Origin of the sequence: Pseudomonas baetica, from assembly GCF_051216495.1 — a bacterium.
GTDB classification, from domain to species: domain Bacteria; phylum Pseudomonadota; class Gammaproteobacteria; order Pseudomonadales; family Pseudomonadaceae; genus Aquipseudomonas; species Aquipseudomonas baetica_B.
The window spans coordinates 1-113,846 of record NZ_JBPKAM010000002.1 but is presented as its reverse complement, the minus strand read 5'-3'; the positions used below and the strand labels follow the sequence as shown (position 1 = coordinate 113,846).

At 57.0% G+C, this 113,846-nt stretch carries 101 protein-coding genes and 4 pseudogenes; 56 read left to right on the top strand and 49 right to left on the bottom strand.

Annotation, left to right across the window (positions count from 1 at the left end; translation table 11 throughout):
* Window positions 1-135: 135 nt before the first annotated feature.
* Window positions 136-624: an Lrp/AsnC ligand binding domain-containing protein gene (locus ACSFE6_RS02350; RefSeq protein WP_095194410.1), complete on the bottom strand. Its 489-nt coding sequence runs from the start codon at window positions 622-624 to the stop codon at window positions 136-138.
* Between the two features lie 157 nt (window positions 625-781).
* Between ACSFE6_RS02350 and dadA the strand changes: the two genes are divergently transcribed.
* The 5 genes from dadA to ACSFE6_RS02325 all read left to right on the top strand — a co-directional run bounded on the left by dadA (window position 782) and on the right by ACSFE6_RS02325 (window position 6,758).
* Window positions 782-2,086, top strand: a complete 1,305-nt coding sequence (gene dadA, locus ACSFE6_RS02345) for a D-amino acid dehydrogenase (RefSeq protein ID WP_435426084.1) — start codon at window positions 782-784, stop codon at window positions 2,084-2,086.
* A 123-nt stretch (window positions 2,087-2,209) separates the two neighbouring features.
* Window positions 2,210-3,283 (top strand): alanine racemase, encoded by a 1,074-nt coding sequence (gene alr / locus ACSFE6_RS02340; RefSeq protein ID WP_435426083.1) that lies wholly within the window; start codon window positions 2,210-2,212, stop codon window positions 3,281-3,283.
* 128 nt (window positions 3,284-3,411) lie between these two features.
* Window positions 3,412-3,960, top strand: a complete 549-nt coding sequence (locus tag ACSFE6_RS02335) for a cupin domain-containing protein (protein ID WP_435426082.1) — start codon at window positions 3,412-3,414, stop codon at window positions 3,958-3,960.
* A gap of 181 nt (window positions 3,961-4,141) precedes the next feature.
* Window positions 4,142-4,552: a c-type cytochrome gene (locus ACSFE6_RS02330; protein WP_435426104.1), complete on the top strand. Its 411-nt coding sequence runs from the start codon at window positions 4,142-4,144 to the stop codon at window positions 4,550-4,552.
* A gap of 283 nt (window positions 4,553-4,835) precedes the next feature.
* Window positions 4,836-6,758, top strand: coding sequence for an acetyl-CoA hydrolase/transferase C-terminal domain-containing protein (locus ACSFE6_RS02325; RefSeq protein ID WP_435426081.1), 1,923 nt, complete (start codon window positions 4,836-4,838; stop codon window positions 6,756-6,758).
* 129 nt (window positions 6,759-6,887) lie between these two features.
* Here ACSFE6_RS02325 and ACSFE6_RS02320 read toward each other — a convergent pair whose 3' ends face one another.
* Both ACSFE6_RS02320 and rep read right to left on the bottom strand, forming a co-directional pair.
* The gene (locus ACSFE6_RS02320; protein ID WP_435426080.1) at window positions 6,888-7,460 is read right to left on the bottom strand and encodes a xanthine phosphoribosyltransferase; all 573 of its coding nucleotides are present in this window, start codon (window positions 7,458-7,460) and stop codon (window positions 6,888-6,890) included.
* Between the two features lie 57 nt (window positions 7,461-7,517).
* Entirely contained in the window at window positions 7,518-9,527 is a 2,010-nt protein-coding gene (rep, locus tag ACSFE6_RS02315) for a DNA helicase Rep (RefSeq protein WP_435426079.1), read from the bottom strand.
* A gap of 265 nt (window positions 9,528-9,792) precedes the next feature.
* Between rep and ACSFE6_RS02310 the strand changes: the two genes are divergently transcribed.
* Window positions 9,793-11,466 (top strand): putative bifunctional diguanylate cyclase/phosphodiesterase, encoded by a 1,674-nt coding sequence (locus tag ACSFE6_RS02310; RefSeq protein WP_435426078.1) that lies wholly within the window; start codon window positions 9,793-9,795, stop codon window positions 11,464-11,466.
* Window positions 11,467-11,572: 106 nt separating this feature from the next.
* Here the strand turns inward: ACSFE6_RS02310 and ACSFE6_RS02305 are convergent, their stop codons facing one another.
* Window positions 11,573-12,970 (bottom strand): NorM family multidrug efflux MATE transporter, encoded by a 1,398-nt coding sequence (locus ACSFE6_RS02305; RefSeq protein WP_435426077.1) that lies wholly within the window; start codon window positions 12,968-12,970, stop codon window positions 11,573-11,575.
* A 158-nt stretch (window positions 12,971-13,128) separates the two neighbouring features.
* Between ACSFE6_RS02305 and ACSFE6_RS02300 the strand changes: the two genes are divergently transcribed.
* Entirely contained in the window at window positions 13,129-14,049 is a 921-nt protein-coding gene (locus tag ACSFE6_RS02300) for a LysR substrate-binding domain-containing protein (protein WP_435426076.1), read from the top strand.
* Between the two features lie 166 nt (window positions 14,050-14,215).
* Window positions 14,216-16,192 (top strand): methyl-accepting chemotaxis protein, encoded by a 1,977-nt coding sequence (locus ACSFE6_RS02295; protein ID WP_435426075.1) that lies wholly within the window; start codon window positions 14,216-14,218, stop codon window positions 16,190-16,192.
* A 126-nt stretch (window positions 16,193-16,318) separates the two neighbouring features.
* On the opposite strand, the gene ACSFE6_RS02290 is transcribed toward ACSFE6_RS02295, so the two are convergent.
* The 16 genes and pseudogenes from ACSFE6_RS02290 to ACSFE6_RS02215 all read right to left on the bottom strand — a co-directional run bounded on the left by ACSFE6_RS02290 (window position 16,319) and on the right by ACSFE6_RS02215 (window position 37,657).
* A complete protein-coding gene (locus ACSFE6_RS02290) occupies window positions 16,319-17,812 on the bottom strand; it encodes a vWA domain-containing protein (protein ID WP_435426074.1) in 1,494 nt (497 codons plus the stop codon).
* 54 nt (window positions 17,813-17,866) lie between these two features.
* The gene (locus ACSFE6_RS02285; RefSeq protein WP_435426073.1) at window positions 17,867-18,373 is read right to left on the bottom strand and encodes a hypothetical protein; all 507 of its coding nucleotides are present in this window, start codon (window positions 18,371-18,373) and stop codon (window positions 17,867-17,869) included.
* 4 nt (window positions 18,374-18,377) lie between these two features.
* On the bottom strand, window positions 18,378-19,109 hold the full coding sequence (locus tag ACSFE6_RS02280; protein ID WP_435426072.1) for a hypothetical protein: 732 nt from the start codon (window positions 19,107-19,109) through the stop codon (window positions 18,378-18,380).
* Window positions 19,110-19,143: 34 nt separating this feature from the next.
* Window positions 19,144-20,688 (bottom strand): SUMF1/EgtB/PvdO family nonheme iron enzyme, encoded by a 1,545-nt coding sequence (locus ACSFE6_RS02275; protein ID WP_435426071.1) that lies wholly within the window; start codon window positions 20,686-20,688, stop codon window positions 19,144-19,146.
* A complete protein-coding gene (locus tag ACSFE6_RS02270) occupies window positions 20,678-21,901 on the bottom strand; it encodes an ABC transporter permease (protein WP_435426070.1) in 1,224 nt (407 codons plus the stop codon). The genes ACSFE6_RS02275 and ACSFE6_RS02270 overlap by 11 nt, the downstream gene beginning before the upstream one ends.
* Complete coding sequence (locus ACSFE6_RS02265; RefSeq protein ID WP_435426069.1) at window positions 21,885-22,586, bottom strand: ABC transporter ATP-binding protein; 702 nt, start codon at window positions 22,584-22,586, stop codon at window positions 21,885-21,887. Before ACSFE6_RS02265 ends, ACSFE6_RS02270 begins: the two co-directional genes overlap by 17 nt.
* Before the next feature lie 10 nt (window positions 22,587-22,596).
* Window positions 22,597-24,588 carry a vWA domain-containing protein gene (locus tag ACSFE6_RS02260; protein ID WP_435426068.1) on the bottom strand — a complete coding sequence of 664 codons (1,992 nt, stop codon included), beginning with the start codon at window positions 24,586-24,588 and terminating at the stop codon, window positions 22,597-22,599.
* Window positions 24,588-25,607, bottom strand: coding sequence for a hypothetical protein (locus ACSFE6_RS02255; protein ID WP_435426067.1), 1,020 nt, complete (start codon window positions 25,605-25,607; stop codon window positions 24,588-24,590). The genes ACSFE6_RS02260 and ACSFE6_RS02255 overlap by 1 nt, the downstream gene beginning before the upstream one ends.
* 3 nt (window positions 25,608-25,610) lie before the next feature.
* The gene (locus ACSFE6_RS02250; protein ID WP_435426066.1) at window positions 25,611-28,322 is read right to left on the bottom strand and encodes a putative virulence factor; all 2,712 of its coding nucleotides are present in this window, start codon (window positions 28,320-28,322) and stop codon (window positions 25,611-25,613) included.
* Entirely contained in the window at window positions 28,319-31,384 is a 3,066-nt protein-coding gene (locus ACSFE6_RS02245) for a virulence factor SrfB (RefSeq protein ID WP_435426065.1), read from the bottom strand. Before ACSFE6_RS02245 ends, ACSFE6_RS02250 begins: the two co-directional genes overlap by 4 nt.
* Before the next feature lie 17 nt (window positions 31,385-31,401).
* On the bottom strand, window positions 31,402-32,814 hold the full coding sequence (locus tag ACSFE6_RS02240; protein WP_435426064.1) for an SrfA family protein: 1,413 nt from the start codon (window positions 32,812-32,814) through the stop codon (window positions 31,402-31,404).
* A 344-nt stretch (window positions 32,815-33,158) separates the two neighbouring features.
* Window positions 33,159-33,749: pseudogene (locus tag ACSFE6_RS02235) on the bottom strand (ATP-binding protein); the annotation flags it as partial.
* A 139-nt stretch (window positions 33,750-33,888) separates the two neighbouring features.
* Window positions 33,889-34,827, bottom strand: a complete 939-nt coding sequence (gene copD / locus ACSFE6_RS02230; protein WP_435426063.1) for a copper homeostasis membrane protein CopD — start codon at window positions 34,825-34,827, stop codon at window positions 33,889-33,891.
* 3 nt (window positions 34,828-34,830) lie between these two features.
* A complete protein-coding gene (gene copC / locus ACSFE6_RS02225; protein WP_019821291.1) occupies window positions 34,831-35,214 on the bottom strand; it encodes a copper homeostasis periplasmic binding protein CopC in 384 nt (127 codons plus the stop codon).
* Window positions 35,215-35,582: 368 nt separating this feature from the next.
* Complete coding sequence (locus tag ACSFE6_RS02220; protein ID WP_193863530.1) at window positions 35,583-36,971, bottom strand: heavy metal sensor histidine kinase; 1,389 nt, start codon at window positions 36,969-36,971, stop codon at window positions 35,583-35,585.
* Window positions 36,968-37,657, bottom strand: a complete 690-nt coding sequence (locus ACSFE6_RS02215; protein ID WP_024078225.1) for a heavy metal response regulator transcription factor — start codon at window positions 37,655-37,657, stop codon at window positions 36,968-36,970. Before ACSFE6_RS02215 ends, ACSFE6_RS02220 begins: the two co-directional genes overlap by 4 nt.
* Window positions 37,658-37,864: 207 nt before the next feature.
* On the opposite strand from ACSFE6_RS02215, the gene ACSFE6_RS02210 reads away from it, so the two are divergent.
* The 5 genes and pseudogenes from ACSFE6_RS02210 to ACSFE6_RS02190 form a co-directional block, all read left to right on the top strand.
* Window positions 37,865-38,218 carry a co-regulatory protein PtrA N-terminal domain-containing protein gene (locus ACSFE6_RS02210; protein WP_024078227.1) on the top strand — a complete coding sequence of 118 codons (354 nt, stop codon included), beginning with the start codon at window positions 37,865-37,867 and terminating at the stop codon, window positions 38,216-38,218.
* 164 nt (window positions 38,219-38,382) lie between these two features.
* A complete protein-coding gene (locus ACSFE6_RS02205; protein WP_050683279.1) occupies window positions 38,383-38,919 on the top strand; it encodes a cupredoxin domain-containing protein in 537 nt (178 codons plus the stop codon).
* 93 nt (window positions 38,920-39,012) lie between these two features.
* Window positions 39,013-39,276 (top strand): DUF2933 domain-containing protein, encoded by a 264-nt coding sequence (locus ACSFE6_RS02200; RefSeq protein ID WP_193863531.1) that lies wholly within the window; start codon window positions 39,013-39,015, stop codon window positions 39,274-39,276.
* 2 nt (window positions 39,277-39,278) lie between these two features.
* A complete protein-coding gene (locus ACSFE6_RS02195) occupies window positions 39,279-41,636 on the top strand; it encodes a heavy metal translocating P-type ATPase (protein ID WP_193863532.1) in 2,358 nt (785 codons plus the stop codon).
* A 111-nt stretch (window positions 41,637-41,747) separates the two neighbouring features.
* A pseudogene (locus tag ACSFE6_RS02190) lies at window positions 41,748-41,879 on the top strand (heavy-metal-associated domain-containing protein); the annotation flags it as partial.
* A gap of 48 nt (window positions 41,880-41,927) precedes the next feature.
* Here ACSFE6_RS02190 and ACSFE6_RS02185 read toward each other — a convergent pair.
* From ACSFE6_RS02185 to ACSFE6_RS02170, 4 genes are read right to left on the bottom strand one after another with little or no spacing between them, the layout of a single operon-like run.
* On the bottom strand, window positions 41,928-42,110 hold the full coding sequence (locus tag ACSFE6_RS02185; RefSeq protein ID WP_050683282.1) for a DUF1289 domain-containing protein: 183 nt from the start codon (window positions 42,108-42,110) through the stop codon (window positions 41,928-41,930).
* Window positions 42,111-42,112: 2 nt separating this feature from the next.
* Window positions 42,113-42,484, bottom strand: a complete 372-nt coding sequence (locus tag ACSFE6_RS02180; protein WP_050683283.1) for a hypothetical protein — start codon at window positions 42,482-42,484, stop codon at window positions 42,113-42,115.
* Between the two features lie 39 nt (window positions 42,485-42,523).
* On the bottom strand, window positions 42,524-43,438 hold the full coding sequence (gene dmeF / locus ACSFE6_RS02175) for a CDF family Co(II)/Ni(II) efflux transporter DmeF (RefSeq protein ID WP_193863534.1): 915 nt from the start codon (window positions 43,436-43,438) through the stop codon (window positions 42,524-42,526).
* A 20-nt stretch (window positions 43,439-43,458) separates the two neighbouring features.
* The gene (locus ACSFE6_RS02170; RefSeq protein ID WP_050683285.1) at window positions 43,459-43,734 is read right to left on the bottom strand and encodes a metal/formaldehyde-sensitive transcriptional repressor; all 276 of its coding nucleotides are present in this window, start codon (window positions 43,732-43,734) and stop codon (window positions 43,459-43,461) included.
* A 364-nt stretch (window positions 43,735-44,098) separates the two neighbouring features.
* Here ACSFE6_RS02170 and ACSFE6_RS02165 point away from each other — a divergent pair, with 364 nt between their 5' ends.
* Window positions 44,099-44,299, top strand: a complete 201-nt coding sequence (locus ACSFE6_RS02165) for a heavy-metal-associated domain-containing protein (RefSeq protein ID WP_019821359.1) — start codon at window positions 44,099-44,101, stop codon at window positions 44,297-44,299.
* A 117-nt stretch (window positions 44,300-44,416) separates the two neighbouring features.
* On the opposite strand, the gene flgB is transcribed toward ACSFE6_RS02165, so the two are convergent.
* Entirely contained in the window at window positions 44,417-44,833 is a 417-nt protein-coding gene (gene flgB, locus ACSFE6_RS02160; protein WP_077750531.1) for a flagellar basal body rod protein FlgB, read from the bottom strand.
* A gap of 384 nt (window positions 44,834-45,217) precedes the next feature.
* On the opposite strand from flgB, the gene ACSFE6_RS02155 reads away from it, so the two are divergent.
* The 15 genes from ACSFE6_RS02155 (at window position 45,218) to ACSFE6_RS02085 (ending at window position 60,342) form a co-directional block, all read left to right on the top strand.
* Window positions 45,218-45,424 (top strand): co-regulatory protein PtrA N-terminal domain-containing protein, encoded by a 207-nt coding sequence (locus tag ACSFE6_RS02155; RefSeq protein ID WP_050683287.1) that lies wholly within the window; start codon window positions 45,218-45,220, stop codon window positions 45,422-45,424.
* Between the two features lie 178 nt (window positions 45,425-45,602).
* A complete protein-coding gene (locus tag ACSFE6_RS02150; protein ID WP_193901598.1) occupies window positions 45,603-47,573 on the top strand; it encodes a copper resistance system multicopper oxidase in 1,971 nt (656 codons plus the stop codon).
* A 12-nt stretch (window positions 47,574-47,585) separates the two neighbouring features.
* Window positions 47,586-47,834: a hypothetical protein gene (locus ACSFE6_RS02145; protein ID WP_177346273.1), complete on the top strand. Its 249-nt coding sequence runs from the start codon at window positions 47,586-47,588 to the stop codon at window positions 47,832-47,834.
* A complete protein-coding gene (locus tag ACSFE6_RS02140; protein ID WP_050683289.1) occupies window positions 47,806-48,780 on the top strand; it encodes a copper resistance protein B in 975 nt (324 codons plus the stop codon). The genes ACSFE6_RS02145 and ACSFE6_RS02140 overlap by 29 nt, the downstream gene beginning before the upstream one ends.
* 9 nt (window positions 48,781-48,789) lie before the next feature.
* Window positions 48,790-49,605, top strand: coding sequence for a c-type cytochrome (locus ACSFE6_RS02135; RefSeq protein WP_080370512.1), 816 nt, complete (start codon window positions 48,790-48,792; stop codon window positions 49,603-49,605).
* Window positions 49,595-50,062, top strand: a complete 468-nt coding sequence (locus tag ACSFE6_RS02130; RefSeq protein ID WP_052966109.1) for a DUF411 domain-containing protein — start codon at window positions 49,595-49,597, stop codon at window positions 50,060-50,062. Before ACSFE6_RS02135 ends, ACSFE6_RS02130 begins: the two co-directional genes overlap by 11 nt.
* Window positions 50,063-50,279: 217 nt before the next feature.
* On the top strand, window positions 50,280-51,026 hold the full coding sequence (locus ACSFE6_RS02125) for a helix-turn-helix transcriptional regulator (RefSeq protein WP_246500162.1): 747 nt from the start codon (window positions 50,280-50,282) through the stop codon (window positions 51,024-51,026).
* A gap of 68 nt (window positions 51,027-51,094) precedes the next feature.
* Window positions 51,095-51,964: a sterol desaturase family protein gene (locus tag ACSFE6_RS02120; RefSeq protein WP_193863592.1), complete on the top strand. Its 870-nt coding sequence runs from the start codon at window positions 51,095-51,097 to the stop codon at window positions 51,962-51,964.
* Window positions 51,965-52,211: 247 nt separating this feature from the next.
* Window positions 52,212-52,553, top strand: coding sequence for a hypothetical protein (locus tag ACSFE6_RS02115; RefSeq protein ID WP_090401472.1), 342 nt, complete (start codon window positions 52,212-52,214; stop codon window positions 52,551-52,553).
* A gap of 101 nt (window positions 52,554-52,654) precedes the next feature.
* Window positions 52,655-53,911, top strand: a complete 1,257-nt coding sequence (locus ACSFE6_RS02110; RefSeq protein ID WP_172689356.1) for a TolC family protein — start codon at window positions 52,655-52,657, stop codon at window positions 53,909-53,911.
* On the top strand, window positions 53,908-55,392 hold the full coding sequence (locus tag ACSFE6_RS02105) for an efflux RND transporter periplasmic adaptor subunit (RefSeq protein WP_193863591.1): 1,485 nt from the start codon (window positions 53,908-53,910) through the stop codon (window positions 55,390-55,392). Before ACSFE6_RS02110 ends, ACSFE6_RS02105 begins: the two co-directional genes overlap by 4 nt.
* Window positions 55,389-58,547 (top strand): efflux RND transporter permease subunit, encoded by a 3,159-nt coding sequence (locus ACSFE6_RS02100; RefSeq protein WP_193863590.1) that lies wholly within the window; start codon window positions 55,389-55,391, stop codon window positions 58,545-58,547. The genes ACSFE6_RS02105 and ACSFE6_RS02100 overlap by 4 nt, the downstream gene beginning before the upstream one ends.
* A gap of 318 nt (window positions 58,548-58,865) precedes the next feature.
* On the top strand, window positions 58,866-58,976 hold the full coding sequence (locus ACSFE6_RS02095; RefSeq protein ID WP_390620690.1) for a DUF6957 family protein: 111 nt from the start codon (window positions 58,866-58,868) through the stop codon (window positions 58,974-58,976).
* The gene (locus tag ACSFE6_RS02090) at window positions 58,966-59,187 is read left to right on the top strand and encodes a hypothetical protein (RefSeq protein ID WP_193863589.1); all 222 of its coding nucleotides are present in this window, start codon (window positions 58,966-58,968) and stop codon (window positions 59,185-59,187) included. Before ACSFE6_RS02095 ends, ACSFE6_RS02090 begins: the two co-directional genes overlap by 11 nt.
* 150 nt (window positions 59,188-59,337) lie before the next feature.
* Window positions 59,338-60,342, top strand: coding sequence for a cytochrome D1 domain-containing protein (locus ACSFE6_RS02085; RefSeq protein ID WP_435426062.1), 1,005 nt, complete (start codon window positions 59,338-59,340; stop codon window positions 60,340-60,342).
* Window positions 60,343-60,740: 398 nt separating this feature from the next.
* Here ACSFE6_RS02085 and ACSFE6_RS02080 read toward each other — a convergent pair whose 3' ends face one another.
* The 4 genes from ACSFE6_RS02080 to ACSFE6_RS02065 form a co-directional block, all read right to left on the bottom strand.
* Window positions 60,741-62,066 (bottom strand): OprD family porin, encoded by a 1,326-nt coding sequence (locus ACSFE6_RS02080; protein ID WP_435426061.1) that lies wholly within the window; start codon window positions 62,064-62,066, stop codon window positions 60,741-60,743.
* Between the two features lie 220 nt (window positions 62,067-62,286).
* The gene (locus tag ACSFE6_RS02075) at window positions 62,287-62,619 is read right to left on the bottom strand and encodes a DUF2790 domain-containing protein (protein ID WP_046487075.1); all 333 of its coding nucleotides are present in this window, start codon (window positions 62,617-62,619) and stop codon (window positions 62,287-62,289) included.
* A 639-nt stretch (window positions 62,620-63,258) separates the two neighbouring features.
* Entirely contained in the window at window positions 63,259-64,647 is a 1,389-nt protein-coding gene (locus tag ACSFE6_RS02070; RefSeq protein ID WP_193863587.1) for a DEAD/DEAH box helicase, read from the bottom strand.
* A complete protein-coding gene (locus ACSFE6_RS02065; protein ID WP_193863586.1) occupies window positions 64,644-65,204 on the bottom strand; it encodes a hypothetical protein in 561 nt (186 codons plus the stop codon). The genes ACSFE6_RS02070 and ACSFE6_RS02065 overlap by 4 nt, the downstream gene beginning before the upstream one ends.
* A gap of 105 nt (window positions 65,205-65,309) precedes the next feature.
* Here ACSFE6_RS02065 and ACSFE6_RS02060 point away from each other — a divergent pair, with 105 nt between their 5' ends.
* From ACSFE6_RS02060 to ACSFE6_RS02040, 5 genes are all read left to right on the top strand, one after another.
* Entirely contained in the window at window positions 65,310-65,528 is a 219-nt protein-coding gene (locus ACSFE6_RS02060; RefSeq protein ID WP_017846214.1) for a helix-turn-helix domain-containing protein, read from the top strand.
* Between the two features lie 273 nt (window positions 65,529-65,801).
* Complete coding sequence (locus tag ACSFE6_RS02055) at window positions 65,802-67,784, top strand: AAA family ATPase (protein WP_193863585.1); 1,983 nt, start codon at window positions 65,802-65,804, stop codon at window positions 67,782-67,784.
* Window positions 67,785-67,786: 2 nt separating this feature from the next.
* Window positions 67,787-69,691 carry a UvrD-helicase domain-containing protein gene (locus ACSFE6_RS02050; RefSeq protein WP_193863584.1) on the top strand — a complete coding sequence of 635 codons (1,905 nt, stop codon included), beginning with the start codon at window positions 67,787-67,789 and terminating at the stop codon, window positions 69,689-69,691.
* 306 nt (window positions 69,692-69,997) lie between these two features.
* Complete coding sequence (locus ACSFE6_RS02045) at window positions 69,998-71,854, top strand: DEAD/DEAH box helicase (RefSeq protein ID WP_193863582.1); 1,857 nt, start codon at window positions 69,998-70,000, stop codon at window positions 71,852-71,854.
* Complete coding sequence (locus ACSFE6_RS02040) at window positions 71,851-72,279, top strand: hypothetical protein (RefSeq protein ID WP_193863581.1); 429 nt, start codon at window positions 71,851-71,853, stop codon at window positions 72,277-72,279. The genes ACSFE6_RS02045 and ACSFE6_RS02040 overlap by 4 nt, the downstream gene beginning before the upstream one ends.
* 116 nt (window positions 72,280-72,395) lie before the next feature.
* On the opposite strand, the gene ACSFE6_RS02035 is transcribed toward ACSFE6_RS02040, so the two are convergent.
* From ACSFE6_RS02035 to ACSFE6_RS02000, 8 genes and pseudogenes are all read right to left on the bottom strand, one after another.
* Entirely contained in the window at window positions 72,396-73,241 is an 846-nt protein-coding gene (locus ACSFE6_RS02035; protein WP_193863580.1) for an inositol monophosphatase family protein, read from the bottom strand.
* Window positions 73,242-73,467: 226 nt separating this feature from the next.
* On the bottom strand, window positions 73,468-74,841 hold the full coding sequence (locus ACSFE6_RS02030) for a tyrosine-type recombinase/integrase (RefSeq protein ID WP_246500160.1): 1,374 nt from the start codon (window positions 74,839-74,841) through the stop codon (window positions 73,468-73,470).
* On the bottom strand, window positions 74,834-75,340 hold the full coding sequence (locus ACSFE6_RS02025; RefSeq protein WP_193863579.1) for a hypothetical protein: 507 nt from the start codon (window positions 75,338-75,340) through the stop codon (window positions 74,834-74,836). Before ACSFE6_RS02025 ends, ACSFE6_RS02030 begins: the two co-directional genes overlap by 8 nt.
* The gene (locus ACSFE6_RS02020) at window positions 75,337-77,430 is read right to left on the bottom strand and encodes a hypothetical protein (protein ID WP_193901596.1); all 2,094 of its coding nucleotides are present in this window, start codon (window positions 77,428-77,430) and stop codon (window positions 75,337-75,339) included. Before ACSFE6_RS02020 ends, ACSFE6_RS02025 begins: the two co-directional genes overlap by 4 nt.
* A complete protein-coding gene (locus ACSFE6_RS02015; protein WP_193901594.1) occupies window positions 77,431-79,713 on the bottom strand; it encodes a hypothetical protein in 2,283 nt (760 codons plus the stop codon). It abuts the gene before it with no gap.
* Between the two features lie 65 nt (window positions 79,714-79,778).
* Window positions 79,779-80,687, bottom strand: a pseudogene (locus ACSFE6_RS02010) (YifB family Mg chelatase-like AAA ATPase); the annotation flags it as partial.
* Window positions 80,688-81,553: 866 nt separating this feature from the next.
* A complete protein-coding gene (locus tag ACSFE6_RS02005; protein WP_435426060.1) occupies window positions 81,554-82,039 on the bottom strand; it encodes a BRO-N domain-containing protein in 486 nt (161 codons plus the stop codon).
* 439 nt (window positions 82,040-82,478) lie between these two features.
* Window positions 82,479-82,739 carry an accessory factor UbiK family protein gene (locus ACSFE6_RS02000; RefSeq protein ID WP_435426059.1) on the bottom strand — a complete coding sequence of 87 codons (261 nt, stop codon included), beginning with the start codon at window positions 82,737-82,739 and terminating at the stop codon, window positions 82,479-82,481.
* Between the two features lie 419 nt (window positions 82,740-83,158).
* On the opposite strand from ACSFE6_RS02000, the gene glnK reads away from it, so the two are divergent.
* From glnK to sutA, 4 genes are all read left to right on the top strand, one after another.
* On the top strand, window positions 83,159-83,497 hold the full coding sequence (gene glnK / locus ACSFE6_RS01995) for a P-II family nitrogen regulator (protein WP_002555808.1): 339 nt from the start codon (window positions 83,159-83,161) through the stop codon (window positions 83,495-83,497).
* Window positions 83,498-83,532: 35 nt separating this feature from the next.
* Window positions 83,533-84,870 carry an ammonium transporter gene (locus ACSFE6_RS01990; RefSeq protein ID WP_435426058.1) on the top strand — a complete coding sequence of 446 codons (1,338 nt, stop codon included), beginning with the start codon at window positions 83,533-83,535 and terminating at the stop codon, window positions 84,868-84,870.
* A gap of 216 nt (window positions 84,871-85,086) precedes the next feature.
* Entirely contained in the window at window positions 85,087-85,512 is a 426-nt protein-coding gene (locus tag ACSFE6_RS01985) for a secondary thiamine-phosphate synthase enzyme YjbQ (protein WP_160104741.1), read from the top strand.
* Between the two features lie 100 nt (window positions 85,513-85,612).
* On the top strand, window positions 85,613-85,936 hold the full coding sequence (gene sutA / locus ACSFE6_RS01980) for a transcriptional regulator SutA (protein ID WP_435426057.1): 324 nt from the start codon (window positions 85,613-85,615) through the stop codon (window positions 85,934-85,936).
* 100 nt (window positions 85,937-86,036) lie between these two features.
* On the opposite strand, the gene ACSFE6_RS01975 is transcribed toward sutA, so the two are convergent.
* The 6 genes from ACSFE6_RS01975 to lptM are packed head-to-tail and all read right to left on the bottom strand — an operon-like array spanning window position 86,037 to window position 90,647.
* Window positions 86,037-86,744 carry an HAD family hydrolase gene (locus tag ACSFE6_RS01975; protein WP_435426056.1) on the bottom strand — a complete coding sequence of 236 codons (708 nt, stop codon included), beginning with the start codon at window positions 86,742-86,744 and terminating at the stop codon, window positions 86,037-86,039.
* Window positions 86,741-87,640: a tyrosine recombinase XerC gene (xerC, locus tag ACSFE6_RS01970; protein WP_435426055.1), complete on the bottom strand. Its 900-nt coding sequence runs from the start codon at window positions 87,638-87,640 to the stop codon at window positions 86,741-86,743. The genes ACSFE6_RS01975 and xerC overlap by 4 nt, the downstream gene beginning before the upstream one ends.
* 2 nt (window positions 87,641-87,642) lie before the next feature.
* Complete coding sequence (locus ACSFE6_RS01965; RefSeq protein WP_435426054.1) at window positions 87,643-88,368, bottom strand: DUF484 family protein; 726 nt, start codon at window positions 88,366-88,368, stop codon at window positions 87,643-87,645.
* Between the two features lie 13 nt (window positions 88,369-88,381).
* The gene (gene dapF / locus ACSFE6_RS01960) at window positions 88,382-89,212 is read right to left on the bottom strand and encodes a diaminopimelate epimerase (RefSeq protein ID WP_435426053.1); all 831 of its coding nucleotides are present in this window, start codon (window positions 89,210-89,212) and stop codon (window positions 88,382-88,384) included.
* Window positions 89,213-89,216: 4 nt separating this feature from the next.
* Entirely contained in the window at window positions 89,217-90,464 is a 1,248-nt protein-coding gene (gene lysA, locus ACSFE6_RS01955) for a diaminopimelate decarboxylase (RefSeq protein WP_435426052.1), read from the bottom strand.
* Between the two features lie 9 nt (window positions 90,465-90,473).
* Entirely contained in the window at window positions 90,474-90,647 is a 174-nt protein-coding gene (gene lptM, locus ACSFE6_RS01950; RefSeq protein WP_435426051.1) for an LPS translocon maturation chaperone LptM, read from the bottom strand.
* 305 nt (window positions 90,648-90,952) lie between these two features.
* Between lptM and cyaY the strand changes: the two genes are divergently transcribed.
* From cyaY to rnk, 3 genes are all read left to right on the top strand, one after another.
* Entirely contained in the window at window positions 90,953-91,285 is a 333-nt protein-coding gene (cyaY, locus tag ACSFE6_RS01945; RefSeq protein ID WP_435426050.1) for an iron donor protein CyaY, read from the top strand.
* A 4-nt stretch (window positions 91,286-91,289) separates the two neighbouring features.
* Complete coding sequence (locus tag ACSFE6_RS01940) at window positions 91,290-91,508, top strand: DUF1289 domain-containing protein (protein WP_435426049.1); 219 nt, start codon at window positions 91,290-91,292, stop codon at window positions 91,506-91,508.
* Between the two features lie 265 nt (window positions 91,509-91,773).
* On the top strand, window positions 91,774-92,184 hold the full coding sequence (rnk, locus tag ACSFE6_RS01935; RefSeq protein ID WP_095196229.1) for a nucleoside diphosphate kinase regulator: 411 nt from the start codon (window positions 91,774-91,776) through the stop codon (window positions 92,182-92,184).
* Between the two features lie 7 nt (window positions 92,185-92,191).
* On the opposite strand, the gene ACSFE6_RS01930 is transcribed toward rnk, so the two are convergent.
* The 3 genes from ACSFE6_RS01930 to ACSFE6_RS01920 all read right to left on the bottom strand — a co-directional run bounded on the left by ACSFE6_RS01930 (window position 92,192) and on the right by ACSFE6_RS01920 (window position 95,982).
* Window positions 92,192-95,035 carry a class I adenylate cyclase gene (locus tag ACSFE6_RS01930; protein WP_435426048.1) on the bottom strand — a complete coding sequence of 948 codons (2,844 nt, stop codon included), beginning with the start codon at window positions 95,033-95,035 and terminating at the stop codon, window positions 92,192-92,194.
* A gap of 192 nt (window positions 95,036-95,227) precedes the next feature.
* Window positions 95,228-95,473: a TIGR02647 family protein gene (locus tag ACSFE6_RS01925; protein ID WP_435426047.1), complete on the bottom strand. Its 246-nt coding sequence runs from the start codon at window positions 95,471-95,473 to the stop codon at window positions 95,228-95,230.
* 212 nt (window positions 95,474-95,685) lie between these two features.
* On the bottom strand, window positions 95,686-95,982 hold the full coding sequence (locus ACSFE6_RS01920; RefSeq protein ID WP_435426046.1) for a hypothetical protein: 297 nt from the start codon (window positions 95,980-95,982) through the stop codon (window positions 95,686-95,688).
* A 126-nt stretch (window positions 95,983-96,108) separates the two neighbouring features.
* Between ACSFE6_RS01920 and ACSFE6_RS01915 the strand changes: the two genes are divergently transcribed.
* Window positions 96,109-96,768, top strand: a complete 660-nt coding sequence (locus ACSFE6_RS01915) for a glutathione S-transferase family protein (protein ID WP_435426045.1) — start codon at window positions 96,109-96,111, stop codon at window positions 96,766-96,768.
* Window positions 96,769-96,862: 94 nt separating this feature from the next.
* Here ACSFE6_RS01915 and argH read toward each other — a convergent pair whose 3' ends face one another.
* Window positions 96,863-98,257, bottom strand: coding sequence for an argininosuccinate lyase (gene argH, locus ACSFE6_RS01910; RefSeq protein ID WP_435426044.1), 1,395 nt, complete (start codon window positions 98,255-98,257; stop codon window positions 96,863-96,865).
* A 428-nt stretch (window positions 98,258-98,685) separates the two neighbouring features.
* Between argH and ACSFE6_RS01905 the strand changes: the two are divergent.
* The 8 genes and pseudogenes from ACSFE6_RS01905 to rsd all read left to right on the top strand — a co-directional run.
* Window positions 98,686-98,808, top strand: a pseudogene (locus ACSFE6_RS01905) (sensor histidine kinase); the annotation flags it as partial.
* Window positions 98,805-99,551: a LytR/AlgR family response regulator transcription factor gene (locus ACSFE6_RS01900; protein WP_175387324.1), complete on the top strand. Its 747-nt coding sequence runs from the start codon at window positions 98,805-98,807 to the stop codon at window positions 99,549-99,551. The pseudogene ACSFE6_RS01905 and the gene ACSFE6_RS01900, both read left to right, overlap by 4 nt.
* Before the next feature lie 138 nt (window positions 99,552-99,689).
* Window positions 99,690-100,631, top strand: coding sequence for a hydroxymethylbilane synthase (hemC, locus tag ACSFE6_RS01895; RefSeq protein ID WP_435426043.1), 942 nt, complete (start codon window positions 99,690-99,692; stop codon window positions 100,629-100,631).
* On the top strand, window positions 100,628-101,395 hold the full coding sequence (locus ACSFE6_RS01890; protein ID WP_435426042.1) for a uroporphyrinogen-III synthase: 768 nt from the start codon (window positions 100,628-100,630) through the stop codon (window positions 101,393-101,395). The genes hemC and ACSFE6_RS01890 overlap by 4 nt, the downstream gene beginning before the upstream one ends.
* Before the next feature lie 16 nt (window positions 101,396-101,411).
* Complete coding sequence (locus tag ACSFE6_RS01885) at window positions 101,412-102,554, top strand: uroporphyrinogen-III C-methyltransferase (protein WP_435426041.1); 1,143 nt, start codon at window positions 101,412-101,414, stop codon at window positions 102,552-102,554.
* Entirely contained in the window at window positions 102,551-103,789 is a 1,239-nt protein-coding gene (locus ACSFE6_RS01880) for a heme biosynthesis protein HemY (protein WP_435426040.1), read from the top strand. The genes ACSFE6_RS01885 and ACSFE6_RS01880 overlap by 4 nt, the downstream gene beginning before the upstream one ends.
* Before the next feature lie 228 nt (window positions 103,790-104,017).
* Window positions 104,018-104,569 (top strand): disulfide bond formation protein B, encoded by a 552-nt coding sequence (locus ACSFE6_RS01875; RefSeq protein ID WP_435426039.1) that lies wholly within the window; start codon window positions 104,018-104,020, stop codon window positions 104,567-104,569.
* Between the two features lie 169 nt (window positions 104,570-104,738).
* Window positions 104,739-105,197 (top strand): sigma D regulator, encoded by a 459-nt coding sequence (gene rsd, locus ACSFE6_RS01870; protein WP_435426038.1) that lies wholly within the window; start codon window positions 104,739-104,741, stop codon window positions 105,195-105,197.
* A 60-nt stretch (window positions 105,198-105,257) separates the two neighbouring features.
* Here the strand turns inward: rsd and ACSFE6_RS01865 are convergent, their stop codons facing one another.
* On the bottom strand, window positions 105,258-105,923 hold the full coding sequence (locus ACSFE6_RS01865) for an FKBP-type peptidyl-prolyl cis-trans isomerase (RefSeq protein WP_435426037.1): 666 nt from the start codon (window positions 105,921-105,923) through the stop codon (window positions 105,258-105,260).
* A gap of 192 nt (window positions 105,924-106,115) precedes the next feature.
* Between ACSFE6_RS01865 and ACSFE6_RS01860 the strand changes: the two genes are divergently transcribed.
* Window positions 106,116-107,306, top strand: coding sequence for an AlgP family protein (locus ACSFE6_RS01860; protein ID WP_435426036.1), 1,191 nt, complete (start codon window positions 106,116-106,118; stop codon window positions 107,304-107,306).
* On the opposite strand, the gene ACSFE6_RS01855 is transcribed toward ACSFE6_RS01860, so the two are convergent.
* Window positions 107,303-107,767 carry a TIGR02444 family protein gene (locus ACSFE6_RS01855; RefSeq protein ID WP_435426035.1) on the bottom strand — a complete coding sequence of 155 codons (465 nt, stop codon included), beginning with the start codon at window positions 107,765-107,767 and terminating at the stop codon, window positions 107,303-107,305. The genes ACSFE6_RS01860 and ACSFE6_RS01855 overlap by 4 nt on opposite strands.
* Before the next feature lie 50 nt (window positions 107,768-107,817).
* On the opposite strand from ACSFE6_RS01855, the gene abc-f reads away from it, so the two are divergent.
* From abc-f to ACSFE6_RS01830, 5 genes are all read left to right on the top strand, one after another.
* Window positions 107,818-109,728, top strand: a complete 1,911-nt coding sequence (gene abc-f, locus ACSFE6_RS01850; RefSeq protein WP_435426034.1) for a ribosomal protection-like ABC-F family protein — start codon at window positions 107,818-107,820, stop codon at window positions 109,726-109,728.
* On the top strand, window positions 109,728-110,309 hold the full coding sequence (locus ACSFE6_RS01845) for a mechanosensitive ion channel domain-containing protein (RefSeq protein WP_435426033.1): 582 nt from the start codon (window positions 109,728-109,730) through the stop codon (window positions 110,307-110,309). The genes abc-f and ACSFE6_RS01845 overlap by 1 nt, the downstream gene beginning before the upstream one ends.
* Before the next feature lie 219 nt (window positions 110,310-110,528).
* Window positions 110,529-111,161: a homoserine/homoserine lactone efflux protein gene (gene rhtB, locus ACSFE6_RS01840; protein WP_435426032.1), complete on the top strand. Its 633-nt coding sequence runs from the start codon at window positions 110,529-110,531 to the stop codon at window positions 111,159-111,161.
* Between the two features lie 150 nt (window positions 111,162-111,311).
* Entirely contained in the window at window positions 111,312-113,207 is a 1,896-nt protein-coding gene (locus ACSFE6_RS01835) for an FTR1 family protein (RefSeq protein WP_435426031.1), read from the top strand.
* Window positions 113,208-113,312: 105 nt separating this feature from the next.
* Window positions 113,313-113,768: a YaiI/YqxD family protein gene (locus tag ACSFE6_RS01830; protein WP_435426030.1), complete on the top strand. Its 456-nt coding sequence runs from the start codon at window positions 113,313-113,315 to the stop codon at window positions 113,766-113,768.
* The last annotated feature ends 78 nt before the right edge of the window (window positions 113,769-113,846 follow it).

Below are 113,846 nucleotides of genomic sequence, written 5' to 3'. Positions count from 1 at the left end.
AGACCGAGTCGCCTGCCTTCGCGAGCAGGCTCGCTCCCACAGTTGATCCTCAGTGTCAGCAAATCTCGAACACGACACGAGCCCATTGTGGGAGCGAGCCTGCTCGCGAAGGCGGCCGAACAGGCACCACAAAGCTCAGTCCGGGATCGGCAAGCTCAAGCTCTCTTTCACCTCTTCCATCACGATATAGCTCTTGGATTCGCGTACATGGGGCAGCTTGAGCAGGATGTCGCCCAGCAGTTTGCGGTACGAGGCCATCTCGGAAATCCGCGCCTTCACCAGATAGTCGAAATCCCCTGAGACCAAATGGCACTCCAGCACATGGGGCAATTTCAGCACCGCGCGTCGGAACTCTTCGAAGGTATCGCCGGATTTGTAGTCGAGGCTGATCTCGACGAACACCAGCAGGCTGCCCTTGAGGTGCTGCGGGTTGAGCCGCGCGTTGTAGCCCATGATGATCCCTTCGCGCTCCAGGCGCCGGACCCGCTCGGTGCAGGGCGTGGTCGAGAGCCCGACCTTTTCTCCAAGCTCGGTAAAGGAGATGCGACCGTCCGCTTGCAGGATCCGCAGGATGCTGCGGTCGATCTTGTCCAGCTCACGTTTGGTTTGAGTGTTGGTACGCATAGGGGATGCGCCTCCGTGAAAAGGGTTTTTGCCGAGAATTGTCGCCAAATATAGGCTTTTATATAGTGAAAAACACTGCCTAATCTTTTTTACACTGCGCGCATCTAAAGCTCTGAACTACACACGTCAGCGGTCAGCCGCGATGAGGGATATGAAAATGCGCGTTATGGTCTTGGGTAGCGGCGTCATCGGCACCACCAGTGCTTATTATCTGGCCCGTGCCGGGTTTGAAGTGGTGGTGGTCGACCGGCAGCCGGCTGCTGCCATGGAGACCAGTTTCGCCAACGCAGGGCAAGTGTCGCCGGGTTATGCCTCGCCGTGGGCCGCGCCAGGCGTGCCGCTCAAGGCCATCAAGTGGCTGCTGCAGCGTCACGCGCCGCTGGCGATCAAGGCCACTGGCGACATCGACCAGTACCTGTGGATGGCGCAGATGCTGCGCAACTGCACCGCCAGCCGTTATGCAGTGAACAAGGAGCGCATGGTCCGTCTGTCCGAGTACAGCCGTGACTGCCTCGACGAACTGCGCGCCGAAACCGGCATTGCCTACGAAGGCCGCAGCCTTGGTACCACCCAACTGTTCCGCACCCAGGCTCAACTCGACGGCGCCGCGAAAGACATCGCCGTGTTGAAAGAGTCCGGCGTACCGTTCGAATTGCTCGACCGCGAAGGCATTGCCCGCGTTGAGCCGGCACTGGCCAGCGTCACCGATATCCTCGCCGGTGCCCTGCGCCTGCCGAACGACCAGACTGGCGACTGCCAGATGTTCACGACCAAGCTCGCAGAAATGGCTGCGAAACTGGGTGTGCAATTCCGTTTCGGCCAGGACATTCAGCGCCTCGACTTCGCCGGTGATCGCATCAACGGCGTGTGGATCGACGGCAAGCTGGAAACCGCTGACCGTTATGTATTGGCACTGGGCAGCTACTCGCCTCAACTACTCAAGCCGCTGGGCATCAAGGCGCCGGTGTATCCACTCAAGGGTTACTCCCTGACCGTGCCGATCACCAATCCGGCGATGGCCCCGACTTCGACTATTCTCGACGAGACCTACAAGGTCGCGATCACCCGTTTCGACAACCGCATCCGCGTCGGCGGCATGGCGGAGATTGCCGGTTTTGACCTGTCGCTGAACCCGCGTCGGCGTGAAACCCTGGAGATGATCGTCAATGACCTTTATCCTCAGGGCGGCAACCTCGCTGAAGCCAGTTTCTGGACCGGCCTGCGTCCGACCACGCCGGACGGCACCCCGATTGTTGGCGCTACGCCGTTCAAGAACCTGTTCCTGAACACCGGCCACGGCACCCTCGGCTGGACCATGGCGTGTGGCTCGGGTCGTTTGCTGGCTGACCTGATGGCGAAGAAAAAGCCGCAGATCAGCGCCGAAGGCCTGGATATTTCTCGTTATGGCAGCAAGCGTCCGGAGTCGCCCAAGCATGTCAGTCCGGCACCGGCTCACCAGTGAGTTGTCGGCTGTAGCTGCTCTGCCGTAAGCAATAGCGCAAAATCCCTCTCCCGGTGCTACTGGCGGTTTCGCCGCCGGCAGCACCGGTTTTTCTTCCAAACGACCGACCAGAAGTCTGCCGCCATGCGTCCTGCCCGTGCCCTGATCGACCTTCAAGCCCTTCGCCACAACTACCAGATCGCCCGTGAAGTCACGGGTGCCCGTGCCCTCGCGGTGATCAAGGCCGATGCCTATGGTCATGGCGCGGTGCGTTGCGCCCAGGCGCTGGAGTCCGAGGCGGATGGTTTTGCCGTGGCCTGCATCGAAGAAGCCCTGGAGCTGCGCGCCGCTGGCATTCGCGCGCCGGTGTTGCTGCTGGAAGGTTTTTTCGAAGCCGATGAGCTGTCGCTGATCGTCGAACATGACTTCTGGTGCGTGGTGCATTCGCTGTGGCAGCTTGAGGCGATCGAGAAAGCCGTGCTGAGCAAACCGATCACGGTCTGGCTCAAGCTCGATTCGGGCATGCATCGGGTGGGATTGCATCCGAAGGATTACCAGGCTGCTTATCAACGACTGCTGGCCAGCGGCAAAGTGGCGAAGATCGTGTTGATGAGCCACTTCGCCCGCGCCGACGAGTTGAACTGCCAGGCCAGTGCCGAGCAGGTCGCGGTCTTCGAAGCGGCGCGTCAGGGTTTGTCAGCCGAGGTCAGCCTGCGCAACTCGCCGGCGGTGCTGGGTTGGCCGCAGATTCCGAGCGATTGGGTACGCCCGGGCATCATGCTGTATGGCGCTACGCCGTTCGAAGAGGCCAACGCCGTGGCTTCGCGCCTGCAACCGGTGATGACCCTTGAGTCGAAGGTGATCAGCGTCCGTGAACTGCCCGCTGGCGAACCGATCGGCTATGGCGCCAAATTCATCACCCAGAAGCCGATGCGCGTCGGCGTGGTGGCCATGGGATACGCCGACGGCTACCCGCGTCTGGCGCCGACTGGAACACCCGTATTGGTCGCCGGGCAACGCAGTCAGTTGATCGGCCGGGTGTCGATGGACATGCTGTGTATTGATCTGACCGACATTCCACAGGCTGGCCTGGGTTCGACGGTGGAGTTGTGGGGCAAAAACATCCTCGCCAGCGACGTGGCCATCGCGGCGGGCACAATTCCTTACCAGATATTCTGCAACCTGCGCCGGGTGCCAATGCTCTATTCCGGGAGCTGACGCCAGGCGGTACGGACCGGAAGTCGTCTCACCGAACAGGATTCAGGTCGAGGTGTTGTAAATACTGAACGCTGTCGCCATGATAACGATCAATATTTCAACAACCTTGACTCCTGGAGGCGCAAGCTTTGGACGTCGGTGAACGACTGCAATCGATCCGTAAGCTCAAAGGGCTTTCCCAGCGTGAACTCGCCAAACGTGCGGGCGTGACCAACAGCACCATTTCGATGATCGAAAAGAACAGCGTCAGCCCCTCGATCAGTTCGCTGCGCAAAGTGTTGGGCGGGATTCCCATGTCCATGGTCGAATTCTTTTCCGAAGAAATCCTTCAGGAAACACCGGCCCAGATCGTCTACAAAGCCAACGAGCTGATCGACATTTCCGACGGTGCCGTGACCATGAAGCTGGTCGGCCGGGGTCACCCGAGCCGGGCTATCGCATTCCTCAACGAAATCTACCCGCCAGGCGCCGACACCGGTGAAGAGATGCTCACCCACGAGGGCGAGGAAACCGGAATTTTGCTTGAAGGTCGGCTTGAATTAGTGGTCGGGCTTGAAACTTTTGTGCTCGAAGCTGGCGATAGCTACTACTTTGAAAGTACCAAGCCGCACCGTTTCCGCAATCCGTTCGATGTTCCGGCGCGACTAATCAGCGCAGCTACACCGGCGAATTTTTAAGAAAAGAGGCGCCCTGCCAGCATGGCCGAGGCCCCGAGCTGTTTTACCGTTGCGCAACAAAACCCCTTCGACTTTGGGGTTGTTTCAGTGTCGCGGGCTTACCGCTATACTTGCGCCCGCCTGCGAACCGTGGCCGTAGGCGTGACTAGCCACCATTGAGGGTGAACGCGTGAACCTAATTATGAAAATGCTGGCCGTACCAGCAACCGTATTGGCCCTCTGGGCTGCCAGCGCACAAGCTGCGACCAACGACGAAATCGCCAAGCGCCTTGAGCCAGTCGGCCAGGTCTGTGTTCAGGGCAAAGAGTGCAAGGGCATGGAAGTCGCCGCTGCAGCGGGCGGCGGCGGTGCCAAGGCACCTAAAGACGTCATTGCCAAACATTGCAATGCTTGCCACGGCACCGGCCTGTTGGGCGCGCCGAAAATCGGCGACAAGGCAGCCTGGAAAGAGCGTGCCGATCACCAGGGCGGCCTCGACGGCATCCTGGCCAAAGCCATTACCGGTATCAACTCCATGCCGCCTAAAGGCACCTGCGCCGACTGCTCCGATGACGAGCTCAAGGGCGCCATCAAAGAGATGTCCGGTCTGTAACCTACCGGTCTCTTTCGCGAAAAAGCCGCTTGCGAGCGGCTTTTTTGTGCCTGCGATTTCGATAAACGCCGCGTGCCCTCCCTGTAGGAGCGAGCCTGCTCGCGATGGTCGTCAACGATGACGCGGGTTATCTGATCACCCGCAGTGCCTGGTCGTTCATCGCGAGCAGGCTCGCTCCTACAGGGGGCGGTGGTGGTCGATTGGTTTCAGCAGGCTGTTCATTGCAGCAAAGTCCCGGCAAGCTCGGTCCAACCCCAAACAACGGAACGTACGGGAGGACAGAATGGTGCAGCTGTGTTCTATCGAGCAAGCGGTCGATGAGGTGCTGGCGCGGTTGCCGGTTCACATTCACATGGGACTGCCCCTGGGCCTGGGCAAACCAAACCACTTCGTCAACGCGCTGTATCGGCGGATCGCACAGTTGCCAGAGCGGCGGCTGACGATTTACACCGCGCTGTGCCTGGGCCGGCCTCCGCTGGGGGACGGATTGCAAAAAAGCTTTCTCGAACCCTTTATCGAGCGGGTGTTCGGTGATTATCCCGAACTGGATTTTCTCGCCGACCTGCGTCGCGACCAGATACCGGACAATATCCACATCCAGCAGTTCTTCATGCAGCCCGGCAGCCTGCTCAACAGTGCTACGGCGCAGCAGGATTACATCAGCAGCAACTACAGCCATGCTGCCCGTGACATCAACGCAGCAGGACTAAATCTAGTGGCGCAACTGGTGGCGAGCGATTCAGAGCATCCCGACCGCTTGAGCCTGAGTTGCAACCCTGACATCACCCTCGACCTGTTGCCGATGATCGCCAAACGACGGGCCGCCGGGGAGACAATCCTGATGGTCGGCCAGGCTCACGAAGACTTGCCCTACATGCCCGGTGACGCGGAAGTCGGCATCGACACCTTCGACCTGCTGATCGACGAGAAGGACAGCACCACGCTGTTTTCCACACCGAACATGCCAGTGGGTTTCCAGGACCATTTCATCGGGTTGCACGCCAGCACACTGGTGCGCGATGGCGGCACCCTGCAGATCGGCATCGGTTCCATGGGCGATGCAGTGACGGCGGCGTTGTTGGCGCGACAGAGCGATAACGGCGGTTACAAGGCGCTGCTGAGTGATGTCGACCTAGACCCATGGGCGCCACTGATCGAGCGCGAAGGTGGCCTCGAACCCTTCGCCAAGGGCCTGTACGGCTGCAGCGAAATGTTCGTCAACGGCCTGCTGGTGCTGGTCGACGCCGGAATCGTTCGGCGCAAGGTCTACCCGGATGCCAAGTCTCAGGAACAGGCCAATGCCGGTACCCTCGATGAACCGGCGCAGGCTGACGGCATCTGTGTACACGGCGGGTTTTTCCTTGGCCCCCGCAGTTTCTATGAACGCTTGCGCGACTTGCCGCACAACAAGCGGCGCGAATTCAACATGACCCGCATCAGCTACATCAACGAGCTCTATGGCCAGGAGGAGCTCAAACGCTTGCAGCGGCTCGATGCGCGCTTCATCAATACCGCCTTCACCATGACGTTACTGGGCGCTGGCGTGGCGGATCAGCTTGAAGACGGGCGTGTGCTCAGCGGCGTCGGCGGGCAGTACAACTTTGTGGCACAGGCGCATGCGCTGCACGGGGCGCGCTCGGTACTGCTACTGCGCAGCTGGCGTGAGTCGGGTGGCGAGGTCAGTTCCAACATCGTCTGGGAGTACGGTCACTGCACGATTCCACGGCACCTGCGGGACATCGTGGTGACCGAGTACGGCATCGCCGATCTGCGTGGCAAGACCGATGCGGCGGTGATCGAGGCCCTGCTGAACGTCAGCGACTCACGTTTTCAACCGGGTTTGATCGAGCAGGCGCAGAAGGTCGGCAAGCTGCCCAAGGATTTCAGTCTCGATCCTCGGTTTACCGACAACCATCCGCAGCGTTTGCAGGCGATTCAGGCACGGCATGCGCATCTGTTTGCGGAATATCCGTTGGGTTGTGATTTCACGGAGGTGGAGCGGGATCTGTTGCGGGCGTTGAATTGGCTGAAGAGCAAATTCAAACTGAGTGAGATAGTGGAACTGGGCAAGGCTGCGCTGGATGCGCCAGAGCCTTCGTTGTTCCCGGAACATCTGGAGCGGATGCAACTGACCAATCCAGAAGGCTTGAAAGAAGACCTGCTTCAGCGATTGTTGCTTACCGGCCTGAAGGCCACAGCGCAATAACGCCAACACCCAAAGCAACTGTGGGAGCCAGCCTGCTGGCGATTGCTATCTGCCAGTCATGAAGATGTTGACTGACACGACGCCATCGCCAGCAGGCTGGCTCCCACAGGGGAAATGCGGTGTTGCTGGTTATTCGATGAAGGTCACGACGCCGCCAGCCAGCGACTTGACGCGAGCCAACGACTCAACGCGATAACCCTGCGCATCCAGCTCCGCACGGCCGCCCTGGAACGACTTCTCGATCACGATGCCCAGACCCGCCACGGTGGCGCCGGCCTGTTTGATGATCGAGATCAGCGCCTGGGACGCCTTACCGTTGGCCAGGAAGTCATCGATGATCAGCACACGGTCGCTGCTGGTCAGGTGGCGCGGGGAAATGGCCACGGTGCTTTCGGTCTGCTTGGTGAACGAGTACACGGTCGCCGACAGCAGGTTTTCGGTCAGGGTCAGGGACTGGTGCTTGCGTGCGAAAATCACCGGTACACCCAGGTTCAAACCGGTCATGATCGCCGGCGCGATGCCCGAGGCTTCGATGGTGACGATCTTGGTGATGCCCGAGTCCTTGAACAGCGTGGCGAATTCGTCGCCGATCAGCTTCATCAGGGCCGGGTCGATCTGGTGGTTCAGAAAGGCGTCGACTTTCAGGACCTGGTCGGAAAGCACGATGCCTTCTTCGCGGATTTTCTTGTGCAGGGCTTCCATGAAGCTGTCCTCATTTGGCGCTTGTGGCGCCGAAGGTCTATGTAAAAGTGGTCAATTCTAGCGCTTTAACATCGCGCGTATATCTGCCAGTGCGTTATTACCGCGAACGGCTTTGACTTCGGTCGGGGTGTCGTCGTTACCTTCCCAGGCCAGGTCGTCCGGCGGCAGTTCATCGAGGAAGCGGCTCGGCGCGCAGTCGATGATTTCGCCGTACTGCTTGCGCTTGGCGGCGAAGGTGAAGGCCAGGGTCTGGCGTGCGCGGGTAATCCCCACATAAGCCAGCCGGCGTTCCTCTTCGATGGTGTCCGCTTCGATGCTGGAGCGGTGCGGGAGGATTTCCTCTTCCATGCCCATGATGAACACGTAGGGGAATTCCAGGCCCTTGGAGGCATGCAAGGTCATCATTTGCACGCCTTCGGCACCGTCTTCCTCTTCCTGCTGACGTTCCAGCATGTCGCGCAAGACCAGTTTGCCGATGGCGTCTTCGACGGTCATTTCGCCGTCTTCGTCTTTTTCCAGGGTGTTCTTCAGGGCTTCGATCAGGAACCAGACGTTGCTCATCCGGTAATCGGCCGCCTTGTCGCTGGAGCTATTGGTGCGCAGCCAGTTTTCGTAGTCGATGTCCATGACCATGCTGCGCAGGGCGGAGATCGGGTCCTCGCCGGCGCACTGCTCGCGGACCTTGTCCATGAAGCGCTTGAAGCGCGACAGGCGATCGGTGAAGCGCGAGTCCAGATGCTCGCCCAGGCCGATTTCGTCGGTGGCGGCGTACATCGAGATTTTTCGCTCGGTGGCGTAGTTGCCCAGCTTTTCCAGCGTGGTCGAGCCGATCTCTCGACGCGGGACGTTGATCACCCGCAGGAAGGCGTTGTCGTCGTCCGGGTTCACGATCAGGCGGAAGTAGGCCATCAGGTCTTTCACTTCCTGGCGTCCGAAAAAGCTGTTGCCGCCGGACAGGCGATACGGCACCTGGTGGTGCTGCAATTTCAGCTCGATCAGCTTGGCCTGGTAGTTGCCGCGATAGAGGATCGCGAAATCGCTGTAGGGGCGGTCGGTGCGCAGGTGCAGGCTGAGGATTTCCATCGCCACGCGCTCGGCTTCGGCGTCTTCGTTGCGGCAGCGAATCACGCGGATTTCGTCGCCGTGGCCCATTTCACTCCACAGCTGCTTTTCGAATTCGTGGGGGTTGTTCGAGATCAAGACGTTGGCGCAACGTAGGATGCGGCTGGTGGAGCGGTAATTCTGCTCCAGCATCACCACTTTCAAGGACGGATAGTCTTCCTTGAGCAGCATCAAGTTTTCCGGACGAGCGCCGCGCCAGGCATAGATCGACTGGTCGTCGTCGCCCACCACGGTGAACTGGTTGCGTTTGCCAATGAGCATTTTCACCAGCAGGTACTGGCTGGCGTTGGTGTCCTGGTATTCGTCCACCAGCAGGTAGCGCACCTTGTTCTGCCACTTTTCCAGAATGTCGGCGTGGTCTTCGAACAGTTTTACCGGCAGCAGGATCAGATCGTCGAAGTCCACCGCGTTGAACGCCTTGAGCGTGCGCTGATAGTGGGTGTAGACGATGGCGGCAGTCTGTTCCTTGGGGTTGCGCGCGTTTTCCAGGGCCTGGGCCGGCAGGATCAGGTCATTTTTCCAGGCGCCGATCATGTTCTTGATCTCGTCGACGCCGTCGTCGCCCGAGTATTCCTTCTGCATGATGTCGGTCATCAAGGCCTTGACGTCGGTTTCGTCAAAGATCGAAAAGCCCGGCTTGTAGCCCAGCCGTACATGCTCCTTGCGGATAATGTTCAGGCCCAGGTTGTGGAAGGTGCAGACCGTCAGGCCGCGACCTTCACCGGCGCGCAGCAGGGTCCCGACCCGTTCCTTCATCTCCCGCGCAGCCTTGTTGGTGAAGGTCATTGCGACGATGTACTGAGCGCGGATGCCGCAGCTCTGGATCAAATGGGCGATCTTGCGCGTGATCACGCTGGTCTTGCCGGAGCCTGCACCGGCGAGCACCAAAAGAGGGCCGCCGACGTAGCTCACGGCTTCTTGCTGCCGGGGATTGAGTCGGGACATAGCTAAATTCAGGGGTCAGTCACGAAATGGGCCGGCATTTTAACAGGCTCAGAGAATTGTGCTGCTCTCTCCGACTTGTGACGCATAACGCGATCTCTAATTGCCGGTTTTGTTACTTTCACGCAGGATGCGCAACGGATTTGCGGCTAATGTTCGTAATTCCGGATACAAAGGCTTCGTTTTGATAACTGATGTCATTGGTTATTAGGTATCGCCTCGGCATAATGCCCGTCGCCTACATCTTTGCAGAGTCTAGGGAGCTAGCTTGTCTACGCCTGTCGAACCCTTGCGTTTGCTGCTACTGGCCGAAGAGCCAGCGTGGGCAGCGTTGTTGCGCGAGTGTCTGGCTCCGATGGGGAGCTCGGCCGTGCTCATCAGCGCGCCGAGTTGGGAGTCGGTCAGCAGTCTGTTCGATGACAACCGCAGCGCGGTGTTGTTGACGATCCCGGCACTCCAGCCGGCACCGGGCCGTTGCTGTCTGCCGACGGTGCTGCTGCTTGAACATGAGCCGCTGCTCCCGCCCGACGGCGTAAGCGACTGGCTGGTGCGCGACCACCTCGACCCTGGCATGCTGCGCCGCTGCCTGCGCCATGTGCGTGAGCGGGGCGTTCTGGAAAACACTCTGCAACGCCTGGCCGAGCAAGACCCGCTGACCGGCATCGCCAACCGCCAGGGCTTCCAGACGCTGCTGACGGCGCGACTGGCGGAAAACGACGGCCGCGGCCTGGCGCTGGGCCACCTCGATCTCGACAACTTCCGTCACGCCAACGATGCCCTTGGCCATCAGGCGGGCGACCGGCTGATCCTGCAAGTGGTCGCGCGGCTCAAGAGCCAGTTGGAGGCCGGCGATCAACTGGCACGGCTGGGCAGCGATGAATTTGCCTTGCTGATCGACACCCGTCGCGCCCCGCAGCGCGCCGAATGGATGGCCGAACGCATCACCGAAGCCCTGGCCGAACCCTATTGGGTCGATGGCGAAAGCCTGTTGATCGGCTCCAGCCTGGGAATCGCCCACGCCCGGGCCCAGGCCGGCGCCGATCCGTTGATGTGGCACGCGCACATCGCCATGCAACAGGCCAAGAGCACCCAGGGTTGCACCTTTCACATCTTCAACGAGCGCATCAACCGCAATGCCCGAAGCGTCGCTGACCTCGAAACCGAGCTGCGCCGCGCGCTACGTCGTGATGAGCTGGAACTGCATTACCAGCCCAGGCTGAATCTTGAAGACGGGCAAATTGTCGGCCTCGAAGCCCTGGTGCGCTGGCGCCATGCCGAGCGTGGCTTGCTGCCACCGAGCGAGTTCGTGCCGCTGGCCGAGCAAAGCGGGTTGATTGTGCCGCTCGGCTATTGGGTGATTTCCCGGGCCCTGCGTGACATGCAGGCCTTGCGCGAGCGTGGTTTGCCGCCACTTCATATGGCGATCAACCTGTCTTTCCGGCAATTCCAGGACAGTCAGTTGTTGTCGACCCTGAGCCGGCTGATTGCCGAGCGCGGTGTCGAGGCGCAATGGCTGGAGTTCGAACTGACCGAAACCGCGGTCATGCGCCGCAGCGATCTGGTCAAGCAGACCATGGATGCCCTCGGACGCCTGGGTGTGCGCTTCTCCCTCGACGACTTCGGCACCGGGTTCTCATCGTTCGTGCACCTCAACAGCCTGCCGATCACCTTGCTGAAGATCGACAAGAGCTTTGTCGGCGGCATGGAGCAGCGCGAAGAGAACCGCAAACTGGTTCACGCGATGATCAACCTGGCGCACAACCTCAATCTGGAAGTGGTCGCCGAAGGCGTGGAAACCCCGGAGCAGCTGGATCTGTTGCGTGGATTCGATTGTGATCAGGTGCAGGGGTACCTGATCAGCAAGCCGTTGGCGTTGACCGATCTTGTTGAGTATTTGATGTTTGGCAGCAGCCAACAGCCAGCGCTGGAAGTAGTGGTTTAAGCACAAAACCTGTGGGAGCGAGCCTGCTCGCGATGACGGCAGCACATTCAACATGGATGTGTCAGACAAACCGCTATCGCGAGCAGGCTCGCTCCTACAGGGGATCTCAATCAGGCTGAGCCATCTGGTAACCATTCTGAGACGCAGGTTCGCGCTTGATCATCCGCTTCATCTTCCACTCAAACCCCAGCGTCAAACTCACCGCCGCGCACGCCAGGCCCAGCGCCAAGCCCCACCAGACGCCCGTTGGTCCCCAGTTCAAATGGAACGCCATCCACCAGGCGGCCGGCGCGCCGATCAGCCAATAGCAACCCAGGCCGACCAGGAACGTGGTCTTGGCATCCTTGAGCCCGCGAATACAGCCCATGGCAATGGTTTGCGTGCCGTCGAAGAGCTCGAACCACGCCGCCACCGCCAACAGGCTTACCGCCAGGTTGATGACCTCGCGGAAGGCCGGGTCGTTGTGATCAAGGAACAGGCCGACCAATTGGTTTGGCAGCAGCCAGAACACCATCGCGAAGCACAGCATTGCTGCGGCACCGAAGGCGATGCCGACCCGTCCGGCCAGCCGTGCATCCAACAGTTGACCGGCGCCGTAGTGCTGGCCGATGCGCATGGTGATCGCATAGGAAATCCCCGCCGGGACCATGAACGCCACCGAGACGATTTGCAGGGCGATCTGGTGCGCGGCCAACTGAGTACTGCCCATGGTGCCCATGCACAGCGCGGCGAACGCAAACAGACCGACCTCCACCGCATAGGTGCCGCCAATCGGCAGGCCCAGACGCCATAATTCCTTCAGGTACTGCCGGTTGAGTCGCAGCAGACCCGGACGCAGCGGATAGGCGTCGTAAGCCGGGTGCTGGCGGATGTGCCACGCCAGCGCCAGCGCCATCAGGTTGGCCACAATGGCGGTGACCAGACCGATACCCATCAAGCCGAGTTTCGGCAGGCCGAACATCCCGGTGATCAGCGCATAGTTGAGCAGGAAGTTGGCCACCGTGCCGCCCAGGCTGATGACCATCACGGGTGTGGCGCGGCCGATGGCGCTGGTGAAACCACGCAGGGCCATGAACGTCAGGTAGCCAGGCAAGGCGAAAGGCAGAAACACCAGAAACTGCCCGGCGGCCTGGACGTTGCTTTCGGTCTGGCCAAACAGCAGCAGGACCGGCTTGAGGTTCCACAGTAGCAACCCGCCGCCCAGCGCCATCAAGCACGCCAGCCATACCCCGGCCTGGGTCAGCCGGGCTGCGCCGAGAATATCGCCCGCGCCCTGACGGATCGCCACCAGGGTGCCGACCGCCGCAATCACACCGATGCAGAAAATCGACACGAACGAATAACTGGCCGCACCCAGCGAACCACCGGCCAGCGCCTCGGGGCTCAGGCGCGCCATCATCAAGGTGTCGGTGAGCACCATCAGCATGTGCGCCAACTGCGAGGCGATCAACGGCCCCGCCAGCCGCAGGATGGCCCAGAGTTCAGTACGTGCTGGATGCTGCATGATCATCACGCTCGAATGTCAAAGGGGACAGGAAAGGGTCGATTCTCGGCGCTCTGCGGGGTTTGCACAAAGGGATAAAAAGGATGGATGGCATGATTCAAACTCATGCTGGAGAGTTTCTGCTAGGGTGACCGAATTCCGGTGTAGGAGCTTTCCCAATGTCACGTCGTCTTCCTCCCTTGTATGCCCTGCGCGCATTCGAAGCGGCGGCGCGGCACAGTTCGTTCACCCGTGCCGCCGAAGAGCTATCGATTACGCAAAGTGCGGTCAGCCGGCACATTCGTACGCTCGAAGAGCATTTTGCCTGCCGCTTGTTTCACCGCAGTGGTCGCCACCTGCAACTGACCGAGTCGGCCCGGTTGCTGTTGCCGGGGATTCGCGAGGGCTTCACCGCCCTGGAGCGCGCGTGTAATACCTTGCGCGCCGAGGACGACATTCTGCGCATGAAAGCCCCGTCGACCTTGACCATGCGCTGGTTGCTGGCGCGCCTGAGTCGCTTCCGCCATTTGCAGCCCGGCAACGAGGTGCAACTGACCAGCGCCTGGATGGACGTTGATTCGGTGGACTTCAACGATGAGCCGTTCGATTGCGCGGTGTTGCTGAGCAACGGGCATTTCCCGCCGGACTGGGAGGCGAGTTACCTGTTCCCCGAGGAATTGATCCCGGTGGGCGCGCCCAACTTGCCGGGCGACCCGCCTTGGGATGCCGCTCGCCTGGCAAACACAGAACTGCTACACCCGACACCGGACCGACGGGATTGGCGTAATTGGCTGGAGCGCATGGGCCTGGCCGATCAGGTGTCGCTCAAGGGAGGGCAAGTGTTCGACACCCTGGAATTGGGCATGATCGCCGCAGCCCGAGGCTATGGCGTCTCCATGGGTGATTTGCTGATGGTGGCCGAGGATGTGGCCCAGGGACGCTTGAGCCTGCCGTGGCCGACGGCGGTGGCCAGTGGCGAGAAATACTATCTGGTCTGGCCGAAAACCCGTCCCGGCGGTGAGCGCATGCGCCGGCTCAGTGACTTTCTGCAAAGTGAGGTCCGCGCCATGGAATTGCCGGCTGTTGAGCACCTGAGCTGAAACGTTGAAGCTATATCCCGGTGAACTGCTCAAGTATTCCCGTTCACCGCCGAAAATGTGCAAGTGGGACCTTCGTGCAGGTTCGACGCTACCCCCCAAATTATTAGAAATTTTGCTGAGTTCGCGTCGAGATCAGGATGATCCAGCCGCTCGGCCAGGAGCTGTCATGTCTCAACCTCGTGCCCGGATCGCCTCACAGCTTGGTCTTGCGCTCGCCGTGATTCTGGCGATTGTCATCACCGGCAGTACCTTGTTCGCCCTGCGTTCGCTGGACACCGCCAACCTCGCCACCCGTGAAGAGCATTTGGCGAGTGAAGCCCGGTTGCTGGCCGATCAGTTGAGCACCTTCCATGGCTCGCTGCGGGAAAGCACACAGCGCCTCGCCGGGCTGTTCGAGAAACGCTTCAGTGCCGGTTTGAGTGTGCATCCAGATGAGCCGGTGACCGTGGCCGGCACCCAGACACCTGGCCTGCACCTGGGCAGTGAAGTGCTGAACAACAACTTCCAGGAGGTGGATGAGTTCAAGCAGATGACCGCAGGCGTGGCCACGGTATTCGTGCGCAGCGGCGAAGACTTTGTCCGGGTCAGCACATCCTTGAGTAAACAGGACGGCAACCGGGCCATTGGCACGATGCTCGATCACGGCAACCCGGCCTATGCTCGCCTGATGGCGGGGCAGAGCTACGTCGGCCGTGCCTTGCTTTTCGACCGTTTCTACATGACGCAGTACACCCCGGTACGTGACAGCACCGGCAAGGTGATTGCCGTACTGTTCGTAGGATTCGATTACACGGACGCGCAGAAGGCACAGTTCGAAAACCTCAAACGCTTCCGCATCGGCCAGACCGGTTCCCTGGCGCTGCTGGACGAGCAGAATAAATGGCTGGTGCCGATTGCTGGTGTGCAATCCCTTGATCAGGCCATCCCGACCGTCAACAGCCTGGCGAAGACTCCGGGCAAGGGCCAGTTCTGGAGCGATAAATCCGAAGACTTCTACAGCGTCGCCGTACCGTTCGAAGGCGGGCCGTGGGCGGTGGTGGCAAGCATGCCGAAAACCGAAATCAGCGCCGTGACCTGGAGTGTCGGGTTTCAGCTGGCCATCGGCAGTTTGCTGGCGATGTTGCTGGCGGTTGGCTCGGCGGTCTGGTTGTTACGTAGCAAACTGGCGCCGCTCGCGGACCTGGTGCGTCAGGCTGAAGCCCTGGGTGCCGGTGATTTGAGCGTGCGCCTGAGCGTATCGAGCAACGACGAGATCGGTCAGTTGGCCCGTGCCTTCAATCAGATGAGTCAGGCGTTGTCGACCATGGTCGAGCACATCCGCAATGCCTCGATGGAGGTCAACCGCCGCGCCCAGGCATTGTCCGGTCTGTCCGGTGGTGCCTATGAGGGGATGGAGCAGCAGTCGGGCGAGATCACCAGCATGGCCGGGGCCGTGGAGGAGTTCAGCGCGACCTCGTTGAACATTGCCGACAACATGGGCAGCACGCAACGTCTGGCCCAGGAAAACGCCCAGCAGACGCAGATCGGTCGCACGTCGATGAACGAAGCGTCTTCGTCGCTGGAGCAAATCGCCGGCGCATTGAACAGTACGGCAACAGTGATCAACACCCTGGGCCAGCGCTCCCAGGAAATCGGTGGCATCGTCGGTGTGATTACGGCGATTGCCGAACAAACCAACCTGCTGGCGCTCAATGCCGCGATCGAAGCGGCTCGTGCAGGAGAGCAGGGCCGTGGTTTTGCGGTGGTGGCCGATGAGGTGCGCAACCTGGCGTCCCGTACCCGTGAAGCCACCGATGAAATCTCCGGGATGATCCAGAGCATCCAGCAGGAAACCGGTAACGCCATCAGCACCATGGAGCAAGGCAACGTGCTGATGCAGGAAGGTTTGTCGCGTAACGCCAACGTCGCTGCGGCGCTGGCGCGAATCGACGAGCAGAGCCGTTCGGCCGGTCAGCAGTTTGCCGCCATCACCACCGCGACCCAGGAGCAGAGCAGCACCGCCACCTTGCTCAGCAGCAATCTGCAAAGCATTGCCCTGGCGAACAGCGAGCAGCGTGAGGTTGTGTCCAATTTGGCCGTTACGGCCAAGGAGCTGGAGAAGCTGGCGGCGGATCTGCGGTCCGAGGTTGACCGGTTTCGGTGAGTGGCCTTTGAAATAGCTTTCGCGAGCAGGCTCGCTCCCACAATGGGTCTCAGTTGAGACAGGGATCTTCTGTGGGAGCGAGCCTGCTCGCGAATGGGGTCATCTCAAATCAGCTTCTGTCCCACGCTAATTGCACTTGGCATTGCTGGAGACTTCCTTGGCTGCCTGTTTCAGCAGGTTACCCAACTCACCCGCATTGGTGCTGTTGTAAACCCGGCCACCGGTGTTTTCAGCGATGCAGCGTGACGGGCCGCCCGCACCGATTTTGACCACGTTGACCCGCAGGCGCGGTTGTTCCCTGGCGATTCGACGCGATACCGCGCAAACGTCCTGCCTGCAACCGTCTTCACCGTCGACAAACATCACGATCACAGCATCGTTATTGCGTCCGTCGACCTTGCTCGCCGCGTAGGCCAGGCTGTCGGCCAGCGGTGTGCCGTCGTCGGGAACCAGACTTCGAATCCCGTTGATCAGACGCGGGCGGTCGCCGAACCTGAACATACCTTGGTCCGGTGTTCTTTCGCAGCCGGCGAAGGTGATCAGGCGTGTGTCGATCTTCGGGTCCAGCCCGTTGATCATGCCGGCCAGCGAATCCTTGGCGACGTCCATGCGGGTGGGTCTGGCGGTGAGCCGCATGGTGCGGTTCGGGTCCAGGAGCTTGTTGAGGTCACTGCCGTAGAACCAGTCCTCGTCGGCTTTCACTGCCTTGATGTTCAAGTTCATTGAGCCTGAGGTGTCGAGCACCACCACGAACTGCGGGGTCTCTGACTTCGGCGCATCTTTACGGCAGGCGAAGTTGTCCAGAGTCGGGGCTGGTGGCGGGGCGGCCACGACCGGTTTTGGTGGTGGAACCGGTTTGGGTTCCGGTGCCGGTGCCGGTTTGGGTGGTGGAACCGGCTTGGGTTCCGGTGCCGGTTTGGGTGGCGGCGTCGGCTTGGGCTCCGGTACCGGTACCGGCTCTGGCGCGGGCTCTGGTACTGGAGCAGGTTCCGGTTCGGGTTTCACGACAGGCTCGGGGACCGGTTCAACCGGTTTCTCAACCGGTGCCACCACCGGCGGCACAGGGGCTACAGGCGGGGCCACGACAACCGGCTCACGATGCAGGTACCACCAGAGCCAGAGTGCGAGAAGCAGCAACAGCAGTGCGAGCAATGCCGCGGCGATCCACCAGCCACGACGCGATGGCGGCACTACAGGCACCACTGGCACCGGCGGAACGATGGGTTTGGGTGGGCGCTGGTTCCAGCGCACCACCAAGGGCTCACCGTTTAGACTGTAGAGTTTGTCCAGCTCAGGCGTGCCGAGCAGGCTGCGCAGGTCATCCGCTACGGTCGGTTGGCCGCGTTGTTGCAGTTCATCCGCCAGCCGTTCGAGGGCTGCCTGACGTACTTCATAGGTTTGCAGCAAACGTCGTTGCGCGTCCTCGTTGAGGTCGGCATAGGGCGTCGGTTGGCCTCCCAGTTCGGTCCACCATTCCAACACGTCGCCGCTGCCCATCCGCGGGATAGCAAACAGACTGGCGACGGTCGGCGGAAAGTGTTTCTGGATGAGGGCGACTTTGGCTTGCAGTGCACTCATCCCCTCCGATGTGGCTTGCGCATCCCTGAAGACCCGCTGCATGGCGACGATTCCTGAAAAATGCAGGCATCCAGCGGGATGCTGCGGGGTGAAAAATTACTCTTCGTAGCCGAGGCTGAATTGCAGTTGATTGACCTTCTTCTGCAACGCTTTGAGCTCTTGCTGTTTGGCAGCCAGCGCCGCTGGCGATGATTTGACCGTGGGTGCCGCTTGCGAAGCCTTGAGCTGCTTTTCGAGGTCGGCAATCTGCTTTTGCACCGAGGCTTCATTGCCACGCCGGGCCTTGAGCGAAGTCAGCAGTTGCGACAGCGACTGATTCAGCGCCGCCTGGGATTTCTGCTGGCTGGCCAGATCGGTCTTGGTGCTGAGCTGTTGGGCCTGAATGTTCTCGTACACCTGACGGAACATTGCGTTTTGCCGTCGGGACTCGCTCAGGGCCTGTTCCTTCTGCTTGACCTGTTCGCTGTAACCACCGGAGTAGTCGCAGTTCATCTTGGTCAGCATGCTGCTGTCGCGATTGGTCGCATCGCATTCGCCGGGCGCGGTCGCGCAACCGCTCAGGGCCAGGACGGCAGTGATGACCATCAGTTGTCTTGGCGTCATGTGCTTAGCCCAGGGTGATTGCGGAGCGTTGGCTGTACAGCGCGTCGACTTCCTTCTGCAGGCTGACGACTTTCTGGTTCATTCGCTGAATGTTCATGTCCACCTGCCTGATCTCATCAGTGGCGCCTTGTGCACGCTCGGCGTTTGCCACTTTGCTGTACTCGGTGACTTTGACACGCATGTTGGCAAGGTCTTTACGCAGGCGTGCAATGTCCGAATCGATCCTGGCAATTTGCGCCTGAGCCTTGCTCTTGTCGACTTTCTTGTTGGCGATGTCCCTTTTGATCTGGGCAATTTGCGCCTGGTCATCATTGATCACTTGCTGGGCGGTTGCGGTACGGGCAATCACGTTCTGGGTGTCTTGTTCGACATCGCTGTTCATCTTCGCCAAACGGGTGGTGGTGTCAGCGTATTGGCTGCGACGTTGATCCAGGTAGTAGTTAGCACCCATGGCCACGCCACAGGCGGTAATACCGGCGGCGATGACACACACGGTTTTGTTGCTGCTGTTGGACAACGCGCAAGCGAGGATGCCAACACCAGCGCCGACAGCGCAGGCCTGGTATCCGGACTTGCTGAAGAACTCTGCGTCATTGCCCTGGGTCAGGCGCGGGTCGGGACCCTCGGTGTCGTCGAGCATGGAGCTGCCGGTGTTGGCGCAACCGGTCACTAGCAGGCAGCCGGCAACAACGATAGCGATCTGTGGCTTGAAGCGAGTCCAAAGGCTGCGCGACATGGTGAAACTCCTAGGTAACGGTGTTGACGCGTTGTTATTGAGTGACGGTTTTGCAGCTGGTCAGCCAGGCTTCGGTGTCGATTTTCTGCTTTTGCAGGAACGCCTTCTGATTGGCCCAGTGGGTGCGCAAGTAAGGTTTGAGGTCTTGCAGCTGTTTGTTGCGGGTGATGATTTCTTCCATCACCGGGACTTGCGCTTCAAGCAGTGGCTGGCCGTACAAAGTAGCCGATTCCACCAGGCTGCTGGCGTAGTAACGGCTGAGTTTGTGCAGACGATCCTTTTGCTCTTCGAGCTTGCCCTTACGCATGTCGCAACTGGCATCTTTGTCAGCGCTTTCGCAATTAAGTTTGTAGTTTTTTTGCAGGAAGTCCACGTACTGACCATCGTCGAGCATCTTGGTGCACAGGAACGCACCCAGGTTGAGGCTGGCGCGGATCGCCTGGTCGCGGGTTTCTTCCTGCTGCTGGTTGCTGGCACGCAGCTGGTTCTCCAGGGCCTGCAGCTTTTCCTTGAGCGCTTTGTCTTCGACGCCCGAGGCGAGGTTGTTCAGCGATTGCACGGTGCCTTTGTCGGCGGATTCGGTTTCCTTGCTGCCGGTGCCGAGTTTCTTCCAGCTGCTTTCGATGCTGGCGACCCGTTCACGAGAGGTGAGGGTCGGGGAGACCAGCACCAGTCGCAGGCCGGTGGTCTTGTTTTTCACCGGGCCTTCGGCATTGTAATACGGCTCTTCCTGACGCAATGCCGTACGCAGGTCGGCTTGCGCAGTCAGGTAGTTTCCGCCACGGACGACATAGCCGCCGGCCTGACCGTGCTGGCGGTCGAGTTTGTTCAGTCGAAACGGCTCGAACATCATTTCGTCGACGTTACCCAGCATGTCATGCAGGCCCAGCGGGTTGGGTTTTTGCAGGCCCGTCAATTGCACTTTGCCGTTGGACGATTGCGCCCCGGCGAACCACTCGTAGGCGTTGATGCCTTCTGGCATCGGGTAGTGCGTGTCACGGAATTCAGCGGCACCGACTTCCAGCCCGCCGCGCGCGGCGAACTCCCATTCGACTTCGGTTGGCAGGCGCAGAAAGCCTTGTGCGCCGTCTTCCTTGGGCAGCTTGCCGGCGGCGTTTTTGCGCAGCCACAGGTTGTACTTGTCGGCAGCGTCGATGGCTTGCACCCAACTCACTGCCGTTTGCGGCAAGCGCATTTTGGTGGCGGCGGTGGGGCAGGTGGCTTCGGTCAGTGCGGCGTATTGCAGTTGACTCATCTCGTACTTGGCCATCAGGTAGTAGCGGGATTTGTCGTTCTTGGCCCCGGTGAAACTGCCGGCGATAAAGGTCGGACGGGTCTGTTCGACATAGCCGTATTCCGCGCCGTCCTGACCGATGTTGATCGGGTAGTCATCCAGGGGGCCTGCGACCGGAATGAACACCTTGCGAAACACCATCGAACCTTCGCAGGGCATTGGCAGCACGACGTCGGCAGCCTCGGGCATCGGGTTGTAATACTTCTCTTCCCAGCCCGCCGCCGAAGCGTCGAGCCAGTAGCTGAGGCTCAAGGGCAACAGCAAGCCAAAACGTTTATAGCTCACGCAGACTCTCCGCAGGTTGGATGTTGATGGCTCGCAGGGCGCCGATCATTGCCACCAGTGCAGCGACCAAAAAAGTCAGGAGCAGGGCCGCCAGGCCATGCCAAACAGTAATGTGGCAAACGAAGGTGCCGGTGGACTGGCTGCCGCCGAGCAGGTAGTCGAACAAATGACTGCCCACGGCATAGGACCCCAGCCCGCCAACGTAGCCGGCCAAGCTCAGTAATAGCGCTTGCAGGACCACGAAACCGCCGACAGCCCTGCGTTTGAAACCCAGCAGACGCAGGACCGCCAGGCTTTTGCGTTTACGGTCGATGTTGGCCAGGAACGCGCCGACCATCGATGCCACGCAGCCGATCAGTGCCGCGCCGGCGATCACACCGAAGATTAGCCCCAGCACATGGTTGATGGCTTTGACGTTGTCGATGTCGGCCAGTCGACTCGAGGTTTCGATGTGTTGTTCGTTGAGCCAGTGTTCCAGCGGTGCGACCTGATCGATGTCGCGCGCATAGACGCGGGCGCGGGCATACAGCGGTTGCAAATTATCCTGAGGCTTGCCGGTGGTCACACCGAACTCACTGACCTGATAACCGTCGCGAAAGCGCTCCAGATCCAGCAGCAGCGGCGGGGCGACAAACCCGGCAGCGCGACCGAAGCGGGCACCGTCGAGCACGGCCAGTACCGTCAGCGTCAACTCGCCGCGTTCATTGACGCCGTCCAGACGGCGCAAGGCCCGTAGCTGCACACTGTCGCCTGCCTTGGCCTGCAAGCGTTGCGCTGCGCTGGCGCTGAGGATCACTTGATGGCCGACGGGGTTGAGTGATGCCAGGTTCAGTTGTGGGTCGCCGGGCTCGGTGGCGATGATTTCCGCGCCTTCGACAAAGCGTTGCATGCCGATCAGCAGGTCAGCCTGGGTATTGAGCGAGCGGGTTTGTCCGAGGGCAAAACCGGTCTCGGGGCGCTGGCGCAAACGCTCGATCCAGGCCGTGTCGTAGTTGCCGTTGCTGAGCATCTTCACTTCAAGGTTGCGCGGGTCGCGCAGCAGTTCGTCTTGCAACTGGCTGACAACACCGTGTTTGAGCCCGAACAGCAACAACAACGGCGCGATCACCGCCACCAGGGAGGCGGCGATGCACAGCGAGACCTTGCGGTCGTGCCAGAGGTCTTGCAGCGCCAGTGAGCCTAAAAGGCGCAAGCGATCAGTCCATCGGTTCAAACCGAGTCTCCCCCTGATGGCTGATAGCGCCGAGTCGCGGCAGGCCGAAATCCTTCAACAAAGCCCAGTCATGGGATACAACGAGCGCACTCAGGCCCATGCCCGATACCAGGCTCAGGAGCAACTCGAACAAACGCCGGGCACCGTGAGGGTCGAGTGCGGCGGTCGGCTCGTCGGCCAACAGCAGCAGCGGTTCATGGGCAATGGCCCGAACACAGGCCGCGCGTTGGCGTTCGCCGATCGACAAGGCCTGAGGGTGTTTGTCCAGCAACCCTTGCAGGCGCAACACGTCAACGGCGTGGTCGATGTGATCGCTTTTTGCGGGCATCCCGAGCAAACGGCGTGGCAGGCTGATATTGTCCCGCACGCTCAGAAACGGCAACAAGCCGCCGCTCTGCAAAATGAACCCCAGGTGCCGTGAGCGCACCGCTGCAAGCGCAGGCTGGTCGTCAGTGGCCAACAGTTGGGCGATATCCTGAGCGTGCGTCGGGCCCAGCCGAAAGCGCTCGAGTTCCACCGGCGCGAGCAACAGACCGATGGCTTCGAGCAACGTGCTTTTGCCACTGCCGCTCTCGCCAGTGATGGCGAGGATTTCCCCGGCGCCGACCTGCAAGTGCGGCAGTCGCACGTGATGGGCGTGGGCGCCTTCACCACGGCGCACCAGCAGGTTCTTGATATCGAGCATCGGCGTCTCTTTAAGGCATCATTTCCAGTGGCACGGGGTAGACGTTGTCCCGCGCATCGCTGTCTTTGGCTAACGCGACCCAACGGTCTACATCGGCGTTGTAACGCTGGTAATGCCGCAGTTTGGTGTTCAGTGTGCGGATGAATTTTTCTTGTGCCAGACCATCCCAGCTCTTCCAGGTCTCTTCATCCAGGTTCAGCACTTCACTCTGATAGGGCAGGCCTTCGAGGTATTCACCAAGGACGCCCATGTCCGCCAGTTTGGCGTTGCTGTTCTGTTTGAGCTGATTGGGATCGGCGCCCATGGTCGCCGCCACCGAGCGCAGGCGATCGAACATTTCCGTCGGCGAAATCAGGCCTTCGTTGGCGGCATCGAGAATCTTCTTCATCACGTCGCTCAAGTCGCTGAGCTGTGACTTGGTCAGCAGCACCCGCACGTCGGTGGTCGGGATGTTCTGCTTGATCAGGTCGCGGTCGGTGATCCATGCCTTGAACACGGGCGGGGCTTTGCTGTTGGTCTTCTCGCCGAGATAGGCCAGTTGCATGGCGTGGCCGATTAGCGCCGCGTCTTCGAGCATCTTTTTCTCGGCCGGGTCTTGCTTGGCGTTCGCCGCACTGCCGATGGCTTCTTCGCCCATGTAGGCGGCTTTGACCTGTGTCGTAATCGCCCCGGCCAGTGCGTCGACCTTGCGACCGAATTCCTGCACATCGCCAGCGTTCACCGGGTAGTACAGCGAGGTGTTGGTGCCCGGGTAGGTTGACAGGTTCTGATACTGCGCCTCGGCCTTGGCGTGGTCCTTGGCCCCGGCCGGGGTTTTCAGGTGCAGGGTGTAAATCGCCACGCCCGGGTTGGCGGCTTCGATACGCACCTGCGTGGCGCTCAAACCGGTTTTCGACAGCTTGTCGTCGCCTTCGATGGCGCCCGCATCGGTGATCAGCACCACGTAACGTGCGCCGAACTGGTTCCAGTCGACCTTGTCGATGCTCTCCATGACGCCGGCAAACGAGTCTTCATCGAAACTGCTGCTCGACACGGTGGCCTGCTTGAGGTCGGCGATCTTGGCGAAGAAATCAGTGCTGTCTTTCACCTTGGTCGGGTCGGCGTACATCTTGGTGGTGTATTCCAACCCCGGCACCGCCTGGGTGTTGGAGCGGAAAGCCACCAGGCCGAATTTGACCTGCTTGCCAAGGTTCTGCGCTTCGATCTTCTGGTAAACCTTGCGGATCGCCTCGCGGGTGCGGTCGATGTAGGGGTCCATCGAGATCGTCGAGTCGATGACAAACACCACGGCCGCACTGAATTCCTTCAGCTGGTTGGCCTTTTTCTCTTCGGCTTCCTTGGCGCCGGCAGCGCTGCTTGCAGCTCCACCCTTGGCGTTTTTGTCATCCGGCTTGCTGACGGAGGCGACGTTGAGCAGGCGCGTGCGGAAACCGCTTTCGGTCATGACTTCTTCGCCACTGAGCACCGGCAGCAGGTAGAACTGCTTTTGCAGGTCGACGAAGTATTCAGGCTCTTCAGCCAGTACGCCGGGTGCTTGCTGGCCCTTTTTCAGCGTGGCCCGCAGTGGCGCGACTTTGCTGACCGGGTCCGGTGCATCAAGAATGCCTTCGACGGTGGCGCGGTCCTTGAAGAACAGCAGCCGGTCGCGGTTGGCCGGGTTGGTGAAGGCCAGCGTCAACTGCATCTTCCAGTCGGTGGTGCAGCTGGCAGGCAGCCAGCCAATGGTTTTGCCGTAGCTGTCGGGGCCGACTTTCAGCCACTCGGCGTTGTTTGCTTGCGCGCGCTCGTACACATAAAAACGGCTGAAGACCGGTTGCTCGTCGCCTGCTGCACCGCCCGCCGTCGGGCTGATTTTGCAGCCCGGTGTGGTCAGTACGCGTTGGAACAGGGTCTTTTTACCTGCCTGTATCAGCGGTTTGTCATCGGCCTGGGACAGCGGGCTGACGCACAGCGCCAGCAATGCGGCACCGCTCAACAGGAATTGACTCAGGGGCGAACGCATCACTTCTGCAACTCCTCAAAACGCTGCTTGGCTTCGGCGTTATTCGGGTCCTGGGCGAGGATGGTTTCGTACCAGTAGGCGGCGGTGGCGTTGTCCGCGGCCGGGAAGCACTCGCTGGCCTTCAGGTATTTAGGGTCGTATTCGCGGGCATAGGCGTTGGCGATCAGTGCGTCACCGGCCTGAGCACGGTTGGCGTACAGGCGCTGGGCGACGCCGCAGTGCTTGCTGGCCTTGGCCTGGTTGATGATCTCCAGCAACTTGGCACTGTCGGGGGCCGCTTTGATGCAGGTCTGGACGAAGGTCAACTCGGGCAGGCTGTTCATGCTCTCGAGGGTGCAGGCTTGAGCGTCGGCACCGGCGGGTGCGGCGGCAGGGGTTGTGGCCACCGAGGCCGGCGCGGAGGGGCGTTTGTAGAACCAGAACCCGGCGCCCGCTGCCAGCAGCAAGACCACGATCAATAGACCGATCAGGCCTTTGTTGCTTTTCTTCACCGGTGCGGGAGGCGGTGTGTAGGGAGGCTCGGTGAGTACCGACTCCAATTCCACTTCCGGCTCGATAGTGGAAAGGGTCAGTTCAGGCAGATCCGGGATCTCCGGTGCAGGTTCGCTCGGCGTCGTCAGTTCGGCGGCGCCGTAAGTCGAGCGTGTCTGGCCGCCGGCCGTGGACGGCAGCAAGCCGACGCCTGGTCGAACCACGCCTTTGTCAGCGTGGCCCAGGCTTTGTTCGCGCAGTTCGATCTGGAATTGCGAGTTGGCACCGCCTTCCAGCAGCGGGTCGATTACGCTCGGGCCGACCTGCGCTTCCAACGCTTCGCCGTTGGCCGTGAGGTTGAAACGCGAGACCTTGAACCAGAACGGATTGCTGCTCCACGCCTTGTGGTCCTGAAGGTAATAACCGTCCTGGTTGCGCTGAATGGAAAACTCCAGCTGTTCCTCGCCACCCTGCCATTTCTTCACAGTGAGGCGGGCCTGGCCAGGCACATTGGGCTCTAACGTGAGCAGGTCGACACGAATTGGCATTGCTTATCTCGCTGCGAAGGCTTTGAGCACTTGGCCCAGCCGTTCGTTCTGTTCAGGGGTGATTTCACGTCCGGCCCCATGGCCGGCATTGTCTTGCGTGATGTAGGCCAGGCCCGAAAGCCAGTCGCCGAGATACAGCTGTGCCTGATTGGACGGTTGCGCCGGCAGCACGGGCACTTGCCCCGGGCCAATGTCGGTGTAGAACGAAAACAATGGTGCCTTGGCTCCGGCGCGGCTGTTCGGGCGCTCGCTCACCGGCTTCTGCAGGTAGCCGAACCAGGACACGAAATCGCGCAGTACCCGTTGCACTTCCAATACCTGGCGCTCGACCAGTTGATCGCGCCGCGCGCCACTTTGTGCACGCTTGAGGACGGCACGGCTCAGTTGCCCCGGCAAGTCCTGGCGGTAGGCGGCAGTGATCAGTTCATCGACCACCGCTTCCACCAAGGCCTTTTCCAGCCCCAGCAAGTTGAGCAGGCTTTGCCGGGTGGTCAGTTCACGCAGGTGTGCGATCCAGGCCTTGAAGGCTGCTTTGGCAAAACGGTGCTCGTTGCTTTGCAGTTCGGGCGCCGGGGTACCCGTTTTGCTGCTGACTGGCGCGTCGTGGCTCAGGTCGTCACCGAAATCGAAATCGAAACCGGCGTCGTTTCCGTAGAGGCTCTGGCTCGGTGTCGGTGCGACCGGTTCTTCGTTCACGGCCGGCTCGTCTTCGGTCTCGTACACGCCGCTGAGGTACAGGTCTCGCACTTCTTCGCTCGACATGTCGAGTTGATCGATCAATTCGCCAAGTACCGCCGGCCGCCGGCCCAGCCCCGTCAAAATCATTTGCGCCTTGGCTTTCTTGGCGGCTGCGGCGCCATCGTCGTCAGCGTGGTACCAGGTTCTAAGGCCGTGAGTGGTCAGGCCTTCGAGGCACTCGCTCAATTGCTCGCGGATACGCTGCAATTTGAATTCGATATTGGCCACGCCTTTGAAACTGCTGCTGAAGTGGCTGATGCCACCGTCATCGTGGCGCAGCATTTCTGTCCAGGCGTTGACCGGGTTCTTGATGTGTTTGCACACCAGGGCGTTGCTGGCGAAGCTGGTGCCCAGCGCGTTGACACGTTCCTGATAGTTGGCATTGAGGCCGGTTTCCGCACCGGTTGCATCTTGCCCGATGAAGGCCGCGTCCATACGCGGTTTGCGCACCAGGTAGGTATTCTGGAAGGGTGTGCCAGCCCAGTCGCTCATCCAGCTCAGGCTGCCGAAACGTTCCAGCATGGTCAGCTTGACCATGCCGTTCCAGCTCTCGTCGTACTGATCGGGTGTCAGGCTCAGGGAGTTGGTAATGCGCAGGTCAAGCATGGTCAGCGCCCAGATCAGACCAGTGTCGCGCTTGCTGCGAGCGGCCGAGTCGGCGCCCTGGGTTTTTTCGATCCAGCGGGTCAGCACCGGGCCCACGTCGTTGACGTCGCTTTGTTTGGTCGAGCTTGTGCAGACGACCAGCGCGTTCATTTCCTGGTTGTCGGTGTAGCGTTCGAACAGGTAGGCGACCTTGCCGCGCAGGATCAACTGGGAAACGGAGTTGTCTTTGCTGGTGGATTGCGGGTCGTTGGAGTCGGCGATCTCGTGCAGTTTCTGGCGTCCGCGATAACCGGGGAAGTCCAGCAGGTCGACCTGATTGACGATGTCATCCACTGGCGCTTCGATCAGGCGGAAGGTCATTTCGGCGGTCAGTGCCGCCAATTGTGCGACTGCAACCGAATGACTGTTTTGCAGGCGATCGCCAACCAGCGGTCGAACATCGATCGGCAAGTCCTGCGGGCTGCCGAAGCGCTCGAGGATGTCGACGTTCATGATGCTGTCGCGCTGGCTGTAGGTGTCGTTTTCGAAACTCACCAAGGCCTTCAACGGTGCGAACACGGTCTCGGGCAACCCCAGCTTGTGCAGCGTGCCGGCCAGTTGCTGGTACACCCGCGTCAACTCGCGTTGTTCACCCCAGAGAATCGAAAACAGCTCGGCCCGCTCCTGGAAATTCAGGCGTGGTGCCAATTGCAGCGCTTTGGGCCAGTACAGGTGCTCAAGCTTCTTCACCGAGTTACGGAAGTTGTCGCGCAGGTAATCCCACAGCGACACCAGATCGTCAGCATCGACCCCCGTTTGCAACGGGCCGGTTTCGCGGCCTTCGAACGGTTTGAGTATGCGCTGGATGCGTTCTTCGTCGATTTCGTAGGAAATCCGTTCAAGGTCGAAATCCTTGAACCAGGCGTTGGCGAGAATCTTCGCCAGCTCGATTTCCTTGAACAGCGAGAGTTCTACCGGGAAGTCCTTGTCCTGGCTTGCCGTCGCCCGACGGCTGAAGCGTGTGACAAGTCCGGTGGCCTCCTTGCCACCACCCACCGGGTTGATGTGTTTGATGAAGTCCAGGCGATGGTCGCCGAACTCGGTTTCCAGCTTGCCGTTCTGACCGGCGGCGAGGGCCGAAATCAGGTAAGACTTGCCGGCCTGGGACAAGCCGAAAAAGCCAATGGTCATCGGCGTGCAGGCCACGCGGCCGAGGCTTTGAGCCAGGTTGCGGGCGCGGTGCAGGCGGATGTTCAGGTTGTCGGCTTCGCTGTCCAGGCGCGGCGCATTGCCGCGCGTCTGGCCAATCCAGTCCAGCGCCTGACCGGCGCCTTCATAAACAGCGGCCCAACTGGCAGAGAGCTGAGTTTGATCGGGGGTCAGGTCTTTCATTTGCGTTTCACACTTCCACTGTCGAGCCAGTATTTGGTCTCGCTCAGGCCGGCATCAAGCATGGTGTTGAGTTCCAGCTCGAGGTCGCTGCGCGGGTTGAAGTTGACGTTGTTGCTGTTGGATTCGATGTCGCGAACCGAGAGGCGGTCGCTGACCAGATCCTGCTTGCGTGTGTACTTGTCCGCCGGTTTGACCTCGAACCGCACCTTGAGCAGCGGCGCGCTGCCGTTTTCACCGATTGCCCGGGAAAACTTCTCCCGACCCGTCTTGGTGAACCGCAAGGTATACAGTGGTGAAGCGGCCCAGCGTTCAGTGGCCAACTGGCGGAAACCAAGGCGCAGATCGCCGCGCATTTCCAGCTGTGGCGTGTCGGCGGCCTCGCCAACGCCAATGACCGGTAGCTTGATTTTGTAGTCTTCGGATTGGATGTCGCGGTACAGCACGTCGGCATCCTTGATCACGTTGTTCAGGTCGATGACACCGATGTGTTTGACCGTCGAATACGGTTTGAGCGCCGATGCCCGGAAGTAGAAGTTCGGCACGCTGTGGTTGGCGCACAACAGGCAGAGCATGGCGCCGACCGAGGCAGTGCTTTTCGGGTCGTCGATCCGGCCGTTCTTGTGAAACGGGTACCAGCCGCCGGTGCGGTAGTTTTGCAGCGCCAGAATGCGCCCGGGTGGCAGCGGCAGCACCTTGCGAATGAACGCCTGGATGCCGGGCAGGCGCGAGGGGCGACCGGTCAGCAGCAAGACATCACAGGGGTATTGCGCGACCACTTCACACAGTGCACCAAGAACCTTGGTGATGTTGATCTGGTCGTTGAGGAACGCGGCGTGGAGCTTTTGCAGGTCGAAGCTGATCGGCGCGGCATACAGGTCGAAACCGCTCTGGCCGCCGACATCGCGACGCACGGCGGCATTGACGTAGTCGAGCACGGTCTGGCTGATGGCGTTGTCACCGAGCAATTGGCGGTAGCTTTGCGGGATGACTTCTTGCGGGACCTGCGGATCGTAATGCTCATACGCCTTGAGTAGCGCCAGGCCAAGCGGGGCGAACACCTGGAGGTTCAGTTGCTGGCGCAGGATCATGTCCTGGGCGCTGACCGATTCATCCCCACACAGCCGTGACATCAGCGAATCCGCGGATTTCACGCCAGCGTTCTGCAAGGCTTTTTCGAAGCTCGGCAGGATGAAGTCCTGAATCACGTCCAGCAGGATGTCATCACCGGCCACTTTGAAGCCATCGCGAAAACGCTGTTCGGGCACGATGTGCACGTTGCTGCCGCTGCCGGTATTACCCGCGCGGTCGAGGCGATAGTCGGTGATCACCAGGTCGGTGGTGCCGCCGCCGATGTCGATGGTCGCGAGGGTGATGCGTTGGCGGTCGGCCTTGTCCGGCCGGGCTAAGGTGTCAAAAAATTCTTCCGGGTGACCGGCGAAGTTCTCGTTGACCTCGGTGTACAGGTACACCAACTGGCCGCAGGACGCTTCGTCCCATTCAACGCGGATACTCGGGATCGGTGTGCGCGGGCTGACGGCCTGATCCAGATGTGGATCTTCCTCGCCGGCATGCCAGCCGAGGCTTTTCCACACCAGGCCGATGGCTTGCAGCATGCGTTCGTTGAGGATGCTGCGCTCGGCCTGGGGCATGCCCGGTGGCACGGTCAGGGTAATACTGTTGAGCTGGCGCGGCACGCGGGTGTGACCTTGGCGCGAGCGCTGGGCCGGGCTGTTGATTTGCGACAGCGCCTGGGCCAGCACTTCGGCGAGCATGAAGGTCATTAGCGAGCTGCGTGAATAACGCGGCATGAACACCGGCAGGCGATCGTCTTCTTCGAGGCTGTACAGCGCCTCGCCGGTTTCGTTGATCAGGTGCGAGAACGGCGAGGCGGTGGCGTACGGTTCGTTGTCGGTCTTGATGTACGAGCAGTTGAAACGCCAGCCGTGACCATAGGCGTTTTCGTCCCACAGATAGCGTTTCGGACTGGACAGGCCAGTGGAGCCTTCGGTGCCGCGACGACGACTGGCCAGGCGACCGGCCTCATTGCCGACACGGGCAATCGTCGCCCATTGGAATGCATCGTGACGACCGCTCTTGACCGAGCAGTGGTCTTTGCCGAAGTAAGCCTGGGCGAACTCTACGCGGCTTTCGAAAGGCAGGTTATAGGTGTGTTCGGGGGTGATCAGGTCGCGCAGTTCCAGCACGTAATTTTGCTTCAGCCCGGAGCCGGCCTGACCGTGGTTTTCGATCAGGATGCCGCAGGTGCGCGAGTTGCCGACGTCCAGCACCAGGTCCACCGGAATCGGTTTGACCAAGCCATTGCTGTCGTTGGCAACCACTTTCAGCTCGGGGATTTCAACTTTCGCCCGGGCCATCGACTGCTGGGCGGTTGACGGTTTGCTCAACAGGCTGAGCAAATTGAGGTAGTGCGCCAGGTGATGGTTGGCGCGGATATCGATATCCAACTCTGCGCGCGAACGGTGGGCATTGCCCTCATTGAACACCTCCAGCAACCACTCGTTGACCCACGGTTGCGCCAGAAACCAACGGGTTTCGCTAGCCTTGATGGCCAGTTTGAAAGACACGCCGGAGCTGATGTCTTCTTCGTTTGGCGCCAGGTATGCAGTGCCGTCACGCTTTGGCATCACACGGCTGTCGAACGCCATCGTCAGGCGGTGGGTGTTGCCGTCGATGTCGGGAGTCGCCAGTCTCACCAGGCGCATGCGCGACCAGTTGGTCGGGCCTTCATCGAAGCGATGTGGCGGCATGAAGCGGAAAAACGGGATCGGCAGCCAGACACCGTCGAGCAAGTCGAGGCTGCTTTTCATGTCGACGCTGAACGCCGGTTTGGCTTTTTCGATCTTTTCCGGTTCGGGCTCGTAGAAAAAGAAGTCTTTCTCTTCGTTGTATGTCAGGCGACAGATCAGCCCGCTGATCATCGGTGCGAACTCGCCCGCCGGTTCCTTGCGGGGATCCAGGCGCAGGGCGAAATCCATGAACTGGATGCCGGTGTCGCTGACCAGCGTGACGGTGTCTTCGAATTGAGTGACTTCAGGCAACATGTCGGGTTATTCCGTTTTTATTCGGCCGTTTGCCGAATGGACATGGGGAATTCTTCTTTTCCGTAACCGCCAGTGCAGTCCGCGATCGTCGTCGCCCCTTTGCGGCAGTTGACCTTGGGCATCTCGTAAGTGCTGCCATCGGCGCAAACGGCCTGGCCCTGGCTGTCGATGGCCAGGCTGCCACCCTTCATAGTAGCGCTCACCGGCCCACTGCATTTCGAACCGTCGGCCTGGTGTACGGTGACTTGGCCCTTACCGTCCTTGAGTTGGTACTCCAGGCGCAGCGGTTTGCCGGTCCGGCGGTCCTGTATCCCGGCGCCTGCGTTGTACTGACCGTCGAGGAACTTGGCGGCACCGTCGGCGGCGTCTGGCGGGATGCTCAGGGGAGGGCCGGCTTTTTTGGCGGTGGATTTGTCTGCCTCGGGCGATGTGACATCCGGTGGCGCGGTTTTGTTTTCCGGTGGCGTGGTTGGGGATTCGGCTGCCGGGTCTTTGGCTTTGTCTTTGTCTGCCGGGTCTTTGGCTGTGTCCTTGGCTGTGTCTGCGGCCTGGTCGGCCGGTGCTGCATCAGCCTCGTTGCCTTCGACTGCCGGCGTCTCCACGTCAGGGGTTCCGGTCACGGCGGTACCGGTGCCAGTGCCGTTGGTGGTACCTGTGACGGTGCCGGTCACGGGGACGCCATTGATAGTCGTGACATTACCGGTCAGTGGCGGCTCTTCCAGTTGTTTTTCCACCGGCACAAGGTCCTTAGGCAGCAAATCTACCGCCACCAACGGAATCGGGACGCAACCGCGCAGGCCGAGCAACAGCCACAAAAGCAGCAGCAGTAATGGCAGCAGCAACAGCCACCACCAGCGACGCCACCATGGGCGAGCAACCACCGGCACGACGGGCGCAACAGCAGGCGCTTCGGCCACGGGTGGCAGTGTGAACGCGGGTGGAACTTGATAGAGGCAGTGCAGGGGGTCGCTATTGCCGGTGCCGGCATGTTCGAAACCCCAAAAGGTCAGCACAGGTTTGCCTTGCACCAGGTAGACGAAATTTTCGTCGGGGAAATGAATCACGCGCTTGAGCAGTTTGCCAAATACGGCTTTGTCGCCTTGCTGCTGTTCGGCCGGATCAGTGCCCAGGAAACGCTGGCTCAACTCCTCGAGCGCGGTCTTCAGAGCTTCAAGCTGGCGGCGGGCGGGGGCTCGTTCTTCTTCGGTCGCGCTGCTCCACGGAATCACATCGCCGTCGATGGGACTATACCAATCGATCTGGTTGCCGAGTTCATCGCTTTGAGGGATGGCCAGATGATCGACCAAATCGGGGTTCTTGCGGCGAATGGCTTCGCGCAATTGTAGGGCTGCCCGGTAGACCGGTTGACCTGTTTCGCCGAGGGCAGTGAATGACCCACTCTTGCCGCTGCGTAATAGTGCCCCGCGCATTCAAACTCCCTACGATCCGTTGCGCAAAAATGACAGACAAATAGGTCTGTACTTGCTCCTGCAATTAGCGGGCGACCATAGTGTCATTATGATGTCGCCGTCAATCCGCAGGAGGTTTAAACCTTATGAGACTAACGCAAGCGTGCGGAGGTTGCATAAGGTCAATTAAATTTGGCGTGGGAAGGTTCGGGCGTAGGCTTTTTAAGCTGATTGAATCGTTTCAGTAGCGCTATAAAAAATGCACGGTCGGGTTTAATGCCTGTGTTCTCGTTGTGGAAGAAAACCAATGCGCAATGCCGGCGCGGCAAACGCCGTTAGTTGATTTCACCAAGGAGCAATTCTGATCAGTTTGTGCTCGGCCGATACTGCAGCGCCTCAGCCAGATGATCGCGGGTGATGCCATCAACTTGCTCGAGGTCCGCCAGGGTACGTGAAACTTTAAGCAGCCGATGGGCTGATCGCAGCGACAAGGTCAATCGCTCGCACGCCATTTCCAACCAGGTTTCGTCGGTTGTGGATAACTTACAGTGTTCGCGCAAGCCCGGCAGGTCAAGGAAAGCATTTGCGCAGCCCTGGCGTTTTTGTTGTCGTTCTCGGGCGTCGGCAACCCGCACTGCGGCGGTAGCGGTGTCATCACCGGGTTTCAGTGCAGGGTTCAATGCCGTGGCTTCTCGAGCGACGGTCAGGTGCAGGTCGATTCGATCCAGTAACGGTCCTGACAGTTTGTTGCGATAACGCTGGACCATGTCCGGTGTACAACTGCATTTGCCGCTGGGTTCGCCAAGATATCCACAGGGGCATGGATTCATCGCGGCTACCAGTTGGAAACGGGCCGGGAAGCGGACACGGTCCTTGGCGCGGGAGATGACGATGTGACCGGATTCAAGCGGCTCCCTTAACACCTCCAATACCTTGCGATCGAATTCCGGAATTTTGCTGTTTGAGACGTTAATCACAAAAAGTTGTCAAAAATACGCTGATCAGCCCTCCGCTGTGATTAGTCGAGTTTGGCGTTCGGGTCAGGTGAGATGCAGGTTTCCAAGAAGCTCGTCACCTCTCCGAAGTCAGGTACATCTATTCCGCGCTCATTTCCATTTCCGGACTTAAAGTGCCTAACCATGCGACAAGGCAAATTATGATGACTGCCATTAAAAACTCGAGTGTCATGCTGCGGCGCAAGGCATTGACCGCGGCAGAGTACTCTCCATTTCGAACTGACCGCTCCAATACCGGACTTAGGTGAAAGCGGTTCAGCGTGGCTAACACGATCATCCCGGCAAAGAGCAGGACCTTCAAAAACAGCAGTACACCGTACGTAGTGAGCATCACTTCATCGAGATTTGGACCGATGACAAACAGGTAATTCACTACGCCTGTGATGCTTATAATCACTACGATTACAGCGCCGGCCGATTCAAAACCAGTCAGCACCCGTGCAAGAATTCGAGCTTCTTGTTCGCCCTTTAGCGATTTCAACCGCAGCAGTAGAGCGAATGCCAATAGAGCACCCAGCCAGCCACCTGCGGCTAGAAGATGGAATATATCGGTTATGAAATGCCAGTAGCGTCGGCTGCCTTCATCCATGGCGCCGTGCCCTGTCCAAGCCAACGTCGCCAACGCAATCGCTCCGCATACGGTGACGATCCAGAGACTGGGTGTCGGAAATCGCTTGTTCAACGCGACGCCAATAATTGCCAACACCAAGGCAGCTATTCGGACCATCCAGGTCAACCCGACGTCGGTCCCCATGAGGACCATTTCAAAAATATGGTGATGTAGCTCCATAAGCTCCGACACACCGCTCATTGCTTTCGCAAGCAACAGCATGGCGACAAGGGATAGAGCTACACCTGCAACAGAAGTACCGTAAAGAAGCGACTCAAAATTCAAGACCGTGCCCGATACTCTTTCCTTTCCCCTGAGGCTGTACAAGCCGAAAATTGCCAATCCGAATAACAACATCAGGTCGAAATAAAGAGCAAAGCGAACCACAATATTTATTGAGTCGCTCATAAATCATTTCACTTTAAATGAGAAGTTGCCGGTGATCGGGTGAGTATCCGAGGAGACAGCACGCCATTCGACTTTGTAGGTACCGGTGGTCAGAGGTGCTGCCGGTGTAATCACCATCGTTTTCGGATCACCGCCACCAGCGACGGCGGCCTTAACACCCATTGGGGAGTTCGGCATGCCAGGCATATCGGTCATGATCAGTTTTGCACCGGAAAACTGAGTGGTGAGATTCTCAGAAAAGTGCAGTTCAATTTTCGAAGGGGCCGCCGCATTCGAGCCTTCTGCCGGAGTCGAAGAAAGGAGCTTTGGATGTGCTTGAGCAACTGCACTCAGAAGCAAACCAGCGGTAAGTGCAACAGCTACGGTCGTAGTTTTAAGGAATGACATGCAAGACTCCTCACAGCAAGAGCTGTTGATTCGAGGTTTGTTTGGGAATATCTAGTTTTTACTTTTCGATTCTTGTTAAAACCACTGATGATTAGCTAGTAGCCTTGTTCTAGGGCAGGGTGAACACGAGAAACTCACTAGGCCCCAACGTCACAGTGCAAGAACACGATGCCACACGAACGCAAACTGTTCGATTACATTTCAGTCAGCTTGACGCGGGTGCTTGGCCGCGAATTGGCGGGCGTAGCGGGATTTAAAGACGAGACCGCGTGCCCGCGATACCAGGGTTTTCACTCATTCAAAAATAACGAAAGTGGAACGCGGGGCGCAGTCTGAGAGATCGCCGTTGATCACAAATGTGCCGTTGTTCAGCTGACCTTCAAGTCAACACTAGGAAACTCTAGATGAAAGGCCGTTTTCCCGTCGCATGACGTACACCAGATCTTGCCATCATGCGCTTCAATAATTGATCGGGTAATCGACAGACCTAGCCCTGCGTTGCTTGGACTTCCTTCTCGCCGCGCTGGGTCCACGCGATAAAAACGATCGAAAAGCTTTTCAAGGTGTTCGGGGGCAATGGGTTCTCCGTGGTTCTCCACGACGACCAATACCGACATCTCCTTCTGGAGGATTTCGACACTGATCGTCTTCCCTTCATAGGTGTAGCGCAGCGCATTTGAGAGCAGATTAGAAATGGCTCTGTGGAGCATAAGAACATCGCCTCGAACACTGCCCCTTCCTGAAACCGTGAGCTCAATACCTCGCTCATCAGCCAACAGGCGGTAGTATTCGAGCAATTTCTCTACGACTTCCACCAAGTCTATCGGTTTGTTCTCGTGCGTGATCAGACCATTGTCAGACTTCGCCAGAAAAAGCATGTCATCAATCATTCGCCCCATACGCTTCAAATCATCAAGATTTGAGTACAGATTGTCTTCGTAGTCCTCGATATTCCTTTTTCTAGAAAGCACCACTTCGGTGTGGGTCATCAAGTTGCTGACGGGGGTCCGCAACTCGTGAGCAATGTCCGCAGAGAAATTCGATAAGCGAACAAACGCATCGTCCAACCTAGATAACATTGCGTTGAATGACAGCACCATTTGCTGAAGTTCTTTGGGAACCGGTGCTAATGGAATTCGTTCTTTGAGTGATTTAGCTGACATTGAGGCCGCGACCTGAGTGACTTGGCGAATAGGCCGCAGGCCACTGCTTGCAACCATCCAGCCCAGCGCCGCACTGACCAGCGCGCTGATCACCAGCCCTATCCAAAACCATCGCTCTAGCGTCTCGAAAAAGGACATGTGCTGAGTAACGTCAAAGATCAACATGACAGTCAATGGCTTGTCTTGCCCCGTCACAACGGCTTGTGCTGTCACGCCACGGAACATCTGCTCTTGATCTCGCCACTCCCAGACGTTGTTGTTTGGGATTGTGCGGAATTCCTCCGGAACATCGACGGGACCGGGATCAGCAAACAGTATTTTGCCGCCGCCATCGATTATCAGGGCAGTCAAATCACGGTGAGCGCCAAGCAACGCCTCCAGCTCAGGCTTAACATCACTGAATTGATCAATGCTGTTCAACCCCGTTAGAATTCTTTGAGTCGAATGGAGTTTTTCGTTCAGCGCCTGCTGATCCAGCATCTTGAAGTGATGCCGGCTGAGGTTATTGAAACTGAGTCCGGCAACGGTGAGAACGGCCGTTACCGCGAGCATGAACATCAGACTCATGCGAGTCGTCAGGGACATCCGGTTCATTCCGACTCCGAATCAGGTGCGTCGAGCATGTAACCCATTCCCCTTGAGGTATGAATCAACTTGACCTCAAAGTCGTCATCTATCTTGGCTCTCAACCTTCTCACTGCAACCTCGATAACATTGGTATCGCTGTCGAAGTTCATATCCCAAACCTGGGAGGCGATAAGTGACTTTGGCAGCACCTCCCCTCGACGTCGTAGCAACAGCTCAAGCAACGCAAACTCTTTGGCCGTAAGGTCTATGCGCTTACCTCCACGAATGGCCCGACGCTTGAGCAGGTCCACCTCCAGATCAGCCAATTTCATATAGGTTTGCGAGGGAGCGCCGTTACCCCGACGCAGCAATGTTCTGACGCGAGCCAACAGTTCAGAAAATGCGAAGGGTTTGATCAGGTAATCATCTGCCCCGAGTTCAAGTCCTTTCACTCGATCCTCAACGCGGTCCCGCGCCGTGAGGAAGAGCACGGGAACATCTTTTCCGGATGCACGAACCTTCTGAAGTACTTCCCAGCCATCCAGCCCGGGCATCATGACGTCTAAAATCAGCAGGTCATAGGCCTCGCTCAAAGCGTGCTGTAGCGCCACTTTGCCATTGGTAAAGCGATCCACATTGAACCCCGCCTCCGTGAGTCCTTGCTGCAAATAGATACCTATTTTGGGTTCGTCTTCAGCAACCAGAAGTCTCATGAGGGTGGCTCTCGGATAATGATGAAGCGCAGTCTGCAACGAAACACGCCAGCCAACCAGCAACTGACAGAAAAGTAATATTGGCTTCAGGTAGATGTCAGCGAGCGCTGTCTAGGGTTCAAGCATGAGTACTTCCTGGTGCTCGACCGACTCTTCAGCATGAAACGTTTGGGAGCCGGAAAAATCATTCCATAAGGAGTTGCCCCCATGAATCGCCTGAAAATGCTGTTTTTTGTGAGCTCAATACTCGTCTCAGCTTCTGTATGGGCTGAAAGTGGCGGAGACCGGGTGATAGAGCGTATGGAAGGCCTGCGCGACAGGGCTGAAGCCGTACTGATTCAAGCTGAAAAAGCCCCTGAAGGACAACGTCATGTCCACATGGCCGAGCATATGAAGATGCTCGGCGACATCATGAGCCAACTCCATAAAGATCATCCAGACGCCTCAATGTCACCCCAGCAGCACCTGGCCTGGATGGAAAAACACGACAAAATTGTCGACGACGTTCTGAGTCAAATGCAACGCGAGCACAAGCTGATGCTTTCAGAGAACCACCAGTGAGCAACTCGCTGGAAAGAGCTTTTTAAACAGTCTTGTTGAATGCGGCGTCATCTGGACGCCGTATTTATTTCGAAAACTGACGGAAATGTAATGTTCAGGTCAGTTAACTGGCAGCTCCGCATCATTAGCATAGCCGGTGCTTCCCACTTACTCCCGAGGTCACCATGAAAGCTAAGCTCGTTACCCCAGTCATCGCAGCAATCACCCTGCTATTCGGTGCAACGGCCATGGCAGGCGTAGGTCATGGGAAAGAGGACATCGGTCGTCCTGGAGTCGCCTCTGAGGTTACCCGTACGGTGGAGGTTGAGATGGGTGATCTTTTCTTCAAGCCTGAAAGCATCGACGTAAAACCTGGTGAAACCATTCGATTTGTCCTTCGCAATGAGGGTTTGATGCTGCACGAGTTCAACATCGGCAAAGCCGCTGCTCATGCAGCGCACCAAAAAGAAATGGTAAGCATGCTCCAGAACGGGACGCTGACCCCCACTGGTACCGGGAAAGCGATGAGCGACATGGGCCACAGCATGGGTGGAATGAAGATGGTCGGAATGGAACACAACGACCCGAACAGCATCCTGATCGAGCCAGGCGCAACCCAGGAGTTAATCTGGACCTTCAACAACAGCACTGGGCTTCAGTTTGCCTGCAACATGCCGGCGCATTATCAATCGGGGATGGTCGGTCAGTTTGACCTGAAATAAGCCAGAGCTGGCTGCTAACACCGCTTCGATACAAGAGTTGGCTACGCTCTGTCGCAGAGATCACAGCAATGCTCACACAGTGGGGTATAGATCATGAATAACCATCAGCATCCGGATGGAAACACCACCGCACCATTTTGGAGGCGCAAAACAGGCGTTGTACTGATCATGCTTATTGCGATTGGTGCCTTTTACGTTTTGCGGGAGCATTTCAGCCACGTTTATCCATTTTGGCCTTATCTGATTCTGTTGATCTGTCCATTGATGCATTTTTTTGGACATGGACATGGACATGGACATGGCGGACATAGCCATGGCGATCAGACAGCAACCAACAAGGACGAAAAAGGGAAATAGCCATGCCTACCATATCGAGCCACCACGAACACAGTCACGCCCATGCTGCTCCGCTCAATGACGATGATCTGCGTGACCCGGTGTGCGGAATGGCAGTCACTTCACCAAGTAAATTTGGTGAGTCTTATCAGGGACAGGCATATCAATTTTGTAGCCTGAAATGCCAGGAGAAGTTTCGAGCGGATCCTGAACGCTACAGCGGGAATGTTTCGAGCGCCGAATCCCGCGCCACCACTCCAGAGTCTGCGGTACAAACAGGCACTGAATTTACCTGTCCGATGCACCCGGAAATACGCCAGCCCGGACCAGGCAACTGCCCTAAATGTGGCATGACATTAGAGCCAGTCATGCCCGCGCTCGATGAAGAAGAAAATCCTGAACTCCGTGATTTCGCCCGACGCTTTTGGTGGTCGCTGCCATTAACAGTGCTAGTGACCGTACTCGCCATGGTGGGACACCCGTTACAACTCCTTCATGGCTCGATCCAAAACTGGATCGAGCTCGCTCTGGCGACTCCGGTGACCTTATGGGCAGGTTGGCCCTTTTTTGTAAGGGGTATAGCCTCTATTAGAAATCGCAGTCCAAACATGTGGACTCTGATTGGTTTGGGTACCGCCGCAGCCTATCTTTACAGCGTCGCGGCAACGGTATTTCCTCAAAGTTTTCCCACCACTTTCATGCAAGATGGACGCATCGGCGTCTACTTCGAAGCCGCCGCAGTCATCATCTCGCTGACCTTGCTTGGGCAGATTCTTGAGCTCAAAGCCCGATCGCAAACTTCCGCCGCCATTAAGTCCCTACTCGGCCTGTCGCCCAAAACCGCACGCCGGATCAATGCCGATGGCCAGGAGGAAGACATTCCTCTCACCCATGTTCACCTAGGAGACCACTTACGGGTCAGACCAGGTGAAAAGGTGCCAGTTGATGGTTCAGTACTGGAGGGTGAAAGTGCGGTGGATGAGTCCATGCTCACTGGCGAGCCAGTGCCGGTAATGAAGAGAGCTGGAGATAGCCTGATCGGCGCCACGCTGAATACACATGGGAGCTTGGTAATGGAGGCGCAGAAGGTCGGCGCCGAGACCATGCTGTCACAGATCGTACAGATGGTCGCTCGGGCACAGCGCTCCAAAGCACCAATGCAACGAATGGCCGACTCGATTGCCGGTTACTTTGTGATGGGTGTTATCGCGATTGCGATACTGACATTTGTCGGTTGGGGGCTTTTTGGCCCTGAGCCCAGTTGGGTGTTTGGTCTGATCAACGCTGTCGCCGTGCTGATCATCGCTTGCCCCTGTGCGTTGGGTCTTGCTACGCCCATGTCGATCATGGTTTCGACAGGTAAAGCAGCCAGCATGGGCGTGCTGTTTAGGGATGCCAGTGCCATCGAAAACCTTTGCAAGATCGACACGCTGATTGTCGATAAGACAGGCACCCTGACAGAGGGACGGCCAGTGTTTCACAGTGTGGAGGCCACACCCAGTTTCAATCCCCACGATGTTCTTCAGCTGGCTGCCAGCCTTGATCAGGGCAGCGAACATCCCTTGGCTCATGCCATCGTCGATCACGCCCGAACCGAGAACATTAAGCTCACCAAGCCAGAATCCTTTGAGTCTGGTTCAGGTATCGGGGTCAGTGGCATCGTTGATGGCAAGAAGATCCAGCTGGGGAACACCGCGTTAATGGAAGCCGCAGGCGTGAACACCAAGCCCCTACAAAAGCGTGCAGAGTTGTTGCGTCTTGACGGCATCAGCATCATCTACCTCGCAGTCGACGGGGTATTGGCAGGGTTGCTGGCAGTATCAGATCCAATTAAACCGACCTCCAAAGAAGCAGTCACCAAGCTCAAGGCTGATGACATCAAAATCATCATGGCTACTGGCGACGGGCTCACCACCGCTCGGGCTGTCGCCAGGGAGATGGGGATTGAAGAAGTCCACGGTGAAGTGAAACCTCAGGACAAGGAGCGTCTGGTCGCAGACCTCCAGCAATACGGCCGGAAGGTCGCCATGGCTGGTGACGGTATCAACGATGCTCCGGCCCTGGCGCGAGCAGATGTGGGCATTGCCATGGGGACAGGGACTGACGTTGCGATGAATAGCGCGCAACTCACGCTGGTAAAAGGCGACCTGATGGGGATTTTACGAGCAAGGGCTCTTTCGGTCGCAACAGTAAGAAACATGCGGCAAAACTTGGGTTTCGCTTTTATTTACAACTCGATGGGTATTCCCCTCGCCGCAGGCCTGCTTTACCCGCTGACGGGGCACCTACTGTCACCAATGATCGCTGCGCTAGCCATGAGCGTCAGTTCTGCGTCTGTAGTTTTCAATGCTTTGAGACTGAGGAATACCCGAATAGATTGAGCATCACCGATGCTCGCAGCCCGAAATACATAACTCTTGACCTTGCCATGGTGTCAACGTTGATCCTGTTGTTGCGGTGAAAAGAGACCGCTCAGCACAAGAGGAATAACCATGTTCGTCTTAAATGTATCAGGCATTGGTTGCGGCGGCTGCGTCAGCAAAATCACCAAAGCAATTCAGTCACTGGACAGCGAAGCCATGGTTTCCGTGGATCGTTCCGCCGGTAAGGTGAGCGTTGAATCAAAGCTGAGGGGCTCATAACGACCCAAAGCGGTAAACCTGGGCAAGTGACTACCCATGTGCTTTCTTCAGTCCCTTCAAGCGCACATTCGCCCTTTGAACAGCGGCCATTTTTTCAGGCCGCTTCATGCGTTTCCATTTTCTGATGTCTTCCTTGCTTCGCCCACAGCTCACACACAGATCACCACTGAGTTGGCAAACTGAGATGCAGGGATTCTCGATTTCTTTAGCCATTGTCAGCCACCTTTGGACACACGTGATTGAGTCAGGCGGGTGTTCCAGTCACCTCCGTGAGTTCGCTGGCACTCCTCCTCAGAGTCGAAGCGGACGTTAAGGTTTGAAGGGATCAGATCGATGTTGGCCTCATTCAACGCTAAGGCCGTCAACTCAAAGATGCGCGCCTTAGCGTTAACCAGGGCGCGCTTTCTGTCAGCCTGGGTTTCGAACACCCAGATTACATTCAGGGTTTCAGCCAATGCGTTCAGGTCAGCGGCATGAGTGAGCCAGGTAAAGCCTTCGATTTCACCTTTTGCTGTTTCGCATGCTTCGGTGAGCGTGGTCATCAACCGACGTTCGATTCGTGCCAGTTCACGTTTCCCTGGAGGCATTGCGGGTTCCTTTGGAGACAATGGTGGGGAGGCGCTGAATCAGACAGGTCGAAACTCGACCGTCAGATGGCTGACTTCGTAGACCGGCTTGAGACGTTCACGAATTCTATCGGCGTTCGCAGTGGCCTCACCAAGGACGCTGACGATGGCCGCATGGGCTTGCGGTCCAATCCGCCAGACGTGCAAGTCCGTGATAGTGGCATCCCCCGGTTTCTCAACCATTTCGCGGATTTCCTCGGCAACGTGTGCGTCTGTCTGATCCAGCAGTACTCCTGCGGTTGCCCCCATCAAGGTCCATGCCCAGCGCGCGATAACAATGGCGCCGACAATGCCCATGACCGGGTCTAGCCAAACCCAGCCGAGATACCGGCCGGCGAGCAGTGCAGCAATGGCCAGAACCGAAGTCAGCGCGTCTGCGATGACGTGGACGTAGGCCGATTTCAGGTTGTTGTCGTTCCCGTGGTGGGCATGGCCGTGATCGTGATCGTGCCCATGACTGTGCCCGTGGCCCAGCAACAAGGCACTGACAATGTTGACGATCAAACCGGCAATCGCGATGAGCGTAGCGGTGCCGAACTGAACTTCCGTTGGCTGCAAGAGGCGCATGACAGACTCAATGCCAATTCCCAGGGAGACCATACCGAGAATCAGTGCCGAGGCGAATCCGCCCAAGTCTCCAACCTTTCCGGTACCGAAACTGTAGCGCTGGCTGGAAGCATGGCGTTTTGCGTATCCGTAAGCGGCCGCCGCGATGCCCAATGCGCCGGCATGGGTTGCCATGTGGAAGCCATCGGCCAGTAACGCCATCGAACCCGTGATATAGCCGGCGGTGATCTCGCCAACCATCATCACCACCGTCAGTGCCACAACCCAAAGCGTACGCTTGGCATTTTCGTCGTGCGCTGAGCCAAGGAACACGTGGTCGTGTGTGTAATTGATGTTGGTGCTGCTCATGAGTTTGTACCTAGATGCGTTCACTTGGCGTAACGGCGAATGGCTTCAAGAAGCTCTTCGACGCCCTTGTTACGCTCTTCTTCGCTGAGCGCAGGGTTCGCGACATGCTCCCGCGCGTGGTCCTCGATGATTTCCTCCATTAAGCCGTTGATTGCTCCGCGAGTGGCAGCAACAAGGTGTAGTGTTTTGGCGCAATCGAGATCCGATTCCAATGCCCGTTCAACGGCTTGGATTTGTCCGGCTATGCGTTTTACGCGTTTGAGAAGATTTTCTTTGTTTGCTGCAATATGGCCCATAGGATACCCCCCCTAGCTATGCATTGTGCATGATAGGCATACCCCCTATACCTATGAAAGACCAAGGAGCTGAGAGAGCAACTACAGTGCCTGGCAGTAAAGAGGCTTCAACTGCGAGTGAGGAGCGAGAGTAGCTGGAATGTCCGCCTCTGACCGTTCTCTCCCGGCCATGACCAAGAAGCGTACTGGTCGAATACGCTGCAAATCGTTTATCAGGTCAAAAGCAAACGAGTGATTAAGTCTGTGCAATTACCCGTCAATGACACTCACAACCCGAAACATATAACTGTTGACCTTGCCGTCGTGTCAACGTTGATGCTATCGGTGCGGTGAAAAGAGACCGCTCAGCACGAGAGGAATAACCATGTTCGTCTTAGATGTATCAGGCATCGGTTGCGGCAGTTGCGTCAGCAAAATCACCAAAGCGATTCAGTCACTGGACAACGAAGCTACCGTTTCCGTGGATCGGTCAGCCGGTAAGGTGAGTGTTGAAAGCAGCGAAAGCCCAGAGCAGATTCGTAAAGCTGTCGAGGCGTTAGGTTTTCCTTCCCAGATCAGTGCTTGAATGCTGGCACCTTTCCATGGTCAGAGCCCCGTATACAGGGGCTCCCCTTGGTTAACCCTCAGGAAGTACCGAAGCAGCCACGTCGGCCACAATTACCGCTCGCAAGCCCTTGCGCTACTAATCACCTCGCAGAGCTTTGAGCAAACCTTTGAATGCTCCATTCAACCTAGTAAAAGCGGCGTCGAAACGTATTCCATTTTCTGTGTACTTTGCGATCTCGACCTGCTGATCGACAGTATTTTGATCAATGGCAGGTTGAGCTGGTGTGCTGTAAAGCAAAGCACCTCCGTAAATATCATTTACTGATTCTTTTCCGGTAATGTGTTTTACATTTGTTGTTTTCAAAGAAATCGGAGTAGCAGGAGTTTCTTTTGTCTGGCTTTGCAAAAGCACAGTAGAAAAATCTAAATCTCGGGCCTTGAAGTTCGGCGTATCAGCGTTTGCGATATTGTTACTCAAGATTTCAGCTCTTTGGCTACGAAAAATTAACGCTCTTTCTGCGGAGCCAAGCGCTTTCTCAAAATTAATACTCACACTCAATCACCCTCAGTAGCGTTGCTATTTTTCATGAGCATCGAACACTTAAGTGTTGACGCGGTGCATCCAGGCTCACATATGCAGTTCCAGTGCAGAAACTAAAAAAACATCTGCACCTTGAAAGCTATCGGACACTTACAATGTTAAGCGCCTCAACTGATACTCAGTTAATAGCGGTGTAACGTTGGAAGATCGAGACCTTACGGATTAAATAGCGTGTTCCTCAAGAGAAATATCGCAACCTGACACAACTGTAATATTGGCCTAAGGTTCCTGACAGGGTATGAGTCTTATAGTCCTATTGAGCCTTAAGCTCTCCCCTAAGAATCGTCACTTGATGTGGATTCGAGGGGTTACCAATACTCATCCGAGGAAATTCAAATGAACCCCATCAAAACTTTGTTCGTCATCGCAGCCCTGACCGTCTCTTCTTTGGCTATGGCTGAAGGCGGTGGTGACCGGGCGTTCGCACGTATGGAAGTGGCTAGGAATAATTCGATGGAGTCGTACCAAGTAGCTCAAACGCAAAGCTCCCAACCTCCCGTCGCAGAAAGCCAAGCCAAAGCGATGGACCACAAGAATTGCTAAATAGCTGGGTACATTCCCAAGCTGACAGAAATGTAATCACTGTGGTGGTTTAAATGTGGCAATTTCTGAGCTCGCTTGCCGTAAGAGTTCGTTTTTTGTGACGGTGGGCGAAGCTCATCCGGGCAACTCATTGGTTGTTTCGTACGGCTTCCCTTTTGACTGATTGGACATAAACGGCATGCATTCCAAAACCTCTAGGCGGACATTCGTTAAAGGCCTGGCCGCTGGTGGCATTCTTGGCGGCCTTGGTCTGTGGCGCACTCCTGTATGGGCAGTGACCAGTCCTGGTCTGCCGAGCGTTCTCACCGGCAACGAATTTGATCTGTTTATTGGTGAAACCCCTGTAAACATAACTGGCTCGCCGCGCACAGCCATGACCATCAATGGTTCGTTGCCCGGACCTTTGCTGCGCTGGCGCGAAGGCGATACGGTCACACTGCGTGTGAAAAATCGCCTGGACCAAGACACCTCAATCCATTGGCACGGGATCATCCTACCGGCCAACATGGACGGTGTACCTGGCTTGAGTTTCCATGGCATCGCACCCGATGGCATGTACGAGTACAAATTCAAGGTTCATCAGAACGGTACCTACTGGTATCACAGCCACTCGGGTTTACAGGAGCAGGCCGGTGTTTACGGGCCAATCGTTATCGACTCGAAAGAGCCTGAACCTTTTCAATACAACCGCGACTACGTGGTGATGTTGACTGACTGGACCGACGAAGATCCTAGTCGCGTCATGGCGAAGCTCAAGAAGCAATCTGACTACTACAACCATCACAAACGTACCGTTGGCGATTTCATCGACGATGTCAGCAAGGAAGGCTGGTCATCTGCCGTAGCCGACCGGAAGATGTGGGCTGAAATGAAAATGAACCCCACTGATCTCGCAGACGTCAGTGGGGATACTTATACCTACCTCATGAATGGCCAGGCGCCTAACGGTAACTGGACCGGTATTTTCAAACCGGGTGAGAAGCTACGCCTGCGCTTTATCAACGGCTCGGCGATGAGCTATTTCGACGTCCGCATTCCTGGCTTGAAAATGACCGTTGTGGCCGCCGACGGCCAACATGTCAAACCGGTGAGCGTCGACGAATTCCGCATCGCCGTGGCAGAAACGTATGACGTGATCGTAGAACCTGCCAGCGAAGAGGCTTACACAATCTTCGCCCAGTCCATGGATAGAACCGGTTATGCACGTGGAACCTTGGCAGTTCGCGAAGGATTAAAGGCACAGGTACCTGCGATTGATCCTCGGCCGCTTTTGACCATGGATGACATGGGTATGGGCGGTATGGCGGGCATGGACCATGGCAGCATGGCTGGTATGGGCGGCGGCGACATGTCAGGCATGGCTGGCATGGACCACAGCAAGATGGCCGGAATGGACCAAAGTAACATGACCGGGATGACCGGGATGACCGGCATGGACAGCGGTGACATGACTAACATGGCCGGTATGGACCACAGCAAGATGGCGGGCATGGACAAAGGCGACACGCCCAACATGGCCGGCATGGACCACAGCAAGATGGCGGGAATGGACAAAGGCGACATGTCCAACATGGCCGGCATGGACCACAGCAAGATGGCAGGCATGGGCGGCATGGGTGGCGAAATGCAGACTCACCCAGCCTCCGAAACCAATAACCCCTTGGTTGACATGCAAGCCATGAGCCCGACACCGAAGCTAAACGATCCTGGCATTGGCTTGCGGAACAATGGCCGTCGCGTGCTCACCTACTCAGATCTGAAAAGCACTTTCCAAGATCCTGACGGCCGCGAACCCAATCGCACCATTGAGCTGCATCTGACCGGTCACATGGAGAAGTTCTCGTGGTCATTCAATGGCATCAAATTCTCTGACGCCGAGCCGTTGCGCCTCAAGTATGGCGAGCGTCTGCGCATCACCCTGGTGAACGATACCATGATGACCCACCCCATCCACCTCCACGGCATGTGGAGCGACCTTGAGGATGAGAACGGCAAATTCATGGTGCGCAAACACACGATCGACATGCCGCCTGGAACCAAACGCAGCTACCGAGTCACTGCTGATGCCTTAGGTCGCTGGGCCTATCACTGCCACCTGCTATTCCATATGGAAATGGGCATGTTCCGTGAAGTACGGGTTGATGAGTAAAGGAGACGATCTGTGAGCACATACCTAAATCGTAAATCGCTGGTCGGCTGCCTCTTTGCCGTCGGCTTGATGGGTGGACTCTCGTCCGTGACGCTGGCAGTCGAAGATAGTAGTGATCACTCACCTGCTACTCCTGCGAAAGCAACGAGCAAGCCTGCAACTGCGACAAACGAGTCTAAGCCCGATCACGGGTCAATGGACCACAGCAAGATGAGCCATGAGTCGATGGATCATGACCAAAAAACCAAAAAGGCAGATTGAGATCATGACCAGGAAGTTTTTACGCCCAACGTTGATGGCACTGGCAGTTTCTACCAGTCCTGCTTTCTTTGTCGTGGCTCACGCCGCTGAAGAGATGGATCACTCCAAGATGGACCACGGCTCAATGGGAGCTATGGACCATAGCAAGATGGGGGCTATGGATCACAGCAAGATGAGTATGGATGACGGGAAAATGGACGGAATGGAAAGTATGGATGGAGGGGCGACTACCACCAGTCGAACCCCAGTCCCCGTACTTACCGACGCTGACCGTGCAGCCGCCTTTCCAGATGTCGCTGGTCATGGTGTCCACGACAAAAAACTCAACTCCTTCATGCTGCTGGATAAGTTCGAGTACCAGGATGCTGACAACGGTAGTGCATTGGCTTGGGATGCAAAAGGATGGATCGGCGGTGACGTTGATCGACTGTGGTTGCGCTCGGAAGGCGAACGTACCAATGGCGTAACGGAAAGCGCTGAACTCTCAGCACTTTGGGGGCACTCCATCGGTCCATGGTGGGATGTCGTCACCGGCGTACGACAAGACTTCAAGCCCGGGTCACCACAAACTTGGGGAGCGCTCGGTATTCAGGGCATGGCCCTCTATAACTTTGAAGCCGAAGCGACTGCCTACATCGGTGAGAACGGTCAAACCGCAGCTCGATTGGAAGGCGACTACGACATTCTGCTGACCAATCGCCTGATCTTGCAGCCGACGGCCGAAGCCAATTTTTACGGAAAAAATGATCCTCAACGCGGCATTGGGTCTGGATTGGCAAACACCGAAGTAGGGCTCCGATTGCGTTATGAGATTGTTCGCCAATTTGCCCCTTATATTGGTGTTAGCTGGAGCCGCTCCTACGGCAATACGGCAGACTTGGCCAGCGATGAAGGAGAGGATGCGAACGAGGCGCGATTTGTCGCCGGTATTCGGATGTGGTTTTGAGGGCCTGACATGAAAAGAACATTGAAAACATTGACTGCTGCCGGGGTGGTCGCCGCAATAGTAGGTGCCGGCGTGGTGTATTCTGGTGTGATCAATGTTGGGGCGGATGATCCGCATTTCGGCCCCGTTCACTCACTTCTTTCCACTGCTCGGGATCGCTCGATTGCTGTGCGCTCACGCGATATTAAAGTCCCCGACCTGAGCGAAGAAGCTCTCATCCGCGCAGGTGCTGGCAACTACAACGCTATGTGCATTGGTTGCCATCTGGCTCCAGGTATTGCAGGAACCGAATTAAGTAATAGCCTTTACCCTGCACCTCCGAATCTTTCAAAACTGGGCGTTGATGGAAACCCTTCCGCAGCTTTCTGGATCATCAAGCATGGAATCAAATCCACAGGCATGCCCGCTTGGGGTAAAAGCATGGCCGATCCCTACATATGGGGAATGGTCGCTTTTCTCCAACAGCTGCCTTCATTGGATGCAGAGCAATACAACGCTCTAGCAACCAGCAGCGGTGGTCATCAACACGGTGGCGGCGAGAGCAAAATGCATAACCATGAAGGCCAGCATGAGGGCCAAAAAGGGGCTGTCGCGGGGCATCATGATGCGGGTGCAGCCGAAGAGATAGCCGAAGCAGGCGACCATCATGGCGAGAGAAACAGCGCCCATGCCCATGAGGCGGCCGCAGCGCCTTCTCAGGATGAAAGTACCAAACACGCCCATCCTCAGGTTGTGGAGGCTTCACATGACGCTCCTGCAACTCCGGCCGTTCAGCCAAAAACTCATACCCACGCTGATGGGAAGGAGCATACCCATGCGAAATAACTTTCTTCGTCCCGGTCGGGCACTTCGCCTCGCTGCGTTCGCGGCTCTGTTTATCAGTTCAGTTGGTCATGCAGCAGAGTCGCTGACGATCGACGTCCATCGTGACGCTAACTGTGGATGCTGCAAGAAGTGGATCCAGCACCTTGAAGCTAACGGCTTCACCGTCGTTGATCATGTAGAAACCAACATGAGCGCGGTCAAGCAGGATCTCGGTGTTGCTCCACGACTCTCGTCCTGCCACACCGCAGTGATCAACGGAAAATTTGTTGAAGGCCACGTACCAGCTGAGCAAATAGTTGCCTTGAGCAAACGCGATGACCTTATTGGGATTGCTGTGCCGGGGATGCCGGCAGGCTCGCCTGGTATGGAGGCTGGTGGGAAGCAGGATGCGTATCAGGTCATCGGTCTGAGCAAAGCAGGTACTGACCAAGTGATCGCTGAGTACCCGGCAAACTAATCACAAAAGTTCATTACCCGAACGGTGGCAAAGCGGTCGAACCGGCGTCGGCAAAAATTCTCAACTATCCAGGTGCGCAAGCACGGTAAAGAAATTGGGAGTCGGCGCACGAATAGCCCATCATGGCCCAGCATCAATACGATGCCGCAGTCAGATGCCGAATGACTATACGTGTGCAGTCAGCACGGAAAAAAGTGGAAGTAGGCCGAGCTAGAGAATGAAAAGCTGGGTTACAGCAGAGACCGTGCGCTGGGCGGGTCATGCATGGGTTGACCCTGGTATCGGTGTCTTTTATGGCCGTGCCGGTCACCAAGAATGGCACCTCCATCAAGCACATCAGATCTCAGTTGGCCTCGACTCAACTGTATCGGTTCAAACCCCGATGGGTATTCAAACAGGGGGCGCCATCTTCATTCCGGCCGGTTTGAAACACCAACTGAGCGCCGGTCACGTTCTGTCGATCTATGTGGATGCGCTGTCCGAGGAAGCCCGCGCTCTGCGGGGTGCGGAAGAAGCGAGGGTGATTTGGATCACTCCGGCGGACGTAGCGCCGATAGTCGACGCACTGCACGAGCCAGGACACACTGATCTCCAGGTTAGGACCGGGGTGCGCCAGGCACTGCGACTGCCCGATCTCCCGCCCCCAGATCCTCGCTTGATCAAGGTCATTGAAGCGCTGAGCAGAGGCCAAATGGGACGCGAAGAGTTGGCCGCGGTGGTGCATCTATCCCCCACGCGGTTTTCTCATTGGTTCGTGGAGCAGACGGGGCTGCCGCTTCGCAGTTACGCGAGATGGTTACGTCTCACGCAAGCCCTGCAGCATTTGGCAAAAGGTGTACGGCTGACCGACGCGGCTCATGAGGCGGGCTTTTCAGACTCGGCTCATTTCTCCCGGACATTCCGGGCGCTACTGGGTATCGATCCGTCATCCGCCTTGGCAGATGTTCATCTCCAGGAGGTTTAGCTCTTTCGTTCAAGTCGAAAGCTCACCTCTTAACATATTGTGATGGTTCCATATCTAGGAGCTGAGCAATGCCTTCCTTTCTACGATTCGCCTTACGGTGGGTGAGCTATCCACTCGTGTTTGGCGGCTCTGCTGCCTTCATGATCTGGACGCTGTATACCGGCGTACCGTATTGGCCCACGACTCCCCTAGTTGCTGCAGTGGGACTTTTGATCATTGCTGGTTTGGAGCGCATCCAACCTTTCCGAGAAGCTTGGCTTGAGGATCATCACGACACCGCGACAGACCTGCTGCACATGTTGGTGAACCTTTCTGTCATTCAATTCACAGCTGGAGTCCTGGTCAAGCTTGGTGATGCGGTGCCAGCTTCGGTTCGTCTCTTTCCGATCGAGAGCCCGCTGTGGCTGCAGTTGCTACTAGTCATCGCCGTACTCGATCTGAGCCTATATGTCATGCACCGGATCAGTCACCGAGTGCATTGGCTGTGGCGTTTTCACATGCCACATCACAGCGCCGAGCGGTTGTATTGGATGAACGGGGAGCGACGACATCCGTTGCACGCGGTGCTTATGGCGAGTCCGGGGCTGGTGATCCTGTTCGCATCAGGCGCACCCTCCGCAGTTGTGGCCACTTGGTTTGGAGTTCTAACAGTGCACTTGGCCTTCCAGCATTCGAACCTGGACTACCGGGTGGGATGGTTGCGCTACATTATCGGTGTTGCCGAAATTCATCGCTGGCATCACAGACGCGACTTTGAAGACGCCCAGGTCAACTATGGTGAGTTTCTGATGGTGTGGGACCGAATATTTGGCACGTTCTATGACAGTCTGGGGAAACTAGGCCAAGCCGAGGTCGGATTGCATGGAAAGGATTACCCCAAAAATTACCTTGGACAGCTCATCGAACCCTTTGAGCATGGCCGTGTAAACAAAGGCTAGTGGGCTCCCTTACTTTGCAGCTACGGCAGCTACCGAGGCCACACTAATAGTAAAACCAATCAAACGTGATCCGAACGGTATTCTGTGAGCTTTAACTACTTCCATGCTCAGGGAGTCAGGCTTCGCTGTTTAGCGAGTCCTTGTTTCTAGGCAAGGAGACTCATGTTGACCTGCTGGGCTATCTGGCTGGTTCCTCCTGACAGATTCGTAATGGTTTATCCCTTTACCTGCGACTAAACTCCTTCGCATGAAACGCTATCTGCGGTGTTGCCTCATTTTCCTGATCAGCTTGGCGCTTCCCCTCAGCGGGATGGCGGGTATTCAGTCACCGATAGAACCTTGCCCGATGAAAACGACGGGCATGACCATGATGGCTGATATGAACCAGGACTGCTGCGTCGAGATGAGCAGCTCCTCCGACCATGGCAAACCCTGCAAACCTGGTCAGGAATGCAGGAGCGCCAGTCTGCTACAGGTGTCGTTTGGGAAACCTGCCACCCGTTTGTCCAGTCCTCAGATGCTGACAATCTTCAGCGACTCCCTGCCTACTCAGACCCCGTCCGGGGTGTGGCGACCGCCTCGCGCTTGATTCCTGTACCACACTGAGCCTCATCCTGCTCTGGCGCGGGATGGCATATCTGTGCGCATGTTTAGAGAGGCGCGCAGTGGATCATCACAGGAATCGTGAACATGAATTCCAAGTGCTACTGCACCGGTTGGCCCCTCGTGGCGGCCCTGGCGGCAAGCGTGCTGGCGTTGCCAAGTCTTGCTGCGCCCCTGACACTCGACGAAGCCTTACGCTTGGCTGAAAACAATGCACCATCACTGACCGCCCAAGCAGCCAAACTGCAAGCGGCCAGCAGCGCCGCCATTCCAGCCGGTGAACTACCCGACCCGAAGCTCCTACTGGGCGTACAAAACTATCCCATCGGCGGCCCTGACCGCTGGCGCCTCGAGCAGGACTTCATGACCATGCAGATGGTCGGCGTCATGCAGGAGGTACCCAACCGTGACAAGCGTAGGGCGCGCATTGAAGTTGCGGAAGCGTCAATAGATCGAGCCGCGGCCGAAAGCCGTGTCGAGCGCTTGAACGTTCGTCAGGCCACGGCATTAGCCTGGATCAGCAGCTACTCCGTCGAACGTAAAGAGGCGCTTTTTCAGGATTTTTACCGGGAGAACCGTCTATTGGCTGATACCGTCCGGGCGCAGATCGCCGGAGGCCGTGGTCAGCCTGCCGATGCAGTAACGCCGAAACAGGAGGCGGCTCAGTTGGCGGAACAACAAGACGACCTGATCCGTTTGCGGGCTCAAGCCAGAGCAGCTCTCAGACGCTGGATAGGTCCGGCCGCCAATGACCAGCCCGTCGGCAGCTTGCCCGAGTGGCCCATCGACGCTTCGGGTTACCCGCATAAGCTGCAACATCACCCCGCACTGGCGGCGTTCGTTCCAATGACTCGCGAAGCGCAGGCCAAGGTCCGTGAAGCCAAGGCGGAAAAGCAGTCCGACTGGAGTTGGGAGCTTGATTACCAGCGGCGCGGCCGTCAGTTCGGCGACATGGTCAGCGTGCAGTTCACGTTCGACCTGCCACTGTTCCCCGACTCCCGACAAAACCCGAAGATCGCCGCCAAACACGCCGAACTGAATCAGTTGGAGGCCGAGCGCGAGGCTCTCATACGTGAACATACCCAGCAACTGGAGGACGATTTGGCCGAGTACGAGCGTCTAAACCGTGCCATGCGCCGCAGCCAGGACAGTCTGCTACCCCTGGCCAAGGAAAAGGTGGCGCTGACCATGGCCAGCTACCGCGCCGGTAAAAGCGACTTGGCGGCGGTCATCGCGGCCCGACGGGAACTCATCGAGACCCGCCTCAAACAGATCGACTTCGAAGAACAGCGCGCCCTCACCAGTGCTCGCCTGTATTTTGCTTATGGGGACGCCAATCAATGAGCACTCGAATCTGGAAAGGGGCTTTGCTGACAGGCCTCTCGATTGCCTTGGGCGCTGCCGGCGGTTATTGGTTCGCTCAGCAGCGCATGAGTGCAATGCCTGAGACCACCTCCGAACAGGCCCCTAAAACGCAAGACGAACGCAAAGTACTGTATTGGTACGACCCGATGCAGCCGCAACAGAAATTCGATAAACCAGGCAAATCTCCCTTTATGGATATGGAGTTGAAGCCCCGCTACGCTGATGCTGCAGCGGACAGTGCGGCCATCAGTATTGACCCCAGCCTGACCCAGAATCTCGGCTTACGACTGGCCACAGTCACTCGCGGCGTGCTTGCTTCCAGCCTGGACGTGGTCGGTGTGCTGGCATTCGACGAGCGGGATGTTGCGGTGATTCAATCGCGTACTGCTGGCTTTGTGGAGCGGGTGTATGCCCGTGCTCCAGGCGATGTGCTCAAAGCCCATGCGGCTTTAGCCGATATCCTGGTCCCGGAGTGGGCCGCTGCTCAGGAAGAGTTTCTCGCACTCAAACGCAGTGGCGATGCCGACTTGCTGGCGGCAGCGCGCCAACGCTTGCGCTTGACCGGGATGCCCGCGACGTTGATTGCTCAAGTGGAGCGAAGCGGCAAGACCCAGCCGGTCCTGACGCTCACCAGCCCCATAAGCGGTGTGCTGCAAGAGTTGAATGTACGTTCGGGTATGACCGTGGCGGCCGGCGAGACTCTGGCTCGAGTCAATGGCTTGAGCAGCGTCTGGCTGGCAGTGGCCGTTCCAGAGTCGGAGACTGGATCGATCATCATGGGGCAAGCGGTCGAAGCACGTCTGCCAGCCTTTCCGGGCACAGTGCTTAAGGGCACGGTCAGTGCGATTTTGCCCGAAACCAATCCCGACAGCCGAACTGTACGTGTGCGGGTCGAACTGCCCAACCTGGATGGGCGACTCAGGCCGGGTATGACGGCCCAGGTGCACCTGAATCGTTCGACCGAACAAAGTGTGCTGTGGGTGCCGAGCGAGGCAATCATTCGCACCGGCCGACGCGTCTTGGTGATGCTCGCCGAAGACGCTGGTCGCTACCGCCCCATAGAAGTGCAACTCGGGCAGGAAAGCGAAGGCAAGACGGTGGTGTTAAAGGGGTTGGAAGAAGGCCAGCAGGTAGTCAGCTCTGGACAGTTTCTGCTCGACTCTGAGGCCAGTCTCAAGGGCATTGTTGCGAGCACGCTGGAAATGTCACCACCCAGCGCAGCAGCCTCCAGCTTTCATGAGGCGGATGGGAAGATCGTCGAGATCAATAACCAAGACGTAACAATTGCCCTTGGTCCGTTCAAGACGCTGGGCATGCCTGGTATGACCATGACCTTCCCATTGGCTGACCCTGCTCTCATTCAAGGTCTCAAGACTGGCGAGAAGGTTAGGGTCTCGGTTAGCCAAACCGATGATGGTTTGCGCGTTGAACACCTGGAAAAACTAGGGGGCCAGCCATGATCGCCGCCCTGATTCGCTGGTCAGTGGCAAATCGCTTTCTGGTGCTGCTGGCGACGATCTTCGTCACGGTCTGGGGCGTCTGGTCGGTTCAGAGCACGCCCATCGATGCATTGCCAGACCTTTCCGATGTTCAGGTGATTATCCGCACCCCTTATCCGGGACAAGCGCCGCAGATAGTTGAGAACCAGGTGACCTATCCGTTGGCCACCACCATGCTCTCGGTGCCGGGGGCTAAGACCGTACGCGGCTATTCCTTTTTCGGCGACAGCTTCGTGTACGTGTTGTTCGAAGACGGCACGGACTTATATTGGGCCCGCTCGCGGGTGCTGGAATACTTGAGTCAGGTCCAAAGCCGCCTACCGGCTTCCGCCAAACCGTCCTTGGGACCCGACGCCACAGGCGTGGGCTGGATCTATCAGTACGCACTGGTGGATCGCAGTGGCGGACACGACTTGGCGCAACTGCGCGCCTTGCAGGACTGGTTCCTCAAGTTCGAACTCAAGACCCTACCGAATGTTGCGGAAGTGGCCACCGTGGGCGGCATGGTCAAGCAGTATCAGGTGCAGCTCGACCCACTGAAACTGGCCAACCTAGGCATCACTCAAGCAGCGGTGACTGAGGCTATCGGCAAGGCCAATCAGGAAACCGGTGGTGCGTTACTGGAGATGGCGGAGACCGAGTTTATGGTGCGCGCTTCCGGTTACCTGAAGACGCTCAATGACTTTCGTTCGATTCCGCTCAAGCTCGGTGCCGGCGGGGTGCCGGTGACCCTCGGCGACGTGGCAACGATCCAGTTGGGCCCGGAGATGCGTCGTGGTATCACCGAGCTCGATGGCGAGGGTGAGACTGTGGGCGGCGTGGTTATTCTGCGTAGCGGCAAGAACGCTCGTGAGACCATTGCGGCGGTCAAGGCCAAACTGGACGACCTGAAAAGCAGCTTGCCGGCCGGGGTGGAAATCGTCACCACCTATGACCGCAGCAAACTGATCGATCGCGCCGTCGAAAACCTCAGCTACAAGCTACTCGAGGAGTTCATCGTCGTCGCGTTGGTCTGTGCAGTATTCCTCTGGCATCTGCGTTCATCCCTGGTGGCAATCATCTCCTTACCGGTGGGGGTGCTGATTGCCTTCATCGTTATGCGTTACCAAGGGATCAACGCCAACATCATGTCCTTGGGCGGGATCGCCATCGCCATCGGCGCCATGGTCGATGCCGCGGTGGTAATGATCGAGAACGCCCACAAGAAGATTGAGGCCTGGCATGTGGCCCATCCAGGGGAAGAGTTGAAGGGCGAACGTCACTGGCATGTGATAACCGAAGCGGCGGCGGAGGTGGGACCGGCGCTGTTCTTCTGCCTGCTGATCATCACTCTGTCGTTCATTCCAGTGTTCACCCTGGAGGCCCAAGAGGGTCGTCTATTTGGTCCATTGGCCTTCACCAAGACCTATGCCATGGCTGCGGCGGCAGGACTATCGGTAACTCTGGTGCCGGTGCTGATGGGCTACTGGATTCGTGGACGGATCCCCAAAGAGGACCGGAATCCTCTGAACCGCTGGTTGATCAGGATCTATCAACCGGCCCTGGATGCGGTGTTACATCGGCCCAAAGTCACCCTGTTGATCGCGTTATTGGTCTTCCTTAGCGCGTTGTGGCCGATCTCCCGTTTGGGTGGCGAATTCCTCCCTGCGCTGGACGAGGGCGATTTACTCTATATGCCTTCGGCTCTGCCGGGATTGTCGGCGCAGAAAGCAGCGCAGTTGCTGCAACAGACTGACCGTCTGATCAAGACGGTACCCGAAGTTGAACACGTCTTCGGTAAGGCCGGCCGCGCTGAAACTGCCACCGACCCCGCGCCGCTGGAGATGTTCGAGACCACTATCCAGTTCAAACCTCGCGAGCAATGGCGTCCTGGTATGACCCAGGAAAAATTGGTGGAAGAGCTGGATCGAGTGGTACGCGTCCCGGGCCTGACCAATATCTGGATACCACCGATCCGCAATCGCATCGACATGCTCGCTACCGGGATCAAGAGTCCGATCGGAGTGAAAATTGCCGGCAGCAACTTGACGGAGATCGATGCAGCCACGCAGGCCGTCCAGCGCGCGGCCAAGGACGTGCCCGGTGTCAGTTCGGCACTGGCCGAACGATTAACCGGTGGGCGTTACGTCGATGTGGATATCGACCGCAAAGCCGCTGCCCGCTACGGATTGAATATCGCTGATGTGCAGTCGATCGTGGCCGGTGCTATTGGCGGTGAAAACGTTGGCGAGACCATTGAAGGGCTCGCACGCTTCCCGATCAACGTACGTTATCCCCGTGAGTGGCGTGACTCGCTCGGCGCCCTGGAGCAATTACCAATCTACACCCCTTTGGGGAGTCAGATCACTCTTGGCACCGTGGCGAAGGTCAAAGTCAGTGAAGGCCCGCCGATGCTCAAGAGCGAAAATGCCCGACCTTCCGGATGGGTGTATATCGACGTGCGTGGCCGGGACATTGCTTCCGTGGTTGCCGATCTGCGTCGGGTTGTGAGTGAGCAGGTCAAGCTGCAGCCAGGCATGAGCCTGAGTTACTCGGGACAGTTCGAGTTTCTTGAACGAGCCAACGCACGGCTCAAACTGGTGGTGCCGGCCACGCTGCTGATCATTTTCGTACTGCTGTACCTGACGTTTGCCCGATTCGACGAGGCTTTGCTGATCATGGCCACCTTGCCGTTCGCCCTTACCGGTGGGGCGTGGTTCCTCTACCTGCTGGGATTCAACCTGTCAGTGGCTACTGGCGTCGGTTTCATTGCTCTGGCGGGTGTTTCTGCCGAATTCGGTGTGATCATGCTGCTCTACTTAAAAAACGCCTGGGCCGAGCGTGTAGAGGCCGGCGACAGTACTGAGCGTGGACTAATCGCAGCGATTAGCGAAGGAGCCGTGCAGCGTGTTAGACCCAAGGCCATGACAGTAGCCGTCATCATTGCTGGCCTGTTACCGATCCTATTGGGTAGCGGTACCGGTAGCGAAGTAATGAGCCGCATCGCCGCGCCCATGGTCGGTGGCATGGTTACCGCGCCCTTACTGTCCCTGTTTGTTATTCCGGCAGCTTACCGCTTGATGCGCCGCCGGCGCCTCGCTGTTGAATCTAAACTCTCGCAAGGAAGCGGACTATGAAGTAATCGTGTCCGTCACTGCTGCACGGCTCCTGGTTGCATGCGCAATATCATCCAGCGGTCTGGCTTTCTGATTGGACAGAGGACGACCCTTATAATCAATCCGGGATCGAACTCTATCGGCAATGCGCCAAAACACAGCTGATAGAGATCGACGCCGGAGGCTAATAAGCCCTTCTCGATGCGGATAGGTTGTAAGAACGAAGGCATATTTCTTCTTAGGCAAACCCGGAGGAATGTATGGAAATGTCGGGCTTGATCGATTTACTCGTTGGTAAAGGAAACAGCTTGATCGGCAGTGTTCTGAGATGCCGAAGCGGTGTCGTTTGTTGAGGCGCATTTTCCGGGCAAAGCGTATTGCCTGGTAGCTGACTGGACCGTGATCGATGTGTCCGTTTCCGACGAGCAAACCAAAATGCTTGCGCCATGATGCTACCTATAACCCGATCACCAGCAACGGTGCGTTGGGCGAAGTCACGCTCTTGAACGGCAGTGCCAAGCAGGTCTTGCCGCTGGCATCCTCCGGCGACAACGCGCTGTTGGCGGAAGGCTCTTACCAAGCCGCAGCAGGCAGCAAAGCTGTGCTCAAACTGACGTTTCCCGGCAAGTCGGCTGAGCTGTTTCGCTTCGTCTTACCGTGAGCAATAACTACTTTTTCCGTAGTGCTCAATGCCGAGTAGTTGATCATGATCAATGAGCGACTAGTTGCGGCGGCGCAGCATGGTAGGCAGGCGATTGCTCGCCGAACAACAGTCGCAATAGTCACTGTTTCGCTAAAAGGATCAGCGCTCATGTTCAAGTTCAAACTGCTTTTGGCTTCCAGTCTCGCTCTGGCTTTAAACGTAGCGCTGGCAGCACCAGTTGGCACCGTGTACACGGCCAATGAGCGCGACAGTTCGATCAGCCAAGTCAGGCTCGACACGGGTGTGGTCAAAACGCTGGCCCTGAATATTGCACCGCATAATTTACAAATAAGCGCCGATGGACGCTTGCTACTGGTGGTGGGCATGCCTACGCATGCTGAACATCAAACAGGAGCCATGAAGGCGGGTGAGTTGTTGGTGTTCAGCACTGCCACGCTAGATAAACCGGTCTTTAGCCTGCCGGCGGGGCAACATCCTGCCCACGTGGTGACTGACCTGAGCGGACAGCGGGCTTTCGTTAGCGACTCTGCCGCTAATCTGGTGCGGGTGTTTGACCTACAAGCACGCACTCAGCTCGGCACTGTCAAGACCGGTAGTTTCCCCCATGGTTTACGCCTGAGCCCGGATGGCAAGATGCTGTATGTCGCCAATATGCGCAGTGGCAGCGTCTCAGTAATCGATACCGCAACGCTGAAAGAAGCCACGCAAATTGCCGTTGGTAACGGCCCCGTGCAAGTCGGCTTCGCCCCAGATGGACAGCAGGCCTATGTGTCGCTGAGCGCGGAGAACAAGCTCGGAATCATCGATACGAAAACACAACGCTTGATAGGTAAAGTTGCCGTCGGCAGAACGCCGATTCAGATGTATGCCACGGCAGATGGTCGCCAGGTCTACGTAGCCAATCAGGGCAGCAGCAGTGAGCCGGATGACCGCGTCTCGGTGATTGACCCGCAGACCTTGAGCGTTGTCGCCACCCTGACCACCGGTAAGGGTGCTCACGGCGTGGCCATCAGCAGCGACGGCGCTTATGTATTTGTTAGCAATATCGAGGCCGGCACCTTCTCTGTGATCGACACGGCCAGTCGCACGGTGGTGGCCAGCCATAAAGTCGGGGCCGGCCCCAATGGCATTAGCTACCAAGTGCCCGAGTGAGCCGCAAACAACCGCTGGTTTGTGCTGCCGGGCTGCGGCAACCGAGTCTGACGGTCCAAAGACTTGTGTGAAAATCTCGAAGGCAGCAATTGGTCGCTCTCTGCCGGCCATGACCAAGAAACGTACTGGTCGAATCCGATGCAAATGGCTGGTCAGGTCAAATGCAAACGGGTGGTCAAGTCAGTGCAATTACCCATCAGCAGATCAAAAGAACCTAGCTAGCAGATTTCCCAAGCGGGGCAAACACAAGTACTGACAACAGAACGTCCCGCCCTTATGTCAATCCACATAAAAAAAGGCGCCACTAGGGCGCCTAAGCCGCCTCCCAAACCAAAGGAGAAACAAGGAGACGGGGTGTATCTGGTAATCGAACAATTGGTGCCGCAGGTTTGCGCTAGTTAAAGCAGTTGCAGTGGGTACTCGACAATCAGTCGGACCTCATCCAAATCAGATTCGAAATCGGTAGCACGCGTGGTTGCTTGGCGAACACGCAGAGACATGTCCTTCAGAGAGCCTGACTGGATGATGTACTTAGCCTCAATGTCTCGCTCCCAACGCTTTTGGTCTTGCAAGGGCGCTCCATCTGCTCCGCGACGCATGTACACGCTGTTCGCGTTGGAGTAATCAGCGTCCCACCCCTTCGCGTAGCGAGTCATGAAGCTTAGGCCCGGAATGCCGAAAGCTTGCATATCCAGGTCGCAGCGTAGCTGCAAGGATTGCTCTTTCGGTGAGTTGAAGTCGCTGTACTGGATGGAGTTATCCAGAAAAATCGAGTCCGATTGGCGCAGGTAATCGAAGTCGTCATTGCCGTTGCTGCGCTGATAGCCAACGGTCACCGTGTGGACGCCGAATTTGACCCCGGTTTTGCCGCTCCAGATATTGTTATCAAAGCTGCCTAGGAGTTTTTTACCCTCGTCGACCGCGCGGTAGTAATTAAATCCACCGATCAACGCGACGTTGTCTGAGAGCGGATAACTAAAGGAAGTGCCAGCGTAATACTGATTCCAAACGTCCTTAAATTGGCTGGAGTAAAGACTCACACCAACATGCTCATTAACGGTGTAATCGCCCCCTAGGTAAGCAATCCACGGAGCATCAACAGCACCGGCATAGAAAGTCGAAAAGCCGTCACGCATGCTGCTCGAATTGGGTTGGCTCATCGCATGCAGCCGGCCCCCCTGAATGGTCAGGTCTTTAATGCTTGTATTGGTAAACGTTGCCCCCCTAAAGCTCTCTGGCAGCAGTCGAGAATCGCCATATGCCACGACAGGCGTGGATGGAAAGACGTCTCCTACTTTGACCACCGTATCCATAAAGCGAGCCTTCGCGGCTCCGCCTACTTTTGAGTAAGAGTCTTCAGGTTGGCCTTTGCTGTTATAGGGCATGACATCCACTGAGCTTCTAGCCCCCGAGCGCCCATCACCCGAATCAAGCTTGAGTCCTACCATTGCAAATGCATCAATGCCGAACCCGACGGTGCCTTGGGTAAAGCCCGACTCAAAACGTCCAATAATCCCATGAGCCCATTCTTCAGCGTAGCCATTGCCTGTAGGACTTGATTGGCCCTTTCGATAGTCACGATTGAAATAGAGATTACGATTGAGAAGACTAAAGGTGCTCCCTTCAATGAACCCCTCAGGCTTTTGCTCAACGGCCACTGCAACTTGCCCCATGCTCATGCCAAGGGCAATGAGAGAAAGACCATAAAAGCTTTTATTGTTCATTTAACACTCCAGGCTTTAGCTTGGCAGAGTTTCTTTATGAAATATTTTTATCATTATAAAAAAGCCACCGGCACGTAGAGATTCCCTCTAAGTGCCGGCAGACATAATTTCATACAAAAGATAACTCCAGCGTGACCTGAAAATTACTTCTATGTCAGCGACCAGTAAGCATGCTTAAAAAGCCTAATGAATGATCTGACGTAGATATGACCTTTAGGGGTTAGCTTCCGTGTGGGCAGTTGGTACCCATAATCTTGTACTCCACGGTATTAAGCCTGCCCGCCGAGTCTTCATAGGTCATGCGCGAAGGCGCAACACTACAGGTTTTGTTGGCTTGCGTGACACTGACCACCTTCTGAATATCGAGGTTCATACCATATTCATAATGAACAACCTCAGGGATGGCCTTACCATTTTTCAAGGCATATTGCTCCATCGCCTGTTGGTTTTCTTGCATCATCCGACCGTAAACGCGGTCACCGCCGCCTTCAGCCATGGCCAATGACGACAAGGTCAAAATAGTGACGGCAAAAAGTGCTTTGAGTGTTTTCATGATTATCTCCTGGTTCTCACTAACTTCTGAATAGAGAATAACCAATGAAGCCTTTCAGAAAGCTGCCGCGAATATTACTTATGTGTAAGCTTCCCCCTTTCCCCCTTTCCCCCTGTACTTGTGAGCGCAACTCTTAGGAATTTAATTTTTTGGCGGAGCACTTTGTATGGTCGTACCAGCATGAGAACTCGCTCGAATTCCATATTGAGTATCTACGAGCCTCTTATTCAAAAATACATATCCCCATAGCGAACGACTTCACTTGGTCGCTTTTTATCTGTCATGACTGACCGCTTCACGGTCAGTTGCCGTCCTTCGCGACAGACAAAAAACGGCCAACAGCTGCCGGTCAGGAAGGCAATCGGCAACCCATCAGTCAGTCATTCGAAGGCCGGGTATACTTCCTCATCGTAGGTATCTTCACGAACCGACAAACACGTACGATGGCACCACCATCCCTCGCTATAGAATATTTACAGAGCCCCAGAGCGTGCCGCTGAACTGCCCTCTGATTGAATTGCCCCTGACTCTGTAGACACAAATGACTGGCAGCTATGGGTTCCGGTCCAGGCTGCTCTGGCTGATCTGAAGGATCTGAAGGATCTGAAGGATCTAGCAATCATCGTGCGGTGCCGGAATTCAATAATAAGCAAGAATCTCTGTTCGAAAGCTTGACGAGATATCCAGTTCGTAGAGGCCTTTTCTCTCTACATCCCCTACGAACGATAGTTCACCCTCTACTTGAGGAACTGCACGGTGTATCGAAATTTCAGTTGAGCCATCGAAAGGTGCTTCGAGCTCACTATTTTTTCCCCATGCAAAACGCGAGCTGGCGCCTTGAACATAATCCAGAACGGCCAGATCCTCTGGAAGATCCTCGGCAATCCGCTGGGAGAATTGTTGCAAAAGGGGCTCTGCAAGCGCATATAGCCATGCATGCTCATCAATATCTCCCATGCGCCTCAACACCCGCCCCAGCACCTGCCGGTAATGTAGTTCTGTGCGAATCCTACTGAGGTAGCAGCAGACCTGCAGTCTTGGAATATCGGTGCCCTCGCTAATCATCCCCACTGCCACGATCCAGCGATCATTGCTATTGCGAAACTTATCAATAAGGCCTTGAGCCCCGGGAGTCTGGTTTGTGACGACCAAACAATTTTCACCGCGGGCCATCAAAATAGAGGCAATCTGATTGGCGTGCCGGACGTTAGTCGCTACCACCAAGCCCGCGGCATTTGGGGTGACCTTCCGGATCTCATTTAGCCGTTCACAGCCCAATTCGATGGTCTGTTGCACGATCTCATCGTTAGAGAGTAAGTCCTCAAAATTAACGGGAGACTCAGTGAGGAGCTGGGCAATGCTGGGATAAACAACGTCCGTTGAGCTGTTACCCACTTGCTCTGTCAGTCTTATTGCATTGTTATCGATCAGCACGATACGGGGAGGACGGCATACCTTGTCTGATATCGCCTCCTCAATGCCGTAGCGAAAGTCGCAGATCAGGCGGCCCTCCGGATTTGAGTACCTTGCCAATGCGATAGCTCTCTCATCCGACCGCCAAGGTGTGCCTGACAGCGCAAGGGTATAGGCAGCTCTGTCTTGAACCCTCTGCAGAATGATCTGCCCCCAAGAATTGCTAAAAAGTGGGTCATGGCCTGCACAGTGGTGGATCTCATCGAACACTGCGAAGACTCGATATTTATCAAGCAGCCTCCAGAATTCTTCACCCTGATGATGCATGCCTTGATAAGTGGTGGCGACACCAACAGAGCCTAATAGGCCATCAAACTGGCGGTTTAACACACCTGAAAATGTATTCCTCAATCCCTCTACTACTTGGCAGGACGGAGCAAAACAGAGCACAAGATCAATCTCACCGGTGAGCAATAGTTGACGGGCGATTTCCGCCGCCATTCTACTCTTTCCTGCACCAGGGGTTGCTTGGCAAAAAAAATGCGGAGAATGCTTATAACGAGATAGAGCTGCATCAACGCATGCAGCCTGCCAAGCGCGCAGAGAGACATTCATGCGGCTAGCGACTTTAAGGTCTTCTCGACAGCCTTGAGGTGACCAAGAAGCCGAGAGCTTCGATCGCGGGCCTCAATGTAATTATCTTCAACCCAGACTTTCAGCTGTGGCATTTCATTCAAGAGCTGTTTATACCGCTCAGCCTCGCCCATGGATGTGAGCAAGTCCAACCGAATTTCTTTGGCCAACGTCTCAAGCCGTTGGGAAGGCGCCTCAAACGGTTTAAGAATACCCGCAGTAGGGCTTTGACCTTGCTGAGGGGAACAACTCATGAAATTGCAGTCGACGAGTTCAACAGAGAGAAGCTCTGGCTTGTCTAGCACGTGAAAGACCTGTCCTCGTTTTCGACGCACTTCATCTTGCCGAATCCATCCGACATGCTTCAAGCGGCGGACCTGCTCATATACATATTTCCAGAGCTCACCGAGACCGATATCTGATGGGGCTATTTTCTGAGCGTAGGCATCTCGAAGGTCGAGAGTGGTGAATCGTTGGAGTTTCCCTTCCTGGAGTAACTCGCAGATGTGCCTGTTTAACTTAAATGTAGCCGGTTTCATGCAGGCACCTAGGAATGCAAATAGCTATACAAATGCGGATTATAATCCGTCGCCACCTAGTCCGCAAACGACGGATAGTTTCGCCTTGAGTAAGTCGAGGCGGTTATGCAGCAGCTGGCAAAGGATCTCGGGCAGAACATCCGTGAGCGAAGGATATCGGTAGGCCTATCTCAAGATGCTTTAGCGCACGTATGTATGATGGATCGCAGCTATGTCGGTAGGATCGAGAGAGGCGAAGTCAACCTTACGATCGAGAAGCTCTACCGCATCGCATACCAACTGGATTGCCAACCTCACACCCTGCTGCCATACATCAGTCGTTAGAGCCCTGACTCTAGATCGACCCTTCTCTGAAGAAGCACTGAACCGATTTTCGCAAGGCTCGCCGATGGATCGAGGGGGATGCTCGCACTGGTGTTTGGGGGGCTGAAATCAGCTTGCTGCTATCCCGTAGCTGATAGCCCTGGCCTGAGTACCTAATTGGCCAGAGTGGCCCAAAAATTCGAGGTTAGAGGGCTGTGCGCAAAGGGATACTGCGCTAACCTCGCCGGATAGTAACGAGCATGTGTGCCCGTTACCGCATTGAGGAAGGAACCTGTGCGCATCGAGTCGATCACGGTATCTGGCTTTCGCTGTTTCGGCCCGAATGAGATTGCCATCCCAATCTCAGATGAGGTCACCACAATCGTTGGTCCTAACGCTGCGGGTAAAACTGCGCTTCTTCAGGCTATGTCGAAGATGTTCGGGGTCACGCGGGCGCAGCGCACCGTATCATTTTCGGATTTCCACCTCGCCCCCGGAGAGGATCCTGAGAGCCGCGATTCCAAAGAACTCTACATCGAGGCGCTTATTGCCTTCCCTGAGTTGCTGGACGGGTCTGCAACCCCAGAAACCATCGCCCCTTCATTTCGGCACATGCTGATTACGAGAGCGGCCCAAGCGCCCGTTTGCCGAATGCGGCTTGAAGCACAATGGGACGACGACGGCACGCTTGAGGGAGAGGTTTCACAGAATCTCTTTTGGATCGATAGCCTGGATAAGGAGCCCGCAGAGGACAAATACCAGCCAGTGGCTGTAACCGATCGGGGCCTTATACAACTTTATTACACTCCAGCTAGCCGGGATGCCGCCGGCCAAATCCGTGCAACTGCCGGTACCCTGGCCGCCCGACTCCTGAGGGCTATTGAATGGTCCTCCGACACTGAAGACAAAGTGCAGGAGGCGACTGAGAGCCTGACAGCCGCGTTTGAAGGCGAGTCTGCGATCACCGCAATCACCGAGGCCCTGCAAACGCGCTGGGCAGATCTGCATGACGACGCTTCCAATACCAAGCCTAGGCTCAGTCTGGTGAGCCGACGGTTTGAGGAGGTGATAAACAAGATCGCAGTCATATTTGAGCAGGGTCCTGACGGGCGAGAAAGAGGTATCGATGCCCTTAGCGACGGACAACAGTCGCTATTTTATTTTGCATTGGCCGCCGCCGTTTTTGACCTAGAGCGCGAGGTCGTTGAAGGTTCTGTAGGCGGATTTCGAGAGGATGCACTCCATATTCCCGCGCTCACACTGTTTGCCCTTGAGGAACCTGAAAACCATCTTTCACCTTACTTCCTTGCTCGAATCATCCGTCAGGTTCGATCGTTGACTGAGGCCCGCGGAGCGCAGGCCATAATTACGAGCCATTCGCCGGCAGTTCTTAGCCGAGTCGAGCCAAGCGAGGTCCGCTACTGCCGCTGCCATGCAAAGACGCGCGTTTCTACTGTGAAGCGAATTGAGCTCCCAACTGACGATGTTGAAGCCAGCAAGTTCGTACGTGGCGCCATCTTGGCCTATCCCGAGCTCTACTTCGCGCGGTTCGTCCTGCTTGTCGAGGGCGACTCCGAAAGGATCGTTCTCCCTCAACTCGCCGAGGCGCTTGATCTTCTCATCGACCCAGCTTTCGTCGCGATCGTCCCTCTCGGTGGACGACACGTCCAATATTTTTGGCGCTTACTTAAGGCCCTGGGTATTCCTCACGCGACTCTCCTCGACTTGGACCTCGGTCGTGATGGTGGGGGGTGGGGGCGAGTGAAAACAGCGATTGAGAAGCTTATTGAGTTCGGCGAACCCAAGGCCAAATTGCTAGGAAGCACAAGCGGCGTTGTATCCGACGCGTCATTTGCCAAGATGCATGAATGGAACAACTTGCCTGACCACTCCATTCTGCTGGGTTGGATCAACAGCTTGAAGCAGTACGGGGTCTACTTTTCGGCGCCGCTAGACCTTGATCTGGGCATGCTGAATGCCTTCCCCGCTGACTATGCCGCCGTGATCCCTAAAGGGGGTGGTCCACGTATGGCCGCTGACAAGGCTGCGGAGGTTGTGCTGGGGACGTCAGGTCCGGGACTTTCGGTATACACGGGACCCTATGAGAATTACCCAACATTGTTTCCGAACTATCGGTACCACTTTCTTACCCACAGCAAGCCCGCTACGCATCTGGCGGCATTGGCCCGGGTTAGTAAGGCGAGCCTGATCGCAGGAATGCCAGCAGTTCTGGCCGAAGTCGTTCGACATATTTCCAGCTCCTTGAGGCGAGACTGATCATGGCCGTTTCGTCACGCCGTATAGGTCCCGAGGACTGGAAGCCCGTAGGGGTTAAAGCTCTTGAGGCGAATGCGCTGAAGGTGGTCCGTTCCAGAAAAAATCGGTCCGTTATTGCAGGGCCAGGCGCTGGCAAGACAGAACTGCTTGCGCAGCGCGCCGCCTTTCTCCTTCAGACGGATGCGGCCTCATCCCCTCGGCGCGTTCTGGCTATTAGTTTCAAGCGTGATGCTGCGTCCAATCTGGCAGCACGCGTACGTCAGCGCTGCCACCACACCCATGCGAGCCGCTTCGACTCCATGACGTTTGATGCGTTTGCAAAAGGATTGGTCGACCGCTTCGGTCAAGCATTGCCTGACCGCTGGCGGCCAAGACCCGATTACGAGATCGCGACTCACAATGAACGAGATTTTCGTGAGTTCCTCCATGACCTTCCAACGCCGCCTGCGATAATCGGAACGAGAAATGACGTGCGTGAGATTGGGCCAAAAACATTTGAGCGCCGGCACCTGCTCGGCTTACCGCTACCTGTAGACGGATGGCCAGCCCCAACTGTCGCAGAATGGGCGGCAGATGCGTTCTGGCAACAGTCACTCCACAACGGCGGCAAAAGTGTGCTGTCTTTCGCAATGATTGGCCGTCTCGCTGAATTGCTGTTGCGAGTCAATCCGATGGCGCGGGATGCCCTGCGCCTCACTTATTCGCATTTGTTCATGGACGAATTCCAGGACACCACCAAGGTTCAGTACGATCTGGTAAGCACGATTTTTCGAGGCACAGAAACCATCGTGACTGCTGTCGGAGATAACAAGCAGCAGATCATGCGTTGGGCAATGGCGATGGATGATCCTTTCTCTGCCTTCGACGCCGATTTCGAAGGTGTCCGGACTTCGCTCTTCAACAATTACCGATCTTCGCCGGAGTTGGTACGTATCCAGCACGTGTTGGCCCAGGCGTTAGACGCACGAGCTGTACAGCCGGTATCTCAGACTGATGGCACAATTGACGGAGAAAGTTGCTCAATTCTCGATTTCGCAAGTCCGAAAATTGAAGCGCGTCAGTTGGCACGATCAGTAGCGTCATACATTGCCGATCTGAAACTGGCTCCTCGAGATTTCGTCATCCTGGTTCGACAAAAGGCAGGAGAGTATGCCGAACTTTTAGAACCTGCTTTCGCGAGCGAAAATCTGGCGCTGCGTAACGAATCTGGAATGGTCGGCAAAGTAATGCTGCAAGAGCTGATGTCAGAGGAAATCTCAAAGTTGCTGGTCACCGTTCTCCGCCTCGCAATGACTACGCGAGCTGGTGGTTATTGGTCGACCTGCCAGAATTGGCTCGCATCAATGAGGGGGATCGATGCCGATGACGCAATCAGGCAGAGTAGGCTCGCTCGTGAGTTGGATACCTATACAACCGAACTGGCTGCACGTTACTCCCATCCCCCAAAAAGCAAGGCGGCCTCACGCGCACTTGTTGACGACATCCTAAATTTCGTGGGTCCAGAGCATGTGATCCGCTCCAACCCTGCCTATGACCAGGGAACCTGGCTAGAAAAAGTGCTAGACGCGACGGCGGAACATCTTCTGTCCGCCTCGTTCCACAGTACGGACTGGTCCCACGCCCTCGACATGTACGAAGGCGTCCACGCAATTCCATTGATGACGATCCACAAGAGCAAGGGCCTTGAGTATCACACCGTCATTTTTGTCGGACTGGATGACGGCGCGTGGTGGAGTTTTTCCCAGGATGAAATTGAGGCGACAGCAGGATTTTTTGTGGCTTTCACCCGGGCCAAGCAGCGGGTCATATTTACTTACTGTGCCTCGCGTGGCACACGAACAAAAATTGCGACTCTGTACGAGCTGCTTACTAAAGCCGGAGTCCAAATTACGTCCGGATCGAATTGATGTATCTAAGCGAGACTTCAAGATAAGAGTATCGTGGCTATGAACTGTCTTCGGCAGTGCCGGCATGAGCAGGCTCGAAAATTCCACGCACCTTGAGCAATATCATTCGGCTATTATAATTAAAAGCGTGTTTAGCCCCCTAGACCACCTTTGTTGATCCAGCTGATTCAGAAATAAGGATATTTCGATGCCCGCCACAGCTTCGTTGCTGCCGACAGTTCTCTTTCTATCGCAATCTGCGCAAGTGCATGCTGCTCGTTCGAGCGGTTTTGGCGTGGATTCTCGAAAAACGCCAGAGAGTTTTTCATGAATTACTTTACCGACACTGCCGTTAACATTTTAGGCAACAGTAAGCTGCGGACGCCTCAGATCGAAGCCTACATCAAGGCCCAAGAGCATTTTGCAAGCAATCCTGAACAGGATGCGCTGATCGTGCTGCCTACGGGCACGGGCAAATCAGGGCTGATTTCCATCGTGCCGTTTGGATTGGCGAAAGGGCGTGTCTTGATCATCACCCCTGGCCTTGTGACCAAGCAGAGCATCAGGAAGACCCAGGACCTCCTGGAGGACAATTTCTGGATTAACTTTGATGTGATCTTCAGCGGAAATGACCTGCCCGTCACTTGCGAATTCAACTCGCTGACGCTCCAGCGCAACCTGGAGCAAAGCCACATCGTTTACTCCAATATTCAGCAAATTCACAGCGACCGCTCTACGTGCCTGACCAGGCGAGTCCCACCCGACTTCTTCGACCTGATCATCGTCGATGAAGGGCATCACGCGCCGGCTGAAACTTGGCAAAAGACACTTGGCTACTTCGCCAAGGCTAAAAAGCTTTTTGTAACTGGAACCCCATTTCGTGGTGACAACCAGGAAGTGCCCGGAAAGCTGATTCACACAACGCCGCTGTCTGAGGTGATGAGAGACCGCTACGTCAAATGGCTCAGAAAAGAAACGGTCAATGCTCATGAACTCTATTTCACGTTGGCTGACCAGCCTGGCGTTAGGCTGTCAAAGGAGGAAGTTCTCGGGTTCAAAGATCCTGAGTGGGTCCAGCGCAGCGTTGCATTGTCCAAGGAATGCTCACTGGACGTGATTGACCAGAGCATTTACAACCTTACCGAGCTGAAGAAAGCGTCACCTGAAGTGCCTCACAAAATCCTTGCTGTGGGCTGCAGTATTGCCCATGCCGAGGATTTACGTACCTGGTACGAGGCCAAAAATCTGAGAGCGGCGATTGTTCATAGCTACATGGAGCAGCCGGACATCGATGCAGCTTTCAGAACGATCGATAACAATCAGTGCGACGTGGTCATCTCCGTGAACATGCTGATGGAAGGATATGACCATAGATACCTTACGGTTCTTGCGCTTTTTCGACCCTATCGAAGCCTGAATGCTTTCGCTCAAATCGTCGGCCGGGTGCTACGCGCAATCCCTACAGAGGAGATCACAGCGTTCGAGATTGATAATAACGCTGTTGTGATCTACCACGAGGAAACCGGCCTGGATGCGATGTGGAGCTCGTTTCAGAAGGAGGTTGATCGAGCAAAACATCAACGCACCAAGGAATACATAATCACTGACCAGGAATACGCTCGAAAAGAGGAGTCCCTGGCGGGGGTAGGTTCCTCCGAAGCTTTTGTTAGCGATCAGGACTCCTATTTGGAAGACCTGGACTTCAACAAGATTTTCTCTAACAAGCGAGCTGAAATCGATGCTTTTGCGGCCCAGAAAGTCAAAGAGTTGCCGGGTATAGAGGGTTACGACGCTGACGTGCTTGCACAGTTGACGAACGTCATCCGTAACGCTGAGATGAAGAAAGCCGCCCAGGTCATCGACCCTACCCTCATGGAAAAGCGACCAGAGATCGCGCGGAAGCAGCTTCGAGAGATCCTTACGAAAAAGGCCCAAGATGAAGTAGCCACGCTGCTCAGCGACCTAGGGATCGACGAGAAAAACTCTACGCTTTATCGGAAATTCGCAGCTCACGTTCCGATGGCAAAGCCGAATACGCCCAACGACGGTATACTGGTGAGCTTTATCAACACCAAGCTGGCTAAGAAGTACGGCAAGGTTGCTGAGCGTGATAATAGCTCGCTTTCCGAGTCGATCGCGCACGTGGAAGTAGTCATCGCTGAACTGAGGAAAATGCTGAGATGAGCCTCGAATCTATCAAATTACTCGTTGACGAACTGACGACTCTCCATATTAGCCGAGGCGTTCAGCCTAGCGACCTCATCGACAACGTATTCGAAAATGCCTACGTCGAATCAGCATCCCGTAAGACATCGAATGGTGCGGTATTTGAGATCACTTTTCTCGAGGCCGATGATGACGACCGTCCTGTGAAAGTGGCGATGCGATACACCTACGACAGTAGTCGCCACTTGGTGCTCATCGAGCAGAAGGTCGCAGCAAAGAGATACGCAATTCAGTGGGATCGTGCAGCTTCAATACGCCAACGGGTTGAAAGACTGGAAGCGATGCTGGCCACCAGCCTTCCACAAGAGAAAGTGGCGGCCATACTTTCCACTATCCCAGATGATTTTGTGGCCATGTTCCCTCGTCTGAAGCTCGTCGCCTAGTCTGCGTATAACTGGGCATGCCGAGCTCGAAGAGTGTCCGTCCTGTGTGGCAACGAGAGTTGAGTCCGTGGAATTCAATTATTCGCGTAGAGCCTTCTCTTGACCGATTCTGATGGTCAATCGTCTGGCTTCTGATCAATAGAGTTTGATCGCCCGAGCACTCGATTCCATTCACGACATTTCAATTCGCGACATGCTGAAGGTGATCCACCGAAGCAGCGTTGTGAAACTGTCGTCATCTGTGACTCTGTCGCATAGCGAATCTCGGACCCATTTTCATCCAATAAGACGCCTCCGGCACCTCTCAACAGCGCATGACCACCCACAACATCATGCGCTGAAACAGCGTAGAGAGAGATGCCGCATATTCCGTCACCCGCGGCCACTCTTGCCAGTCTGTACGCGATCGATGGCATTGCATGGAAATGCGCTGGAGCACACAGTTCACGATTGAGTTCTGGCTTATTTACCGCTGCTGCACTGACCATGATCGTGCTCTGGTTCGAAAGCTGTTTATTCTCGAGGCGTACAGATACTGCTCGACCGTTGCGAATCAAATGGGGGTTGCCCTCAGCCCAACCGATGCAATCGGGTCGCCCCTCAGAAGTCACTGGTGCGTATACCACCCCCATCACGGGAATGGCGTTATGCAGTAGCCCCACCGATATCGCTGATCCCTTCAAGCCATTCAAAAAGTCACTGGTGCCATCGTTAGGGTCTACAACCCAACACCAAGAATGCCCTGTCAGGACGTGCCCGGTCTCTTCGCCCCAAAAGTCGCAGCCGAACAGTCTGAGAAGTTCAGGACGCAAAAAACATTCGATTTCGACATCGATTACAGCCTTGTCACCAATGCCTCGACGTCCATCTGGACGACTCCACTCGGCGGAGAGGAGAGCGCCTGCGTGTTGAACGATCTCTGTTACTTGAGCAAGTAGTTCCGAAAGATTTGGACTAGACATAATGCACCTCAAGGCTGGTAAACCGCTCAAGGAATGTCTCCAAGGCCGCTGTGGTGCATGATAGGCATGCCGGCTGCAATTCGCACCGGTCGTAGCAAATCGTCCAGCAACTGCTTCAGAAGCTCCAGGCTTGTCAGAAGCTACCCGCCCTCAAGCTTCGCACTGTCTCGTACACGCATACAAGCGGTTGATAGTGCAAGTGCTTGGTAATTCCAAATAACGCTTGTTAGGCCGATTGCTGAAGCTCATTTAGATATTCGGATATCGTGTTCAGCAACTCATTAACTGATGATGAGGAAAATCCCGCTTTTATTTCCGCTTGGGCCATTTTGACTGTTTGTAGTAACGATGAAAGGTGCTCGCTGCGGATTGCCGCCTCCACAACTTCTTTTCTGTTAGATATATCTGAGAAAGCAAGATGTATGTAGTTGTCTAAAGAATTAATGTTTGTGTGACCTGTCCACTGTTGCACCTCACGCTTGAAGGACTCAGTGTTGATTAGTAAGTTCCTGAATTCATCAGGATTGTTAAAGTCATGCTGAATAATCAATTTTATGAAATATTGAGTAATGAAGCGATGTCTGTACATGTGTGGAGATAAGCGCTCATTGATGCCCGCTAGTCCCGCCAACTCTGAGATCTCTTGTGTGATCGTATTTGGCATAAGGCCCTTTCCAGTACGTGCACTGATAAACAGCAAGCCAACGTCCTCAACTCCCAGAGATTTAATTTTTGGGAGTCGGTTAAATTCAATATAAGAAACGATGAATTTCAAATCCGGAATTGAGATGGGCAAGTATCGATGATGGATTGAGTTTCCGCGCTTTTTCGCCGTCATCAGTTTTAAGCCGATGGTTGGATCATGAAGTGCTGCATATACATCATGCGTCGTTATCGAAACCAGTTCAGAACGTCGGCAACCAGTATGGGCAAGTAGTTTAAGCATTACGAATCTACGCTTTCTGAGAAATAGGTCCTCAGTACCAGCGGCTGCGGCGATAATGGCATTAGAATGAGCTTCAGTAATCGGGAATCTTTTTTTGTCAGGAGATGGCTCAGGAAATGAACGGTGATGCCAATAGTATTTGGTGATGCGCTTTCTTCCCTTCCCAATATCTATTTCAGCTTTTCTTTTTTCAGCTTTGATCACTCCATCTTTACCTACAAACTCATCTCTACCGGTGATTTTTCCGATATAGGCCAGTAAATCGATACAATTTTTCCCTATCGTAAGTATTGAAGTTGTCGACCGAAGTGTGTGTGACGTAGACAATGATTTCTTGTCGCTAAGCAACGTCTGCATGAATAGTATAAAGAGGCTATCGGTCATTTGCGCAACATCTATAGCGTTATCCGAACAAAAACGTAGTAAATGGCTTATGTTACCTGCATAGGTTTTTAATGTTCCGCCTTTGTTATTGCGCGACAACCCTTTTCTATAAAGAGAATGCATGTAGCAATTAGAATAGTGACACCATGTGCCGTTAGGATAACGAAGCATCGGGATGTACGAAGCTGAGTTGAAAATATATGTTTGATCGGCAAGTAGCGCTAAAGGCAACTGAAAGTGCTCTGATGTCAAACGATAAAGTTTAGTCATTGGCAGTGGCCCTGGGGTGTTTCAATAGCGCGTAAATTTCCGATTGTTGTTTTTCGCAGAGTTGAATATTTACTATATTATTTGTCTTCCTGGCGTACCCTCTCGCCTGTTCCATGCTTGATTCTAATGCGATGGTGTAGCAAAGAATTTCTTCGTTGAGAAACTGTATTTCTCTCTTAAGGGCAATGACGTCATCTTTTAACGTTCTAGGTTTGTTTTGGGCGGAAATCAGAGCCTTTACTGGGGGAAATGCTTTTAGTGCCAAAATTCTTGCATGGTCCATAGCCTCAAAGCCTCCTGCAAGGAAGCAATCCGCACGGGTCTTCAACGTATTTAAAGAGCAAGGATAGATACTTTTATCCGGAGCTGAGTATCGAGATAATGAGCCTTGTGATTTTAAGAAAACTCCTATCGATGATTCCCGGTATTTGTGCGGATGAGAGGCAATATCGAGAAGCAAATTGTAAAGGTTGATTGTCGAGTGGAGTTTTTTGCTCATATTGATTTTATCAGCTTCGTTACAAGTCTATAGGTAGTTACGTCGTCTACTTTAATAAAATGCGGCTCGACAGTCAGCGAGTGGTTTTCGATGAGCGTTTCCAAGTAGGTTTCAACTTCTTGAGAATCCAGTATGGTAAATTCAGATGTTCCAAAATGTGAAAATAGAGCTGCCGCGAGTTCATTAGATACCTCTTTGTCGCCAGCCGCCAAGGAGTCTGCTAGGTAAGCAGCTTTTACACCGCGAAGTACTTCTCCAGGAGTCGCTTCAGTAATGTAATGATAGAGGTGTTCAAGATCCGCATGGCCCAAGAACCATCGTAATGTGTCAAGACCACCAAACGAATTGCCCCAAAAAAATATCATCGAAAAGCCGCGCCTAAGTTGGTGCTGGCGGAAATAAAATCTTGATCCTTCGCTGTTTCGCGGTGCCTCAATGTAGTCGCAGAAAAAATCAATACTTCTATTGTAGGCGGGCGAATGTAAGCTCTTTTTTAGTCCTTTTGCATATCTGTCAGGCGGCGCGAACAAATATGTATGTTCAGTAATAAGTTTATTTTTGAGCAGCAGACTTTGGAAGTTTTCCAATGTTTCAATAATATGAACCCCGATACTTGGAATGGGTCTCTTTAAAACTTGTTTATTGGATAAAAATCCGGACTTTGCGTTAAAAAAAACTAAATTGCGCTTTGATTCATCAAGGCACTCAAACGGCATCAGGCTTGTAAGTTCCGATTGGCGTCGCGCCATCAGTAATCCGATGATTAATTGCGCTGCGCCATAATATACTCGTAACAGTTCCCACAGCCCCTCGTTATTGCGAAGTCTCTTAAAATATTCCTGAACTTTGTTTTCTCTAAGTTCTTTAGAGAGTTTTTTGCCAGCCAGCATCTTGGAGCTGAGACTCCAGCACTGTACTCCTAATTCAGCTAAACGAGGTGCGATAGCTTTGCGAACCCACCAATCCGAATTCGGATCATTTACGCTCTCACCATACTTTGCTTGAGCAGCAATAACAGCAGAAGCAGATTGGAAAATGTCATCCCCGTACTCGTAAATAAAATCGATAGCCTTCTGCAGAGCGGGTAATAGGATGCTCGGCCTCAATGTCTTAAACCGCATGGTTTGCGCTAAATTTAGGTGCGCTTTCAAAGAACTCAAACTGAGCGTAGTAAAAGCATGACTGGGAATTTCAATTCCTAATTCTGGAAGTTTGTTTATCGCCATAAAAGTTGCATAATATTTGGTAAACTGTCGATCTGACATCGAGTCTTCATTTGCCGCGCGAACGCTAACTACATTGTACTCAGTTGTCATCCCTGGATAAGGGGCCAGATTTAGCTCAGGTAAAGCACTTTTTATAGCGCCCCCCACAAGGGTATTTTTATAGATGTGTGATGCCAGTCGAGTGATGCTTACCGATAACCTGTACCCTGAGCTAAGAATGGGGCTGTAATAATCGTTCTCGTGTAGCCATATTTTGACTTTAAGAGTTTCGCTTGGCGTAAGGCCATACGCTGTTTCATTTTGAATCATTAAAAAATAGAGATCGGGATTTTTTTCAGCGAAACGTAAGACAATCTGATCGCTACACTCACTGGATCTTCTTAGGAAATCGACCACGGTTTGCCGCCAGTTATAGACCCCTTCGGCAATTTTCTCCGAACTCGACAACTGATAAAAAAACGATGCGACATCGTTTTCTGTTAGAAGATTCAATCCATGGCTGGCGAGCTTAAGGCGCGAACTGTTTAGCAAAAGGTAGTCAATGATGTTTATCGCTCTTCGCGTGTTAGCGTACGCGGTGATACTGCCTGGTTTTACCCCTTGATTTAAATTTTGGGTATTCTGAACGGTTATCCAGTTTTTGAACAATTGCAGTAATTTTTTGTTTTTGGGGTCGGAAAGTTTAGACCCGTCCTCGAGCTCTAAGTTGAAATTTATACAAAATCTATGCCCGCGCGCGAAATCAAAGCACCATATATTTGAATCAAAGTCCGAGGTCAACCATTCGCTTTCAAACCGAGTTTTCTGGGAGGGGAACATTTCCTCCAGAAAGGCCAACGCGTGAATGTTTTCTTTCGCGCTCATTTAAATGGTTATCCCTAGTTTATTTTTAGCGTTAGAGAGTGCAAACTGAATGTCTGGTCGATCACTGAGGCATGAGTCAACGTGAGTGATTATTTTAGAGCTGAGATCTCTCCAAAGACTTGATTGTAAATGACTGCTGGATTTGTACCTTGAATCATTAAGCTTTAATAGTTCTTCAAAAATTTGTTCATTCAGTGATACCAATATAGAGCTGTCGGGCCGCGCCTCGCTAAAGCGAGTGTTTGATTCCTCAGGGGGTAGTTTTATCGAGTGGTTTAATAAAAACTCCTCAACCTGTTCTAAGCTGTCAAAACCTGAAGCCTTCAGTTTGTAAGGGCTCCCATCCATCGCTTCGATAATTATTCCTGCTTGAAAAATTCTAATCCATCGATCCTGAAAGAAATCCCAAATGGGTGCTGGGAGATAGCGTGCTAACAACGATGGATCAAATGATTTATGGCCAAGAGCTTCGGACATTTTTTTTGCGCTTTTTGATTCTAAATAGATCATTACTCCAGCGGTCGCGCGAACTGTGGAGAGATTAGCGCGTTGTGCGAGGTACGTAGCGTCAGCATGATTTAGGTTTGTGTATTTCTTTAAGCCGGATACGAGTCTTTCTATGGGGATGGGCGAAGTGGTAACCGAAGCTAACTTTGGTCGCTGAAATTTGCCGAAGCTTCTAACTGCAGATAATAATAAATATCTGTAATTATCGTCTCCAATAGATTGTAGGTATCGTCTTCCGTAGTCGGTGACATCGATTATTTGTTGAACAAGATATGCACCGTACTCGCAAAGGCTAATCACCTGCTCAGCTTCACGGTGCCCTCTACGGAGTTTATACCCAACTAACTGATACCCGTTGTCGGTTCGGATGAAACCAATTTTTTTTCCATGCTCATCATATATCTCCAAGTTTTCCAAGAAGCCAACGGTAATTTTTGGATACAAACTTACGAGTAGTAGGCAATGTGGGTACAATGAGCCTGTTGTTGCTAATCCTAGCTCATATGCTGTTTCTGCAAATGGCGAAGCAAAAATTTGGACAGCTCGCTCCATTATATATGAATAGGAGTGATCTTCGATATTTCGTGCTGCATTAGCAAAGCATGCTGGATTATTGCGATCTCTCATCCATTGAATTTGGCCGCCCTCTTTTTCTCCAAGTCCACCGATCCGGCGGAGTTTTCCATTAGGTGATTCTCGTAACCGACGATTTAGTCTGGCCTCTAGATCTGCCACCTCAGCTTTAGCCCAGGTTGTTAAGTCATTCATTGATGATGTTAGATTATCAAAAATATTGTAGATGGCCGCTTGGTCTGTCACCTCTAGTGGAATATCGTGCAATAATTTTGAATGAACCAGCGTTCCGTCATTTCCTGTGCTGATTCTGGAGGCCGCATTGTTATACAGTCTCTTTGGTAAAACGGGTAATCCAGCATATCCCCCACTTAGTACTGATGCCGGAATGAGTTGGTTGCGTACGAAAGCTGAGAATTGCACGTTCCAGGCCGATGCGATGGTGCTTAATTTCTGGCCTTGTCCGCTATCATATGCTGTTGTAACGTAATACTTTACAAAACGATCCCAGAATTCATTCATGAATACGTCTGAAGTTAAGTGTGTAGGTGTGATATCTGATGGTTGAGCCTCTATAAAATCTCCTAGATACGATAGCAATGGCATTGCTCGATAACGCCTTCCTGAAAGGAAGATATGAGTTTCAGAATAGAGTTTCCTTGTAAATTCTGCACCAAGCTTTCGGTAAAATGCCCATAAGGGAAGAAAATGCGTCCCTCCAGAAACGTTCTGCAACGGCCACCCTCGCCAATATTCTATTTTTTTCGGGCATTGCTCTAAGCCATTCAACACATTTAGGTATTTGTCTATTGCTTCGATGGTCAGAGGAAATGAGTAATCTTTTTTGGTGGGGTATATTGCTGATAGGAAAGGAATTACTGATATAAAAAACTTCGCTCGTTGGGATCGAAGTGACGGAGCCGTTTCAACATGTTGTTCTGAATATAAAAAACCCAGAAAGCCTTCCGCCATTTTTCGGAATTTCGATTGCGATCGCGGAGTTACCAACTGACGGGTTATCTGGAGGTAGCACTCAAAGCTCTTCAGCGTAATCTGCACCACCGATGAACATAGCCGACCACGGCTCGACATTGCGTCGCTAAATATTGCCCTTTGGTGTTCATCCAGCTGCTCAAACGGGTAATGATCATAGTGGACTCCATTTGAGAAGATTGGTAACGATTCTACGGACGGAAATGCCATGGTAAACCCTTGATCTGACGGTCTAAATTCGATTTTTGACAGCCAAACCTAAAAAGTCAAAATATCAGTTCGTCGAGAAATAGAACGCCGTGATGGGCGAGGGTTATTTCACCGGGTTGCGGTTTTGAACTGCCGCCGACCAGCGCCGGGCCGGACGCGGAATGATGGGGCTGGCGAAATGGCCGTTGCGGCCAATGTGTCAGCGGCGCTCCGCTGGCGACCGACTGAATGGCTGCCACTTCCAGGGCCTCACTCTCCGTCAGAGGGGGCAGCAATCCCGGCAGTCGACTGGCCAACAACGTTTTACCTGTTCCCGGCGGCCCACTCAAAAGCAGGTTATGCGCCCCCGCCGCTGCAATCAGCAGCGCGCGTTTAGCCGCGATTTGGCCTTGTACCTCATTGAGATCGGGATAGGGTTTGGCGGCGTGGATCAAACCATCCGAGACATACGGCTCGATCGGTGTATGCCCGTTGAAATGCGCCACCGCCTGTAGCAGATGATCCACCGCGATGACCTTCAGCCCTGACGCCAGGCAAGCCTCCTCGACATTCGCTCGCGGCACCACCAGTGTGCGCCCGGCCTTGCGCGCTGCCAACGCAGCCGGCAGTACCCCTCGAACCGCCCGTACTTCCCCGGACAAGGCCAACTCGCCAAGGCATTCCACATCATCGAGGGTCAACGTCGGCACCTGCACGCTCGCCGAGAGAATCCCCAGCGCAATCGCCAGATCGAACCGCCCGCCATCCTTGGGTAAATCGGCTGGTGCCAGATTCAACGTGATCCGCCGCGCCGGAAATTGCAGCCCCGAATTGATAATCGCACTGCGCACCCGGTCCTTGCTCTCCTTCACCGCCGCCTCGGGCAGGCCAACCATGGTCAGCGACGGCAAACCATTGGCCAGGTGGACTTCGACGGTAACAGCGGGTGCATCCACGCCAATCTGGGCGCGGCTGTGGACGATGGAGAGGGACATGGTCGTTCCTTGAGCTTCTATTGAGGCCGCTTCCTGCGGTTTTTGAAGGGTAGTTGGGGGAGGGAATTTCGGTGGAGTGGCTGAGGGGGCAAACTTTCACTGGATGTTGCGAATGGTTCGCCCTGAACTGCGGGCGAAAAAAAACCGCCTTGAGGAGACGGTTTTTTGATTGCAGGCTTTAGTGAGACCAAGGCCTGCGTATCCTCGGGGGATACACTCGCGTGGATTGATGCTAAGCATGTTTGATCGTAGATGCAAGTATCGCCAGCGGTTGTTGATGTCTTGCGTTGCCATATTGAGCGGCAACTTGATGTATCGGTCAGCGTACCAACCATGGCCGATCAAGTACTAATGGTTTGATACAACTTGTTAGCTCATTCAGATCATTTCTTCGCGATTGACCGAGAAGGGCTGCGATATCATCCGCCCCGACGATGCCCACTCATCGGGTGGTCCGCAAAGGGTGGCCGGGACCGTAAAGACTTCATGTTCCTCGACACGGTGTGAGAACCGTGCCGGTGTAGTTTTTGGGGAACCCACAACCGGCCGCCTTGGTGGATACACTCGCGTGTAATCCCAAAGGTGTGCGTATGCCGGAAAGTTCATCGGAGGTTTGGCCCCACGCAAGGAGGGCCAAAATATGTCTAAGTTTCTTAAACATATGTGGCGCCTCGTTAGAAACGCGTTATGGGTTTTTCGCCTGTACGAGCTTCTGCGAGACCATTGGGATGATTCGTTGTAAGGATTGAACCGATGGAAACCGCTCCTGCCCTGGCAGGGGCGGTTTATTGCATCTTTTCGAAGAGCGAGGATATTTCTGACTCGCAAACTCAAAGCGACTGTAAGGCGCGCGAAGCCCGCTTCCATCACGATCCGGCCACCAGGCGTCTTGCTTGATCTCGCTCCGTCATCATCTGCGGCACGTCCTGCAACCGTATCCACGGCTGATTATTCCAGTGCAACAAACTCAACGACATTTGCGGCCAATTGAGCAGGCTCAGTTGTGGGCGTTCGGTATTGGCGGGGTGATGGGCGTCTCGCAGGGCGGGGACGACTTCGTGGGTGAGCCATTCGCGCAGGGCTCGGTATTCGGGGCAGTAGTGGTAGACGAGGAGGGCGTAAACGCCGGACTCACTGATCAGCAGGGTGTTTTCGATTTGGCCGTAGATAAGGGTTTTGGCGGTTTGGTGTTGGTCGGGATCGAGTTTTCGGAGTTGGCGGTCGTTGAGGTGGATGCGTAATAGGCGGCCCAGGTCGCGGGCGCTGAACCAGGGTTGGTTTTGCAGGAGCAGGGCGTGGAGGTGGAGCTTGTGGCGGGTGAAGACTTGGGGCGTTGGATAGTTTTCTTCCATGGTTCAGTTCTCGGGATCAAATGAAGAAAACTGCCTCTGATCGTCGCCAAACGAAAAGGGTGGCAGCTGTGCGCGGGTTGGCGAACCGGTGCATCCCGAAACCGGCAGACGCGAAGGTCTCCCACGCACGGCCGCCATAACTCGAGATGGGAATAACTCCCTCGTTCGAATGTGGTCGCGGTGCGTCGGGATTTTCCAGGTCGCCAAACCCAGAGCTGAATATTCAGCTGCGGATGAGCTTAGAGATCGGATACTCGACGACGCAATCGGACGACGGTGTGATTTTTGTAGGACGTTGCCGGGATTTTTGCGGGCTGTGAGTTAGAAAGATCGCAGCCTGCGGCAGCTCCTACAGGTGAATCTGAAGGTCGTGCCGACCTTCAATCGCGAGCAGGCTCGCTCCCACAGTAGATGGGGTTTCTACAGTGGGTTTTGTACGTTATTCGGCCGGTGGGTTCAGCTTCGCTTCCATCTCGGCCACTTTCGCTTCGAGGCTTTCGAGGCGGGCGCGGGTGCGGGCCAGGACGACCATCTGGCTGTCGAATTCTTCACGGCTCACCAGGTCCAGTTTGCTGAAGGCGCTTTGCAGCAGCATCTTGAACTGGCTTTCGATTTCGGCTTTCGGCAGTGGCGTGTCGCCGCTGAAGAGGCGGGAGGCGGTGCCGGTCAGGGCGTCGAGGAAGTCTTTTGGCGCGAGCATGGGGAATGTCCTGATAGCAATGACGGGCAGTGTATCACGCAGTGTCTATAGTCAAATCCGCGGGCAAGGGATGCACGCTTTTCGCGCATGCGGATGGACGGCATCGCACCGTTGTTGTGCGTAACGTGTCGGGTGTTGTGGCGAAGTGGCGGCCATCAACTGACAAAGGCTTGAAAACTATGAATTTTGTAGAGATGGCAAGCTTTCTGCTTAGACCCTCATGACCCATGCACTGATGCAGTCGCCGTGACGAATGCAGTGCGCCAGGCGAAACGCGGGGAGCGTTTGGCAAGGAGCGGTTAGCTGGCGTCGAACGGGCAGGTAAGGCCGACGATGCGTTACAAAGCCAGGCACTGCGCTTAGACTTGAGACGGGTTTGTTTTCCTGGGGCAAGTCCACCAATTCGGGAGAGAGTTTTCATGAAGCTAGTCACTGCCATCATCAAGCCGTTCAAGTTGGACGACGTACGCGAGTCGCTGTCCGAGATCGGCGTGCAGGGCATTACCGTTACCGAAGTCAAAGGCTTCGGTCGGCAGAAGGGTCACACCGAGCTGTATCGCGGCGCGGAGTACGTGGTCGATTTCCTGCCCAAGGTGAAGATTGATGTCGCCATTGACGACAAGGATCTGGACCGGGTTATCGAGGCGATAACCAAGGCCGCCAACACCGGCAAGATCGGTGACGGCAAGATCTTCGTGGTCAATCTGGAACAGGCGATTCGCATCCGTACCGGCGAAACCGATACCGACGCCATCTAAGCCGCCACAAACCCAACGCCCCAGGAGAAAACAATATGACTCTGCGTAAAATCGCAGGGCTAGGAGCCCTGTTGTCCCTCGTAATGCCCGGCCTGGCTTTGGCGGCAGACGAAGTGGCGGCCCCAGTCCTCAACTCCGGTGATACCGCCTGGATGTTGACCTCGACAGCCCTCGTGCTGTTCATGACCATTCCCGGCCTCGCGCTGTTCTACGGCGGCATGGTTCGGTCGAAAAACATTCTTTCCGTGATGATGCAGTGTTTCGCCATTACCGGTCTGATCAGCGTCCTGTGGGTCATTTATGGCTACAGCATCGCGTTCGACACTACTGGCATGGAGCAGGGCGTCGTCAACTTCAACTCCTTCTTCGGCGGCATGGGCAAGGCTTTCCTGGCCGGTGTCACGCCAGCAAGCCTGACAGGTCCGGCGGCGCTGTTCCCTGAAGCGGTGTTCATCACCTTCCAGATGACCTTTGCCATCATTACCCCGGCGCTGATCGTCGGTGCCTTCGCCGAGCGTATGAAGTTCTCTGCGATGCTTGTGTTCATGGGGATCTGGTTCACCCTGGTTTATGCACCGATTGCGCACATGGTCTGGTCCGGCAACGGCGGCCTGATGTGGGACTGGGGCGTACTCGACTTCGCTGGCGGCACCGTGGTGCACATCAACGCCGGTGTGGCCGGTCTGATTGCCTGCCTGGTGCTGGGCAAGCGCAAAGGCTTCCCGACCACCCCGATGGCACCGCATAACCTCGGCTACACCCTGATGGGCGCCGCGATGCTGTGGATCGGTTGGTTCGGTTTCAACGCAGGTTCCGCCGCTGCGGCCAACGGCACCGCCGGCATGGCGATGCTGGTGACCCAGATCGCGACTGCCGCTGCTGCACTGGGCTGGATGTTCGCCGAGTGGATCACCCACGGCAAACCCAGCGCACTGGGTATTGCTTCGGGTGTGGTTGCCGGACTGGTTGCCATTACTCCGGCTGCCGGTACCGTGGGCCCGATGGGTGCACTGGTGATCGGTCTGTCGGCCGGTGTGGTGTGCTTCTTCTGTGCCACGACCCTGAAACGCAAAATGGGTTATGACGACTCCCTGGACGCCTTCGGCGTACACGGTATCGGCGGTATTCTCGGTGCGATCCTGACCGGTGTATTCGCTGCACCGTCCCTGGGTGGTTTCGGCACCGTGACCGATATCGCCGCACAAGTGTGGATTCAGTGCAAAGGCGTCGGCTTCACGGTGATCTACACCGCGATCGTCACCTTCATCATCCTCAAGGTGCTGGATGCGGTCATGGGGCTGCGGATCACCGAGGAAGAAGAATCGGTCGGTATCGATCTGGCACTTCACAACGAGCGCGGCTACAACTTGTAAGCATGCGCATGAAAAAACTTGCCCGGCTTGCCGGGCATTTTTTTGTCCACGATTTATTATTGAAAGTGCAGCTGAAAGGTTTTTTTCTTACAGCTTTGTGAACGTTTATGCCGCGTGTTTTTGTGCCGCCGAAGGCTTACAGGATGGAAGGATTATTAGGGCCTTTGCTTTTTCCCAGAGCGCGCTAGAATGCGCCCCGAACGTGCGGAGAACTGTATGTGGCAACAGACTCTGATAACCCTGAGGGCGAGGCCCCGGGGCTTTCATCTGGTAACGGACGAGTTACTCGCCGGCTTGCCTGAACTCAAGGCGTGTCGGGTCGGTCTGTTGCATTTGTGGCTACAGCATACCTCGGCGTCGTTGAGCATCAACGAGAACGCCGATCCGGCGGTACGTCGCGACTTCGAACGATTTTTCAATCGTCTGATCCCACAAGGAACAGACGGCTATGAGCATAACGACGAAGGCCTGGACGACCTCCCGGCGCACTTCAAGGCCAGCGTGCTTGGCTGTCAGCTCAGTTTGCCGATCTCGGCAGGCCGACTGGCGTTAGGGACCTGGCAAGGCGTTTACCTGGGCGAGCACCGTGATCATGGCGGTGCTCGTAAAGTCCTCGCCACCGTGCACGGTGAAGGGGCATAACCGCTGGTCACCAGCGGTTGTTGATTTTTTCCGGCAGCCTTCGACAGAGGGCAAAGCTGGGCTATAACTAATCTGCTTTTCGCAAGTCATGAGGTAGAACATGAGCGACGATGATCTGGACAACGACGACCTCGAAGTAGGCGACGAAGACGATACCGAAGAAGGTCTGGAAGCAGCGGCGGAAGACGTCGCTGAAGACGACGGCGGCGATGCGCCCGTTCCGACCGCCAAAGGCAAGGCCAAGGCCGCAGTATCGGTCGATGAGCTGCCGAGTGTCGAAGCCAAGAACAAGGAACGGGATGCCTTGGCCAAGGCCATGGAAGAGTTCCTGGCCCGTGGTGGCAAGGTGCAGGAAGTGGAGGCCAATGTGGTCGCCGATCCGCCCAAGAAGCCTGACAACAAGTACGGCAGCCGGCCTATCTGAGGCCTGCTTCCGCTTGCTGAAAAAGCCCGCCGTCGCTGCGGGCTTTTTCATGCCTGAAACAAAATACCGGGATATGTGGCGCTCCCACAGGTTTTTTGGGTCAGGCCGACATTGAATTCCACAGCGCCAACAATGCCGGCAACTCGGTCAGGCTGCGAATCTCGGCATCCGGCAGGCGTTCGGCTTCCCAGGCTTTGCCCGAGGGGTTGAACCAGATCGCGCGCAGCCCCGCCTGTTGGGCGCCGGCAATGTCGTCCCCTGGGTGATCACCGATATGCACCGCCGTTTCCGCGGTTGCACCGCCGCGCTGCAAGGCTTCGTGGAACAACCGCGCATCGGGTTTGGCGATGCCGATGTCTTCGGCGCACAACGCGAACTTGAAGTAATCCGCCAGTCCCAGCCGCCGCACGTCGGCGTTGCCATTGGTGACCACGCCGAGGGCGTAGTGGTTGGACAGCACGCCCAGGGTCGGTTGCACCTCGGGGAAGATTTCCAGCTGATGCCGGGCATGCAGGAACACTTCGAAGCTCTGGTCGGCCAGGTCCGACGCTTCTGCGTGGGTATAACCGGCTTCTTCCAATGCGTGGAATAACACGCGTCGGCGCAGGGCGCTGATGCGGTACTTGAGGCCTGGTTCGTTGCTCAGGATGCGTTCGCGAATGGTCCACAGGTGCTCCACCGGCACGGCTCCCAGGTTGGGTGCATGTTCGGTCAGCCATTCACGCAGTACGGCTTCGGCACTGACGATCACCGGGGCGGTATCCCATAGCGTGTCATCGAGGTCGAAGGTGATCAGTTGGATCGTCATGAATCATCGCCTTTAATGCGTTTGGCCCGTGGGTGGGCGCTGTCGTAGACCGTGGCCAGGTGCTGGAAGTCCAGGTGGGTGTAGATCTGCGTGGTCTTGATGTCCGAGTGGCCGAGCAGCTCCTGCACGGCCCGCAGGTCCTGGGAGGACTCCAGCACATGGCTGGCGAAGGAGTGCCGCAGCATGTGCGGGTGCAGGTTTTGCCCCAGTTCGCGTTCACCCGCCGCTTTCACGCGTAGCTGGATCGCCCGTGGACCAAGACGCCGACCTTGCTGGCTGACAAACACTGCATCGTCCGCCGGGTTGGCCAGGGCCCGCAAGGGCAGCCACAGCTCCAGGGCTTCGCGAGCCTTCTTGCCCACCGGCAGCAGGCGGGTCTTGCTGCCCTTGCCGAGCACCTGGACCATGCCATCAGCCAAATCTAGCTGATCTAGGTTCAGCCCAGTTAGCTCCGACAGTCGTAACCCGGAGGAATAGAACAGTTCGAGAATCGCTTGGTCGCGGCGAGCGAGAAAATCGTCTTCGACCCCGCCTTCAAGCAGTTGCAGTGCGCGGTCGGTGTCGAGGGTTTTCGGCAGGCGGCGTTCGCCCTTGGGCGGCGACAGGCCGTTGGCCGGATCGTGGTCGCAGAGGCCTTCGCGATTCAGATAATGATAGAGGCCGCGTACCGCCGACAGTAGTCGCGCCAGACTGCGGGAGGATTGGCCTTGTGCGTGGAGGCGGGCGATCAGGCTGCGCAGGCGCTGGATATCCAGCGCCGCCCAGCTACCGATGTTCTGTTTGACGCACCAGTCCAGCACCTTGTCGAGGTCGCGGCGGTAGGCTGACAGCGTGTGCGGCGACACCTGCCGCTCACTGCGCAGGTGTTCGCAGTAAGCGTCCAGTTGCCGTTCCATGATCAGCGTACCGAGCGCAGGGAGCTGTTGATCCGTGGCAACACGCGGCCCATGACTTCGGCGATATAGCTCAGGAACAGCGTGCCCACCGAGCTTTTGTAGTGTTGCGGATCACGGCTGGCAATGGCCAGGATGCCGTGGATGCCCTGGTGACTGATGGCAACGACGGCGGTGGAGCCGATCTGCTTGCGCTGTTCTTCGCCGAACAGGAAGTCCAGCTCATGCTCGCGCAGGCTGCCGCTGACGCTCTTGTCTTCCTGCAACAGGCCGCCAATCGCCACTTGTGCCTCGGCATGGGTGACCCAGCGACCAACCGGCATCGGGTTGTCGCCGAGCAGAATGAGGCTGACGAAGGGCACCTGGAAGTCCTGGCGCAGGCTGTCTTCGACGCACATCACCACATCTTCCAGGGTGTTGGCGTCCATGAGTGCAAGGATCAGGCGGCGGGTCTTATCGAAGAGGCGGTCATTGTCGCGGGCCACGTCCATCAAGTGCGAAAGACGGTGCCGCAACTCGATATTGCGGTCGCGCAGAATAGTGATCTGCCGTTCGACCAGGGACACGGTGTCGCCGCGCCGGTGGGGAATGCGCAAGGCCGGCAACAGCTCTTCATGCTCAATGAAGAAATCCGGATGAGCCTCCAGGTACGCGGCAATCGCCGCCGCCTCCAGGCTTTCGGACGCTGATTCGTCGGGCTTGCGGGCGGGTACCTGTGGCTTATCGGTCATGGCTTTGGCTCACTCAAAGACGCACTTGTCCTTCGTATACGCGTACTGCCGGGCCGGTCATCATGACCGGTTGGCCAGGGCCCGCCCATTCAATGGACAGGCGCCCGCCAGGCAGGTCGATCAATAGCGGCGAATCCATCCACCCCTGGCTGATCGCGGCCACTGCAGCGGCGCAGGCGCCGGTACCGCAGGCCTGGGTTTCCCCGGCCCCACGCTCCCAGACACGCAACTGCGCGCGGTTGCGGTCGATGACCTGGAGGAAACCGACGTTGACCCGTGCCGGAAAGCGCGGGTGATGTTCGATTTTCGGCCCCAGTTCGTGCACCGGTGCATTGTTGATATCGCTGACCCGCAGCACGGCGTGGGGGTTGCCCATGGACACGGCGGCCAGATCGACCGCAGTGCCGTCGACGTCGACCTGATAACTCAGGGCCTGTTCCGGCGCCTGGAACGGAATATCGGCCGGCACCAGGCGCGGTGCGCCCATGTTCACGCCGATCTGCCCGTCGTTGCGCACATCCAGCTCGATGATGCCGCTTTTGGTTTCGACGCGGATCTGCTTTTTGGCGGTCAGGCGCTTGTCGAGCACGAAGCGGGCGAAACAACGCGCACCGTTGCCGCACTGTTCCACTTCCGAGCCGTCGGAGTTGAAGATCCGATAGCGGAAATCCACGTCCGGGTTGCTCGGTGCTTCGACGATCAGCAACTGGTCGAAACCGATGCCGGTGTGCCGATCGCCCCACAGCTTGGCGTGCTTGGGCAGAATGTGCGCGTGCTGGCTGACCAGGTCGAGGACCATGAAGTCATTGCCCAGGCCGTGCATCTTGGTAAAACGCAGCAGCATGGTTTTACTCCGGCAGCAGGCTTTCGCCAGCATACAACTCGGCTACCGTTTCACGGCGACGCACTTCAAAAGCCTGGTCACCGTCCACCAACACTTCGGCGGCACGGCCGCGGGTGTTGTAGTTGGAGCTCATGACAAACCCGTAGGCACCGGCCGAATGCACAGCCAGCAGATCGCCTTCTTCAAGGGCCAGCTCGCGCTCCTTGGCCAGGAAGTCGCCGGTCTCGCAGATTGGGCCGACGATGTCGTAGGTGCGGGCAGCGGTGCTGCGCGGGCGTACGGCCGTGATGTCCATCCAGGCTTGGTACAGCGCCGGGCGGATCAGGTCGTTCATGGCGGCGTCGACGATGGCGAAGTCTTTGTGTTCAGTGTGCTTGAGGTATTCGACCTGAGTCAGCAACACACCGGCGTTGGCCACGATGAAGCGGCCCGGCTCGAACACCAACGCCAGGTCGCGACCGTCGAGACGCTCGCGCACGGCCTTGATGTAATCGCCGGCCAATGGCGGCTCTTCATCGCGATAACGCACGCCCAAGCCGCCACCGAGGTCGATGTGACGCAGGTAGATGCCGCAATCGCCGAGGCGGTCGACCAGGCCCAACAGGCGGTCAAGCGCATCAATGAACGGCGGCAGGGTGGTCAGTTGCGAACCGATATGGCAATCGACGCCGACTACTTCCAGGTTCGGCAGCTGCGCAGCACGCACGTACACGTCTTCGGCGTCGGCGATGGCGATGCCGAACTTGTTCTCTTTGAGACCGGTGGAGATGTACGGGTGGGTACCAGCATCGACGTCCGGGTTGACGCGCAGCGAGATCGGCGCGCGAACGCCCAGCTCGGCGGCCACGACTTGCAGGCGTTCCAGCTCGTCGGTGGATTCGACGTTGAAGCAGTGCACGCCGACTTCCAGGGCGCGACGCATGTCATCACGGGTCTTGCCGACACCGGAGAACACGATCTTGTCGGCGCTGCCGCCAGCGGCCAGTACGCGTTCGAGCTCGCCACGGGAAACGATGTCGAAACCGGCGCCCAGGCGCGCCAGGACATTCAGTACGCCCAGGTTGGAGTTGGCCTTGACCGCGAAGCAGACCAGGTGTGGCATGCCGGCCAGCGCATCGGCGTAAGCCAGGTATTGGGCTTCGATGTGGGCACGGGAATAAACGTAGGTGGGTGTACCAAAGCGCTCGGCGATGGCAGACAGGGCAACACCTTCCGCGAACAGTTCACCGTCACGGTAGTTAAAAGCGTCCATGAGGTTCCCTTATTGGTAGACGTCGTGCTTGTGTGCTTTGGACGGCTGCTTTTGCGAGGACTGAGCCTGCTCAGCAGGGTCCTGGTCTTCGTCGGGCAGGTACAGCGGGCCTTTTTGACCGCAGGCCGACACGAGGCAGGCAACCGCGACGAGCGCAGCAAGGGAAGAGATCAGGCGCTTCATGGCGAAATCCTTGAAAATGCATTAATTGCGCCGGAGTATACCGGCCACCCGGCAGCTTGCCTATGCGAGGGGGCTCCCGTCCGGCGGGGCTTGGCGGATAGAGATCACTATCGTGCATTACCTGTGGGAGCGGGCTTGCTCGCGAATGCGGTGGGTCAGTCGACAACTGCACTGACTGATAAACCGCATTCGCGAGCAAGCCCGCTCCCACAATGGCCCTCTTGGCCGTTATCCTTTGCAATCACCGGGACTCGCCCGTATCTTGCGGCGCTTGAGCCTGATCAGACACTTTTGAGGTTGCCGCAATGAGTTTGTCCGAAGCCCGTTTCCACGACCTGGTCGATGCCACCCAGCAATCCCTGGAGGACATCTTTGAGGACAGCGACCTGGACATCGATCTGGAGAGCTCGGCTGGTGTGCTGACCGTTAAGTTCGAAAACGGCAGCCAATTGATCTTCAGTCGTCAGGAGCCGTTGCGGCAGTTGTGGCTGGCTGCTGTGTCCGGTGGCTTCCACTTCGATTACGACGAAGAGAGTGAGCGCTGGATGTGCGACAAGAGCGAAGAGCAGTTGGGTGAAATGCTCGAGCGCATCGTCAAGCAGCAGGCCGGTGTCGAATTCGATTTCGAAGGCCTGTAACGCCGTGACCGAGCCATCGCCGGCCCGCCCGCCCAAGCCGCTCTACAGCAATGTAAGCCCGGCAGTGCCATCGCCGTGCAGCGGAGTCTGTCGGCTGGATGAGCAAAAAGTCTGCCTAGGGTGTTTCCGTCATGTCGAAGACATCCGCGAATGGCGCTCGGCCGATGATGAGCGGCGGCGGGTGATCTGCGCGCAGGCGTTACACCGCAAATCCCACGCCTGACCCGGAAACCTGTGGGAGCGAGCCTGCTCGCGAATACGGTGTATCAGTCGACATCTGATTGACTGACAAACCGCATTCGCGAGCAGGCTCGCTCCCACAGGGTTTAATTTCCACCTGTCGGTACCGTGGTTGTCCTTGGCTTGTATATTTTTTGAGCTGTGATAGTGTCCGAATACGCCTCAACCCATCGAGGCTTGTGAAAACCCCGCCTTTTTCTGGCGGGGTTTTGCTTTTTTCGTGCAGAAGAAAGGAGTCTGCCCTGATCATGACCGCACCTTCCATCACCCTTACCCGTCTGGACGTTCAGCGTCTGGAGCGTCTGATCGACAGCCTGGATGAAACGCTGCCGGGCGTCATCGCACTGCAAACCGAGCTGGACCGCGCCGATACGCTGGTCGGCCACGATGAAGTGCCCGCCGATGTCGTAACCATGAATTCCCGCGTGCATTGCCGTGAAGAGATCAGCGGCAAGGACTATCACCTGACCCTGGTTTACCCAAAGGATGCCAATGCCGACGAAGGCAAGATTTCCATCCTGGCGCCGGTGGGCAGCGCATTGCTCGGCTTGAAGGTGGGTCAGCACATCGACTGGCCGGCACCGGGGGGCAAGACGCTCAAGCTGACCTTGCTTGAAGTCGAATCCCAGCCAGCCAATGGCGGCGATTTCCCTGAGTGATGACCGCTCAGACCTGCTCGAGCGCCTCGTTCAATGCGTGCTCCAGGTCGGCCTTGTAGCGCAGATACAGATTGCTTGAGCCCTGACCATCACCGAGCAGGCCCGACAGGTCCAGGTCGGTGATGTAGCAGCGATAGCGTTGGGTTTCGCGGCGCTGTTCGACGATTTCCCGGGCGACCACTGCGAACAGTTGGTCGCCATGCTCCAGCTCTGAAAACTCCCGCTGATTGCAATACAACGTCACTTGCGCCTTCCCCTGTGCAGCTTTGCCGACGATCGCCTGTACGTCATAGAAGGGTTTATTGACTGGTGTTTGCGGTGCCGGACGGGCCTCGACCCGGCGTGGTCGGCCTGTACCTGACGGCAAGAGTTGGTAATACCGGGTGTCCAGGCTCCTGGGCTGGGCCGCCTCCATCGGCAGCAAGGCCTCGCGTCGATATTGAATCGATTGCAGGAACCGTTGCAGCGGTACTAGCAGGCTTTGTTCGTCGTGCCACGGCAAGCGCTGCTGCCATAAGGCATTGTACTCATCGAGTACATACAGATCGGCCTGGTCTTCGTTGATCCGGTAGAACACCTGAACGCAATCTGCCTGCCCCATGGGCAGCAGCAGCGCTAGGTCATGCTCTTCCAGTGCCATCGGGTCCAGATGCAAGGGGCTGTAACTGGCCAATTCTTCACTCAGGTAATCGACCAGCGCCGGCAATGTGGCCAGGGCGACGTGATTGACCTGGCCGGGTACCAGTTCCAGCACGTGGTAATGCTGCTGGACCTGAATCAGGTAGCGGTGATTGAGTTTGCTCAGCAACAGGTTCTGCGCGGTGTCGATGATGCCTTCGACACGTTGGGCAATGAATTGCGCGCGGTTATGGCAGAAGCAGCGTACGCGCAGCCGGGGTTGCCGCGGGCCGTCCGGCAGGTTGTTGAGATAGTCGCGAAGGCAGTCGAGCAGGGCATGGGGACCATCGAAGCGATTGACCAGCACTTCGTTCCAGCTGTTGAGCGTGACCTGATCCAGGGTCAGCACCAGATTCTCCCGAACCCCTGCATAGCTCAGGGAGTCGGTACGCTCGGTGGTCATCAGGATGTTCAGATCTCGATGGTGCTTGAGCGGGTCGATGCCGACGTTCACCAGAATCAGCACTTCGCCGGGTACGCTTGCGCGCAGCAAGGGTTCTTCGGCAACGGTCGTCAGGGGCAGGGGGATGCTCTGTTGCAGGCTGCCGAGCAGGTTGAACAGCTCGAACTCGCTCAGGTCGCTGCTGCCAGGGTGCAAGGCCAGTCGGGTGCTGCTGTCGATCACGCCATTGCGGTGGCACCAGGTGAGCAATTCGAGCAAATGGCGGCTGCGCTTGATCGGGGCGAAATGCTCCCACTCAAGGGCAGTCAGGCTGCCGTTATACAGGCCCCACTGAGTTTGCCCCGATTCCTTCTTGTTGACTGCATGCACCAGCGTCAGGGTGTCTTCGGCCAAGTCCGGGGCGATGCCCGGGTTGATGAACTCGACCTTGTCCGCCTTGCGTTCGAAGGCCGCGTACAAGCGTCGACCCAGTACGCTGAGATCACGTTTGTTGATCAGACTGACGGTCTGTTCGTTACGGGCGAACTGGGTCAGGAATCGGTAGCTGTAATTCAGCTCGTTGACCAGCGCCCGGCGTTCGGAACTGACCTGGCGGACCTTCCACTGGCTGCGGCTGTCGAGCAGGGCCAACTGACGTTGGTCCCAATGCCATTCATGGGTCAGGCGCTCCAGTAACGTGCGCTGCCAGCCTTGGGTGCGAATGTTGCCGGTGAGTTTGCGATTGACCTTCAGGTACAGCGCGCGCCTTACCAGCTCCAGTCGTTCCGGCTCGTTGCGGGCAATGAGGTACTCCTCGATGCGTCGGTAAACCACGACGTACGGATCCAGTTCATCCAGATCGAGCTGGTTGGCAAACACCGCCTGTTTGAAACGCAGGCTCAGGCACTGAACCCTCGGGTGTTCGCTGGCGTACACCTCGGTCAGCAACAACTTCAGGACCGATTTGTACGGTGACTCGATGCCCTTGAACAATTGCCATAACCCGGCGCCGATAAATTCGCCAGGCGGAATATAGGCGAGGTTTCCCAGGTCCAGGGTTTCGTCGGCGCGAATGAAGCGCTTGGATATCAGCGTATGGGTGTATCGGTCGTAGCTCGCTTCTTCATAGACCGGCACCAGCCACCAGATCGGCGTGCGCCCGGCCAGCCAGATCGCAGTGCGGTAAAACTCGTCCAGCAGCAGATAGTGCTGGGTGCTGCCGCAATTTTCGGAGCTGAGTTGATTGTCGCGCTCGCCTCGTACGAAACGGGCCGGATCGATCAGGAAAAAGTGCGCCTCGGCACCCTGGCTGGCAGCCCAGGCCTCGAGTAGCTGACATTTTTTTTGCAGTTCAGCGAGTTCGTGTTCCCTCAAGTCCGAGCCATGACAAACCCACACATCCATATCGCTTTGATCGGCCTGGGCCAGCGTGCCGAGACTGCCCATCAGGAACAGGCCGTGAATCGGGCGAGGCGGATTGCTGCCGTGGCGTGGCTTATAGGAAAACGAGCGGGTCAGGCGTTGGGCTTCGGCGAGGACGTTGGCGTCCGGTTCGAAATTCGACAATCCGGCCGGCGTGCCACCGGAAACGTAGCCCGGCAACAGCGGGTGATTGACGTGGAAAAACAGTGGCAGAAGGTTGAGCACCCCTTGCTGACGGGGCGACAACCCTTCCATGGCGCGCGCCATCCGGCCTTCGTTGAGCTTTAAAAAGCGTGCGCGCAGTTGACTGAGAACCTTGCGGTCGATTCCCTCGTCCAGATCGGGGCGGATTTCATGGGTGTGGATCATGTCAGCTCAAACCGGCTCGCAGGGCTCGGACGTGGAGGCTCTCGGGTGATGGCAGTTTAGCGTCTAAGTCCGGGGGCATTTAAGCTGATTTTGTTTTTTTGGCGTCAGATTTATAACGTTGGAAAAGGTCAGTCAGCCGAACAGGCCCGCGGAAATCCCGTGGCAGGGTTTCCGTGGGCGATGCGATGGAATTCAGGCTGTTTCTTGGGCTTTCAGAATGGTGAGCACGGTTTGCACATTTTGCGCGGCATCACGTCCCAGGCTGGTCAGATAACCACCATCAGGCTGGTCGATCAGTTCTTTTTCGTACAGGCGTTGGGCAGCGGCAATAGCTTTAGGGGCAGCGGACTGATGAATTTTCAAACCTTCCTGGGAACTGTCCAGGTTGAAGAGTGCGAGGATTTCCAGTTCGGCGACCAACTCAGGGGTAAGCGACATAAGGACTCCAGACTTTCTAGGAATTAGAAAACAGCGCCCCTAAGGTGAACCCGCTGGTGCGGCATGTCCAGTGCTGGCAGCAGCCTTTTTTCTCTCTGTGGGAGCGAGCCTGCTCGCGATGGACGCCAACGATAACGCTGGAGGCTTGACGTCCTGCGGTGCTCTCAGGTTTTTCGCGAGCAGGCTCGCTCCCACAGGTGCAAGGGGGTGGGTTACTGCTTCTCGGGTGGCAACTCTGGCAATGCACGCAGTGCTGCTTCATACCACTCGGTGTTGAACGCGCGGTCTTCTTCGAGGATTGCGTCGATTTCTATCGCTAATACGTGGGCCATCAGGTTGAGGATTTCCTCCCGCTCGTAACCCACCAGTGTCAGCTTGTTGAAGGTGGCCTTGGCCGCTGGCGGGTTTTCGCTTTCGATCTGGTTTTCGATGGCTTCGATCAGCGTGTTCTCGGCGAACTCTTCGTCGTCGATGTCGTCTTGGCTGGTGCCGGGGGTTGGCTCGCTCATGGCAGGCTCCTCAAGGAAAGGTGGCCAGTTTACCCGCATTCAGGGCCGTGATGCTGCTGGCGAGATCGCCCTCGGCGTTCTATAACAGGCACTGCCAACCCCCCTGCACGGCCTGGAGGCTATGTGATGCTCAAGCTTTATGGATTTTCCGTCAGCAACTACTACAACATGGTCAAGCTGGCGTTGCTGGAAAAGGGACTGCCATTCGAAGAAGTGCCGTTTTATGCCGGCCAGAGCCCTGAAGCGCTGGCCATCAGCCCGCGCGGCAAGGTCCCGGTGCTGAAGGCCGAGCAGGGTTTCATCAATGAAACCAGCGTGATCCTCGAATACATCGAGCAAAGCCAAAACGGCAAACCTTTGTTGCCAAGCGACCCCTTTGAACGGGCACAGGTGCTGGCGCTGGCCAAGGAGATCGAGCTGTACATCGAGCTGCCGGCTCGTGCTTGTTATCCGGAAGCGTTTTTCGGCTCCACCCTGCCGGAGGCGATCAAGGAAAAAACCAAGGCCGAGTTGCTGCTGGGGATTGCATCCCTGGGCCGGCACGGCAAATTCAGCCCGTATGTGGCGGGCGACAGCCTGAGCGTGGCGGATTTGTATTTCCTCTATAGCGTACCGCTGGCATGTGGAGTGGCTAAAAAGCTGTTTGGTATCGACCTGCTGGCTGAACTGCCGGCGGCCAAGGCGTTGCTGGAGCGTCTGGAGGACAACCCGAATGTTCAGCGGATTGCGGCGGACAAGGAAGCGGCGATGCCGGCGTTCATGGCGATGATCGCGTCCAAGAAGTAGGACGGTAGTGTTCTGACGTCAGATATCGCGAGCAGGCTCGCTCCCACAGGATTCATGCATCAACCTTGTGGGAGCGAGCCTGCTCGCGATGCTTTTAGCGGCTGGCGAGCAATGCCTGCCCGCGAGCTACAGCAGCCTTCACTTGTGCCGGGGCAGTCCCGCCGATGTGGTTACGGGCGTTGACCGAACCTTCCAGGGTCAGCACGGCAAATACGTCCTGATCGATCTGGTCGCTGAACTTGCGCAGTTCTTCAAGGCTCATTTCCGCCAGGTCCTTGCCGCTTTCCACGCCGTATTTCACGGCATGACCAACGATTTCATGGCAGTCACGGAACGGCAGGCCACGACGTACCAGGTAGTCGGCAAGGTCAGTGGCGGTGGAGAAACCGCGCAGGGCCGCTTCGCGCATCATGGCGTGCTTGGGCTTGATCGCGGGGATCATGTCGGCAAAGGCCCGCAGCGAGTCGCGCAGGGTATCGGCGGCGTCGAACAGCGGTTCCTTGTCTTCCTGGTTGTCCTTGTTGTAGGCCAGAGGCTGGCCTTTCATCAGGGTCAACAGGCCCATCAGTGCGCCGAATACACGCCCGGTCTTGCCGCGCACCAGCTCCGGCACGTCAGGGTTTTTCTTTTGCGGCATGATCGAACTGCCGGTGCAGAAACGGTCCGGCAAATCGATGAACTGGAATTGCGCGCTGGTCCACAGCACCAGCTCTTCGGAGAAACGCGACAGGTGCATCATCGCGATGCTCGCGGCGGAGCAGAATTCGATGGCGAAATCGCGATCGGACACGTTGTCCAGCGAGTTGCCGCCAACAGCGTCGAAACCCAGCAGTTGGGCCGTGTATTCGCGGTCGATCGGGTAGGTGGTGCCGGCCAACGCGGCGCTGCCCAGCGGCATGCGGTTGGTGCGCTTGCGGCAGTCGACCAGGCGCTCGTAGTCGCGGCTGAGCATTTCGAACCAGGCCAGCATGTGGTGCCCGAAGGTCACCGGTTGCGCGGTTTGCAGGTGGGTGAAGCCCGGCATGATGCTGGCCGCTTCGCGTTCGGCCTGTTCCAGCAAGCCTTTTTGCAGGCGGGTGATTTCGCCCAGGATCAGGTCGATCTCGTCGCGCAGCCACAGGCGGATGTCGGTGGCGACCTGGTCGTTGCGGCTGCGGCCGGTGTGCAGTTTTTTACCGGTCACGCCGATACGGTCGGTCAGGCGCGCTTCGATGTTCATGTGGACATCTTCGAGGTCGACGCGCCAATCGAACTGGCCCGCCTCGATTTCACCCTGGATGGTTTTCAGGCCATCGATGATGCTGTCGCGCTCGGCATCCGTCAGCACGCCGACCTTGGCCAGCATGGTGGCGTGGGCGATCGAGCCCATGATGTCGTGGCGATACAGGCGCTGGTCGAAGGTGACGGAGGCGGTGAAGCGGGCGACGAAGGCGTCGACGGGTTCACTGAAGCGGCCGCCCCAGGACTGATTGGTCTTGTCAGTGCTCATGAATTCGCTCGTATCGGCTGATGAAGAATGGCGTTGAAACTGCCGCGGATAATAACAGGGTTGCCAAGGCTGTCGTTGACACTGGTCGACTGGTTTCACCTCGCGCACTCGGACTTCTGTAGGAGCGAGCATGCTCGCGATGCACGGGAGGGCGCCGTGGGGTGTCAGGCAGCCCAACGTTATCGTTAACCTCCATCGCGAGCATGCTCGCTCCTACAGTTTTCCCCGCTAGAGCAACGATATTTTTCATTTGGGCAATATCGTCCCGGCAACCGTCTACAGTTGGACAGTAGGATCAGCGCACTTCTCGGTGCAGGCGCTGACTATAAGGAGAGGGGGTGTTCATATTGCGTAACAGCAAACCCTGTGGCGATGTGTCGCCAAAGCGGGCCTGGGCCGCCAATTGCCCGTCGGATAAAAATTTTACCGCCGGACGAGCGGCACTTTTTGACGCTCGGGCTAGTCTTAGCGTGGATCGCGGTGACGGACGTCACTCCACCTGTCTACGCTATCCTTGTGCGAGACTCACGCAGGAATCCAGCGCAATATGAATGTCCTGATCGTTGATGACGACCCCCTAGCCCGCGAGCGCCTGAGCCGAATGGTTGGCGAACTCGAGGGATACAGTGTCCTGGAGCCCAGCGCCACGAACGGCGATGAAGCGTTGGCACTGATCGACAGCCACAAGCCGGATATCGTGCTGCTCGATATCCGTATGCCAGGCCTCGATGGCCTGCAGGTGGCCGCGCGATTGTGCGAGCGTGAAACCCCGCCCGCCGTGGTGTTTTGCACGGGACCCGATGAATTTGCCGTGGAAGCCTTACAGGCCAGCGCCGTAGGCTATCTGGTGAAGCCGGTGAGAACTGAACATTTACACGACGCGTTAAAAAAAGCCGAACGCCCCAATCGTATCCAGCTCTCGGCCCTGACCCGCCCGGCCGCCGAAAGTGGCAGTGGCCCTCGCAGCCATATCAGCGCACGCACCCGTAAGGGGATTGAGCTGATTCCGCTGGATCAGGTGGTTTACTTTATCGCCGACCACAAATACGTGACCTTGCGCCACGAAGCCGGCGAGGTACTGCTGGATGAACCACTCAAGGCCCTTGAAGACGAATTTGGCGACCGATTCGTGCGCATCCACCGCAATGCACTGGTCGCTCGCGAGCGTATCGAACGCTTGCAACGAACGCCCCTGGGGCATTTTCAGCTGTTTCTCAAAGGCCTCAATGGCGACGCATTGATCGTCAGCCGGCGCCATGTGGCCGGCGTGCGGAAAATGATGCAGCAGCTTTGATGAGCGGGTCGCAGGCGAATTTCACACCCGATTGCCGGACATCCGGGGCCAGGGAGGCTGAGTAGTTTCTGATACAAGTCAAAGTGGATTTGGCTGAGCTGTTATTATCCGTCGTATCTATTCAGTACGGATTGATCCATGTCCTCTCGCCAGATCCGCATCGCCACCCGCAAAAGTGCTCTTGCCCTGTGGCAGGCCGAATACGTCAAAGCCCGTCTGGAGGAGGCCCATCCCGGTCTGCTCGTGACGTTGGTCCCGATGGTCAGTCGCGGCGACAAGCTGCTCGACTCGCCACTGTCGAAAATCGGCGGCAAGGGATTGTTCGTCAAGGAACTGGAAACCGCGCTGCTGGAAAACGAAGCCGACATCGCCGTGCACTCGATGAAAGATGTGCCGATGGACTTCCCCGAAGGCCTCGGCCTGTTTTGTATCTGCGAGCGTGAAGACCCGCGCGATGCCTTCGTTTCCAATACTTACGCCAGCCTGGATGAGTTGCCGCCAGGCAGCATCGTCGGTACGTCGAGCCTGCGCCGCCAGGCCCAATTATTGACCCGTCGCCCGGACCTGGAAATCCGCTTCCTGCGCGGTAACGTCAACACGCGTCTGGCCAAGCTCGACGCCGGCGAATATGACGCGATCATTCTTGCGTCCGCCGGTTTGATCCGGTTGGGTTTTGAAGATCGCATCACGTCGGCCATCAGTGTCGACGACAGCCTGCCAGCCGGTGGGCAGGGCGCAGTGGGGATCGAGTGCCGCAGTGTCGACAGCGAAATTCACGCGCTACTGGCGCCGCTGCATCACCAGGATACCGCCTCCCGAGTGATCGCCGAGCGTGCCCTCAACAAACATCTCAATGGTGGCTGCCAGGTGCCGATCGCCTGCTACGCCGTGCTTGAAGGCGAGCAGCTCTGGCTGCGTGGCCTGGTGGGTGATCCGAGCGGCGGACGGTTGCTCAGCGCCCAGGCGCGTGCGCCGCGTGGCGATGCCGAAGCTCTGGGCGTGCGAGTGGCCGAAGACCTCTTGAGCCAGGGTGCCGCGGATATTCTGAAAGCGGTCTATGGCGAGGCTGGGCACGAGTGACGGGCTGGCGCTTGCTGCTGACGCGTCCGGCGGATGAGTCGGCGGCGCTGGGCAGTTTCTTGGCCGAACAGGGGATTTTCAGCAGTAGCCTGCCGCTTTTGGACATAGTGCCGATTCCTGTCTCTGACACAATGCGCGACGTGTTTCGTGAGCTGGATCGCTACTGCGCCGTGATAGTGGTCAGTAAGCCTGCCGCGCGGATCGGCGTCGAACTGCTCGAGCGGTTCTGCCCGCAAAACCCGCGGGTGAAGTGGTTCAGCGTCGGCGCGGCGACGGCATGCATCCTTGAGGATCACGGCCTGGACGTGAGCTTCCCGGAGGAGGGCGATGACAGCGAGGCCTTGCTCGAGCTTGCGAATTTGCGTGGGGCTATCGCCGGGTCCAATCCGCGCGTGTTGATTTTGCGCGGGGAGGGCGGGCGCGAACTGCTGGCCGAGCGCTTGCGTGAGCGAGGTGCTAGGGTCGAGTATCTGGAGCTGTACCGCCGCGAGCTGCCGCGATACCCGTCGGCAGCGCTGTCGGAGCGGATCGAATCTGAACGCCTGAATGCACTGGTGGTCAGCAGTGGACAGGGTTTTGAGCACCTGCATCAATTGGCTGGCGATGCCTGGCCACAATTGGCGCGGATGCCGTTGTTTGTACCAAGTCCCAGGGTTGCCGAGCTGGCACGTGCTGCCGGTGCCCTGACAGTTGTGGATTGTCGTGGCGCCAGTGCCGCGGCCTTGCTGACGGCGTTACGGGAGCAACCCGTACCCGTTTCCTAATGCAAAGGATGGATACGTGAGCGAAACAGCCTTGCCTAAAGAAGACGTCCGGCCAGTGCTTGATGCGCCGATTGAAACGCCACCACCTGCCGCAGAGCCGCGCCGAGGCAATGGGCTGGCCATCGTCGCATTGTTGCTGGGCGCTGCCGGAATTGCGGTGGGCGGTTGGGGAGTCTGGCAGGTGCGTCACCTGCAAGCGACCAACCAGCAACAGCTGAGTCAGGTGCAGGCGTTGAGCGACGAGGCGCAGAGCCTGAGGCTCAATGAGCAGCGCCTGAGCGCACGCTTGGAACAATTGCCCGGCGCCGATGTGCTGGAGGAGCGTAGTCGCCTGGTGATTCAGCTCCAGGGCGATCAGCAGCGACTCAATCAACGTCTGGAAACCGTCCTCGGTGCCAGCCGCAAGGACTGGCGACTGGCCGAGGCCGAGCACTTGCTGCGTCTGGCCAGCTTGCGCTTGTCAGCGTTGCAGGACATCAGCAGCGCTCAGGCCCTGGTACAAGGTGCCGATGAAATCCTTCGCGAACAAAATGATCCTGGCGCCTTTGCCGCTCGCGAACAGGTGGCCAAAACCCTGGTGGCGTTACGCAGTACCGATCAGCCGGATCGCACCGGATTGTTCCTGCGCCTGGGCGCGCTGCGTGATCGGGTGGTCGGTCTCACCGAGCTGGCACCCGAGTACAAGGACCGCGGCGAATCCCTGCTGGGGCTGACCGCCGATGGCGACGGCGCCAGTCGTTGGGCGCAATGGTGGGATCAGATCTCGCGCTACATCCGCATTGATTTCAATGCTGATAAAAATGTCCGTCCGTTGCTCGCCGGGCAGAGTCTGAGCCAGGTGCGCCTGGCGCTGAGCCTGGCGCTGGAACAGGCGCAATGGGCCGCCCTCAATGGCCAGGCAGCGGTTTACACCCAGGCGCTGGACGAGGCGCGTGATGTGCTCAAGGGTAACTTCAATCCGGACAACCCCCAGAGCAAAGTGATGCTTGAGCAGGTTGCCGAGCTGAGCAAGCAACCCGTCACCGTGGTCACCCCCGACCTGACCGGTACCCTGAGCGCGGTCCAGGGGTATCTGGAGCGGCGTAATGTAAACGCTGAAGACTCGATCAAACCGCTGGCCAAACCTGCCGCGAACACCGCGCAGGAGGCGACGCCATGAAGCGCCTGTATGTGATCGTGTTTCTGGCCATCGCCGCGGCGGCGGCGCTGGGGTTGGCGATTGCCGAGCATTCCGGTTACGTGCTGATCGCCTATAAGAGTTTTCGCTTTGAATCGAGCCTGTGGGCGACGCTGGCCTTGGTCGCCGTGCTCTGGCTGGTCATCTGGGGCATCAAGGCGCTCATCGAGCTGGTGACGACGTCTGGTGGCGTGGTCAATCCCTGGTCACGGCGCAATCGCAGTCGCCGGGTCCAGGCAGCGATCGAACACGGTCAACTGGATTTGGCCGAGGGTCGCTGGGCCAGTGCACAGCGTCATTTGCATCGGGCGGCGGAAGCCGAGCGCCAGCCATTGCTGTACTACCTCGGTGCTGCCCGCGCCGCGAACGAGCAAGGGCGCTACGAGGAGAGCGACAGCCTGCTGGAGCGTGCGCTGGAGCGTCAGCCCCAGGCCGAACTGGCCATTGCCCTGAACCACGCGCAACTGCAGACCGATCGCGGCGATACCGAAGGCGCTCTGACGACCCTGCAGGCGATGCATGAGCGTCATCCACATAACGCACAGACTCTCCGTCAATTACAGCGCCTGCATCAACAGCGGGGCGACTGGTCGGCGGTGATTCGCCTGTTGCCGGAGTTACGCAAGGACAAAGTCCTGCCACCGGCTGAACTGGCCGAGCTGGAGCGCCGAGCGTGGGGCAAGAATCTGTCCCTGGCGGCGCAGCAGGAGGAGGATGGGACTGTCGGCCTGCAATCGTTGAACCGTGCCTGGCAGCAACTGACATCGGCCCAACGCCAGGAACCGCAACTGGTGCTGGCCTATGCCGAGCAGTTGCGCCAACTCGGCGCGCAGGTCGAGGCCGAAGAAGTTTTGCGTACCGCGCTCAAGCGCAACTATGACAGTCACCTGGCGCGTCTCTATGGGCTGGTTCGCGGTAGTGATCCGGCGCGTCAACTGCAACTCGCCGAAGGCTGGCTCAAGGATCATCCCGCCGATCCAAGCCTGTTGCTGACCTTGGGGCGGCTGTGTCTGCAAAGCAGCCTGTGGGGCAAGGCCCGGGACTATCTGGAAAGCAGTCTGCGCGTGCAACGCAACCCGGAAGCCTGTGCCGAACTGGCGCGGCTGTTGGCGCAAATGGGCGATACCGAGCGTAGCAACCAACTGTTCCAGGAAGGCTTGGGCTTGCTCGATGAGCGCTTGCTGGCAGCGCCGTTGCCGGTACCGGTACACGCGTGATGAATAGCTGAGGGGGGCTCGATTGGGCGCCCCCCACGCCTCGAACTTGTCGAAATTTTACCGGCGTTGTGTGATTTCAGCAGAGTCCTACAGAGGGTTACATCTAATCCTGTAGCTGCTGTCGGGAATTCCCTACACTCCTGCTGAAGTGTCCCTACTCGCCTGCCTTGATACGCCGGAATGCTTTCCTCTACCGTAGCCGTCGGTCCCTACTGTTACGGAAAAGCCATGTCCTTGGCCTGCACACGCTCGTTGTTTTTCACGGTTTTCGTTGCGGGCGCCCTGGTCTTGGGCGCGTCCTACTATCTCGAGTACTCCGTCGGTCTCAAGCCGAGTGGCTTGTGTCTTTTGCAACGGTTTTGCCTGGCGCTGCTGACCGGTATCTGCCTCACAGCCGCCATTCACGGGCCCGGCCGCGTGGGTTCTTTTGTGTACTGGCTGCTCGGACTGCTCTCCAGTCTGGCCGGGACAGCCACGGCATGGCGACAGGTGATGCTGCAAAGTGATCCGGTGCATCAGCTATCGGCCTGCGCTCCCAATCTTTCCGAGCTGTTCGCCAGCGCACCCTGGATTGGTATTGTGCAACAGATAGTCAAAGGCACCCTCGATTGCACGCCGATCTCCTGGACACTGTTCGATCTGAGCATCCCAGAGTGGAGTTTGCTGTTCTTCGCCGCGATATCGACGCTGGGTGTTTATCAGTTGTTGCGCCCTGTCTGGATCGGTATGCAACGACCGCTTAGCGGCAAGTCGTCGCACACGGCCCTGACAAGTGATTAAACACTTGTATGAACTTTATCGCCTGCGTACCTTGAAGCCTCAGTCGTGCGGGCATAATCTGGCCCGCACGTGTCATTGGAATTATGTTGCTCGATGACGCTCTGCCTGGCCGCCCATCAAGAGGCAAAAAGGCATAGAGCAGCTGACCCACAAGGGAAGAGAGATCACCATGCTCGAAAGTTGTCAGAATGCTCAGGAACGCTGGGGTGGAGTGCACCTGCTGATTGACCGCTGGTTGCAGGAGCGCAAGGAGCTGATCGACGCATACGATCGCCTCGGCGCCGAGCCAGAGGCGTTGTCTGCAAGCCGTAAACCCTTGCAGGAGTTTTGCGGCGTGCTGGTCGATTACGTGTCTGCCGGCCATTTCGAGATCTATGAACAGCTGACGGGGGAGGCCAAGGCCTTCAACGACAAGCGTGGCCTGGAACTCGCCGAGACGATCTATCCACGCATCGACGTCATCACCGAGAAACTTCTCGCGTTCAACGACCTGTGTGATGAAGGAAAGTGCGTCGCCGAGAAATTCAAGGAACTGGGTGGGTTGTTGCATGAACGCTTCGAGCTGGAGGATTGCCTGATCGAAGTGCTGCACACCGCTCACAAGGAAACCGATTCTGTCCAGGCTTGAATCGATACCTGCAAGACCTCGAAACGGTGCACCTGGGTGCACCGTTTTTCATTTGTGCGATCAGCTGGTGGCGCCGCGCAATTCGACTTCGAATACCAATGGAGTGAACGGCGCGATCAGGTCACCGGCGCCGTCGGCGCCATAGGCTTGTGCCGATGGGATCACCAGGCGCCATTTCGCACCGACCGGCATGTCTTGCAAGGCGCTGCGCCAACCGCTGATCACGCTATCGAGACTGAACCATTGCGGCTGGTTGTTCTGATCGAACACTGTGCCGTCAGGAAGGCGTCCGACATAAAGTACCTGCACCTTGCCATTCGGTCCGGCCTTGGTACCCGTACCCGGCGCCAACTCCGTCAGCAGTATCCCGTCCGCCAGTTCACGAACGCCGGGTTTGGCTTTTTCCTCGGCAAGAAAACGTTGCTCGTTTTCCAGTGCGCGCTCACTTTGCGGCGCCGATGTTTGCATGGCAACCCGGGCTTCGTGCTCCGTCAGAATCTGTTCGATCTGCTCGTCCTTCAACGCCAGCGGCTTGCCTTGATAGGCTTGTTGCAAGCCTTCGACCAGCGCTTTGAGTTGCAGATCGGGAACCTCCTGGCGCAGGCGTTCACCGAGGCTTGCGCCCAAGCTGTAAGCGAGATCGTGGGCGTCATTTTCCGAGGTTTTTTCGGCGGCCTGGGCCACGGAAAAAATCACGCACAGCGATAAAAAAAAGTAGCGCGACATGGGCACTCTCCGACCTGGGATGCCGGCGATTATGCCAGTGCGAATGCACTCGACGGTGAACTGCTTTCGTTCAAGCGCAGAAGATTTTCCATCTGTTGCAACGCAACGCTCAGGATACTGTCAAGATGCCCTAGCGGCGGTAGCAGCAGAGGTCTAGTATGAGCCGCACCCACGTCAGCCAGGAGGTAAACCATGTCGGCCACCAAGAAGCCTGTAAATACCCCGTTGCACTTACTCCAACAACTCTCGAGCAGCCTGCTCGAGCATCTGGAAACCGCTTGTTCCGAAGCGCTGGCTGATGCTGAAAAACTGCTCGCCAAGCTGGAAAAGCAGCGCGGAAAAGCGCAGGAAAAATTGCACAAATCCCGTACCAAATTGCAGGACGCTGCGGCGGCCGGAAAGGCCAAGGCACAAGCCAAAGCCAAGGGCGCAGTGAAGGAGCTCGAAGACCTGCTCGACGCCCTCAAGGAGCGTCAGTCGGACACCCGTGGCTACATTCTGCAACTCAAGCGCGACGCTCAAGAAAGCCTGAAACTGGCTCAGGGTGTCGGTCGTGTTCAAGAGGCTGTCGGCAAGGCATTGTCCCTGCGCGCGGCCAAGCCTGCCGCGGTCCCTGCGAAGAAAGCCGCTGCCAAACCGGCTGCTGCAAAAGCACCGGCCAAGCCTGCCGCCAAACCGGTTGCCAAAGCACCGGTGAAGGCCGCAGCAAAACCTGCCGCTAAACCTGCGGCGAAAAAACCGGTCGCTGCCAGCGCAGCAAAACCAGCTGCCAAACCGGCTGTGAAAACGGCTGCGGCGAAACCTGCTACCAGGCCTGCGGCTGCTAAACCCGCTGCCGCAAAACCCGCTGCAAGAACGGCTGCCGCGAAACCGGCTGTGGCAAAAACCGCAGCTGCCAAACCGGCTGTAAAACCAGCCGCGAAGACGGTCGCAAAACCAGCCGCTAAAACTGCAGCTGCCAAACCTACTGCCAAGCCTGCCGCAAAACCTGTTGCGGCTAAAACCGCTGCCAAGCCAGCCGCTAAACCAGCCGCTAAACCTGCTGTGAAAACAGCAGCTGCCAAACCTGCGACTGCCAAGCCAGCCACCGCAGCAAAACCTGCTGTAGCGAAGCCTGCAGCAGCCAAACCCGCAGCTGCCAAACCGGCTGCAAAACCAGCCGCCAAACCTGCCGCTGCAAAACCAGCAGCCAAGCCTGCGGTGAAAAAACCAGTCGCTGCCGCCAAGCCGACCCCGGCACCTGTGGCCAAGCCCGCAGCGCCAACGCCAGCGCCATCCGCTTCGGCCGCACCTGCGCCAGCCGTAACGACCTCGACGACCACCACTGCGCCAACGCCAGTGGCCCCGTCGAACTCCGCCACCACCCCAACCAGCGCTTCCTAAGTGCCGGATACCTCGACGCGCAGCTGATGCAGCGCGTCGCGGTCCAGGTGGGTGGTGCACGCCGCTACACCTTCAAGCCAGGCCTCCAGGTCAGTCGCCTCATTGTCTGGCCACGCTTGAGCCGCTCGCTCCAGTCGCAACAACAGATGCCGCTCGGCTTCCAGCTCCAGCGCCTTCACTTGTTCACGCAGCTTATGCAGCTCGGCATCCTGAGTGGCAGCGGTTTTCCATTGCGCGCGCAGTGCCCTCAGGGGACGGACGACGTCAGCGTCCCAAGGCTCGGCCGTATTGCGAAGTTGCTGCAAGCGTTGCTCATCGCAGGCCATTCCCCGTTGACCTAACCATGCTCCGCACAGCAGCAGGCACACATTGACGCCTGTCGACTGCAATTTCAGGCATGCCTGCTCAACGCCCGGGCGGGCGTAAAGGGCCAGGGAAAAGCTCCACAGGTCAGAGGACATAGTGCTACTCGCGCCAGTTGCGAGCGAAGCTGGTAGACTCCGCCGCCATTATGATTCGACTTCAGAACCTGACTTTACAGCGTGGCCCGCAACGTCTGCTAGAAGACGCCGAGCTGACGCTGCACGCCGGCCAGAAAGCCGGCCTCATCGGTGCCAATGGCGCCGGCAAATCGAGCCTGTTCGCCTTGCTTCGGGGTGAATTGCACCCGGACTCTGGCGATTGCTTCTTGCCGGCCGACTGGCGTATCGCCCACATGCGTCAGGAGGTCGACACGCTCGAACGCCTGGCGGTCGACTATGTGCTCGATGGCGACCTGCGCCTGCGCCAGGTGCAACGCGAACTGGCGGTGGCCGAAGCGGCCCATGACGGCGCCGCACTGGCTCGACTGCATTCGGAGCTCGACAGCGCCGATGGCTATACCGCCGACGCCCGGGCGCGCAAGCTGCTGGCAGGCCTGGGGTTCACCAACGAACAGATGGATCGGCAAGTCGGGGACTTCTCCGGTGGTTGGCGGATGCGTCTGAACCTGGCGCAGGCGTTGATGTGCCCTTCGGATTTGTTGCTGCTCGACGAACCGACCAACCACCTGGATCTCGACGCCATTATCTGGCTCGAAGAGTGGCTCAAGAGCTATCCCGGAACCTTGATGTTGATCTCCCACGACCGGGATTTCCTCGATGCCGTGGTCGATCACGTGGCCCACGTCGATCAACGCAAAATCACCCTGTACCGCGGTGGCTACAGCGCCTTCGAGCGTGCCCGCGCCGAACGTCTGGCCCAGCAACAGCAGGCTTACGAGAAGCAGCAGGCGCAGCGTGCGCACATGGAAAGCTACATCGCCCGCTTCAAGGCCCAGGCCACCAAGGCCCGTCAGGCCCAGAGCCGGATCAAAGCGCTGGAGCGGATGGAAGAGCTGACGGCCGCCCACGTCGATTCGCCGTTTGACTTCGTTTTCCGCGAATCGCAGAAAATTTCCAGTCCGCTGATCGATCTGTCCGATGCTCGCCTGGGTTATGGCGAGAAGACCGTGCTGGAGAAGGTCAAGCTGCAACTGACGCCGGGTGCACGGATCGGTTTGCTCGGTCCCAACGGTGCGGGTAAGTCGACCCTGATCAAAAACCTCGCGGGTGAGCTTGAGCCGCTGGCCGGCCGGTTGACCCGTGGCGAGAACACGGTCGTTGGGTACTTCGCCCAACATCAGCTCGATTCTCTGGATGCCAAGGCCAGCCCGTTGCTGCACTTGCAGCGTCTGGCCCCGACCGAACGCGAGCAAACCCTGCGCGATTTTCTCGGCGGCTTCGACTTCCGCGGTGCGCGGATCGACGAGCCGGTGCTGAACTTCTCCGGTGGTGAGAAGGCGCGCCTGGCCCTGGCGTTGATCGCCTGGGACCGGCCGAACCTGTTGCTGCTCGACGAACCGACCAACCACCTGGACCTGGAAATGCGGCTGGCGCTGACCATGGCCCTGCAGGAATTCAGTGGTGCGGTACTGGTGGTTTCCCACGACCGTCACCTGCTCAAAAGCACCACGGATAACTTTTTCCTGGTGGCGGATGGCAAGGTCGAAGAGTTCGATGGCGACCTGGAAGACTACACCCGTTGGTTGGTGGATTATCGTCAGCGCAATGCACCGGTCAGCAGCACTCCGGTCAATCCGGACAAGACCGACAAGAAAGCCCAGCGCCAGGCTGCGGCCGCCTTGCGTCAGCAACTGGCCCCGCACAAGCGCGAAGCGGAAAAACTGGAAGCCGAACTGGGCAAGCTGCACGAGAAACTGGCGAAAATCGACACCAGCCTCGGCGATAGCGACCTCTATGAGCCGGCGCGCAAGAACGAGTTGCGTGATCTGCTGGCCGAACAGGCCAAGCTGAAGGTGCGTGAGGCAGAGCTGGAAGAAGCCTGGATGGAAGCCTTGGAACTGCTGGAAAGCATGCAGGCGGAGCTGGAGGCGCTGTCCTGATGGACGCCTTCAAGTTGCCGCTGCCGGCAATGTGGGTCGAGCCAATCTGGCTCGGCGTGCAGATCCTGCTGATCCTGCTGGCCGGTTACGTCGCGCAGCGCTTTGTCGCCAAGTGCCTGACCCGTCTTGGCGAGCGCTACCCGTTTCCTCCGCAGCTGATGATGCCGCTGCGCGGTGGCCTACGCTGGCTGATCATGGGCAGTGCGCTGATTTTCGTGCTGGAGCGCCTCGGGGTGTCGGCCACGGTACTCTGGACGGCGTTGTCCGGTTTTGTCGCGGTCGCGGCGGTGGCGTTTTTCGCCATGTGGAGCGTGCTCTCCAATCTGCTCTGCGCGATCCTGATCTTTACCGTCGGCCCGTTTCGCCTCGGCGATGTGGTCGAATTGGTGGACACCACCGACAAGCCCGGCGTCAAAGGCCGGGTGGTGGCGATCAATCTGCTGTACACCACGCTGATCGAGGCTGAAGAACTCGGCACCGGCAGTGCCATGGTGCAGGTACCCAACAGCCTGTTCTTCCAGCGTTCGGTGCGGCGTTGGCGGGGGACCGATGTGTTTCCTGCCAGCGGGTTTGAGAAGTAAGCCTTCTGCGGCTTGATGCACCGCTTTCGCGAGCAGGTTCGCTCCCACAGTGGTTCGGGTCACTCACAAGATCCTATGTGGGAGCGAGCCTGCTCGCGAAGGGGCCCTCAAGCCATACGCGCTGGTCGGCAACCGCAACATCCTGCAAAAAATCGGTAGTCATCGGCCCCAAGCCGCATTAGCTTAGATGTCTGTCACGAGTCTGAGTCGAGGTGTGCGATGGAGCTTCAAACATGGCTGGCGTTTTTTGCCGCCTGTTGGGTGATCAGTCTTTCTCCGGGTGCCGGCGCCATTGCGTCGATGTCCAGCGGGCTGCAATACGGTTTCTGGCGTGGTTACTGGAACGCCCTGGGCCTGCAACTGGGTCTTGCCGTGCAAATCGCCATTGTCGGCGCCGGTGTGGGGGCGATTCTCACGGCATCGGCCACCGCTTTTTATGCAATCAAATGGTTCGGTGTCGCGTATCTGGTTTACCTGGCAATCAAACAATGGCGTGCGCTGCCCAGCGAAATGAGTGACGACGCAGCCATTCGCCAGATCGGCAAGCCGATGGCCCTGGTATTCCGTGGTTTCCTGGTGAACATCAGCAACCCCAAGGCACTGGTGTTCATGTTGGCGGTGTTGCCGCAATTCATCGACCCGCATGCGCCGCTGCTGATCCAGTACGTGATCATCGGTGTGACCATGATCTGCGTCGATCTGATCGTCATGGCCGGATACACCGGATTGGCCTCCAAGGTGCTGCGCCTATTGCGCACGCCCAAGCAGCAAAAGCGTATGAACCGTACGTTTGCCGGGTTGTTCATCGGTGCGGCGGCGTTCATGGCGACGCTGCGAAAAGCGGCCGTGTAAAAGCCTCCGGCACAATAAAGGCGACCTAATCAGGTCGCCTTTTTCATTTTCCGAGCAGGCGCAAGCCCTTCGCCACCGTATACAAAGCTTGAGTGAAAATCATTGAGAGGGAACAATATGTTACTTCGTGTTTCCAAATGAGATTCATTCATGATTGCCCCGTCCCGTTTCCTGGCCTGGCTGATAGCGCCGGTGTTTGCCCTATGCAGTTTCAACCTGCTGGCCGACACGGTGGAAGGCGCGCCGCAAGCCCTGCATTTACTCGACTACATCGGTGCGGACTATCCGCAAGCAGTGCAAGCAGGCAAGGTCGTCAACGAGTCCGAGTACCGCGAGCAACTGGAATTCGTCCAGGCGCTGCAAGGTCTAGTGGCAGCCATGCCGGCCAAGCCGGAAAAGACCGGGCTGGAGCAGGGCATCAAGACGCTGCGTGAGGCGATCACTGCGCGTCAGGATGGCGCCGATGTCGCCCGTCAGGCGCGGCAACTCGGTGCAAAACTGGCTGTGGCCTACGAAGTCAGCCAAGCACCAATCATCACACCGGATCCGACCCGTGGCGCGCCGCTGTATGCGCAGCACTGTTCGGTGTGTCACGGCGATACCGGCGCGGGCGATGGCCCGGCGGGTGTCGGTCTGACGCCGCCACCGGCCAACCTGCGCGATAACGCGCGTCTGGATCACCTGAGTCTCTACGCGATCTACAACACCCTGGGGCTGGGCGTTGAAGGCACTGACATGCCAGCGTTCGCCGATCAACTGGACGATCGCCAGCGGTGGGACCTGGCCACCTACATTGCCAGTTTCAGCGCCGATCCGGCGACCGTCAGCAGCGACAAGATTTACAACATTGCCGATCTGGCCCGTCAAACTCCGGCCGAAGTGCAGGCCGCCGATGGCCCGCAAGCGGCGGCGACTTTCCGCACGCAACGGGCGCAGCCACCGCAGGTCAAGCGTGGCCCGGCGCAATTGCTCGATTACACCGCCGCAACCCTCGACAAAAGCGTTGCAGCCTACCGTGCCGGTGACCACGATCAAGCCTATGACCTGTCGGTGGCAGCATATCTGGAAGGTTTCGAGCTGGTCGAAAGCTCCTTGGACAACGTCGACGCCAACGTACGCAAGGACACTGAGAAATCGCTGATGGCCTACCGTCAGTCGTTGCAGGATGGCTTGCCGATCGAACAGGTCGAGCAGCGGCTGGAGGCGGCCAAGGCCAAATTGAAGACTTCTGCCGACTTGTTGGGCAGCGATGGCTTGAGCTGGTCGCTGAGCTACATTTCCGGCTTGCTGATTCTGCTGCGCGAAGGGCTGGAAGCGATTCTGGTACTGGCGGCGATCCTGGCCTTCCTGCGTAACACCGGCCAGCAATCGGCGGTACGTAGTGTCAACGTCGGTTGGGGGCTGGCGCTGTTGGCCGGCTTGGGGACCTGGGCGCTGGCGGCGTATGTGATCGATGTCAGCGGTTCGCAGCGCGAATTGCTGGAAGGTGCGACGGCGTTGTTTGCCAGCGTCATGGTGCTGTGGCTGGGCGTGTGGATGCACGACCGTCGTCATGCCGCAGCCTGGCAGGACTACATCAAGAGCAGCCTGGTGGGCGGTGGCGGTCGTTTCGGTTTTGCGATCCTGGCGTTCTTCTCGGTGTATCGCGAGCTGTTTGAAGTGATCCTGTTCTACGAAACCCTGTGGTTGCAGGCGGGCCCTGCGGGTCACAATGCGGTACTGGCCGGTGGTGCGACGGCGCTGGTGCTGCTAGTCGGTCTGGCCTGGGTGATCCTGCGCGGCTCGGCAAAATTGCCGCTGGCCTTGTTCTTCAGCATCAACGCCGGCCTGCTTTGTGCGTTGTCGGTGGTGTTCGCCGGGCATGGCGTGAAGGCACTGCAGGAGGCGGGGATCTTCGGCACGCGGCCGGTGCCGTTCTTTGAGTTCGACTGGCTGGGGATTCATGCCGATGCCTATTCGTTGAGTGCGCAGGCGGTGGCGATCATTGCGATTGTGGTGCTGTATGGCCGCAGTCGGGTGGCTGAGAAGCAGCGGGCTACGGCTTAACAGCATTCGCTTCGCTCACATTCGCGAGCAGTCTCGCTCCCACAGGATGACGTATAACCTGTGGGAGCGAGCCTGCTCGCGAAGCTTTTAAAAAGAGGAAAACCGATGCGTGTCTGGATCGATGCCGACGCCTGCCCCCGGGCGGCGAAGGATCTGGTGGTGAAGTTCGCCCTCAAGCGTCAGTTTGAAGTGGTGCTGGTGGCCGGCCAGCCGCAGATCAAGCCGGGTTTGGCCCTGGTGAAACTGATCGTGGTGCCGAGCGGTCCGGACGCGGCCGACGACTATCTGGTCGAGCATGCGGTGCCCGGCGAGTTGGTGATCTGCAGCGATGTACCGCTAGCCGACCGGCTGGTGAAAAAGGGCGTCGCGGCGCTGGACCCGCGGGGCAAGGAGTTCGATGCGCAGAACATGGGTGATCGGTTGGCCGTGCGTAACCTGTTCACCGACTTGCGAGAGCAAGGGCAGGTGAGTGGCGGGCCAGCGCCGTTTGGTGAGCGTGAGAAACAGGCATTTGCCAATGGGCTGGATCGGATATTAACGCGGTTGTCTCGGCGAACCTGAAACCTGTAGGAGCGGGGGGGGGTGGGGGGGGGGGGGGGGGGGGGGGGGGGGTGGGGGGGGGGGGGGGGGGGGGGGGGG

What these genes read in the sequence shown, in the direction of transcription:
- ACSFE6_RS02350 (WP_095194410.1), bottom strand. Translation starts at nt 624, where the DNA reads ATGCGTACCAACACTCAAACCAAACGTGAGCTGGACAAGATCGACCGC.
- dadA (WP_435426084.1), top strand. Translation starts at nt 782, where the DNA reads ATGCGCGTTATGGTCTTGGGTAGCGGCGTCATCGGCACCACCAGTGCT.
- alr (WP_435426083.1), top strand. Translation starts at nt 2,210, where the DNA reads ATGCGTCCTGCCCGTGCCCTGATCGACCTTCAAGCCCTTCGCCACAAC.
- ACSFE6_RS02330 (WP_435426104.1), top strand. Translation starts at nt 4,142, where the DNA reads ATGAAAATGCTGGCCGTACCAGCAACCGTATTGGCCCTCTGGGCTGCC.
- ACSFE6_RS02325 (WP_435426081.1), top strand. Translation starts at nt 4,836, where the DNA reads ATGGTGCAGCTGTGTTCTATCGAGCAAGCGGTCGATGAGGTGCTGGCG.
- ACSFE6_RS02320 (WP_435426080.1), bottom strand. Translation starts at nt 7,460, where the DNA reads ATGGAAGCCCTGCACAAGAAAATCCGCGAAGAAGGCATCGTGCTTTCC.
- rep (WP_435426079.1), bottom strand. Translation starts at nt 9,527, where the DNA reads ATGTCCCGACTCAATCCCCGGCAGCAAGAAGCCGTGAGCTACGTCGGC.
- ACSFE6_RS02305 (WP_435426077.1), bottom strand. Translation starts at nt 12,970, where the DNA reads ATGCAGCATCCAGCACGTACTGAACTCTGGGCCATCCTGCGGCTGGCG.
- ACSFE6_RS02300 (WP_435426076.1), top strand. Translation starts at nt 13,129, where the DNA reads ATGTCACGTCGTCTTCCTCCCTTGTATGCCCTGCGCGCATTCGAAGCG.
- ACSFE6_RS02295 (WP_435426075.1), top strand. Translation starts at nt 14,216, where the DNA reads ATGTCTCAACCTCGTGCCCGGATCGCCTCACAGCTTGGTCTTGCGCTC.
- ACSFE6_RS02290 (WP_435426074.1), bottom strand. Translation starts at nt 17,812, where the DNA reads ATGCAGCGGGTCTTCAGGGATGCGCAAGCCACATCGGAGGGGATGAGT.
- ACSFE6_RS02285 (WP_435426073.1), bottom strand. Translation starts at nt 18,373, where the DNA reads ATGACGCCAAGACAACTGATGGTCATCACTGCCGTCCTGGCCCTGAGC.
- ACSFE6_RS02280 (WP_435426072.1), bottom strand. Translation starts at nt 19,109, where the DNA reads ATGTCGCGCAGCCTTTGGACTCGCTTCAAGCCACAGATCGCTATCGTT.
- ACSFE6_RS02265 (WP_435426069.1), bottom strand. Translation starts at nt 22,586, where the DNA reads ATGCTCGATATCAAGAACCTGCTGGTGCGCCGTGGTGAAGGCGCCCAC.
- ACSFE6_RS02260 (WP_435426068.1), bottom strand. Translation starts at nt 24,588, where the DNA reads ATGCGTTCGCCCCTGAGTCAATTCCTGTTGAGCGGTGCCGCATTGCTG.
- ACSFE6_RS02255 (WP_435426067.1), bottom strand. Translation starts at nt 25,607, where the DNA reads ATGCCAATTCGTGTCGACCTGCTCACGTTAGAGCCCAATGTGCCTGGC.
- ACSFE6_RS02250 (WP_435426066.1), bottom strand. Translation starts at nt 28,322, where the DNA reads ATGAAAGACCTGACCCCCGATCAAACTCAGCTCTCTGCCAGTTGGGCC.
- ACSFE6_RS02245 (WP_435426065.1), bottom strand. Translation starts at nt 31,384, where the DNA reads ATGTTGCCTGAAGTCACTCAATTCGAAGACACCGTCACGCTGGTCAGC.
- ACSFE6_RS02240 (WP_435426064.1), bottom strand. Translation starts at nt 32,814, where the DNA reads ATGCGCGGGGCACTATTACGCAGCGGCAAGAGTGGGTCATTCACTGCC.
- copD (WP_435426063.1), bottom strand. Translation starts at nt 34,827, where the DNA reads ATGAGCGACTCAATAAATATTGTGGTTCGCTTTGCTCTTTATTTCGAC.
- copC (WP_019821291.1), bottom strand. Translation starts at nt 35,214, where the DNA reads ATGTCATTCCTTAAAACTACGACCGTAGCTGTTGCACTTACCGCTGGT.
- ACSFE6_RS02220 (WP_193863530.1), bottom strand. Translation starts at nt 36,971, where the DNA reads ATGAACCGGATGTCCCTGACGACTCGCATGAGTCTGATGTTCATGCTC.
- ACSFE6_RS02215 (WP_024078225.1), bottom strand. Translation starts at nt 37,657, where the DNA reads ATGAGACTTCTGGTTGCTGAAGACGAACCCAAAATAGGTATCTATTTG.
- ACSFE6_RS02210 (WP_024078227.1), top strand. Translation starts at nt 37,865, where the DNA reads ATGAATCGCCTGAAAATGCTGTTTTTTGTGAGCTCAATACTCGTCTCA.
- ACSFE6_RS02205 (WP_050683279.1), top strand. Translation starts at nt 38,383, where the DNA reads ATGAAAGCTAAGCTCGTTACCCCAGTCATCGCAGCAATCACCCTGCTA.
- ACSFE6_RS02200 (WP_193863531.1), top strand. Translation starts at nt 39,013, where the DNA reads ATGAATAACCATCAGCATCCGGATGGAAACACCACCGCACCATTTTGG.
- ACSFE6_RS02195 (WP_193863532.1), top strand. Translation starts at nt 39,279, where the DNA reads ATGCCTACCATATCGAGCCACCACGAACACAGTCACGCCCATGCTGCT.
- ACSFE6_RS02185 (WP_050683282.1), bottom strand. Translation starts at nt 42,110, where the DNA reads ATGGCTAAAGAAATCGAGAATCCCTGCATCTCAGTTTGCCAACTCAGT.
- ACSFE6_RS02180 (WP_050683283.1), bottom strand. Translation starts at nt 42,484, where the DNA reads ATGCCTCCAGGGAAACGTGAACTGGCACGAATCGAACGTCGGTTGATG.
- dmeF (WP_193863534.1), bottom strand. Translation starts at nt 43,438, where the DNA reads ATGAGCAGCACCAACATCAATTACACACACGACCACGTGTTCCTTGGC.
- ACSFE6_RS02170 (WP_050683285.1), bottom strand. Translation starts at nt 43,734, where the DNA reads ATGGGCCATATTGCAGCAAACAAAGAAAATCTTCTCAAACGCGTAAAA.
- ACSFE6_RS02165 (WP_019821359.1), top strand. Translation starts at nt 44,099, where the DNA reads ATGTTCGTCTTAGATGTATCAGGCATCGGTTGCGGCAGTTGCGTCAGC.
- ACSFE6_RS02155 (WP_050683287.1), top strand. Translation starts at nt 45,218, where the DNA reads ATGAACCCCATCAAAACTTTGTTCGTCATCGCAGCCCTGACCGTCTCT.
- ACSFE6_RS02150 (WP_193901598.1), top strand. Translation starts at nt 45,603, where the DNA reads ATGCATTCCAAAACCTCTAGGCGGACATTCGTTAAAGGCCTGGCCGCT.
- ACSFE6_RS02140 (WP_050683289.1), top strand. Translation starts at nt 47,806, where the DNA reads ATGACCAAAAAACCAAAAAGGCAGATTGAGATCATGACCAGGAAGTTT.
- ACSFE6_RS02135 (WP_080370512.1), top strand. Translation starts at nt 48,790, where the DNA reads ATGAAAAGAACATTGAAAACATTGACTGCTGCCGGGGTGGTCGCCGCA.
- ACSFE6_RS02130 (WP_052966109.1), top strand. Translation starts at nt 49,595, where the DNA reads ATGCGAAATAACTTTCTTCGTCCCGGTCGGGCACTTCGCCTCGCTGCG.
- ACSFE6_RS02125 (WP_246500162.1), top strand. Translation starts at nt 50,280, where the DNA reads ATGAAAAGCTGGGTTACAGCAGAGACCGTGCGCTGGGCGGGTCATGCA.
- ACSFE6_RS02120 (WP_193863592.1), top strand. Translation starts at nt 51,095, where the DNA reads ATGCCTTCCTTTCTACGATTCGCCTTACGGTGGGTGAGCTATCCACTC.
- ACSFE6_RS02115 (WP_090401472.1), top strand. Translation starts at nt 52,212, where the DNA reads ATGAAACGCTATCTGCGGTGTTGCCTCATTTTCCTGATCAGCTTGGCG.
- ACSFE6_RS02110 (WP_172689356.1), top strand. Translation starts at nt 52,655, where the DNA reads ATGAATTCCAAGTGCTACTGCACCGGTTGGCCCCTCGTGGCGGCCCTG.
- ACSFE6_RS02105 (WP_193863591.1), top strand. Translation starts at nt 53,908, where the DNA reads ATGAGCACTCGAATCTGGAAAGGGGCTTTGCTGACAGGCCTCTCGATT.
- ACSFE6_RS02100 (WP_193863590.1), top strand. Translation starts at nt 55,389, where the DNA reads ATGATCGCCGCCCTGATTCGCTGGTCAGTGGCAAATCGCTTTCTGGTG.
- ACSFE6_RS02085 (WP_435426062.1), top strand. Translation starts at nt 59,338, where the DNA reads ATGTTCAAGTTCAAACTGCTTTTGGCTTCCAGTCTCGCTCTGGCTTTA.
- ACSFE6_RS02080 (WP_435426061.1), bottom strand. Translation starts at nt 62,066, where the DNA reads ATGAACAATAAAAGCTTTTATGGTCTTTCTCTCATTGCCCTTGGCATG.
- ACSFE6_RS02075 (WP_046487075.1), bottom strand. Translation starts at nt 62,619, where the DNA reads ATGAAAACACTCAAAGCACTTTTTGCCGTCACTATTTTGACCTTGTCG.
- ACSFE6_RS02070 (WP_193863587.1), bottom strand. Translation starts at nt 64,647, where the DNA reads ATGAATGTCTCTCTGCGCGCTTGGCAGGCTGCATGCGTTGATGCAGCT.
- ACSFE6_RS02065 (WP_193863586.1), bottom strand. Translation starts at nt 65,204, where the DNA reads ATGAAACCGGCTACATTTAAGTTAAACAGGCACATCTGCGAGTTACTC.
- ACSFE6_RS02060 (WP_017846214.1), top strand. Translation starts at nt 65,310, where the DNA reads ATGCAGCAGCTGGCAAAGGATCTCGGGCAGAACATCCGTGAGCGAAGG.
- ACSFE6_RS02050 (WP_193863584.1), top strand. Translation starts at nt 67,787, where the DNA reads ATGGCCGTTTCGTCACGCCGTATAGGTCCCGAGGACTGGAAGCCCGTA.
- ACSFE6_RS02045 (WP_193863582.1), top strand. Translation starts at nt 69,998, where the DNA reads ATGAATTACTTTACCGACACTGCCGTTAACATTTTAGGCAACAGTAAG.
- ACSFE6_RS02040 (WP_193863581.1), top strand. Translation starts at nt 71,851, where the DNA reads ATGAGCCTCGAATCTATCAAATTACTCGTTGACGAACTGACGACTCTC.
- ACSFE6_RS02035 (WP_193863580.1), bottom strand. Translation starts at nt 73,241, where the DNA reads ATGTCTAGTCCAAATCTTTCGGAACTACTTGCTCAAGTAACAGAGATC.
- ACSFE6_RS02030 (WP_246500160.1), bottom strand. Translation starts at nt 74,841, where the DNA reads ATGACTAAACTTTATCGTTTGACATCAGAGCACTTTCAGTTGCCTTTA.
- ACSFE6_RS02025 (WP_193863579.1), bottom strand. Translation starts at nt 75,340, where the DNA reads ATGAGCAAAAAACTCCACTCGACAATCAACCTTTACAATTTGCTTCTC.
- ACSFE6_RS02020 (WP_193901596.1), bottom strand. Translation starts at nt 77,430, where the DNA reads ATGAGCGCGAAAGAAAACATTCACGCGTTGGCCTTTCTGGAGGAAATG.
- ACSFE6_RS02015 (WP_193901594.1), bottom strand. Translation starts at nt 79,713, where the DNA reads ATGGCATTTCCGTCCGTAGAATCGTTACCAATCTTCTCAAATGGAGTC.
- ACSFE6_RS02005 (WP_435426060.1), bottom strand. Translation starts at nt 82,039, where the DNA reads ATGGAAGAAAACTATCCAACGCCCCAAGTCTTCACCCGCCACAAGCTC.
- ACSFE6_RS02000 (WP_435426059.1), bottom strand. Translation starts at nt 82,739, where the DNA reads ATGCTCGCGCCAAAAGACTTCCTCGACGCCCTGACCGGCACCGCCTCC.
- glnK (WP_002555808.1), top strand. Translation starts at nt 83,159, where the DNA reads ATGAAGCTAGTCACTGCCATCATCAAGCCGTTCAAGTTGGACGACGTA.
- ACSFE6_RS01990 (WP_435426058.1), top strand. Translation starts at nt 83,533, where the DNA reads ATGACTCTGCGTAAAATCGCAGGGCTAGGAGCCCTGTTGTCCCTCGTA.
- ACSFE6_RS01985 (WP_160104741.1), top strand. Translation starts at nt 85,087, where the DNA reads ATGTGGCAACAGACTCTGATAACCCTGAGGGCGAGGCCCCGGGGCTTT.
- sutA (WP_435426057.1), top strand. Translation starts at nt 85,613, where the DNA reads ATGAGCGACGATGATCTGGACAACGACGACCTCGAAGTAGGCGACGAA.
- ACSFE6_RS01975 (WP_435426056.1), bottom strand. Translation starts at nt 86,744, where the DNA reads ATGACGATCCAACTGATCACCTTCGACCTCGATGACACGCTATGGGAT.
- xerC (WP_435426055.1), bottom strand. Translation starts at nt 87,640, where the DNA reads ATGGAACGGCAACTGGACGCTTACTGCGAACACCTGCGCAGTGAGCGG.
- ACSFE6_RS01965 (WP_435426054.1), bottom strand. Translation starts at nt 88,368, where the DNA reads ATGACCGATAAGCCACAGGTACCCGCCCGCAAGCCCGACGAATCAGCG.
- dapF (WP_435426053.1), bottom strand. Translation starts at nt 89,212, where the DNA reads ATGCTGCTGCGTTTTACCAAGATGCACGGCCTGGGCAATGACTTCATG.
- lysA (WP_435426052.1), bottom strand. Translation starts at nt 90,464, where the DNA reads ATGGACGCTTTTAACTACCGTGACGGTGAACTGTTCGCGGAAGGTGTT.
- lptM (WP_435426051.1), bottom strand. Translation starts at nt 90,647, where the DNA reads ATGAAGCGCCTGATCTCTTCCCTTGCTGCGCTCGTCGCGGTTGCCTGC.
- cyaY (WP_435426050.1), top strand. Translation starts at nt 90,953, where the DNA reads ATGAGTTTGTCCGAAGCCCGTTTCCACGACCTGGTCGATGCCACCCAG.
- rnk (WP_095196229.1), top strand. Translation starts at nt 91,774, where the DNA reads ATGACCGCACCTTCCATCACCCTTACCCGTCTGGACGTTCAGCGTCTG.
- ACSFE6_RS01930 (WP_435426048.1), bottom strand. Translation starts at nt 95,035, where the DNA reads ATGATCCACACCCATGAAATCCGCCCCGATCTGGACGAGGGAATCGAC.
- ACSFE6_RS01925 (WP_435426047.1), bottom strand. Translation starts at nt 95,473, where the DNA reads ATGTCGCTTACCCCTGAGTTGGTCGCCGAACTGGAAATCCTCGCACTC.
- ACSFE6_RS01920 (WP_435426046.1), bottom strand. Translation starts at nt 95,982, where the DNA reads ATGAGCGAGCCAACCCCCGGCACCAGCCAAGACGACATCGACGACGAA.
- ACSFE6_RS01915 (WP_435426045.1), top strand. Translation starts at nt 96,109, where the DNA reads ATGCTCAAGCTTTATGGATTTTCCGTCAGCAACTACTACAACATGGTC.
- argH (WP_435426044.1), bottom strand. Translation starts at nt 98,257, where the DNA reads ATGAGCACTGACAAGACCAATCAGTCCTGGGGCGGCCGCTTCAGTGAA.
- ACSFE6_RS01900 (WP_175387324.1), top strand. Translation starts at nt 98,805, where the DNA reads ATGAATGTCCTGATCGTTGATGACGACCCCCTAGCCCGCGAGCGCCTG.
- hemC (WP_435426043.1), top strand. Translation starts at nt 99,690, where the DNA reads ATGTCCTCTCGCCAGATCCGCATCGCCACCCGCAAAAGTGCTCTTGCC.
- ACSFE6_RS01880 (WP_435426040.1), top strand. Translation starts at nt 102,551, where the DNA reads ATGAAGCGCCTGTATGTGATCGTGTTTCTGGCCATCGCCGCGGCGGCG.
- ACSFE6_RS01875 (WP_435426039.1), top strand. Translation starts at nt 104,018, where the DNA reads ATGTCCTTGGCCTGCACACGCTCGTTGTTTTTCACGGTTTTCGTTGCG.
- rsd (WP_435426038.1), top strand. Translation starts at nt 104,739, where the DNA reads ATGCTCGAAAGTTGTCAGAATGCTCAGGAACGCTGGGGTGGAGTGCAC.
- ACSFE6_RS01865 (WP_435426037.1), bottom strand. Translation starts at nt 105,923, where the DNA reads ATGTCGCGCTACTTTTTTTTATCGCTGTGCGTGATTTTTTCCGTGGCC.
- ACSFE6_RS01860 (WP_435426036.1), top strand. Translation starts at nt 106,116, where the DNA reads ATGTCGGCCACCAAGAAGCCTGTAAATACCCCGTTGCACTTACTCCAA.
- ACSFE6_RS01855 (WP_435426035.1), bottom strand. Translation starts at nt 107,767, where the DNA reads ATGTCCTCTGACCTGTGGAGCTTTTCCCTGGCCCTTTACGCCCGCCCG.
- abc-f (WP_435426034.1), top strand. Translation starts at nt 107,818, where the DNA reads ATGATTCGACTTCAGAACCTGACTTTACAGCGTGGCCCGCAACGTCTG.
- ACSFE6_RS01845 (WP_435426033.1), top strand. Translation starts at nt 109,728, where the DNA reads ATGGACGCCTTCAAGTTGCCGCTGCCGGCAATGTGGGTCGAGCCAATC.
- rhtB (WP_435426032.1), top strand. Translation starts at nt 110,529, where the DNA reads ATGGAGCTTCAAACATGGCTGGCGTTTTTTGCCGCCTGTTGGGTGATC.
- ACSFE6_RS01835 (WP_435426031.1), top strand. Translation starts at nt 111,312, where the DNA reads ATGATTGCCCCGTCCCGTTTCCTGGCCTGGCTGATAGCGCCGGTGTTT.
- ACSFE6_RS01830 (WP_435426030.1), top strand. Translation starts at nt 113,313, where the DNA reads ATGCGTGTCTGGATCGATGCCGACGCCTGCCCCCGGGCGGCGAAGGAT.